The organism is uncultured Serinicoccus sp. (assembly GCF_947500995.1).
Taxonomy (GTDB): domain Bacteria; phylum Actinomycetota; class Actinomycetes; order Actinomycetales; family Dermatophilaceae; genus Ornithinicoccus.
In genome coordinates this window covers 225,571-340,913 of sequence record NZ_CANMUA010000002.1, presented here as the reverse complement: position 1 = coordinate 340,913, position 115,343 = coordinate 225,571, and the positions used below count along the sequence as shown (strand labels likewise).

At 71.0% G+C, this 115,343-nt stretch carries 83 protein-coding genes (2 of these 83 only partly in view); 39 read left to right on the top strand and 44 right to left on the bottom strand.

Annotated features, from left to right (window positions below; translation table 11 throughout):
- Positions 1–254, bottom strand: the 5' end (the start) of a protein-coding gene (locus Q0967_RS04580) for an MFS transporter (protein ID WP_298746221.1). It extends 838 nt beyond the left edge of the window; 254 of the gene's 1,092 nt are visible here — the first part of the coding sequence; it begins with the start codon at positions 252–254; its stop codon lies off the left edge, out of view.
- Positions 255–277: 23 nt separating this feature from the next.
- On the opposite strand from Q0967_RS04580, the gene Q0967_RS04575 reads away from it, so the two are divergent.
- The 4 genes from Q0967_RS04575 (at position 278) to Q0967_RS04560 (ending at position 4,003) form a co-directional block, all read left to right on the top strand.
- On the top strand, positions 278–859 hold the full coding sequence (locus Q0967_RS04575) for a TetR/AcrR family transcriptional regulator (RefSeq protein ID WP_298746223.1): 582 nt from the start codon (positions 278–280) through the stop codon (positions 857–859).
- 55 nt (positions 860–914) lie between these two features.
- The gene (locus tag Q0967_RS04570; protein WP_299449270.1) at positions 915–2,162 is read left to right on the top strand and encodes a trans-acting enoyl reductase family protein; all 1,248 of its coding nucleotides are present in this window, start codon (positions 915–917) and stop codon (positions 2,160–2,162) included.
- Positions 2,163–2,226: 64 nt separating this feature from the next.
- Positions 2,227–3,639 (top strand): VWA domain-containing protein, encoded by a 1,413-nt coding sequence (locus tag Q0967_RS04565; protein ID WP_298746227.1) that lies wholly within the window; start codon positions 2,227–2,229, stop codon positions 3,637–3,639.
- A gap of 10 nt (positions 3,640–3,649) precedes the next feature.
- Positions 3,650–4,003: a 2-polyprenylphenol hydroxylase gene (locus Q0967_RS04560; protein ID WP_298746229.1), complete on the top strand. Its 354-nt coding sequence runs from the start codon at positions 3,650–3,652 to the stop codon at positions 4,001–4,003.
- 16 nt (positions 4,004–4,019) lie between these two features.
- On the opposite strand, the gene Q0967_RS04555 is transcribed toward Q0967_RS04560, so the two are convergent.
- From Q0967_RS04555 to Q0967_RS04545, 3 genes are read right to left on the bottom strand one after another with little or no spacing between them, the layout of a single operon-like run.
- On the bottom strand, positions 4,020–5,423 hold the full coding sequence (locus Q0967_RS04555) for an AI-2E family transporter (RefSeq protein WP_298746231.1): 1,404 nt from the start codon (positions 5,421–5,423) through the stop codon (positions 4,020–4,022).
- Positions 5,424–5,467: 44 nt separating this feature from the next.
- On the bottom strand, positions 5,468–6,934 hold the full coding sequence (locus Q0967_RS04550; RefSeq protein ID WP_298746233.1) for an NAD-dependent succinate-semialdehyde dehydrogenase: 1,467 nt from the start codon (positions 6,932–6,934) through the stop codon (positions 5,468–5,470).
- A gap of 47 nt (positions 6,935–6,981) precedes the next feature.
- Positions 6,982–8,880, bottom strand: a complete 1,899-nt coding sequence (locus Q0967_RS04545; RefSeq protein ID WP_298746235.1) for an FAD-binding monooxygenase — start codon at positions 8,878–8,880, stop codon at positions 6,982–6,984.
- Positions 8,881–9,025: 145 nt separating this feature from the next.
- Between Q0967_RS04545 and Q0967_RS04540 the strand changes: the two genes are divergently transcribed.
- Positions 9,026–9,745 carry an IclR family transcriptional regulator gene (locus Q0967_RS04540; RefSeq protein WP_298746236.1) on the top strand — a complete coding sequence of 240 codons (720 nt, stop codon included), beginning with the start codon at positions 9,026–9,028 and terminating at the stop codon, positions 9,743–9,745.
- 28 nt (positions 9,746–9,773) lie between these two features.
- Here Q0967_RS04540 and Q0967_RS04535 read toward each other — a convergent pair whose 3' ends face one another.
- On the bottom strand, positions 9,774–12,743 hold the full coding sequence (locus Q0967_RS04535; RefSeq protein WP_298746238.1) for a cytochrome P450: 2,970 nt from the start codon (positions 12,741–12,743) through the stop codon (positions 9,774–9,776).
- Positions 12,744–12,842: 99 nt separating this feature from the next.
- Here Q0967_RS04535 and Q0967_RS04530 point away from each other — a divergent pair, with 99 nt between their 5' ends.
- The 16 genes from Q0967_RS04530 (at position 12,843) to Q0967_RS04455 (ending at position 30,040) form a co-directional block, all read left to right on the top strand.
- Complete coding sequence (locus tag Q0967_RS04530) at positions 12,843–13,760, top strand: LysR family transcriptional regulator (protein ID WP_298746240.1); 918 nt, start codon at positions 12,843–12,845, stop codon at positions 13,758–13,760.
- The gene (locus tag Q0967_RS04525; RefSeq protein ID WP_298746242.1) at positions 13,757–14,179 is read left to right on the top strand and encodes an HtaA domain-containing protein; all 423 of its coding nucleotides are present in this window, start codon (positions 13,757–13,759) and stop codon (positions 14,177–14,179) included. The genes Q0967_RS04530 and Q0967_RS04525 overlap by 4 nt, the downstream gene beginning before the upstream one ends.
- Before the next feature lie 128 nt (positions 14,180–14,307).
- Complete coding sequence (locus Q0967_RS04520; RefSeq protein ID WP_298746244.1) at positions 14,308–15,717, top strand: aldehyde dehydrogenase family protein; 1,410 nt, start codon at positions 14,308–14,310, stop codon at positions 15,715–15,717.
- Between the two features lie 116 nt (positions 15,718–15,833).
- Positions 15,834–16,841 carry a helix-turn-helix domain-containing protein gene (locus Q0967_RS04515; protein WP_298746246.1) on the top strand — a complete coding sequence of 336 codons (1,008 nt, stop codon included), beginning with the start codon at positions 15,834–15,836 and terminating at the stop codon, positions 16,839–16,841.
- A 164-nt stretch (positions 16,842–17,005) separates the two neighbouring features.
- A complete protein-coding gene (locus tag Q0967_RS04510) occupies positions 17,006–17,419 on the top strand; it encodes a carboxymuconolactone decarboxylase family protein (protein WP_299449260.1) in 414 nt (137 codons plus the stop codon).
- A 38-nt stretch (positions 17,420–17,457) separates the two neighbouring features.
- Positions 17,458–18,345, top strand: a complete 888-nt coding sequence (locus Q0967_RS04505; protein ID WP_298746250.1) for an NAD(P)-dependent oxidoreductase — start codon at positions 17,458–17,460, stop codon at positions 18,343–18,345.
- The gene (locus tag Q0967_RS04500; protein ID WP_298746252.1) at positions 18,342–18,917 is read left to right on the top strand and encodes a TRAP transporter small permease; all 576 of its coding nucleotides are present in this window, start codon (positions 18,342–18,344) and stop codon (positions 18,915–18,917) included. Before Q0967_RS04505 ends, Q0967_RS04500 begins: the two co-directional genes overlap by 4 nt.
- Positions 18,918–18,923: 6 nt before the next feature.
- Entirely contained in the window at positions 18,924–20,321 is a 1,398-nt protein-coding gene (locus Q0967_RS04495) for a TRAP transporter large permease (protein WP_298746255.1), read from the top strand.
- Between the two features lie 43 nt (positions 20,322–20,364).
- Positions 20,365–21,510 carry a TRAP transporter substrate-binding protein gene (locus Q0967_RS04490; RefSeq protein WP_298746257.1) on the top strand — a complete coding sequence of 382 codons (1,146 nt, stop codon included), beginning with the start codon at positions 20,365–20,367 and terminating at the stop codon, positions 21,508–21,510.
- Positions 21,511–21,600: 90 nt separating this feature from the next.
- Positions 21,601–23,199 (top strand): fumarylacetoacetate hydrolase family protein, encoded by a 1,599-nt coding sequence (locus Q0967_RS04485; protein ID WP_298746259.1) that lies wholly within the window; start codon positions 21,601–21,603, stop codon positions 23,197–23,199.
- Positions 23,181–23,885 (top strand): GntR family transcriptional regulator, encoded by a 705-nt coding sequence (locus Q0967_RS04480; RefSeq protein ID WP_298746260.1) that lies wholly within the window; start codon positions 23,181–23,183, stop codon positions 23,883–23,885. The genes Q0967_RS04485 and Q0967_RS04480 overlap by 19 nt, the downstream gene beginning before the upstream one ends.
- Positions 23,886–23,904: 19 nt before the next feature.
- A complete protein-coding gene (hpaE, locus tag Q0967_RS04475) occupies positions 23,905–25,437 on the top strand; it encodes a 5-carboxymethyl-2-hydroxymuconate semialdehyde dehydrogenase (protein WP_298746262.1) in 1,533 nt (510 codons plus the stop codon).
- 53 nt (positions 25,438–25,490) lie between these two features.
- Positions 25,491–26,657, top strand: coding sequence for a 3,4-dihydroxyphenylacetate 2,3-dioxygenase (gene hpaD / locus Q0967_RS04470; protein ID WP_298746264.1), 1,167 nt, complete (start codon positions 25,491–25,493; stop codon positions 26,655–26,657).
- Positions 26,658–26,673: 16 nt separating this feature from the next.
- The gene (locus Q0967_RS04465) at positions 26,674–27,459 is read left to right on the top strand and encodes a fumarylacetoacetate hydrolase family protein (protein WP_298746266.1); all 786 of its coding nucleotides are present in this window, start codon (positions 26,674–26,676) and stop codon (positions 27,457–27,459) included.
- Entirely contained in the window at positions 27,444–28,244 is an 801-nt protein-coding gene (locus Q0967_RS04460) for an aldolase/citrate lyase family protein (protein ID WP_298746268.1), read from the top strand. Before Q0967_RS04465 ends, Q0967_RS04460 begins: the two co-directional genes overlap by 16 nt.
- Positions 28,245–28,387: 143 nt before the next feature.
- Positions 28,388–30,040 carry a thiamine pyrophosphate-binding protein gene (locus Q0967_RS04455; protein ID WP_298746270.1) on the top strand — a complete coding sequence of 551 codons (1,653 nt, stop codon included), beginning with the start codon at positions 28,388–28,390 and terminating at the stop codon, positions 30,038–30,040.
- A gap of 51 nt (positions 30,041–30,091) precedes the next feature.
- On the opposite strand, the gene Q0967_RS04450 is transcribed toward Q0967_RS04455, so the two are convergent.
- The 5 genes from Q0967_RS04450 to Q0967_RS04430 form a co-directional block, all read right to left on the bottom strand.
- On the bottom strand, positions 30,092–32,098 hold the full coding sequence (locus Q0967_RS04450) for a DUF305 domain-containing protein (protein WP_298746272.1): 2,007 nt from the start codon (positions 32,096–32,098) through the stop codon (positions 30,092–30,094).
- 318 nt (positions 32,099–32,416) lie between these two features.
- Positions 32,417–35,314, bottom strand: a complete 2,898-nt coding sequence (locus Q0967_RS04445) for an FAD-binding and (Fe-S)-binding domain-containing protein (RefSeq protein WP_298746274.1) — start codon at positions 35,312–35,314, stop codon at positions 32,417–32,419.
- 42 nt (positions 35,315–35,356) lie between these two features.
- The gene (betT, locus tag Q0967_RS04440) at positions 35,357–37,405 is read right to left on the bottom strand and encodes a choline BCCT transporter BetT (RefSeq protein WP_367181609.1); all 2,049 of its coding nucleotides are present in this window, start codon (positions 37,403–37,405) and stop codon (positions 35,357–35,359) included.
- A complete protein-coding gene (gene betA, locus Q0967_RS04435) occupies positions 37,399–39,198 on the bottom strand; it encodes a choline dehydrogenase (RefSeq protein WP_298746278.1) in 1,800 nt (599 codons plus the stop codon). The genes betT and betA overlap by 7 nt, the downstream gene beginning before the upstream one ends.
- A complete protein-coding gene (locus Q0967_RS04430; RefSeq protein WP_298746280.1) occupies positions 39,191–40,723 on the bottom strand; it encodes an aldehyde dehydrogenase family protein in 1,533 nt (510 codons plus the stop codon). The genes betA and Q0967_RS04430 overlap by 8 nt, the downstream gene beginning before the upstream one ends.
- A gap of 131 nt (positions 40,724–40,854) precedes the next feature.
- Here Q0967_RS04430 and Q0967_RS04425 point away from each other — a divergent pair, with 131 nt between their 5' ends.
- Entirely contained in the window at positions 40,855–41,313 is a 459-nt protein-coding gene (locus tag Q0967_RS04425) for an SRPBCC family protein (protein ID WP_298746282.1), read from the top strand.
- 85 nt (positions 41,314–41,398) lie between these two features.
- Here Q0967_RS04425 and Q0967_RS04420 read toward each other — a convergent pair whose 3' ends face one another.
- The 7 genes from Q0967_RS04420 to Q0967_RS04390 all read right to left on the bottom strand — a co-directional run bounded on the left by Q0967_RS04420 (position 41,399) and on the right by Q0967_RS04390 (position 46,576).
- A complete protein-coding gene (locus tag Q0967_RS04420; RefSeq protein ID WP_298746284.1) occupies positions 41,399–42,409 on the bottom strand; it encodes a thermonuclease family protein in 1,011 nt (336 codons plus the stop codon).
- A gap of 249 nt (positions 42,410–42,658) precedes the next feature.
- On the bottom strand, positions 42,659–43,393 hold the full coding sequence (locus Q0967_RS04415; RefSeq protein WP_298746286.1) for a phosphatidylcholine/phosphatidylserine synthase: 735 nt from the start codon (positions 43,391–43,393) through the stop codon (positions 42,659–42,661).
- A 16-nt stretch (positions 43,394–43,409) separates the two neighbouring features.
- Positions 43,410–44,126 (bottom strand): hypothetical protein, encoded by a 717-nt coding sequence (locus Q0967_RS04410; RefSeq protein WP_298746288.1) that lies wholly within the window; start codon positions 44,124–44,126, stop codon positions 43,410–43,412.
- Positions 44,123–44,581, bottom strand: coding sequence for a hypothetical protein (locus tag Q0967_RS04405; RefSeq protein WP_298746292.1), 459 nt, complete (start codon positions 44,579–44,581; stop codon positions 44,123–44,125). Before Q0967_RS04405 ends, Q0967_RS04410 begins: the two co-directional genes overlap by 4 nt.
- Positions 44,578–44,955: a hypothetical protein gene (locus Q0967_RS04400; protein WP_298746294.1), complete on the bottom strand. Its 378-nt coding sequence runs from the start codon at positions 44,953–44,955 to the stop codon at positions 44,578–44,580. Before Q0967_RS04400 ends, Q0967_RS04405 begins: the two co-directional genes overlap by 4 nt.
- Positions 44,952–46,310 (bottom strand): hypothetical protein, encoded by a 1,359-nt coding sequence (locus Q0967_RS04395; protein WP_299449246.1) that lies wholly within the window; start codon positions 46,308–46,310, stop codon positions 44,952–44,954. The genes Q0967_RS04400 and Q0967_RS04395 overlap by 4 nt, the downstream gene beginning before the upstream one ends.
- Positions 46,310–46,576, bottom strand: coding sequence for a hypothetical protein (locus tag Q0967_RS04390; RefSeq protein ID WP_298746297.1), 267 nt, complete (start codon positions 46,574–46,576; stop codon positions 46,310–46,312). The genes Q0967_RS04395 and Q0967_RS04390 overlap by 1 nt, the downstream gene beginning before the upstream one ends.
- An 83-nt stretch (positions 46,577–46,659) precedes the next feature.
- Here Q0967_RS04390 and Q0967_RS04385 point away from each other — a divergent pair, with 83 nt between their 5' ends.
- Positions 46,660–47,103, top strand: coding sequence for a TY-Chap domain-containing protein (locus tag Q0967_RS04385; RefSeq protein ID WP_298746299.1), 444 nt, complete (start codon positions 46,660–46,662; stop codon positions 47,101–47,103).
- A 95-nt stretch (positions 47,104–47,198) separates the two neighbouring features.
- On the top strand, positions 47,199–49,343 hold the full coding sequence (locus Q0967_RS04380) for a DUF6351 family protein (protein ID WP_298746300.1): 2,145 nt from the start codon (positions 47,199–47,201) through the stop codon (positions 49,341–49,343).
- A gap of 79 nt (positions 49,344–49,422) precedes the next feature.
- Here Q0967_RS04380 and Q0967_RS04375 read toward each other — a convergent pair whose 3' ends face one another.
- Positions 49,423–49,905 carry an SRPBCC family protein gene (locus Q0967_RS04375; RefSeq protein WP_298746302.1) on the bottom strand — a complete coding sequence of 161 codons (483 nt, stop codon included), beginning with the start codon at positions 49,903–49,905 and terminating at the stop codon, positions 49,423–49,425.
- A 118-nt stretch (positions 49,906–50,023) separates the two neighbouring features.
- On the opposite strand from Q0967_RS04375, the gene Q0967_RS04370 reads away from it, so the two are divergent.
- Complete coding sequence (locus tag Q0967_RS04370) at positions 50,024–51,205, top strand: zinc-dependent alcohol dehydrogenase (RefSeq protein WP_298746304.1); 1,182 nt, start codon at positions 50,024–50,026, stop codon at positions 51,203–51,205.
- Here the strand turns inward: Q0967_RS04370 and Q0967_RS04365 are convergent.
- Entirely contained in the window at positions 51,195–52,196 is a 1,002-nt protein-coding gene (locus tag Q0967_RS04365; protein WP_298746306.1) for an SDR family oxidoreductase, read from the bottom strand. The genes Q0967_RS04370 and Q0967_RS04365 overlap by 11 nt on opposite strands.
- A gap of 104 nt (positions 52,197–52,300) precedes the next feature.
- Between Q0967_RS04365 and Q0967_RS04360 the strand changes: the two genes are divergently transcribed.
- On the top strand, positions 52,301–52,795 hold the full coding sequence (locus Q0967_RS04360; RefSeq protein WP_298746308.1) for a hypothetical protein: 495 nt from the start codon (positions 52,301–52,303) through the stop codon (positions 52,793–52,795).
- 51 nt (positions 52,796–52,846) lie between these two features.
- Here Q0967_RS04360 and Q0967_RS04355 read toward each other — a convergent pair whose 3' ends face one another.
- The 9 genes from Q0967_RS04355 to Q0967_RS04315 form a co-directional block, all read right to left on the bottom strand.
- The gene (locus Q0967_RS04355) at positions 52,847–53,806 is read right to left on the bottom strand and encodes a histone-like nucleoid-structuring protein Lsr2 (protein WP_298746310.1); all 960 of its coding nucleotides are present in this window, start codon (positions 53,804–53,806) and stop codon (positions 52,847–52,849) included.
- 226 nt (positions 53,807–54,032) lie between these two features.
- The gene (locus tag Q0967_RS04350; RefSeq protein ID WP_298746312.1) at positions 54,033–55,394 is read right to left on the bottom strand and encodes an HNH endonuclease signature motif containing protein; all 1,362 of its coding nucleotides are present in this window, start codon (positions 55,392–55,394) and stop codon (positions 54,033–54,035) included.
- A 224-nt stretch (positions 55,395–55,618) separates the two neighbouring features.
- Positions 55,619–59,005: a DEAD/DEAH box helicase gene (locus Q0967_RS04345; RefSeq protein WP_298746314.1), complete on the bottom strand. Its 3,387-nt coding sequence runs from the start codon at positions 59,003–59,005 to the stop codon at positions 55,619–55,621.
- A gap of 109 nt (positions 59,006–59,114) precedes the next feature.
- On the bottom strand, positions 59,115–59,507 hold the full coding sequence (locus Q0967_RS04340) for a type II toxin-antitoxin system VapC family toxin (RefSeq protein WP_298746316.1): 393 nt from the start codon (positions 59,505–59,507) through the stop codon (positions 59,115–59,117).
- Positions 59,504–59,725, bottom strand: a complete 222-nt coding sequence (locus tag Q0967_RS04335) for a type II toxin-antitoxin system Phd/YefM family antitoxin (RefSeq protein WP_028130947.1) — start codon at positions 59,723–59,725, stop codon at positions 59,504–59,506. The genes Q0967_RS04340 and Q0967_RS04335 overlap by 4 nt, the downstream gene beginning before the upstream one ends.
- Positions 59,726–59,789: 64 nt before the next feature.
- The gene (locus Q0967_RS04330; protein WP_022924612.1) at positions 59,790–59,993 is read right to left on the bottom strand and encodes a hypothetical protein; all 204 of its coding nucleotides are present in this window, start codon (positions 59,991–59,993) and stop codon (positions 59,790–59,792) included.
- A complete protein-coding gene (locus Q0967_RS04325) occupies positions 59,974–60,396 on the bottom strand; it encodes a hypothetical protein (protein ID WP_299449237.1) in 423 nt (140 codons plus the stop codon). The genes Q0967_RS04330 and Q0967_RS04325 overlap by 20 nt, the downstream gene beginning before the upstream one ends.
- Before the next feature lie 250 nt (positions 60,397–60,646).
- A complete protein-coding gene (locus Q0967_RS04320; RefSeq protein ID WP_298746333.1) occupies positions 60,647–61,906 on the bottom strand; it encodes a hypothetical protein in 1,260 nt (419 codons plus the stop codon).
- Positions 61,907–62,130: 224 nt separating this feature from the next.
- Positions 62,131–64,617 carry a UvrD-helicase domain-containing protein gene (locus Q0967_RS04315; protein ID WP_299449235.1) on the bottom strand — a complete coding sequence of 829 codons (2,487 nt, stop codon included), beginning with the start codon at positions 64,615–64,617 and terminating at the stop codon, positions 62,131–62,133.
- A 726-nt stretch (positions 64,618–65,343) separates the two neighbouring features.
- On the opposite strand from Q0967_RS04315, the gene Q0967_RS04310 reads away from it, so the two are divergent.
- Positions 65,344–67,158 (top strand): DEAD/DEAH box helicase, encoded by a 1,815-nt coding sequence (locus Q0967_RS04310; protein ID WP_299449232.1) that lies wholly within the window; start codon positions 65,344–65,346, stop codon positions 67,156–67,158.
- A 66-nt stretch (positions 67,159–67,224) separates the two neighbouring features.
- Here the strand turns inward: Q0967_RS04310 and Q0967_RS04305 are convergent, their stop codons facing one another.
- The 5 genes from Q0967_RS04305 to Q0967_RS04285 form a co-directional block, all read right to left on the bottom strand.
- The gene (locus Q0967_RS04305) at positions 67,225–67,923 is read right to left on the bottom strand and encodes a hypothetical protein (RefSeq protein WP_299449229.1); all 699 of its coding nucleotides are present in this window, start codon (positions 67,921–67,923) and stop codon (positions 67,225–67,227) included.
- Between the two features lie 87 nt (positions 67,924–68,010).
- Positions 68,011–68,733, bottom strand: a complete 723-nt coding sequence (locus tag Q0967_RS04300; RefSeq protein ID WP_299449226.1) for an EcsC family protein — start codon at positions 68,731–68,733, stop codon at positions 68,011–68,013.
- A gap of 75 nt (positions 68,734–68,808) precedes the next feature.
- Positions 68,809–71,955 (bottom strand): helicase-related protein, encoded by a 3,147-nt coding sequence (locus Q0967_RS04295; protein WP_299449224.1) that lies wholly within the window; start codon positions 71,953–71,955, stop codon positions 68,809–68,811.
- Positions 71,952–73,829, bottom strand: a complete 1,878-nt coding sequence (locus tag Q0967_RS04290; protein ID WP_299449221.1) for a phospholipase D family protein — start codon at positions 73,827–73,829, stop codon at positions 71,952–71,954. The genes Q0967_RS04295 and Q0967_RS04290 overlap by 4 nt, the downstream gene beginning before the upstream one ends.
- Positions 73,829–75,004 (bottom strand): DUF6361 family protein, encoded by a 1,176-nt coding sequence (locus tag Q0967_RS04285; protein ID WP_299449218.1) that lies wholly within the window; start codon positions 75,002–75,004, stop codon positions 73,829–73,831. Before Q0967_RS04285 ends, Q0967_RS04290 begins: the two co-directional genes overlap by 1 nt.
- A gap of 169 nt (positions 75,005–75,173) precedes the next feature.
- On the opposite strand from Q0967_RS04285, the gene Q0967_RS04280 reads away from it, so the two are divergent.
- From Q0967_RS04280 to Q0967_RS04250, 7 genes are all read left to right on the top strand, one after another.
- Positions 75,174–75,794: a DUF6994 family protein gene (locus tag Q0967_RS04280; RefSeq protein WP_299449216.1), complete on the top strand. Its 621-nt coding sequence runs from the start codon at positions 75,174–75,176 to the stop codon at positions 75,792–75,794.
- A 164-nt stretch (positions 75,795–75,958) separates the two neighbouring features.
- Positions 75,959–78,022 carry a hypothetical protein gene (locus Q0967_RS04275; protein ID WP_299449214.1) on the top strand — a complete coding sequence of 688 codons (2,064 nt, stop codon included), beginning with the start codon at positions 75,959–75,961 and terminating at the stop codon, positions 78,020–78,022.
- A gap of 69 nt (positions 78,023–78,091) precedes the next feature.
- Positions 78,092–80,953 (top strand): SNF2-related protein, encoded by a 2,862-nt coding sequence (locus tag Q0967_RS04270; RefSeq protein WP_299449212.1) that lies wholly within the window; start codon positions 78,092–78,094, stop codon positions 80,951–80,953.
- 1 nt (position 80,954) lies between these two features.
- Positions 80,955–85,595, top strand: coding sequence for an Eco57I restriction-modification methylase domain-containing protein (locus tag Q0967_RS04265; protein ID WP_299449209.1), 4,641 nt, complete (start codon positions 80,955–80,957; stop codon positions 85,593–85,595).
- Positions 85,592–91,954, top strand: coding sequence for a DEAD/DEAH box helicase (locus tag Q0967_RS04260; RefSeq protein WP_299449206.1), 6,363 nt, complete (start codon positions 85,592–85,594; stop codon positions 91,952–91,954). Before Q0967_RS04265 ends, Q0967_RS04260 begins: the two co-directional genes overlap by 4 nt.
- Positions 91,954–94,185 carry a 3'-5' exonuclease gene (locus Q0967_RS04255; RefSeq protein WP_299449203.1) on the top strand — a complete coding sequence of 744 codons (2,232 nt, stop codon included), beginning with the start codon at positions 91,954–91,956 and terminating at the stop codon, positions 94,183–94,185. Before Q0967_RS04260 ends, Q0967_RS04255 begins: the two co-directional genes overlap by 1 nt.
- A 6-nt stretch (positions 94,186–94,191) precedes the next feature.
- The gene (locus Q0967_RS04250; RefSeq protein ID WP_299449201.1) at positions 94,192–95,844 is read left to right on the top strand and encodes a hypothetical protein; all 1,653 of its coding nucleotides are present in this window, start codon (positions 94,192–94,194) and stop codon (positions 95,842–95,844) included.
- 410 nt (positions 95,845–96,254) lie between these two features.
- On the opposite strand, the gene Q0967_RS04245 is transcribed toward Q0967_RS04250, so the two are convergent.
- Positions 96,255–99,344, bottom strand: a complete 3,090-nt coding sequence (locus Q0967_RS04245) for an AAA family ATPase (protein WP_299449199.1) — start codon at positions 99,342–99,344, stop codon at positions 96,255–96,257.
- Positions 99,341–100,348, bottom strand: a complete 1,008-nt coding sequence (locus Q0967_RS04240) for a hypothetical protein (protein ID WP_299449196.1) — start codon at positions 100,346–100,348, stop codon at positions 99,341–99,343. The genes Q0967_RS04245 and Q0967_RS04240 overlap by 4 nt, the downstream gene beginning before the upstream one ends.
- Positions 100,349–100,406: 58 nt before the next feature.
- Here Q0967_RS04240 and Q0967_RS04235 point away from each other — a divergent pair, with 58 nt between their 5' ends.
- Positions 100,407–103,181: a DEAD/DEAH box helicase gene (locus tag Q0967_RS04235; protein ID WP_299449193.1), complete on the top strand. Its 2,775-nt coding sequence runs from the start codon at positions 100,407–100,409 to the stop codon at positions 103,179–103,181.
- Positions 103,182–103,516: 335 nt separating this feature from the next.
- Here Q0967_RS04235 and Q0967_RS04230 read toward each other — a convergent pair whose 3' ends face one another.
- From Q0967_RS04230 to Q0967_RS04220, 3 genes are read right to left on the bottom strand one after another with little or no spacing between them, the layout of a single operon-like run.
- The gene (locus tag Q0967_RS04230; protein WP_299449190.1) at positions 103,517–104,578 is read right to left on the bottom strand and encodes a maleylacetate reductase; all 1,062 of its coding nucleotides are present in this window, start codon (positions 104,576–104,578) and stop codon (positions 103,517–103,519) included.
- A 35-nt stretch (positions 104,579–104,613) separates the two neighbouring features.
- Positions 104,614–105,297 (bottom strand): alpha/beta hydrolase, encoded by a 684-nt coding sequence (locus tag Q0967_RS04225; RefSeq protein ID WP_299449187.1) that lies wholly within the window; start codon positions 105,295–105,297, stop codon positions 104,614–104,616.
- The gene (locus Q0967_RS04220) at positions 105,294–106,247 is read right to left on the bottom strand and encodes a VOC family protein (protein WP_299449184.1); all 954 of its coding nucleotides are present in this window, start codon (positions 106,245–106,247) and stop codon (positions 105,294–105,296) included. The genes Q0967_RS04225 and Q0967_RS04220 overlap by 4 nt, the downstream gene beginning before the upstream one ends.
- A gap of 160 nt (positions 106,248–106,407) precedes the next feature.
- On the opposite strand from Q0967_RS04220, the gene Q0967_RS04215 reads away from it, so the two are divergent.
- Entirely contained in the window at positions 106,408–107,100 is a 693-nt protein-coding gene (locus tag Q0967_RS04215) for a GntR family transcriptional regulator (protein ID WP_299449181.1), read from the top strand.
- 82 nt (positions 107,101–107,182) lie between these two features.
- On the opposite strand, the gene Q0967_RS04210 is transcribed toward Q0967_RS04215, so the two are convergent.
- Positions 107,183–107,596 (bottom strand): hypothetical protein, encoded by a 414-nt coding sequence (locus tag Q0967_RS04210; RefSeq protein WP_299449178.1) that lies wholly within the window; start codon positions 107,594–107,596, stop codon positions 107,183–107,185.
- A gap of 81 nt (positions 107,597–107,677) precedes the next feature.
- On the bottom strand, positions 107,678–108,901 hold the full coding sequence (locus Q0967_RS04205) for a DUF429 domain-containing protein (RefSeq protein WP_299449176.1): 1,224 nt from the start codon (positions 108,899–108,901) through the stop codon (positions 107,678–107,680).
- A 53-nt stretch (positions 108,902–108,954) separates the two neighbouring features.
- Between Q0967_RS04205 and Q0967_RS04200 the strand changes: the two genes are divergently transcribed.
- The gene (locus Q0967_RS04200; protein WP_298746396.1) at positions 108,955–110,196 is read left to right on the top strand and encodes a hypothetical protein; all 1,242 of its coding nucleotides are present in this window, start codon (positions 108,955–108,957) and stop codon (positions 110,194–110,196) included.
- 447 nt (positions 110,197–110,643) lie between these two features.
- On the opposite strand, the gene Q0967_RS04195 is transcribed toward Q0967_RS04200, so the two are convergent.
- From Q0967_RS04195 to Q0967_RS04185, 3 genes are all read right to left on the bottom strand, one after another.
- A complete protein-coding gene (locus tag Q0967_RS04195; protein ID WP_298746398.1) occupies positions 110,644–110,919 on the bottom strand; it encodes a type II toxin-antitoxin system Phd/YefM family antitoxin in 276 nt (91 codons plus the stop codon).
- A gap of 80 nt (positions 110,920–110,999) precedes the next feature.
- A complete protein-coding gene (locus tag Q0967_RS04190; protein WP_298746401.1) occupies positions 111,000–111,848 on the bottom strand; it encodes a M23 family metallopeptidase in 849 nt (282 codons plus the stop codon).
- A complete protein-coding gene (locus Q0967_RS04185; protein WP_298746403.1) occupies positions 111,845–112,351 on the bottom strand; it encodes a helix-turn-helix transcriptional regulator in 507 nt (168 codons plus the stop codon). Before Q0967_RS04185 ends, Q0967_RS04190 begins: the two co-directional genes overlap by 4 nt.
- A gap of 107 nt (positions 112,352–112,458) precedes the next feature.
- On the opposite strand from Q0967_RS04185, the gene Q0967_RS04180 reads away from it, so the two are divergent.
- Positions 112,459–113,556 carry an alpha/beta fold hydrolase gene (locus tag Q0967_RS04180; RefSeq protein ID WP_298746405.1) on the top strand — a complete coding sequence of 366 codons (1,098 nt, stop codon included), beginning with the start codon at positions 112,459–112,461 and terminating at the stop codon, positions 113,554–113,556.
- Between the two features lie 13 nt (positions 113,557–113,569).
- On the opposite strand, the gene Q0967_RS04175 is transcribed toward Q0967_RS04180, so the two are convergent.
- Positions 113,570–115,057, bottom strand: a complete 1,488-nt coding sequence (locus Q0967_RS04175; protein ID WP_298746407.1) for a trypsin-like peptidase domain-containing protein — start codon at positions 115,055–115,057, stop codon at positions 113,570–113,572.
- A 279-nt stretch (positions 115,058–115,336) separates the two neighbouring features.
- Between Q0967_RS04175 and Q0967_RS04170 the strand changes: the two genes are divergently transcribed.
- On the top strand, positions 115,337–115,343 hold the 5' end (the start) of the coding sequence (locus Q0967_RS04170; RefSeq protein WP_299449171.1) for an HNH endonuclease signature motif containing protein. 1,247 nt of this gene lie beyond the right edge of the window; only the first 7 of its 1,254 coding nucleotides appear in the window; the start codon lies at positions 115,337–115,339; its stop codon lies beyond the right edge, outside the window.

Here is a 115,343-nt window from a genome sequence, read left to right as displayed (position 1 = left end):
GCCCGCGCCCGCCTCCTGGCCAGCCGGCCACCCACGAGCACCGCGAGGCAGTAGGACGTGAACTGGGCCGTCCCCGCCGGCCGCAGCGCCCCGTCCAGGTCCGGGCGTGCGGCGGCCATCTGGGGGTGCAGGAGGCCGACACCGAAGCGGGCCATGCCGTAGGTGCCGGCGATGAGGATCACACCGGCGAGCACCAGGCTCAGCGGCGAGCGGGCGGTGGGCGGTGGCGAGGAGTGTAACGATCGTTTCAGCATGAAACGCACGTTACACTAGGTCGATGACGAAGGAGCAGACCCGCACCCGGATCCTCGACGCGGCCGAGTCGCTGTTCTTCAGCGAGGGCATCGCGGCCACCGGCGTCGACCGTGTGGCGTCCGCCGCCGGGGTCTCGGTCGTCACGCTGTATGCCCACACCGGGAGCAAGGACGGCCTGCTGGCCGAGGTCCTGCAGCGCCGGCTCGACGGCTGGCGCGCCGTCTGGGACGAGGAGGTGGCGGCCGCCCCGGGTCCGCGGGAGCGGGTGCTCGCCGTCTTCGACGCGCTCGCGGCCTTCCGGGCCCGCTCGTCACCGACTCAGTGGTGCTCCTTCCTCGCGACGGCCTCCGAGCGCCCTCCCGCCCGGGGGGAGGGCGAGGACCGCGCCGGGGACCTGGTCGACGCGGACACCGCCGGGCTCGTCGGTCGGCTGCGCGAGCTGGCCGCGGACGTCGACCCGGAGCGGGCCGAGGAAATCGCGGACACCGTCCTGCTCCTCTACAACGGTGCCCTCGCCAGCCTGCTGCGCGGCGTCCCGCAGGACCCGGCCGGGCGGGCCGCCGAGACGGCGCGGGCGGCGCTGGGCTGGGGGCGCGAGGGCTGACGAGGCTGACGGGGCTGACCGGGCGGGCGACCCGGTGGTGGGTGACGATGGGGACATGGCACGGGACATCGACATCGCCCTCCTCGGCGCCACCGGCTTCGTCGGCCGGCTGGTCGCCGAGCACCTCGTGCAGGCCGCACCCGACGGGGTGGTCGTCGGGCTGGCCGGACGCTCGCGGGAGCGGCTCGAGCAGGTCCGGGCGGGGCTGGGGGTCCGCGCGGCGGACTGGCCGCTGCTCGTGGCCGACTCCGGTGACGCCGCCACCCTCCGGGCGCTCGCCGACCGCTCCCGCGTCGTCGTCAGCACGGTCGGGCCCTACCAGCGGCACGGCATACCCATCGTCGAGGCGTGCGCGGCCGCCGGCACGGACTACGCCGACCTGACCGGCGAGGTGCTCTTCGTCCGCGAGGCGGTCGACCGCTTCCACGACAGGGCCCGGGAGAGCGGCGCGCGGGTCGTCGTCTCCTGCGGCTTCGACTCCGTGCCCTCCGACCTGGGCGTGCACCTGCTGCACCGTGCTGCGCAGGAGGACGGTGCCGGTGGTCTCACCGACACCACCCTGTGGGTGCGGGAGGGAAGGGGCGGGGTCAGCGGCGGCACCGTCGACTCGCTGCGGCTCCAGCTGGAGCGCACCCGCGAGGACCCCGCGCTGCGCCGCGTCGTCGGTGACCCCTTCGCGCTGAGCGGCGGTCACCGCGGCGCGCCCGCCCAGCGGGAGCACTGGCGTCCCTTCGTCGAGGAGGGCAGCGGCCGGTGGGCGGTGCCGTTCTTCATGGCGCCCTACAACACCCGCGTGGTGCGGCGCTCCGACGCTCTGCTCGGCGGTGGCTACGGCGCCCGCTTCCGCTACCGCGAGCTCGTCGCCAACGGCCGCGGGGCGCGGGGTGCCCTGCGGGCCCGGACGCTGGTCGCGGCGATGGGCGGACTGGTGGGCGCGATGTCCGTGCCGGGGCTGCGCTCCCTGGTGGACCGCGCCCTGCCCTCGCCCGGGGAGGGCCCGAACCGGGAGCGGCGCGAGGCCGGGTCGTTCCGCACCGAGACGACCACGACCACCGAGGACGGCTCGCGGTATGCCGCGACCGTCGCCGCCCAGGGCGACCCCGGGTATGCCGCCACGTCCGTGATGCTGGGCCAGTCGGCCCTCGTGCTGCTCGCGACCCGTGACGAGCCCGGGCGCGAGGGTGGGGTGCTGACCCCCGCGGCGGCGCTCGGGGACGACCTCGTGCAGGCGCTGCGCCGCCAGGGCTTCACGCTGGACGTGCGACGCCTGGACCGGTCCGACGGCGTCTCGGGAGCGCGGTGAGGACGGGCGCCTCGGGTAGTCTCCTCGCACGGTGCGCCGCCGGGCGCCGGACGTGGAGGGGACGATGAGGATGTCCAGGGTGGTCGCCGTGGCGCTCGCCGGGGCGGTGCTGCTGGCCGCGTGCGACGGGAACGCCGACCCGGCGGCGGACGCCCCGGCACCCACGGCGGAGGAGGCCGCGGCCGCGACGTCGGGCCCGGACGACGCGGCCACCACCACGGCGCCGCCGGTCTCCTCGGCCGTGCCCGAGCTGGTGTCGGTCGCGTGGCCGGACGCCCCGCGCGAGCTGACCGAGGTCGAGCAGGAGTTCATGTACGCCCCCGGCCCCTATGCCGGCGAGGCCTACGACGAGGAGGCGGCCTACCAGGCGGTGCTGGCGATGGAGCCGGGCAGCGCCGTGGAGTGGCAGCGGGCCATCCAGTCCCAGGTGCAGGGTGACTACGCCGAGGACGTCCAGGCCGCGATCCTCTTCGACCCGAGCCTGTCGGAGGTCTCGGACGGACCGACGCAGGGCGAGGCGCCGGAGGTCGAGGCCGTCGGCAGCAACCACTTCGCCGTCGTGCTGGACGCCAGCGGCTCGATGTCGGCGCAGGGCCGGGGAGGGACCCGGATGACGGAGGCCACCTCGGCGATCGCGGACTTCGCCGACACCCTGCCCGAGGGGTCGACGCTGAGCCTGCGGATCTTCGGCCACGAGGGCGACAACACCGACGCCGGCAAGGCCGAGTCCTGCGCCTCCAGCGAGGTCGTGTTCGAGGGCGAGGCCGCGGGGCAGGACCTCCAGGAGGCCTTGGCGCAGGTGCAGCCGGTGGGGTGGACCCCGCTCGCGCGCGCGGTCACCGCATCGGCCGCGGACATCCCCGAGGACGCCAGCGACGGGATCGTGTACGTCGTGACGGACGGTCTGGAGTCGTGCGGGGGCGACCCGGTGCAGGCGGCCGAGGACCTGGCCGGGTCCGGCATCGAGCCGGTCGTCAACGTCATCGGCTTCGAGGTCGGCGACGCCGACCAGCAGGCGCTGCGCGCGATGGCCGAGGCGGGGGGCGGTGAGTTCACCGACGTCGGCTCGGGGGCCGACCTGGAGGAGTACTGGGCGCAGGAGTACTCCCGGATGATGGACGCCTGGGGCGAGTGGCGGCGGGCCGAGCTCGAGCGGGTCCAGGACGAGGGCCGGGCGTCGATGGCGGAGGCCAGCGAGGTCGGACAGCGGCTCATGGACGGAGCGCAGGACGAGGGGGAGCGGGCGATGGACCTCGCCTCCCGCCTGCAGGACGAGGAGGTCGTCGACCGCGCCACCGGCAACGAGGTCTGGCGGTGGGCGCTGGACCGCAAGAACGAGATGTGGCGCTGGGCGCTGGACCGCAAGAACTCCAACTGGCGGGCGGCCTACCGCGAGCAGACCCGCACGTGGCGGGAGGTCTACGACGAGGGCAGCGCCCGGTGGTCGGAGTACTACCGCCAGCAGCGCGGCGACTGAGCGCGGGGCGGTGGCGGACGGGGTGACGGAGGGCGGGACGCCGGTCGACGACGAGCGCTGGCTGGTCGTGCGTGGTCGTCGCTGGCGCCGGCAGGACCCGTCACTGCCCGAGGACGTGGCGCAGCGTCTGCTCTCGCACCTGGGTCGTGGCCGGTCCGGAGTGCGCGCGCTCCGGGGCGCAGGCGAGGACCCGGCTCCCGCGCGGCGGCGGGTCGACCTGGCCAAGCACGGGCTGGGGGAGCGCGGCGAGCCGTGGTGGGACCAGGGCGGGCCGGAGCGCCGCGAGCGCTGGGAGACGGCGCTGCGCGAGCTGGACGCGCTGGACGACGCCGGGTCCGATGGCCGCGAGGACGACCCGGCCTGACGGACCCGAGCGGTCGTCAGTGGCGGCCGCAGAGCCAGGCGAGGAAGCCGGGCCGAGGAGGCGCGGCGGACGCGACCGAGCCGTGCTGGGAGGCCGCCATGGCGGCCTGCTCGGCCTCGCGAGCCGCGGCGGCGGCATGCTCCGCCTGGGCCCCCGCGACATAGCCCTCCGGCGTCGCGAAGGGGATCTCGGCGGCGCTGACGTCCCCGCTGCGCAGGTCGACCTGCTCGCTGAGGTATCGCAGGCCCACGACGAAGGTCGCTGCGAAGGGCACCGCCAGGAAGGCGCCGATGATGCCGAAGAGCGTGCTGCCCCCGGCGACGGCGAGCAGGACGATCCCGGGGTGCATCTGCATGCTGCGGCCCTGCAGCATCGGCTGCAGTACGTTGCCCTCGAGCTGCTGCACACCGATGACGATGGCCAGGACGATGAGGGCGCTCGTGAATCCCTGGGTGACCAGCGCGACGAGCACCGCGATGCCGCCCGCGACCACGGCACCGACGATGGGGATGAAGCCGCCGAGGAAGGTGAGGACGGCCAGGGTCAGCGCGAGCGGCACCTGGAGGAGGAGCAGCCCGGCTCCGATGACGACGGCGTCGACGGCGCTGACGATGGCCTGGGTGCGGATGAAGCCGCCGAGCGTGCTCCACATGCGGGTCAGCGCCTCGGTGAGGTGGCGCCCGACCGTGCGGCCGGTCGTGCGCCGCACCCAGGGGAGGAACTTCGGGCCGTCCTTGAGGAAGAAGAACAGCAGGACCAGCATGAGCGCGAGGGTGACCAGGGCGGACCCGACGGCGCCGAGCCCGGACGCGACGGCGCCGGCCGCCTCGCTGCTGCGCTCCTGGATCCAGGAGACGGCGGAGTTGAGGTACTCGTCGACCTGCGCGTCGTCGAGGTTGAGCGGCGGGCCGCTGATCCAGCTGCGCACCTGGCCGACACCCTCGCCGGCCTGGTCGAAGATCTGCTGGGACTGCCCGGCGATGGACGGCACGAGCCCGGCGACGACGCCGGCGAGGAGGGCCAGCGACAACAGCAGGGTGAGGATGGTCGACAGGCTGGACGGGAGACCGATGCGGCGGCCGAGCTGCACGACCGGGGCCAGGACCGTCGCGACGATGAGGGCGAGCAGGATCGGCAGGACGCCGAACCAGACCTTCTCGAGGACCCACCACAGCAGCCAGAGGGCCGCCGCCACGATGATGACCCGTAGCGACCACGCCGTGACAAAGCGGAACCCGTCGCCGAAGACCCGCATCCGGTCGACCCCGACGTTGGTGGTCGGCGCCGGGGGGCCGGCGGGCCGCGGGGACGACCCGGGCACGGTGGGAGGCCGGTGTCCCGGCTCGCCGGCCGGCTCCTCCGCCCTCACGTCGAGCGAGGCGGCGATACGGGCCTCGTGGGGCAGGTCGTGGGTCGGCATGGCACGCAGCATATGCGCCCAGACCGACGGTGGCCGACGAGGCGTCAGGGGTTCGGGGTCAAGGTGTACTTGGTCTGGAGGTACTCGTGGATCCCTTCGGCACCGCCCTCCCGGCCGAGACCGGACATCTTCCATCCGCCGAAGGGGGCCGCCGCGTTCGAGACGACGCCGACGTTGAGCCCCATCATGCCGGTGTGGAGGCGGTCGATCATCCGCTGACCGCGTGACAGGCTCTCGGTGTAGACGTAGGAGACCAGACCGTACTCGGTGTCGTTCGCGATGCGGACAGCGTCGTCCTCGTCCTCGAAGGGGACGATGGCCAGCACCGGGCCGAAGATCTCCTCGCGGAGGATGTCGCTGCCCTCGCGGACTCCGGTGACGACGGTCGGGGCGAAGAAGCTGCCGTCACCGTGGACCGCCTCACCGCCGGTGGTGACCTCCGCGCCACGCATCACGGCGTCCTGGACCAGTGAGGAGGCCTTGTCGACCGCACGGTCGTCGATGAGCGGCCCGATGGTGACGCCCTCCTCGGTGCCGCGACCGACCTTGAGTCGACGGACCCGCTCGGTCACCCGTCGCGAGAACTCCTCGGCGACGTCCCGGTGGACGATGAACCTGTTGGCCGCGGTGCATGCCTGGCCGATGTTGCGGAACTTGGCGAGCATCGCCCCGTCGACGGCCTGGTCCAGGTCGGCGTCGTCGAACACGACGAAGGGCGCGTTTCCTCCTAGCTCCATCGAGGTGCGGAGCACTCCCTGGGCCGCCTGCTCCAGCAGATGCTGGCCCACCGGTGTCGAACCGGTGAAGGACAGCTTGGCCAGGCGCGGGTCGCGGATGATGGGTTCTGACACCTGCCCGGAGGAGGAGGTCGTCACGACGTTGACCACGCCCGCGGGGAGACCGACCTCCTCGAGCAGCTGCACGAGGTGCAGCGTGGTCAGCGGGGTCAGCGCGGCCGGCTTGACGATGACGGTGCACCCGGCCGCCAGCGCCGGGGCGATCTTGCGGGTGGCCATCGCCAGGGGAAAGTTCCAGGGGGTGATGAGGTGGCAGATCCCGACCGGGTGCTGGGACACGATGATCCGTCCGGTGCCCTCGGGATTGGGACCGTAGCGGCCCTGCACGCGCACGGCCTCCTCGCCGAACCACCGGAGGAACTCCGCGCCGTAGGTCACCTCACCACGGGCCTCCGCGAGCGGCTTGCCCATCTCGATGGTCATGAGCAGCGCGAACTCCTCCTGCCGCTCGATCAGCAGGTCGTAGGCGCGGCGTAGCAGCTCGCCCCGTTCGCGCGCCGGGGTTCCTCCCCATCCTGCGGAGGCAGCCTCGGCGGCGTCGAGCGCGGCCATCCCATCTGCCGGGGTCGCGTCCGCGATCTCCTTGATGACCTCCCCGGTGGCGGGGTCGCGTACCTCGAGGGTGCCCCCGCTCTCGGCAGGACGCCACCGTCCCGCGATGAACAGGCGGTCGGGCACGCGTGCGAGCAGGTCGCGCTCCTGGTGCTGGCTCATGGGCTCCCTCGGGTCAGGGTGAGAGGCGGACGGCCCGCCGGCACAGATCATATACGATTTGGCGGGAGCATGTTCGCCTCGAAGTAGGCACCCAGCTCCTGCGTCGCGGTCAGCGGGAGGATCGCCGAGACGTACTGGTCCGGGCGCACCACCACGACCACCCCGTCCCGGGACAGCCCGCGCTCGACGAAGATGTCCGTGTCCGTCCAGGCGTTCGGTGCCGCGGCGAAGACCTTCTCCCAGTCGGTGAGGCCCAACGGACCGCTGCGGGGCAGGAACACCGCGGGCACCCGGCCCAGGTCGACGTCCTCGTAACCCTGCTGGAAGACGACCTTGACGTCGAAGACCGCGTCCGGGTCGGCCCCCTGGGGCGTGAAGCGGGAGACCGGCGACACGGGGGAGGCCGCCCAGGCGGCCCAGTCCGAGAGCGCCGAGGGCTCGCCGGCGGCCGGGCCGTCGGCGAAGGCGTAGATGCGCCAGCGCCCGTCGGCACGGGCGTGGTGCCCGAGGTGCACGGCGTTGCCGTCGCAGACCCGGACCACCGCGGCGGACTTGAGCCGCTTGCCCAGCGGGAACCCCTCGGCGAGCTCCTGGTGGCCGGTGTCCGCGACGAGGGTCGAGGGCGCGTACTGCGTCATGAACCCAGAGGGGAACTCGGCGGTGCCGAGGTAGAAGGTGGCCAGCTCGGAGGGGTCGGAGATGTCCTGCGGCTTGCGGGCCATGAGGGAGGACCACTCGCGGTCGAAGTCGATGAGCTCCTGGGCGACAGGCTGGCGCTCCGCGGAGTAGGTCGCCAGCAGCGAGGCGGGGCTGAGCCCGGCGAGCACGTGGCCGAGCTTCCAGCCGAGGTTGAAGCCGTCCTGCATCGAGACGTTCATGCCCTGGCCGGCCTTGGCGCTGTGGGTGTGGCAGGCGTCGCCGGTGAGGAAGACCCGCGGCGCACGGTCCGAGCCCTCGGGCACGTCGTCGAACTTGTCGGTCACCCGGTGGCCGACCTCGTAGACGCTGTGCCAGGCGACCTCCTTCACGTCGATGGAGTAGGGGTGCAGGATCTCGTTCGCCCGCCGGATGATGTCCTCGATCGGCGTACGGCGGATGGCGTGGTCGGGGTCCTCGGGGGACTCGCCCAGGTCGATGTACATCCGGCTGAGGTATCCGCCCTCGCGGGGGATGTGCAGGATGTTGCCCGCCTCGGCGTTGATGGCGCACTTCGTCCGCCAGTCGGGGAAGTCGGTGTTGACCAGCACGTCCATCACCCCCCAGGCGTGCGCGGCGGACTGCCCGGTGTGCCGCCGCCCGATCGCCTCGCGCACCCCGCTGCGGGCTCCGTCGCACCCCACGACATACCTCGCCCGGACCGTGCGCTCCTCACCCTGCCGGTCGCCGGCGACGTGACGCAGCCGCACCTCCACGGGGTGCTCACCCTCGTCGTGGACGGTGAGCCCGACGAACTCCACGCCGTAGTCCGGGACGATGCGCCCGGGTCCGTTGCGGGCGGCCTCGGCGAAGTAGTCGAGCACCCGCGCCTGGTTGACGATGAGGTGCGGGAACTCGCTGATCTTGAGCCCGTAGTCCTCGGTCCGGGCGGTCCGCACGATGTTCTGCGGGTTCTCCGGGTCCGGGCCCCAGAAGTTCATGTAGGCGATGTTGTAGGCCTCGGCGACGATGCGTTCGGCGAAGCCGAAGGCCTGGAAGGTCTCGACGCTGCGGGGCTGGATGCCGTCCGCCTGGCCCAGCGGCAGCCGGCCCTCGCGGCGCTCGATGATGCGGGTGGACACCTGGGGGAACTGCGACAGCTGCGCCGCCAGCAGCATGCCGGCGGGTCCGGACCCGACGAGCAGCACGTCGGTGGTGTCGGGGAGCTCCGTCGGACGGTCCACCCCGGTGCCGGCGGCCTCCTGGACACGCGGGTCGCCGGAGACGTAGCCGTGGTGGTGGAACTGCATGCTGGTGACTCCTTCGTCGCCCTGGCCCGTGGCTCTTGCGCTCGCGAGACGGCCGTTCTATATTCGAACGCGTTGTTCGACTATGGAACAACGGTAGGCGAGGCAGCGCCGCGGCACAAGAGCCGACGACGGTCAGGAGGAGGCAGTGGCAGCAGGGCCTCCCGTCGGGCGCGACGTTCCGGCGTCGCAGACCCTCAGCCGAGGCATCCGGGTCCTCGAGGTGCTCGCGGACGCGGGGGAGTCGCTGACCATCGATGACATCGCCGGGCGACTCGAGGTGCACCGGTCGGTGGCCTACCGGCTGGTGCGGACCCTCGAGCACCACGGCCTGGTCGTCCGGGACTCGAGCGGGCGCATCGAGCTGGGCGCCCGCCTGGCCGCCCTCGCCGCCGGCGTCACCCGGGATCTGCAGGCGCAGGCCCTGCCCGAGCTCACTGCGGTGGCGAACGACCTCGGGATGACGTGCTTCCTCTCCCTCCTGGACCGCGACGAGGCCATCACCATTGCCAGCATCGAGCCACGCCATGCAGTCGCGTCGGTGGCCCAGCGTCCCGGGGCCCGGCACCCGGTCACGGTCGGCGCCCCGGGCAAGGCGATCCTGGCCCAGGTCCCCCTCGACCAGTGGCCCGACGGCGTCGGCACGGGCCTGGTCGAGGAGGTGCGGGTGGTAGGCACGCAGGGCTACGCCACCAGTCACGACGAGGTGATCCGCTCGGTGCAGTCCGTGGCGGTGCCGCTGGCGCTACGTGATCGCCCACCAGCGGCGCTCGCCGTCGTGCACGTCGTGGACTCGACCGACCCGCGGAGGGTCGCCGAACGGCTCTCCCGCTCCGCCGACGCCATCCGCACGGCCCTTCAGGGATAGGTCCGGGTGACCCCCGGTCGCGGCCTGATCAGGCGTGGGCCACCTCGGCGAGCTCGGCCAGGACACCCTGCAGCCATTCGACCGCGGCCTCCGCCGCTGCGTCGGGGCCGCTCGCGTCGTGGCGGCCGTACTCGCCGAAGCGCGTCGCACCCGCGGCGGCCATGGCCTCGTCGATCAGCTCGCTCCCGCGGGAGTAGGTCCGGGTGTAGCTCCGGTCGCCCATGCCGAAGACGGCGTAGCGCAGGCCGGTGAGGTCGTGCTCCCCGGACCGCAGAGCGGCATGGAAGGGTCGCGCGGAGGTCGGCACCTCGCCGTCGCCGTACGTCGAGCACACGAGCAGGTGAGTTCGGCCCGGGTCGAGGTCGGCCGGGGCCGTCCCGTCCAGGTCCCGGATCTGGACGTCGGCGTCCTCACCCAGGGAACGGTGGAGGTCGGTGGCGACGAGCTCGGCCCCGCCCGACTCCGTCGCGAACAGGATCGTCATCGCCTGACCCTCCGGCAGTCGCAGGTCGACGCCAGCCGGTTCAGGGGGCAGGAGGGAGTCGTCCGTGGCCGCCTGCAGCTGCGCCGTCCGGGAGGGCAGCTTGGCCCGCTGGCGACCCGGCGCAGCCGCGAGTCGCTCCCGCAGATCGATCCGTCGCCAGCCTTCGAAAGACACCTCGTGCGCCCGGGAGGGCAGCCCGGTCCTGGACACCTCCACCGCCCCGCTCGACACGTCCTCCGCGACCGCCCGGGCCAGGCTCCGGGCGTCCAGGCGCTGGTCGGGAATCGTGCCCCGGGGCCCTCGGCGCAGCCAACCTGCCGTGTAGAGCCCCGGCTCGACACGGCCGTCGGGTGTGGAGCCCGGCTCCACCGGGGTGTCCGGGTCCGCGGCGAAGCCGATGGCGGTCACGAGGTCGTCGGCCGGGAGGACCACCTCGCCGTCCGGACCCTCGAAGACGACCGCCTCGAGGCTCTCGGTCCCCTGGATGTCGAGGGGGGACAGTCCGAACCACCACTCGATGCGGACACGCTCCTGCCGCGGGTGCACATCGGCGAGGGAGCGGACGGCCTCGACGCGAGCATCCTTGCCGTCCGCAGGGAGCGCTTCGACACCGTGCACGATGTGTCGCACACCCCGCAGGGTCGCCAGCTCCCGCACCATCACGGGGTCGAAGCTGGCCGAGGCGGGGTCACTGCGACCTACCAGGTGCAGCGTGCGGACGCTGCCGCACAGTCGCTCCCGGGCCTCGTCGGCCACGTCGCTGTCCTCGAGGTCGTCGGGGTGCCGAGCCAGCATGCGTGCGACGTCCATGGCCACGTTGCCGTGGCCCACGACCACCACGGTGGGGCCGAGACGGGGGGCCTCGTCCTCGTCAGGGTGGGAATTGAGCAGGCGGGTGATCCGCCCCGCGCCATGCACCCGTGGCAGGTGCGCCCCCTGGACGGGGAGAGGGGCGTCGGACTGCAGGCCCGTCGCCAGCACCACGACGTCGTAGGCGCGACGCAGCTCCTCGAGGGAGACGTCGTGGCCCAGACGGAGGTTGCCACGGAACCGCACGTCCTCGTGCAGGAAGAGGCGCTCGAACTGACGGGCCACCGACTTCGTGCCCTGGTGGTCCGCGGCCACGCCGTAGCGCACGAGCCCGTAGGGGGTGGGGAGCCCCTCGAGCACGTCGATGGGGGCCGTGGGGAAGGTGCGCCGCAAGGCCTGGGCGCTGAAGGAGCCGGCCGGCCCGGAACCCACCACCACGATGCGCGGGGCCAGGTCGCCGGTGTCCTCCATCGGCGCGCGGCTGTCCTCGGCCTGCGCAGCCTCCGCGGGCGCGCGGGTGCCCGTCCAGGTCACCGGGAGCCTGGTCATCCCCCGGAAGACCCAACCGCGGATCTCCGGCGTCCGGGTGGCTGAGAGCCCGAGCCCCTCGAGACGGCCGAACAGCAGGGGGAGTGCGACGTCAGCGACCTCGGCGCGGGCGACCCAGGCGCCCAGGCAGACGTGGACGCCCTTGCCGAAGGCGAGATGAGGCTTGACCTCGCGATGGATGTCGAAGCTCGCCGGCCGGTCCCACACCCGCTCGTCCCGGTTCGCGGACAAGATGCAGATGCCCAGCTTGGCACCCCGGGGCAGCCGGACCCCCTCGAGAACGGTGTCGCGCGTGACCTGTCGCGAGTAGAGCCCGATCGGGGCGACCCACCGGATGGACTCGTCGAAGACCGACTGCCACCGGGACGGGTCGGCCTCGACGGCCGCCCGCTGCTCCGGGTGGGTCAGCAGGGCCCACGCCGCGACACCGAGGGCGTCGCGGGGCTCGTTGAGACCGCCCCCGATCGTCATCTTGACGTTGGCCCGGATGCGCTCGAGCGGCATCTCGTAGTCCGGGATGCGCAGCAGCTGGGAGAGGAGGGAGGCGTTCGGGTTGTCCTGGTGCCACCGGAGCATCTCGTCCAGGGCGATGTCGACCTCCTCGTAGGAGGCGAGGCCGGCAGCCCAGACGTCCGGGTCGTCGGCGTAGTTGCCGGTGGCGTCGATCATCGTCTGCGACCAGCGCTGCAGGTCCTCCTGGGAGGCGTTGTGCAGACCGATGATCTCCCTGAGGTTCTCGGCGGCATAGGGCGCGGCGAAGTCCCAGATGAGGTCGGCCTCCGGGCCCCGGCTGAGGAACTCCTCGAGGTAGCGTTCGGCGTTGCGCTGGAACACCTCGGTCCACGTCCGTCGCACCGCGCCGGGCCGAAGTGCCGGCTGCCAGGCGGTCCGCTCGCGGTAGTGCTCCGGGTCGTCGCGCCGCAGCATGGAGTGCCCCATGGCGCGGATCTGCAACGAGCCCTCCTCGTCGGCCGAGTAGACCTCCTGGTCCAGCTCGGTCTCGTGGACGGCGGCGTAGCTGGTGATGAGGTAGCGGCCGACCTGCGGGACCCAGTGCACCCCCCCTTCGGACCGCAACCGCTCGTAGAGCGGGAACGGGTCCGTGTAGAGGTCGGGGATCCTCACCCAGTCGGCAACTGGTGCGTCGAAGGTCATGGCACGTCCTTGTGGTCCGGGGATGAGGTCGAGTATGCGGGAGCGCACACGTGAGCAAAAGCGGTGATATCCCCGGGAGAACTTCGATAAAGTCGAGGTATGCAAGGGCCGGACTACACGCTGCGGCAGCTGTCGTACTTCCTGACGGCGGCCGACGAGGGGACCATCGCCGCCGCGTCCGCACGTCTGCACGTCACCCCGAGCGCCATCTCCGACGCCATCACCGCGCTGGAGCACGCCCTGGGGGAGCGGCTGTGCATCCGCCGCCGCGCGCACGGTATCCGACTCACCAGCGCGGGCGTGCGGGTGGCCTCGCGGGCCCACCGGCTGCTGTCCGACGCCGGGGACCTTGCTCTGTCGTTGCGCAGCTCAGCCGGCGAGCTGGTGGGCCCGGTCACCCTGGGCTGTCACCCGATCCTGGCACCGACGATCCTGCCGCGTCTGCTCGACGAGTTCGGCACCACGCACCCACGGGTGGAGCTGGACGTCGTCGAGGCCACCCACGACCAGCTCGAGGGGCGGCTGGAGTCCGGGGAGGTGGATGTCGCCTTCGTCTACGACACCCTGGTGCCGGGCAACCCGCGACGCCAGCAGCTCTTCAGCGTCCCGGCGCACGTCCTGCTGGCGGCCGACGACCCGCTGGCCTCCGAGGAGGTGATCGAGCTCGAGCAGGTGGTGGGTCGCGACCTCATCCTGCTGGACGCACCACCCTCCAGCCAGCACACGCTGTCGCTGTTCGCCCGCCGCGGCCTGACCCCGCGCATCCGGCTGCGGACCGCCAGCTACGAGGCGGTGCGGACGCTCGTCGGCCGCGGCCTCGGGTACGGCATCCTGGTCCAGCGGCCGGCCAACCCGAGGACCTACGAGGGATATCCTGTCGTCATGAAGGAGATCCGCCCCGCGGTTCCTCCGGTGGGGATAGAGGTGATCTGGTCGGCGGCAGCGCCGCCCACCGAGCGCGCCCGCCGACTGATCGACTTCGCCACGTCGATCCGCTGGCCTGGAGCCACGGGATGACCAGGCTCGTCTGGGGCGTCAAGGCCTCGCTGCTGAGCTATGTGCGGGGTATGCCCGATGGCCGCGTGCTGCTCGACGGCGTCGAGCAGCACGACGCCGGTTTCGCCTTCGCGCCCGACGTCGAGGCCGATCTCCTCGACCGGTCCGTCCAGCACTTCCAGGGGTCCGTCACCCTCCTGGGGCACCACGGCATGATGCGCGTCGTGCTGGCCGACCCGTGGATCCATCCGGCGCCGCCCGGAGCCGTGCTCACTCTCGCTGACCCCGAGGCCGCCGACGGACGCCTCCGGTTCGCGCTGATCGCCCGGTTCGACGGGGCGGCGGCCTCGGGGACGACGCTCACCGCCGAGGGGGCCGAGCTGTTCTACGGGCCCTACGTGGAGGGCACGGACCTCGACGACCCCCGGACGGTCCCCTGAGGGCGGCCGCGTCCGGTCCGTCCACCGAGACCGTGCGTCCCTGGACGGTGACCGTGCGCGATTCGGCTACTCCGGCATGGTGCTCGCCGGTCAGGCTGGTCGTACCGACCACCCCCAGAGGAGCGACGATGCCCCACCATCCCGAGACCGACCTGCTCGACCGTGTGAGCGTCCAGGACGGTCGTGCGATCCACGACCCCGCCACCGGTGACCTGATCGGTCACACCGCCGAATGCACGGCGGAGGATCTCGACCGGGCCGTCGCCGCGGCCCGTGCGGCTCAGCCCGCGTGGGCGGCCAGGGGCTACGAGGGGCGTCGTGAGCGGCTCATGCGTGCAGCCGAGCTGGTGGAGGAGAACTCCGAGGCGTTGGCCCGGCTGCTCTCCCGCGAGCAGGGCAAGCCTCTGAACGGGCCGAACGCACGCTTCGAGGTCGGCGCCTGTGTCGCCTGGTTGCGCGCGACCGCGTCGCTGGAGCTCGCCCCGGAGGTGGTCGTCGACGAGCCGGACAACCACTCCGAGCTGCACTACCGTCCCGCCGGCGTCGTCGGGGCCATCGGCCCCTGGAACTGGCCGATGATGATCACCGTCTGGCAGGTGGCGCCCGCGCTGACCGTCGGTGACACGGTCGTGGTGAAGCCCAGCGAGTACACCCCCTTGTCCGTCCAGGCCCTGGTCGCCGTCCTCGCCGAGGCGCTGCCGGAGGACGTCCTGCACGTCATCCCCGGCGGACGGGACATCGGCGCCGGGATGGCAGAGCACCCGGGGATCGACAAGATCATGTTCACCGGATCGACCGCGACCGGCAAGGCGATCGCCCGGTCGTCGGCCGACAACCTCACGCGTCTCACGCTCGAGCTCGGTGGCAACGATGCCGGCATCGTGCTCCCGGGGACGGACATCGCCGCGCACGCCGAGGATCTGTTCTGGGGAGCGTTCCTCAACACCGGTCAGACGTGTGCTGCGCTCAAGCGGCTCTACGTCCATGACTCGCAGTACGACGAGGTCGTCGACGCGCTGGCGCGCCTCGCGACGGCCACGCCCATGGGCAACGGGCTGGACGAGGAGAACCTCCTGGGGCCGCTGCAGAACCAGCAGCAGTTCGACATCGTCGCCCGCCTGGTGGAAGACGCCCGCGCGTCGGGTGCTCGGATCGTCACCGGTGGGGAGCCCGCGACCGATCTGGGTGAGCTGTTCTACCCCGTGACCATCGTGGCTGACGTCACCGACGGCACCGCCATCGTCGACGAGGAGCAGTTCGGGCCCGCCCTGCCGGTGATCCGCTACTCCGACCTGGACGACGCCATCGCCGCAGCCAACGGCCTCGATGCCGCGTTGGGCGCCTCCGTGTGGTCCGACGACCCGGAGGCAGCGCAGCAGACGGCGCTGCGCCTGGAGGCCGGCAGCATCTGGATCAACAAGCACGGCGGCATCCACCCGATGGTGCCGTTCGGCGGCATCAAGGGCTCCGGCTACGGCCTGGAGTTCGGGGTCGAGGGGCTGAAGTCCGTCGCAGTCCCGGTCGTGCTGACCCGGTAGCCCGAGGCACCGCCCGTCAGGCCCTCACCGGCCGGCCCCCTCCTGCCCAGCGCCTCGATCAGGTAGGGTCAGATCGTATACGGTTCGGACTTGCCAGACCTTGGGACGTGACCTCAATGACGATGTCGACCTCTGTTCAGACCCCCAGCGCGCTCGAGGAGTGCTCGGTGGACAGCCTGCGGGCCTGGCGGCAGGTCGTCGGCAACCGGTTCGTGCCGTTGCAGCTGACCGGACCGGAGCCTTTCGCGGGGACCCTGCGCACCACGGTCATCGACGGGACGCACATCTCCGACATCTGTGCCAGTGCGCACCGGGTGGAACGCCGTGCCGCCGACATCGTCGCCGACGACCCCGAGCACCTCAAGCTGACGCTGCAGCTGAGCGGACGGGGGGTGGTGCGGCAGGACGGCCACGAGGCCGTGCTGCACGAGGGTGACGTGGCGGTGTACGACACCTGTCGCCCGTACGTCCTCGACTACCCCGACTCGATGCGGTCACTCGTGATGGTCTTCCCGCACCGGATGCTGGGCCTGTCGGCAGAGCTCGTGCCGTCGATGACCGCCACCCGGCTGGCTGGTGACAGTGGTATCGGGCGGGTCATCTCTCCCTTCATGACGCACCTCGCCGAGAACCTCACCCAGATCTCCGGCGCGCCCGGGGTGCGGATCGTGCGCAGTGCGCTCGACCTGGTGACTGCCATGTTGTCCGACGAGCTGCTGCGCCATCACAGCAGTGGGGAGTCCTGGCGACAGCTGCTGAGCGCCGTGCAGCGCTACATCGAGGCCAACCTCGACGACCCCGAGCTGTCGGCCAGCCGGATCGCCGCCGTCCACTACGTGTCGCTGCGCCACCTGCAGTACCTCTTCAGCCACGAGAACCAGACGGTCTCCGGCTACATCCGGCAGCAGCGTCTGGAGCGCTGTCGGATGGATCTTCTCGACTCCTCGCTCGTGGATCGCTCGATCCTGCACGTCGCGCACCGGTGGGGGTTCTCCGACGCCAGTCACTTCAGCCGGATCTTCCGCGCCACGTACGGGAGCAGCCCGAGCGAATACCGGCGGGGTGGCGAGGCCGGACAGCGCTCCGCCGCGGGCGCTGAGCGCGCCGACCGCCGCAGCGCGTGAACCGCTGGGTGCCGCGAGAGGGGGCGTGCACCTGGCGCCGTGAGGCGTGCACCTGTGCACCAGCCCGACGGGCGGTGGCGGCAGCAGACTGACGGAGCGATCGCCGGAGCGTGGCGGTCCGGGCCGGCAGAAGTGTTGGCCCCCGCCCCACGGAAGGACGCACCATGATCCGAGACGACCTGCTCTATGCGACCGGTCTGGACCAGCGCCGCGCGATGTTCGGATCCGCCGGTGCCGAGGACCAGGTCGAGCACACGGACGACCTCGACGACAAGCTCCAGGAGTTCGTCACCCGCATCTGCTTCGGGGACATCTGGCAGCGGGAGGGACTCGACCTGCGTGAGCGCAGCAAGATCACCCTGGCCATGCTCATCGCGACCGGCAAGTCGCACGAGATCCGCGTCCACCTGCGGGGTGCCCTGGCCAACGGGGTCACCCCCCTTCAGCTGCGCGAGCTCGTCGTCCACTCCATCCTCTACTGCGGCATCCCCGCCGCAGTGGAGGGGATGCGCGCCCTGACCGAGATCCTCGAGGAGCAGGGGATCTCCCACGATCTCGACGGCGAGTCCGCTCGCTGACACCTCGACCGACTACTCGCAAAGGAGCGGGATGCACCATGACTGATCACACTGCGCCGCAGGTGGGCTTCATCGGACTGGGCGTGATGGGTGCCCCGATGGCGGCGAACATCGCACGCTCGGGCCGCCGGGTCCTCGTCCACGACGTGGACGCCGACGTCACGACGCGCGTCGCCGCCGAGATCGGGGCCGAGCCCGCCGTCGACCTGGCGGACCTGGCCGAGTGCCCCGTCGTCGTCCTGATGCTGCCGACGAGCGCCATCGTCCGTGCCGCCCTGCTGGACGACGACGGTCAGCCCAGAGCGCCCTTCGCCACGGGCACCGTGTTCGTCGACATGAGCAGCTCGGACCCGACCGAGACCGTCGAGACCGGTGCCCAGCTGGGTGCCGTGGGGTTGCGGATGGTGGACGCCCCGGTCTCGGGGGCGCGTGAGCGGGCAGTCGCCGGCACCCTGTCGATCATGCTCGGCGCCGACGACGAGGACGCCGCCGACCTGGCGGTGCCGGTGATCGAGGCGATGAGCTCGGCGATCTTCCGGACCGGCACGCTCGGTACCGGTCACGCGATGAAGGCGTTGAACAACTTCGTGGCGGCCGCCGCCTTCACCGCCGCGGCCGAGGCGCTCGTCGCGGGCTCCAGGTTCGGTCTCGACCCACGCGTCATGGTCGACGTCCTCAACTCCTCCACCGGCCAGAGCTTCGTGACGCAGCACGTCATGGGTCCGCACATCGTGGACGGTGCCTATGCCAGCGGTTTCGCGCTGCCCCTGTTCACCAAGGACGTCCGCATCGCCGAGCGGCTGCAGCGGGCCATGGGGCATGCCTCGCCCGTCTGCGACGCCGTCGCTGCCACCATGGGCGACGCGCTCGACGCGCTCGGTGCAGTCGACCACACCCGAGCCCATGAGTTCTGGAGCTCCCGATGAGTGTGGCCGCCCCGGGGCGTGTCCTGCCCGGGGAGCGGGCGGTGCTCATCCTGGCGCGGGTCTGCGCCGTGATCTCCGCCCTCGCCGTCGTCGCCATCATGGTGGCGATCGCGCTGCAGGTCGTGGTGCGCGCGCTGTGGGGCTTCACCCTCCCGGGCATGCTCGAAGTCGCCCAGTCCTGCCTGGTCATCGCCGTGGCCTTCGGGCTGGGCTGGGCGGCCGTCACCGGTGACCACGTCTCGGTCACCCTGCTGACCGACCGTCTCAGTGTGCGGGTCAACAGGGTCCTCGACGTCGTCGTGTGGTCGGTGTCTGCCGTCCTCGTCGCCTGGCTGGCCTACACCAGCACGACCCGCGCCCTGGAGGCGACCGAGCGCGGCGAGCAGGGCTTCGGGATCATCGTCTGGTACGAGTGGCCCTGGCGATGGTTCGTCGCCGTCGGCTTCGTCGTCCTCCTCCTGGTCTGCGTGATGAACGTCGCCCGGTCCCTGACCGGGGCCCGGCCGTACGACCAGGTGGACCGGGACGACGAGTCCGTCGCGGACCCCCGAGCCCAGCGCCAGCAGAGGTAGCGGCGCATGACCATCTCGATGATCATCGCCGTCACCGTCGCCCTGCTCCTGCTGCTCCTGGCCAGCCGGTTCCCGATCGCCCTGGCCCTGGGTCTCTCGGGGGCCTGCGGGCTGATCCTGCTCAAGGGGACGGGCTACACGGCGAGCGTCCTGGGGTCGGTGTCGTTCAGCCAGACCTACAGCTTCGGGCTGACCATCATCCCGATGTTCATCCTCATGGGCCTGTTCGCCGTCCGGGCCAACGTGGCCGAGTACGTCTACACCATCGCCGCCCGGGCGGTCCGGCGCGCTCCCGGCGGTCTGGGCGTCGCCACCGTCATGGCCTGTGCAGGGTTCGCCGCGGTCTCCGGGTCGAGCATCGGCACCGCAGCGACGATGTCCAAGCTCTCGATCGCCCAGATGCGCCGCCACGGATACCCTGCGAGCCTGGCGTCCGCCCTGGTCGCCGTCGCAGGGACCCTCGGGGTGATGATCCCGCCCAGCACCTTCCTGGTCCTCTACGCGATCATGACGAGCACGTCGGTCGCCCAGATGCTGGCCGGTGGTGTGGTGCCCGGGCTCCTCTCGGCCGCCGCCTACATCACCTACATCATGACGCTCGGAGCGCGCCGGATCGGTCGCTCCACCGACCCCGAGGACCTCGCCGACGCGGTGGACGGCGCCCAGGGCGAGGTCGCCGGCAGGTCGTGGTCGTCAACGGTCGACGGCGAGAGCCCCGTGCCATGGCGAAGCCTGCCCTGGCAGGGGCTGGTGTACATCGCCATCCTGTTCAGCATCGTCCTGGGCGGCATGTACTCGGGGGTCTTCACGTCCACCGAGTCGGCGGCGATCGGTGCTCTGGCGGCGGTCGTCATCCTGGTCTTCGAGAACCGGCGACGCGGAGCGCGCGGCATCCTCACCGAGGTGCGTCGAGCGCTGCAGGACACCGCCGCGACCACCTCGATGGTGTTCTTCATCATCATCGGTTCGGCCATCCTGTCCGCCTTCTTCATCGCTGCCCGGGTGCCGCAGTCGATCACCGAGGCCGTCACCGCGGTCGACCTGCCGCCCACCCTCACCATGGCCCTGCTGCTGGCGTGCCTCATCCCGTTGGGGATGGCGCTGGAGTCCTTGTCCATCCTCGTGATCACGGTCCCGATCCTGTACCCCATCGCCATGGAGTACGGCTTCGACAGCGTGTGGCTCGGCATCCTCATCGTCAAGCTCATCGAGATCGGCATGGTGACCCCGCCCGTCGGGATCAACGCCTTCGTCGTGGCCGGCAGCGCTGGGCTGCGCACCGACACCGTCTTCAAGGGGCTGCTCCCGCTGTTCCTCGTGGAGCTGGTGGTGGTGGTGATCCTGTTCCTCTTCCCCCAGCTCTCGCTGTTCCTCCCCTCGCTCGTCAACCCGGCGGCCGGCTAGCCGTGCCCGCGTCCGCACATCCCCACCCCCACGAAGGAGAACAATGATGTTTCCCCGCCTCACCAATGGTCGCCGTCGCACGCTTGCGGCCGCAGCCGTGGCCGTGGCCGCCGTCGGCTCAGCCGCCGGATGCTCCGGCGTCGCGACCGACGGCGCCTCCGAGGGGGAGGGTGAGACCTTCACCTTCACCCTCTCCACCGGAGCCCAGGAAGGCACCCCGAACGCTGCGGTGCAGGACTGGTACCTCGATGCCGTCGAGGAGGCCACCGACGGCCGGGTGAGCTTCGAGCGCACCACCACCGAGTCGCTGTGCGCCGCCCCCGAGGTCGTCGAGTGCGTCCGCGACGGCCGAGCGCAGATCGGTGTCACGGTTCCCGACTACACGCCGCAGTACTTCCCCTCCACCAGCATGGTGAGCATCCCCTTCCTCACCACCAACTCGCAGGCCTCGATGGAGACGCTCTACCGGCTGCACCTGGAGGAAGGCCCGGCCAAGGCCGTGATGGACCAGAACGGGCTGCACCACGTGGGTACCTGGCCCGTCGGTCGGATCCTCATCGGGACCGATGAGCAGATCTCCACCCCCGAGGACCTCGACGGTCTGTCCATGCGGGCGTCCGGCCCGATCGTCCAGCAGCTCCTCACCGACTCCGGAGCGAGCATCCAGGCGGTGACCGCCTCGGAGAGCTACGAGGCGGTGCAGCGCGGCGTGCTCGAGGCGGTCGGCGGCACGATCGACTTCCCGGTGAACTACGGACTCATGGAGCTGCTGCCCTACTGGAGCGACCCCGGCATCGGGCAGTACTCCACGTTCGGGATGTGGTTCTCCCAGGATGCCTACGACAGCCTGCCCGAGGACCTGCGGGCCACGGTCGACGAGGTCACCGAGGAACTGAACACCGGTGCGGGGATCGAGGCCTTCAACGACCAGGCCGCGGACCAGTGCCAGCAGATGCTCGACGCCCCCACCGTCGAGGACCTGACGATGTGGGACGAGTCCGTGACCGAGGCCTGGGAGCAGGAGTCGTTGGAGTCCTCCAAGGAGGCCTGGGTGGAGCTGGCGTCGAGTCAGGGCCTGGACGATGCGCAGGCCGTGCTCGACGAGTACGTCGCCGGCTACACGGACCTCGAGGACACCGCCTACGACGACGCCATCCTGGCCTGCGTCGACGAGTTCGCCTCGCAGTGACGTCCGCCGACCCCGCCCGGACCGGGCGGGGTCGGCGCCGGGCCGGCACGGCGCTTGTGCCGGCCCGAAGAGATCATATACGATCCGTTCATGATGACGAGCGAGGGAGCTCCTGTGTCGAGCGACGAGCAGGCGTACGATCCGGCAGGCCACGGCCCGTCGGTCCGCCAGGATCCGCGGTTCGCCGGGCTCCCGTGCCGGCCGGGGAAGATCGTCGCCGTCCACCTCAGCTACGCCTCACGGGCCGACCAGCGCGGCCGCCGCCCGGAGGCACCGTCCTACTTCCTCAAGCCGTCCAGCTCCGTGGCGGCCACACAGGGCACGGTGGAGCGGCCGGCAGCGACGGAGCTGCTCGCCTTCGAGGGAGAGGTGGCGCTCGTCATCGGCAGGCCCGCCCGCCACGTCACCGAGGAGGACGCGTGGTCGTACGTGGGCTGGGTGACCGCCGCCAACGACCTGGGTCTCTACGACCTGCGCGCGAACGACAAGGGATCCAACGCGCGGTCCAAGGGCCGCGACGGCTACACCCCGGTCGGCCCCGAGCTCCTGGACGCGAGCATCATCGACCCGGCCGGGCTACGGGTCCGTACCTGGGTGAACGGGGAGCTCGCGCAGGAGGACACCACTGCAGGGCTCATCTTCTCCCTCCCGCAGATCGTCGCCGACCTCGCGCAGCACCTCACCCTGGAGACCGGTGACGTCATCCTCACCGGTACCCCGGCCGGCTCCTCGGTCCTCGCCCCCGGGGACGTGGTCGAGGTCGAGGTGGACGCCCCGACCGCCGAGGGTTCTCCCACCAGCGGTCGCCTCGTCACCACAGTGGTGCAGGGGGAGATCGGCTTCGACCCCGGACTGGGGTCCCTGCCCGCCGTCGACGACACGCAGCGGGCTGAGGCATGGGGCTCCCGGGAGGCAGCGGGGCTGCCGGGCGAGGACGCGGCGGCCGATGACGCCGCGGCCGACGACGCCGCGCAGGAGGGTGCCGCTCGCCCGGCCCTGGACCCCGAGGTGCGGGACAAGTTGCTCCGGGTGCCCGTCGCCGGGCTCTCGCAACAGCTGCGGCAGCGCGGCCTCGACAACGTCACCATCGACGGGGTCCGGCCGCTGCACCCCGGAGCCAAGCTCGTCGGGGTGGCCCGCACCCTACGTTTCGTGCCCAACCGCGAAGATCTCTTCCGCAGCCACGGAGGGGGCTACAACGCGCAGAAGCGTGCCTTCGACGCCGTCGGGGAGGGCGAGGTCATCGTCATCGAGGCCCGGGGCGAGTCCGGCTCCGGGACCCTCGGGGACATCCTCGCGATCCGGGCCCACGCCAACGGCGCCGCCGGCATCGTCACCGACGGCGGGGTGCGGGACCTGGACGCGGTAGCCGCGGTCGGCATCCCCGTCTACAGCTCGGGCGCCCATCCTGCGGTCCTGGGTCGTCGGCACGTGCCCTGGGACCACGACCTCACGATCGCCTGCGGCGGAACGACCGTCCAGCCCGGTGACGTCCTCGTGGGCGACGCCGACGGCGTCGTCGTCATTCCCCCGGGTCTGGTCCACGAGGTCGTCGACGCCGCGCTCGCCAAGGAGTCGGAGGACGCCTGGATCGCGGAGCGGGTCGCGGAGGGCCACCCGGTCGACGGGCTCTTCCCCATGAACGCCGAGTGGAGAGCGAGGTACGACGCATGGCGCCAGGAGCGCTGAGCAGCGCGGACGCCTCGTCCCTCAGCAAGTCTCAGCGGGCATACCACTGGATCAAGGAGCGCATCGCGAGCCAGGACTTCACACCTGGCTACCGCCTCGTGCTCGGCATGATCGCCGGTGAGCTCGACATGAGCGTCGTCCCCGTCCGCGAGGCGATCCGTCAGCTGGAGGCCGAAGGGCTGGTGACCTTCGAGCGCAACGTGGGTGCCCGGGTCTCGATGGTGGACGACTCGCAGTACCGCCACAGCATGCAGTCGCTGTCGATCCTGGAGGGGACGGCGACCGCACTCGCCGCTCGCCGCCTGAGCGCCGACGACCTTCGCACGGCCCGCAGCATCAACGACCTGATGATCGAGACGCTGGAGCACTTCGACCCGCGCGCTTTCACCCGCCTCAACCAGGAGTTCCACTCCACGCTCTACGGGCCGTGCCCGAACCCACGGCTGCTGGAGCTCGTCGAGGCCGAGTGGGCCCGGCTGGGCCACCTGCGCGACTCCACCTTCAGCTTCGTCCCCGGCCGCGCGCAGGAATCCGTGCACGAGCACGAGAACATCCTGCAGCTCATCGAGCGCGGCGCGCCGTTGGGCGAGATCGAGAAGGCTGCCCGGCGGCACCGGTCTGCCACCCTCGACGCCTACCTCATCCACGAGCACCCCGACGAGGCGCTGGGTCTCCCGGCGTTCTGACCCACCCAGGAGGAGCATGATGACCGACCCCACCCGCGGTCCCGTCACCGGGCACGTCCCCGCGGACCTGCCCGAGCGCATCCAGCACTACATCGACGGCGAGCTCGTCGACTCCCTCGACGGGGCGACCTTCGAGGTGCTGGACCCGGTGTCCAACCAGACCTACCTGCACGCGGCGTCCGGCTCGAGGGCGGACGTCGACCGCGCGGTCGCCGCCGCGCGCCGGGCCTTCACCGAGGGGCCCTGGCCGGGCATGCTGCCCCGGGAGCGCAGCCGGATCCTGCACCGGATCGCCGACATCGTGGAGTCGCGGGACGCCCGGCTGGCCGAGCTGGAGTCCTTCGACTCGGGGCTGCCGATCACCCAGGCCCTCGGCCAGGCCCGGCGCGCGGCGGAGAACTTCCGGTTCTTCGCCGACCTGGTGGTGGCGCAGGCGGACGACACCTACAAGGTGCCCGGGCGCCAGGTGAACTACGTCAACCGCAAGCCGATCGGCGTCGCCGGGCTCATCACCCCGTGGAACACGCCCTTCATGCTCGAGTCGTGGAAGCTCGGCCCGGCCCTGGCCACCGGCAACACCGTGGTGCTCAAGCCGGCCGAGTTCACCCCGCTGTCGGCCTCGCTGTGGGCCGAGATCTTCGAGGAGGCCGGCCTGCCGCAGGGGGTCTTCAACCTGGTGAACGGCCTGGGGGAGGAGGCCGGGGACGCCCTGGTCAAGCACCCGGACGTGCCGCTCATCTCCTTCACCGGGGAGAGCAGCACCGGGCAGCTCATCTTCGCCAACGCCGCGCCCTACCTCAAGGGCCTGTCGATGGAGCTGGGCGGCAAGTCGCCGGCCGTCGTCTTCGCCGACGCCGACCTGGACGCGGCCATCGACGCGACGATCTTCGGCGTCTTCTCCCTCAACGGGGAGCGGTGCACCGCGGGCAGCCGCATCCTCGTGCAGCGCGAGGTCTACGACGAGTTCGTCGAGCGGTATGCCGCGCAGGCGCAGCGCGTCGTGGTGGGGCACCCGCACGACGAGCGGACCGAGGTCGGGGCCCTCGTGCACCCCGAGCACCACGACAAGGTCATGGGCTACATCGAGCTGGGGAAGACCGAGGGCCGTCTGGTCGCCGGCGGCGGCCGGCCCGAGGGCTTCGAGACGGGCAACTTCGTCGCGCCGACGGTGTTCGCGGACGTGCCCCGGGACGCCCGGATCTTCCAGGAGGAGATCTTCGGGCCGGTCGTCGCGATCACCCCCTTCGACACCGAGGAGGAGGCGCTCGAGCTGGCCAACGGGGTGAAGTACGGGCTCGCCGCCTACATCTGGACCAACGACCTCCGGCGGGCGCACACCTTCGCGCAGAGCGTCGAGGCAGGCATGGTCTGGTTGAACTCCAACAACGTCCGCGACCTGCGCACCCCCTTCGGCGGCGTCAAGGCCTCCGGGCTGGGCCACGAGGGGGGCTATCGCTCCATCGACTTCTACACCGACCAGCAGGCCGTCCACATCACCCTGGGCGCGGCCCACCACCCCACCTTCGGCAAGCAGGACCCGGCGGGCCGCTGACCACCCGCCCCCGAGCAGCCGCCCCGACCACCCCGACCTCGCAAGGACGCGACATGAGCGACAGGCATACCGACAAGACCCTCACCTCCTCGGGCTACTACGTCTCCCAGGAGGCACCCATCCAGACCGACGACCCGGTGCCGACCCCGTCGGTGCCGGCCCCCGACATCCTGCGCTGCGCCTCCATGGAGATCGTCGTCACCGACCTGGCCGCGTCCCGCGACTTCTACGTGGACGTCCTCGGCCTGACCGTCACCGAGGAGGACGACTCCACCGTCTACCTGCGCTCGATCGAGGAGTTCATCCACCACAACCTCGTCCTGCGCCAGGGTCCGGTCGCCGCGGTGGCGGCGTTCTCCTACCGGGTGCGCTCCCCGGAGGACCTGGACAGGGCCGTCGCGTTCTACACCGAGCTCGGGTGCCGGGTCGAGCGGCGGGCCGAGGGCTTCACCCGGGGGGTCGGCGACTCCGTGCGCGTCACCGACCCGCTGGGCTTCCCCTACGAGTTCTTCCACGACGTCGAGCACGTCGAGCGGCTGGCGTGGCGCTACGACCTCTACACCCCCGGTGCCCTGGTGCGCCTGGACCACTTCAACCAGGTGACCCCCGACGTGCCGCGCGCCACGCGGTTCATGCAGGACCTCGGGTTCCGGGTCACCGAGGACATCCAGGACGACGCGGGCACGGTGTATGCCGCGTGGATGCGGCGCAAGCCGACCGTGCACGACACCGCGATGACCGGGGGCGACGGTCCGCGGATGCACCACGTCGCCTTCTCCACCCACGAGAAGCACAACATCCTGGCCATCTGCGACAAGCTCGGCGCGCTGCGCCGGTCGGACGCCATCGAGCGCGGTCCCGGCCGGCACGGCGTGTCCAACGCCTTCTACCTCTACCTGCGCGACCCGGACGGGCACCGGGTCGAGATCTACACCCAGGACTACTACACCGGCGACCCCGACAACCCCGTCATCACCTGGGACGTGCACGACAACCAGCGGCGCGACTGGTGGGGCAACCCGGTGGTGCCGTCCTGGTACACCGAGGCCTCCCTTGTGCTCGACCTGGACGGCAACCCGCAGCCGGTGGTGGCGAGGACGGACGACTCCGAGATGCAGGTGACCATCGGCGCGGACGGCTTCTCCTACACCCGCCGGGACGAGGACGAGGAGATGCCCGACTGGAAGAAGGGCGAGTACAAGCTGGGGCACCAGCTGTGACCGGGGAGGACCAGGGATGCTGACGCCCGAGCAGATCGCGACGATCGCCGAGGAGCTGGCCGAGGCCGACCGGACGCACTCGGTGGTCCCGCGGATCACCGCGCGCCACCCCGAGGCGACGGTCGAGGACTCCTACGCCATCCAGGGCGTCTGGCGGGACACGAACCTCGCCGCCGGCCGCCGGCTGGTGGGCCGCAAGATCGGCCTGACCTCCAAGGCGATGCAGCAGGCCACGGGGATCACCGAGCCGGACTACGGCGTCATGTTCGACGACACCGTCCACGCCTCCGGAGCTGAGATCCCGGTCGACCACTTCTCCAACGTCCGCATCGAGGTCGAGCTGGCGTTCGTCCTCGCCGAGCCGCTGACCGGGCCGGACTGCACCCTGGAGGACGCGCTGGCGGCGATCGACCACGCCGTCCCGGCGCTGGAGATCCTCAACTCCCACATCGAGCTCGAGGGCCGGACGATCGTGGACACGATCAGCGACAACGCGGCCTACGGGGCGATGGTGCTCGGCGACGTCCGCCGGCGCCCGGACGAGGTCGACCTGCGCTGGGTCCCCGGCGTGCTGTCCCGCAACGGCGAGGTCGAGGAGACCGGCGTCGCCGCGGGGGTCCTCGGCCATCCCGCCACGGGCGTGGCCTGGCTGGCCAACAAGGTCCACCAGCACGGGGACCGGCTCGAGGCCGGCGAGATCATCCTCGCGGGTTCCTTCACCCGCCCGGTGTGGGTCTCGAAGGGCGACACCATCCACTGCGACTACGCCGAGATGGGGACCATCACGTGCCACTTCGTCTGACCCCCACCCTCCGCGACGCGCTCGCGCGCGCCGACCGCCCGCTGGTGGGCGTGTGGGTCTGCTCGGGCTCGCCGCTCGTGGCCGAGATCGCCGCCGGCTCGGGCCTGGACTGGCTGCTCATCGACATGGAGCACGCTCCCAACGGGCTGGAGTCGGTCCTCGCGCAGCTGCAGGCGGTGGCGGCATACCCCGTCGTCGCTGTCGTCCGCGTCCCCTCCGCCGACCCCGTGGTCATCAAGCAGGTCCTGGACCTGGGGGCGCAGACCATCCTCGTCCCCATGGTCGAGAGCGCGCAGGAGGCCGCCGCGGCGGTGTCGGCCGTGCGCTACCCGCCGCAGGGACGCCGCGGTGTCGGGTCGGCCCTCGGGCGCTCGGCCCGGTGGAACCGGGTCGAGGGCTATCTGGGCGACGCCGACGACCACGTGTCGCTCTTCGTGCAGGTCGAGTCCGACGCCGCGGTCGCGGCGGCCGGCGAGATCGCGGCCGTCGACGGCGTCGACGGGGTCTTCGTGGGGCCGAGCGACCTCGCGGCGTCGATGGGCCTGCTGGGGCAGCAGACCCATCCGGACGTGCGGGCAGCCGTGCGGCGGACGTTCGAGGCCACGCGGGCGGCCGGCACCCCCGTCGGGGTGAACGCCTTCGACCCGGCCGTGGCGGACGACTACCTCGGGCAGGGTGCCGCCTTCGTCCTCGTGGGTGCCGACGTCGCGCTGCTCGCCCGCGGCTCGGAGGCGCTGGCCGCACGGTTCCTGCCCTCCGGCGGTGAGGACTCCCACCGATCCTGACGTGCCACCCCCGCGCCAGCACCTATAGTCGAGGGGTCCGGCGCCGTTGCGCGCCGGTGCTCGAAAAAGGAGCACGGAGCCGCGCTGGGCGCGCGAGACACATACGGCCTCGATCCCGTCATGTCTCTGCAGAGGAAGCTCGTATGCCCACCGTCTCCGCCCACGTCGCCCTCACCCTGGCCCGCCACGTCGACCACGTCTTCGGGGTCATGGGCAACGGCAACGCCCACGTCCTGGACGCCCTCGAGCGCTCGAGCGACGTGCAGTTCACCGCGGTCCGCCACGAGGCCGGGGGAGTGGTGGCGGCGGACGCCCACCACCGGGCCTGCGGGCGGATCGCTGCGGCCACGTCCACCTACGGCGCCGGGTTCACCAACACGCTCACCGCGCTCGCCGAGGCGGTGCAGGCCAAGGTGCCGCTGCTGCTCGTGGTGGGGGACGAGCCCACCTCCGGCCCGCGCCCCTGGGACGTCGACCAGATCGCCCTGGCGTCCGCGGTCGGCGCCCGCACCTACACGGTCGGGCGCACCGACGCCGCCGCCACGACCGTCATCGCCATCGAGCACGCCCTGACCTACCGGGTGCCGACCGTCCTGGCGGTGCCCTACGACGTGGCCCGGCTCGAGGTCGGACCGGTCCCGGAGGTGCCCGGGCCGCACGCCCCCTCGCCGATCGCCCCGACCGGGGAGTACGCCGAGGGCACCGTCGGGGAGATGGCCCGCGCACTGGGCGCGGCGCAGCGTCCGCTGCTGCTGGCCGGACGGGGCGCCTGGCTGGCGGACGCCGGCGGGGCGCTGGGCGAGCTGGCCGACGCGACCGGCGCGGTGACCGCCACCACCTCGCTGGGGCGCAGCATCTTCCCCCGGCCGGAGTACGACCTGGGGGTGGCCGGCGGCTGGGGTGCCGAGGGCGCGCTGGACCTCGTGCGCCAGGCCGACGTGGCGGTCGTCTTCGGCGCCTCGCTCAACCAGTTCACCATGCGCTTCGGCGAGCTGTTCGCGCCGGGCACCCGCCTCTTCCAGGTCGACGTCGCCCCGGCGGCGACGCATCCCCACGTGGGGGGCTACGTGCGGGGTGACGCGGCCCTCGTGGCGCGGGCGCTCACGGAACACCTCACCGGGGCAGGGCACGAACCGGGTCGCTGGCGCGAGTCCGTGCCCGTGCGTGACCTGTGCGCCTACCACCCGGGGGAGGACCTCGCGCCGGACGGTCGGCTGGACCCGCGGTCGGTGGCGGTCCGGATCGGCGAGCTGCTGCCGCAGGACCGGGTGGTCGTCTCCGACGGCGGGCACTTCATCGGGTGGGCCAACATGTACTGGCCGGTGGCCTCGCCGGACCGGATGATCATGGTGGGCACCGCCTTCCAGTCCATCGGTCTGGGCTGGCCCTCCGTGCTCGGCGCGGCCCTGGCCCGGCCCGGGTCGACGGTGGTGCTCACCACCGGTGACGGCGGCGGCCTCATGGCGCTGTCCGACCTGGAGTCGGCGGTGCGGGTCGCCGGGGGTTCGGGACTGGCCGTGGTCTGGAACGACGCCGCCTATGGCGCCGAGGTCAACCTCTACGGGCTGCAGGGCCTGGCGCTGCCGCCCATGCTCATCCCGCAGGTCGACTTCGCCGCCCTGGCCGGCGGCGTGGGCGCCGAGGGGGTGGTGGTGCGGACCCTGGCCGACCTCGACCGACTCGAGACCTGGGCCGCCGAGCCTGCGGAGGAGCGGCCCTTCCTCGTGCTGGACTGCCGGGTTTCCGGCGGGGTGGTCGCGCCCTACCAGGAGGAGATCATCCGGGTGAACAGCTGAGGCGGCACGAAGGGCCCGGCACCGTGCGGTGCCGGGCCCTCCGTCAGCGGATCAGACCGTGGTGCGCATCTGCTCCATCTGGGCGATCTGCGCCTCCTGGGTGACGATGAGATCCGTGCTGAACTGGCGCACGAACCCGTCCTCACCGTGGAGGTTGGCGTCGACGGCCATCCGGACCGCCCCCTCGTGGTGGGGGATCATGAGGTCGAGGAAGAGGGCGTCGAACTCGGCTCCCTCGGAGCCACGCAGGGCGCGCATCTCCTGGCGGGTCGCCATACCCATCTGCTCGACCATCTCCGGGTCCCGGATCATCTGCCGGTAGGCCGCCTTCTCGTCGGTGACCGGCAGGTCGTTGCGGGCCTGCCAGCCCTGCATCGCGTCGATCTCCAGGCCCTGCTCGACGAGGATGCGCGCGGCCAGGGCCTTGACCTCCGGGCTCTGCGCCCGGCTGGGGGCCATCCGGCTCATGAGGACCGCCTGGTGGTGGTGCGGCGCCATCATGTGCATGAACATCTCGTCCGCCTCGTTGACGCCGGCCACCTCGGCACGGCTCTGGGCGGTCATGCGATCGGCCTCCCCGGCGCTGAGAACCCGGGCTTCCTCGCCCGGGGACCCGGGCAGGATCACCGGGGCGCTCGCCGTGTCGCCCTGGACGCTCATGGACGGCGCCCGGCCGCGGTTGCGGCCCTCGGCGTACTGGTACTGCGTCTGCGCGTTGAGCACGTCGAAGGTGACCCGTCGGTCACCCTTGGTGCCGCGCACCCGCAGGACGTCCAGGCCCTGCTGGATGTCGCTGGAGTAGATGTGGCCGTTGTAGTAGTAGGCCGACCACGAGCCGCCGAGCGTCAGCACGTCGTCCGAGAGCGCGCCGCGGTCGAAGTAGCCGATCTCCTCGGGGGCCGAGGAGTCGGTGAAGTCGAAGACCGAGACCCCGCCCTGGTACCACGCCTGCACCATGACGTCGCCACCGACGACGGGCACCAAGGAGCCGTTGTGGGCCACGCAGTTCTCGGTGTCGCTCTGGGGCCGGGGGATCTTGTAGTAGCTGCGGAAGACCAGGTCGCGCGAGCTCCCCGCCCCGGCCACGTCGAAGATCGCGTTGGCGCCGCGGTTCGGGCCGACCTCCTCGTTGCAGGTCGCCGCCCCGCCGCCACCGAGCTCGTCGGTGAAGACGACCTTGGTGCCGTAGTTGTTGAAGGTCGCCGAGTGCCAGAACGCGAAGTTGCTGTCGCGCACCCGGTCGATGACCTGCGGGTCCACCGGGTCGGAGATGTCCATGAGGATGCCGTTGCCCATGCAGGCGCCGGCGGCCACGTCGCGGTCGGGGTATGCCGTGATGTCGTGGCACCCGCTCGTGCCGGGCGCGCCACCACCGGGGAAGAGCACCGGCTCGGCGACCACCGCGGCGGCCCCCGGGTCGTCCAGCGGCACCTCGACGATGGAGATGCTGTCGTGCGGGGGCTGGCAGTTGGGGAAGGCGGCGTTGGGGCCGTAGGAGGAGACGTAGAGGTAGACGCTCTCGCCGGCGTCGTCCGGCACGAGGGTGTGCGTGTGCGAGCCGCACTCGGTGGCGACGGTGCCGACGTAGTCGGGGTTGCGCAGGTTGCTGATGTCGAAGATGCGCATCCCCTCCCAGCCGTCCGGGTTCCCCGTGCTGGTCGACTCGCTGGTGCACGAGTCGTCGGTGCGGGCGTAGTCGACGGAGAAGAAGAGCAGCGAGCCGTCCTCGGTGACGGAGATGTCGCCCTGGCCACCGGGGCAGAGCACCTGGCTGACGATCTGCGGGTTCCTGGGCCGCGAGATGTCCCAGATGGTGAAGCCGTCGTAGTTGCCCTGGAAGGCGTAGTCGCCCCAGAACGCGATGTCGGAGTTGAAGCCCTGGTCCAGCGGGGACCGTTTCGGGGTGTTGTCGACGAGCGACATGTTGTCGCTCGTCTCGATGTCGTCGGGGTCGGCCTGGACCGCCCCGGGAAGGAACGCGACGCTCAGGGTCATCGCGAGGGCTGCCGCCGCTACGGTGCGTAGCAGGCGTCGTGCCCGGTTCGTGGTGTCGACCATGACAACCCACCTCCAGTGGAGCTCGGGGACTCCTCGACAGTAGGCGCGGGCGGACCGCGGACGGCGGGTCGATACCCAAAGATGGGCAAACCTTTACCGCTCCCAGAGGATGGCCGACGCGCGCCGGGTGGCGCGTCCCGGCGTCGCGGGTGGCTGCGCGAGTGCACCGGTTGTGTCGTGAGAACGGCCGACAAGGCGACATGACCGCTGCAGTCGCGCGCCGTTCAGACCAGCTCCCTGCAAGCCCGAGATCGCCGGCCGAGGCTGAGGGGTCACGCGGTCATGCACCTGGGTGCCGTCGGCTGTAGGGCCGGCCGGTCATGCCCGGCTCGCCTCAGCCAGCAGCTCGAGGACGTGCCGGTAGGGCTGCCCGGTGGCCCGGGTCATCCCGATCTCGCAGGTGCGGTTGGAGGAGACGAAGCCGGGCTCGCCAGCAGGGGTGAGGGCAGTGCTCGGGGAGGCGTTCTCGGCACGGGGAGGCGTCACCCGCGCGACGATCCCCGCGACCTCGGCGGCCTCGGCGGCGGTGGCCGAGGCGGTGAGCTCGGGGTGCAGCAGGCCGCGGTCCCCGGCGAAGGCGCAGCACCCCCAGGAGATGGGCACCACGACGTCGGTCGCGACCGCCTCGGCCAGTGCCACCAGGGCCTCGGTGCTGCCCGCCCGCTGGGAAGAGCAGGTCGGGTGCACCACGAGGGTGCGGTCGGTGCGGCGCACGTCGAGGCGGGGGAGCACCGTGTCCCGGACGAAGTCCACGGCGTCCACGACCCGCAGGTCCGGGGCGCGCTCGGCCAGCATCATCTCCAGCCCCTCCACGCACGAGGACGCCTCGACCACCACCGGGAGCCGGCCGCCCTCGGTCGCCTCGCGCAGGGCGGGGACCACCCGGTCGGCCATGACGGCATACCCGCTGCTCATGCCCTTGGACTTCCAGGGCGTGCCGCAGCAGAGCCCGCCGATCCCGGCAGGGGTGCGCAGCGGGACGTCGGCCCGCACGCACAGCTCGACGAGTGCCCCGGTCGCCCCGGACCCGAGGTCGCCGGTGTGCCCGCCGGGCTCGGTGCCGAACATCTCGCCGATGCACGTGCTGAAGAGCACCGCGACGGGGGAGCCGGTCGCCAGCTCGCGTCTCCTGCTTCCACCACCGGGCAGGCGGGCGTCGTAGAGCGGCAGGGCGTCGGCGCCGGCGACCGCGCGCACCAGCCGGGTGGCGGTCACCGGCACGCCGGAGGGCACCAGCCGGGCCGCGCTCAGCGCCAGCCCGCCCAGGGGTGCCACCGTGCCCCAGGCCCGGGCGGCGCCGGCCCAGGCGGTCTGCGCCGTGCGGGTGGCGGACTCCCGCCGCAGCCGACGGGTCAGGGCGCCGGTGTCGATGCGGACCGGGCAGGCGCTCTGGCACATCCCGTCGACGGCGCACGTCTGGGTGCCGTCGTAGTCGTAGTCGCGCTCGAGGGAGTCGGCGAGCGCGTGGTCGCCGGCGGCGCGCGCGGTCTGGATGTCGCGGCGCACCACGATCCGCTGGCGCGGGGTGAGGGTGAGGTCCTTGGACGGGCAGACCGGCTCGCAGTAGCCGCACTCCACGCAGCGGTCGACCTCCTCCTCCACCGGCGGGGAGGGCTTGAGGTCCTGCAGGTATGACGTGGGCTCGTCGGAGAGCACCGCCGCCGGGTTGAGCAGTCCTCGGGGGTCGAGGAGCCGCTTGATCTCCCACATCACCGCGTAGAGCTCGTCGCCGTACTGGCGCCGGACGAAGGGCGCCATGATGCGGCCGGTCCCGTGCTCGGCCTTGAGCGAGCCACCCTGCCCCAGGACCAGGTCGACCAGGTCCTCGGTGAAGTCGGCGTAGCGGCGCATCGAGCCCGCGTCGTCGAAGCGCTCGTTGAGCAGGAAGTGGACGTTGCCGTCGCGGGCGTGCCCGAAGATGACCGAGCTCTCGTAGCGGTGCTTGGCGAAGAGCTCGGTGAGCGCGACGCAGGTCTCCCCGAGCACGTCGACGCCGACGACGACATCCTCGAGCAGGGCGTTGGTGCCGGCGGGGCGGGCCTCGGCGACCGCCGAGAACAGGCCCTTGCGCACCGTCCACAGCGCGGCCCGCTCCCGGGCGTCGCGGGTGAGCCGGGCCGGCGTCGTGAGCGGCAGCCGGTCCAGGGTCGCGGCGGCCGACCCGACCGCGGCGTCCAGCTCTGCCGGGCTGTCACCCTGCCACTCCACGAGGAGCGCGGCGTGCTGCTCCACGTCGAGGTCGGCGATGCGGGGCGGGCAGCGGGGGTCCTGCTGGGCCACCCGCAGGGAGGCGGCGTCGAGCAACTCGGCCGTGGCGACACCGGTCCCGGCGAGCTCGGGCACCGCGCCGGTGGCCGCGCCGATGGTGTCGAGGACGAGGAGCCCGGTCGCCACCTCGGGGTGGACAGGGACGGTCGCCAGCACGGCCGAGGCGACGAAGCCGAGCGTGCCTTCGCTGCCGATGAGCAGGTGCACGAGCATGTCGAGCGGGCTCTCGAAGTCGAGGAGGGCGTTGATGCCGTAGCCCATGGTGTTCTTCATCGAGAACAGCCGCCGGATCGTCGCCACCGAGTCCGGGTCGCCCAGCACGCGCCGGCGCAGGGCGAGCAGCCCCGCCACGAGCTCGGGCTCGCGGGCGGCCAGCTCGGCCTCGGCGTCCGGGGCGGCCGAGTCGACGACCGTGCCCGAGGGCAGCACGACGGTCAGGGACTCCAGGGTGGCGTAGGTGTTGAGCTGGGTGCCGCAGTGCATCCCGCTGGAGTTGTTGGCGATGACGCCGCCCAGCGTGCACGCGCCCTCGCTGGCCGGGTCGGGCCCGAGCTTGCGGTGGTAGGGCGCGAGCCGGGCGTTCACCGCCCGGACCGTCACGCCGGGCTGGACCCGGACCCGGGCGCCGCCGTCCAGCACCTCGACGTCGGTGAAGTGCCGGCGGGTGTCGACCAGGACCGCGTCGGTGACCCCCTGCCCGGACAGGCTGGTGCCGCCGGAGCGGAAGGTGACCGGCGCGCCGACCTCGTCGCAGGCCGCCATGACCGCCGCCACCTGGTCGGCCGAGGTGGGGCGGACCAGCAGCTCCGGGGTGAGCAGGTAGTGCGACGCGTCGTGCGCCAGCGCGTGCAGGTCCAGCGGTCGCCGGCTGACCGCGCTCCTGCCGAGCTGCTCGCCCAGCGAGGTCTCGAGGTGGCTCCAGGGGATCTCGAGGGTCGTCGGCGGCACGCCGGCCAGCCTAGTGCGGACGGGCGTGCCGCAGTCGACGGCTCACACGCTGCGCAGGAAGTCCAGGTGCCGCTCGTAGGCGTCCAGGCAGTCGTGGATGACCTGCTGACGGGTGTAGCCCATGACGTCGTAGTCCTGCCCGCCGTCGGCGAGGTGCACCTCGAGCCGGGCGTAGCGGTCGCGGTTGCCGATCATCCGCCCGCCGTAGGTCGGGACGGGGTGCAGGGACACCTTGACCCGGTAGACGAAGGGGTGCTCGTCGTCGGAGGTCCGCAGCTCGACGAACCTGCCACCCTCGGCGTCCTGGTCGTCCGGCTGGGCGGTGCCACGGTCGGTGGACGCCTCGACGCCGCGGGTGCGCAGCTCCTCGGCGACGTCGGTGAGCGCCGGGTCCACGACGCTCTCCAGGTATGCCTCGGCGTCCTCGGTGTCGACGAAGTTCGTCGCTCGGGCCACGCGCGCCTTCCAGGTCTCCCGGTCGCTCTTGCCGTCACCCACGGCATACAGGACGGCGTGGGTGCCGTTGCCGGACTCGACCCGGCGCAGCTCGGTGCGCAGGGCGGTGAACAGCCCCCACATGACGAGCACGAGGACGACCGCGAAGGGCAGCCCCATGATGACGGTGGCGTACTGGAGCGCGTAGATGCCGCCGACCGAGAGCACCGCGATGGTGAGCAGGCCGGTGGTCGCCGCCCAGACGATCCGCAGCCACGGCGCGCAGTCCTCCTGGACCTCCCGCAGCTGGGAGCACAGGTTGCCCATGACCAGGGCGCCGGAGTCGGCGGAGGTGACGTAGAACAGCAGCCCGACGGCCGTCGCGAGGAGCACGAGCAGCCCGGCGGCCGGGTAGTCCTGGAGGAGCATGAAGAAGCCCCGGCCGTCGTACTCCTGCGCGGCGGCCGCGAAGTCGGCGTCGCCGCCGCGCACCCGCGTCAGTGCCGCGTTGCCGAAGATCGAGACCCACATGACGATGTAGGCGAACGGGATGACCATCGTCCCCGCGACGAACTGCCGGATGGTCCGGCCCCGCGAGATGCGGGCGAGGAAGAGCCCGACGAAGGACGCCCAGGCCACCCACCAGGCCCAGAAGAAGAGGGTCCACAGGTTCATCCACTCGTTGGCCCCGTCGTAGGCCATGGTGTCCATCGTCATGGTGGGGAAGCGCGAGACGAAGTCACCGACGTTCATCACCACGCCCTCGATGAGCAGCTGGGTGCGGCCGGTGACCAGGACCCAGGCCGCGAGGCCCAGGGCGAGGACGACGTTGAGCTGGGAGAGGAAGCGGATGCCCTTGTCGACGCCGGTGGTCGCCGAGACCGCGGCGATGGTGATGGCCAGGACGACGAGGCCGATCTGGGCGGCCAGGCCCTGCTGTATGCCGAACAGCTCGCCCAGGCCGAAGTTGAGGAAGACCACGCCGATCCCGAGGCTGGTGGCCACCCCGAAGATGGTGCCCAGCACGGCGGCGGTGTCGACGGCGTGCCCGATCGGGCCCTCGATGCGCCGGCCGAAGACCGGGGCCAGGGCCGAGCGGACGGCCAGTGGCAGGTTGAGCCGGTAGGCGAAGAAGGCCAGCGCCATCCCCATGAGCGCGTACATGCCCCAGCCGGTGATGCCGTAGTGGAACAGCGTCCACACCGTGGCCTCCCGGGCGGCCTGCACGGTCTCACCCTCGATGACCGGCGGGGAGATGTACTGGCTCACCGGCTCGACGACGGAGAAGAACATGACGTCGGTGCCGATGCCGGCGGCGAAGAGCATCGAGGCCCAGGCGAAGGTGGAGAACTCGGGCCGGGAGTGCGCCGGGCCGAGGCGCAGGGTGCCGTAGCGGGAGATCCCGAGGTAGAGGACGAAGACGAGGATGGCGGTGCCGAGGGCGATGTAGAACCACCCGAAGGCGCCGCCGACCCACTCGGTGGCGGAGAAGATGATGTCGTAGGCCCGGTCCGGCATGGCGATGGCCCAGATCGCGAAGATGAGGACGCCGACGAGCGAGGAGACGAAGACGGGCATGCGCACCGGTGGGGAGCCGGGCGGTCCGGAGCGCGGGGTCGGGGTGGGGGTGCTCTGCTCGGTGGTGGCGCTCAACACGGGTTCCTCTCGCTGGTGGACCCGGCCTCCCGTCGGAGCCGCTCGGCCGATGGCGGGTCCTGCATCGCGTCCCACGCGTCGTTGCGCGGGTCGCCCGGCGGGTACAGGGGCTGCCCGGTGCCGTGGCGGTACCACGGGGCCTCGGACGCGGGCAGCGGGGTGTTGCCGGCGATGAGGTCGGCGGCCTTCTCGGCGACCATCATCACGGGGGCGTAGATGTTGCCGTTGGTGACGAAGGGGAAGACGGAGGCGTCCACGACCGACAGGCCCTCGGTGCCGTGCACCCGCATCGAGGTGGGGTCGACGACCGCCTGCCCGTCCTCGGCGCCGCCCATCTTGGCCGTGCACGAGGGGTGCAGCGCGGTCTCGGCGTCGCCGCGCACCCACTCCAGGATCTCCTCGTCGGTCTCGACCTCGGGTCCGGGGGAGATCTCACCACCGCTGAACGGCGCGAACGCGGGCTGGCCGAGGATGTCTCGCGCGGCCCGGACCACCTCGACCCACTCGCGCCGGTCGGTGTCGGTCGAGAGGTAGTTGAACAGGATCGAGGGGCGCTGCGCCGGGTCGGCGGAGCGGATGTGCACGTGGCCGCGGGTGTCGGCATACATCGGGCCGATGTGCACCTGGTAGCCGTGGATGCCGTGCTCGGTCTCGGCAGGCTTGCTGCCGTCGTAGCGGATGGCGATCGGCAGGAAGTGGAACATGAGGTTGGGCCACTCGACCTGGTCGTTGGAGCGGATGAACCCGCCGGCCTCGAAGTGGTTGCTGGCGCCGACCCCGCGGCGCGCGAAGAGCCACTCGGCGCCGATCCGGGGCTTGTGGTGGTGAGCCAGCCAGGGCGCGATGGAGACGGGCTGGGTGGAGGAGTGCTGGAGGTAGACCTCGAGGTGGTCCTGGAGGTTGGACCCGACACCGGGCAGGTCGACCCGCGTCTGCACCCCGGCGGCCCCCAGCACCTCGGGGTCGCCGATCCCGGCCAGCTGCAGCAGCTGCGGGGTGGCGAAGGCGCCCCCGCAGAGGATGACCTCGCCGGCCTCGACGCTGCGGCGCAGCCGCCCGCCGCGCACGTAGTCCACGCCCGTGCACCGGGTCCCCTGCATCCGCAGGCCGGTCACCGTCGCGAGCGTCTCGATGCGCAGGTTCCGCCGGTGCTCCACGGGATGCAGGTAGGCCCTGGCGGCCGACAGCCGGCGGCCGCGGTGGACGTTGCGGTCGAACTTGGCGAAGCCCTCCTGGCGGTAGCCGTTGACGTCGTCGGTCAGCGGGTAGCCCGCCTCCTGGGTCGCCTCGAAGAACGCGCCGAAGAGCGGCGAGCTGGCCGGTCCGCGCTCCAGCACGAGCGGGCCCGAGCCGCCGCGCCAGGCGTCGGCACCGGTGCTCCCGTCCTCCAGCAGCACGGTCTCCATCCGCTTGAAGTAGGGCAGGCAGTGGGCGTAGTCCCAGTCCTGCATCCCGGGCTCGGCGGCCCAGCGCTCGAAGTCCATAGGGTTGCCGCGCTGGAAGATCATCCCGTTGATCGAGCTGGAGCCGCCGAGGACCTTGCCGCGGGCGTGGTAGATCCGGCGCCCGCCCATCGCGGGCTCGGGGTCGGACTCGTACTTCCAGTCGTAGAAGCGGCTGCCGATGGGGAAGGGCAGGGCGGCCGGCATGTGGATGAAGGGGTCGAAGCGGAAGTCGTTGCGTCCCGCCTCGAGGACGAGGACCCGCGTCGAGGGGTCGCTGCTGAGCCGGTTGCCCAGGGCGGACCCGGCGGAGCCGCCGCCGACGATGACGTAGTCGTAGCGTTCAGGCATCGGTGGCCTCCGTGGGGGTGCTGGGGTCGGTGCCGGCGTGGTCGGCGAACCAGCCGGCCGGTGCCGGGCGGGTGTTGTGCCAGATGTGCTTGGTCTCGCGGTACTCCTCCAGGCCCGCCCGCCCCAGCTCGCGCCCGATGCCGGACTGCTTGTAGCCGCCCCACTCCGCCCCCGGGACGTAGGGGTGGTAGTCGTTGATCCAGATGGTCCCGTGCCGCAGCCGGCCGGCCACCCGCTCCGCGCGCCCGGCGTTCTGCGTCCACACCGCCCCGGCGAGCCCGTAGATCGTGTCGTTGGCGATGGCCACCGCGGCGTCCTCGGCCGAGTCCGGGTCCGGCCCGGAGAACGTCTCGACGGTGAGGACCGGGCCGAAGGACTCGTCGTGCACGCAGCGCATGTCCTGCGCGCAGCCGTCCAGGACGGTGGGGGAGAAGAACCAGCCGTCGGCCAGGGCCGGCTCGTCCGGCGGGCCGCCGCCGCACCGCAGCACGGCACCGTCCTCGACCGCCTCGGCGACGTAGCGGGCGACCTTGTCGCGGTGCGCCTCGCTGATGAGCGGCCCGGCCTCCGCGTCCTCGTCGAAGGGTCCGCCGAGGCGGATCCGCCGCGCCCGCTCGACCAGGGTGTCGACGACCTCGTCGTGCACCGACTCCTCGACGATGAGCCGGGCCCCGGCGCTGCAGACCTGGCCGGAGTCGAGGAAGATCGCGGTGAGCGCGTTGTCGATGGCGGCCGGGAGGTCGGCGTCGGCGAAGACCACGTTGGGGTTCTTGCCGCCCAGCTCGAGGGCGACCCGCTTCACCGTCGCCGCGGCGGCGGCCATGATGGTCCGCCCGGTCTCGACGCCGCCGGTGAAGGAGACGAGGTCGACCGCGTCGTGCGTGGTCATGGTCGGACCGACGGTGGCGCCGGAGCCGAGGACGAGGTTGGCGACGCCGTCCGGCAGGCCGGCGTCGGTGAGCGCGTGCATGAGCCAGACCGAGGTGTGCGGGGTCAGCTCGCTGGGCTTGAGGACGAAGGTGTTGCCGGCCGCCAGCGCCGGGGCGACCTTCCAGCTGGTCTGCAGCAGCGGGAAGTTCCACGGGGTGATGAGGCTGCAGACCCCGACCGGCTCGTGGACCACCTTGCTGGCGACGTCCGGCATACCGGTGTCGACGACCCGGCCCGCCTCGCTCGCGGCGAGATCGGCGAAGTGCCGGAAGACGGCCTCGATGTCGTCGACGTCGATCTGGGACTCGACGAAGCGCTTGCCGGTGTCCCGCGACTCCAGGCGGGCGACCTCGTCGCGGTCGGCGGCGAGCCGGTCGGCGACCCGGCGCAGCAGCGCGGCCCGCTCCGGTGCCGGGGTGTGCGGCCACCCGCCCTCGTCGAAGGCGCGACGGGCGGCCAGGACGGCCGCCTCGGCGTCGTCCGCGGTCGCCTCGGCGACCACTCCGACCTCGGTCTGGTCGGCCGGGCAGAGGATCGTCCGCGTCCCCCCGTCCGAGGCGTCGCGCCAGGTGCCGTCGATCAGGAGTTGGCTCATCGCCCATAGATACCAGGAAACCGGCCCCCCGTCGACATACCGACCGGGCGGGGGGTGCGGCTTGGCCGTGCGTCCGCGCCCGATCTGGTGTTCCGTGGGTCCGATCCCCCTTTTCCGATCAGGAGGTATGCATGAGCAACGTCACGGAGTCCGTGGACGTCGAGGTCCCCGTCAAGGTCGCGTACGACCAGTGGACGCAGTTCGAGTCCTTCCCCCACTTCATGGAGGGCGTGGAGTCGGTCACCCAGGTCACCGACACCCGCAACCACTGGGTCGTCGAGGTCGGCGGCGCCACCCGCGAGTTCGACACCGAGATCAGCGAGCAGCACCCCGAGGAGCGGGTGGCCTGGACCACCGTCGAGGGTGACACCAAGCACGCCGGCGTCGTCACCTTCCACAAGCTGAGCGACACGACGACCCGGGTGACCATCCAGATGGACTGGGACCCCGAGGGTCTGCTGGAGAAGGCCGGGGCCCTCGTCGGCGTCGACGACCGCCGGGTCAAGGGCGACGCCAAGCGCTTCAAGGAGTTCATCGAGGCGCGCGAGGTGCCGACCGGCGGCTGGGAGGGTGACGTCCCCCGCGACTGAGCCCGCCACCACGGCAGCGACCGGCGCCCGTCCCAGATCCTGTGGGGGCGGGCGCCGGTCTGCGTGGTCAGGCGTGTGGGATCGGTCAGGTCTCGCAGACGACCCCGTCGCCGTCACCGTCGCGGTACCAGTGGTACTCCGGGTCGACCCCCACGACGTACCACCCGTAGCCGTGCGCGAGCGCCTCGGCGCAGGTGCCGAACTGCGGGTCGGTGCCGGAGCCGGCGGGTATGGCCGGTGCTGCTGGCGCGGCGGGAGCCGCGGGCTGCGGGGACGGCTGGGCCGGGCAGGAGAACGCCTGCGGGCTGGCCGCGTCGGCGGCGACGTACTCCGCCTCCCGGTCGTGCCAGCCGTAGCCGTCGCGGGAGTCGTACCGCGCCGTCGCCAGGCCCTCCTGGATGAGGGTCAGGCCCACGTCGCGCCCGTCCACGTCGAGGTAGCGGATGAGCCGGCCGTAGCGGTCGATGCTGTCGGCGCCCGCGAGGACGAGCACGGCCTGGCGGTCCCGCGCGAGCTTCATCATCCGCGCGCCCGCCTCGTCGTAGCCGCACTCGCCCCGCTCGGGGGTGTCGATGCCCGCGATCCGGATGCGGGCGCCGTTGGACACGTCGACGGTGTCGCCGTCCACGATGGCGACGACGGTCAGGGTGTCGGCGGCGGCCCGCTCGGCCGCCTCCGTGTCGGCAGCGGCCTTCTCCGCGGCTGCCTGCTCGGCGGCAGCGTCCGCCGCTGCTTTCTCGGCGGCAGCATCCGCCGCAATTTTCTCGGCCGCTGCTTTCTCCGCGGCTTCTTTCTCGGCCGCCTCCTGCTCTGCGGCTGCGGCTTTCTCCGCTGCTTTCTCCTCTGCGGCTTCCTGCTCAGCGGCAGCGTCCTCCGCCGCTTTCTCGGCGGCGGCTTTCTCCTCGGCCGCCGCGTCCTGCTCAGCCTGCGTCTCGGCGTCGACGGAGGACTCGCCCGTGGCGGCCGGTGCTGCCTGGGCGGCAGGCTCGGCGTCCTCGACCCCAAAGAAGGCGATCGCCGCGATGACCAGCATGACGAAGCCGCCGACGACGACCCCCACGACGGCCAGCAGACCGATGACGAGCTTGCGCAGCATGGACGTCCCTCACCTCAGGTCCCTCCTCCGCAGGCAGGACGACATCGGTCCCGACCCTGTCGTGAACCCTTCAACCACAGCCCCGTGCGCACGACGCAGAGGTCCCACGAAAATCGTGGGGAGTATCGTCATACCGGTCTCGTCGATCCCCGTGATCGCGAGAATGGTAAGCATTGCGCGTGGTGCTGCACGGACCATACCCCACGCTTTTCTCGATTCCTACCCATGAGGAGGAAGAATGCCGACGCGTCAGGCGGTGATGACCTCGGCGCTGCGACGGCGGGTCACCGTGAGGTGCAGGCTCAGGGCGGCGTAGTAGACGACGTAGGCCCCCGAGAGCGCGACGAGCCACCAGCTCGGCGACGGGTACTGGGCGAGCACCACGGCGTACAGGACGAACCACAGCGTCGTCAGCGTCATCGTCGGCCACCAGGCGGTCTCGGTGCGGGACGGGTAGACGTAGCGGACCGGGACGAAGACCAGCACCGTCAGAGCCAGCAGCGTGATCGTGGTGGCCGTGGTCCCGGCGCCGAGCACGACGAGGTAGAAGGCGGCGATGTTCCAGTAGCTGGGGAAGCCGAGGAAGAAGTGGTCGTCGGTCTTGGCGTCGCTGCGGCAGAACTGGAAGCACGAGGCCAGCAGGGGGATCGAGGCGACGACGCCGCCGAGCCAGCCGGCCGGGAGGAGTCCGGCGCTCCACAGCAGGATCATGGGCGCGAAGGCGTAGGTGATGTAGTCGACGATGTTGTCCAGCAGCGCGCCGTCGAACCCGGGCACCAGCTCCTTGACCCGCCAGCGTCGGGCCGCGAAGCCGTCGGTGCCGTCCACGACCATCGCGGCGAGGAACAGCCAGAGCACGAGCTCGACCTCGCCCGCGTAGGAGAAGTGGACCATGAGCAGCGCCAGCACGACGCCAAGGGCGGTATACGCGTGGACGGCTGCTGCCGCCAGGCGTGCGGGGGCGGTGGCGGCAGGCGACGTCATGCCGAGACCCTAGTGGTCAGGCCGGCGGGGCAAGCGCAGGCAGCACCGAGGTGAGCTCACGCCATACCTCGGTGGGGGTGACCGGGACCAGCCGCAGGTCGGGGTCGGCCTCGACGACCCACAGGCCGCTGTCGCGGCCGTCGACCGCGGCGAGCATGAGGGGTGTGTCGTCCGATCCCACGGCCGCGGCGACGAGGCGCCAGGCGCGGTCCGCGCCGACCGATTCGTTGGCGCCCGCCCGTCCGGCAGGCAGCGTCCCGTGGGACTCGGCACCCTGCCCGACGTCCACGGGACGTTCTTCGGCGCCTGCGCCGGTGGGGGCCTCCTCAGCCTGGGTGAACCACGCCTCCAGCTCGGCCTCGCCGACCGGCCGGGCCTCGCGGTCGGCGGGGGCGTGCGACCGGGGGGCCAGTCCGACCATCCGGGCCAACGAGGCGGCCAGGTGGTCCGGCGGCAGGACGAGCAGCCGGCGGTCCTCACCGAGCCCCAGGTCGAGGAGCACGGCCAGGGCGTCCTCGCCCACCCACGCCTCGTGGGTGAACACGCCGCCGGGAGTGGCCGTCTGCACCTGCACCACGACCCGTGGGGCGCGGCCGGCCTCGAGGGCCTGCTCCCCGCCGGGGATGGCGGACATCACCCCCGCCAGCTCGGGGTCGGCCTGCTCCGCGCCCGCCAGCCGTGCCCACGTGCCGGTGTCCACGAGCAGCGCGTCGCCCTCCACCCGCAGCGTCATCGGACCGTCCCCTGGGGCACGCGCAGGCTGGCGCAGCAGGAGGACAGCTCCTCGGCCACCAGCGGGTAGCGCAGGGTGTCGACGGTGGCGGTGAGGGTGACGCCGAGACCGTCGACCTCGGTGAAGCGCTGCTCCATGACCAGCGCGCGGCCCTCGGCGTCGACGTGGTGGGCCAACCGGCTGCCGGCCGGCCGACCGTCGACCTCGACGGCGTGCAGGTCGAGGACGAGGTAGTCCGACAGCTCGCGCGGGAGCAGGGCCTCGGTGCCGTTCTGCCAGTCGCGCAAGGAGCGCCCGCCGGTGTCCACGGCGGTGAGCACCAGGTTGGCGCGGACGCCTCCCTCGGCCGGCTCCGGCTCCAGCACGACGAGCACCTCGGGGCGCCCGGTGTCCTCGACCTGCCAGCCGTCGGGCGCCTCGAACGTCGCTCCCGACCCCTCGTGGGTCACCTTCACCTCGACCACCTCTTCTTGCCGAACCGCCTCGCGATGGGCCCGCGCGCCCAGGCGGGCACCGACCAGCGCGGGTAGGGGAGGGCGAGCGCCCCCCAGCCGAACACCAGCCACAGCCCCAGCGGCGCGAGGACGAGGGCCAGGAAGCCCAGCGCCGGCACGTCGGCGATCCACGGGGAGAGTCCGACGAGCAGGCTGAGCAGGCCCAGCCCGGGGAGCACGAACAGCGAGCCGCGGATGCTGGCCTCGCTCGGCCCGCGCAGCCAGGCGCGCGCCTGCTCGCCGCGGCCCAGCCGCTCCCAGACGGCGAGCCCGAGCAGCAGGACCCCCAGGGCCAGGCCGACGACGGACACCACGGTGGACACCACGGGGGTCACCAGGGAGTGATGTCGTCGATGAAGTCCCCGGCACTGTCCAGGGCGTCCCCCACCCCGTCGGCGATGTCGCCCCCGATGTCCTTGAGCTGGTCGCCCACCCACGCGCCGGCCTGCGAGCCCACGAAGCCGCCGATGAGCGCACCCAGGCCGGCCCCGATGACGGTCCCCACGCCGGGCATGATCGCGGTGCCGATGGCACCGCCCGCCCAGGCGCCCGCCTTGGCGCCCACGAGGGCGCCACCGGTGGTGGCGGCCGACACCGTGACGGTGCGGCCCACCCGCTCGTCGGTGGGGTAGTTCGCGCTCTCGTTCCACTCGTTCCACCCCGAGGTGGCGGCGGTGAGGACGGTGCCGCCCCGCCCGAGCCAGCGCCCCGCGGTGCTCCAGCCCGAGGCCGGGGCACCGTGCCACGGCCGGGCGCTGAAGTGCCCCCGCGGGTCGAAGCCGCGGACCCGCTGCCAGGGGCTGAGCCCGCGGGCGGTCGGGAAGCGGCCGGCCCCGTGCCGCAGCCGCTGCCAGAAGCCCATGCGGGGAGAGACGACCCGGCCCGCGGCGTCGATGGGGCGGAAGTGGGAGTAGCGCTGGTCGGCCATCCAGCTGGCCACCGTCGAGGCGCCGAACTGGACCTGCCCGAGGGTGAAGAGCGTCATGCTCACCGAGCCCTCGCCGACCGGGGGCCGGAAGCCGAGCCAGGAGTCGAGGGCGGTCTCGGCGACGTTCGTGGCGGGCTGCGACACCGACTCCAGGGCCTCCCAGGCGCTCTGCGTGCTCAGCGTGCCGGTGGCCAGCGGGGCCCCGGTGCCGGAGACCCCCGTGGTGCCGTGCACCCGGAGCGCGACCTGGTCCGGGGTCAGCCGGGCGGCCCCGGGCACGAGGATCTCGGTGCCGGCGTCCAGCGCCGCGGCGGTCGCGGTGGCGTCCCGCTCCACCTCGTCGCGGATCTCCTGGGCCTGCTCGCGCAGCCGGGCGACCTCGGCGTCGACCTGGCCCTGCAGGGTGTCGTGGCCCTCGTCGTCGGTGTCCACGCCGTCCAGGCGGTCGAGCTGCTGCTGCGCGCGCCGCTCGAGGTCCTCGATGTCCTCGATGGCGTCGCGCAGCCGGCGGGCATACCCGCCGACCTGCTCCTGCGCGGCGTCGACGACGCCCGAGGCGCCCCCGAGGGTGCCGGCGATGCCACGGCCGACGTCCTCGAAGTCGCGGGAGCGGGTCGCGCGCCACGTGCCGAGGGTCTGCTCGACCCCGCTCTCGACGTGGCCCTGCTCGGTGGTCAGGTCGCCGGACACCGTGGCCAGGGTCGTGGCGAGGGAGTCCAGCAGCGCGGGGTCGCCCTGGGGTGGACCGAAGCCGGCCACCATCAGCCGCCCCCGGCGGTGTCGATGTCCTCGGCCGCGGCGTCGGCGAGCGCGGCGGCGATGGTGGTCTGGGTGCCGGTGTCCTCGACGGCCGTGCCGACCGCCGACCCGAGCCGGCGGACGGCGGTGGAGAGGTCGGCATACCCGGCGCCGGAGCCCTGCACCTGCGCGAGCCCGCGCCCGATGTCCTGGATGCGTCCCCCGGTGCGGTGCAGCGCCCGCGCGCCCGCGCCCATCTCCTGCGGGTCTCCTCCGACGAAGCCGCCCATGCTCGTGTCTCCCCTCCCGTCCCTGACCGACGCCGAGGATAGTGGCCGCTGCGACGGATCCCAAGCCGTGGCACCCTGGCGCCATGAGCGCCTCCACCCGCTGGGACGACGTCCGCACCCGACTGGTCGACGAGCTCGCCACGCTCGACGACGGGGAGTCGCTGGTGCTGTCCGAGCCCGACCGGGCGGCCCCGCCGGCAGGTCGCCGCTGGTTCGGCCTGGGCCCGCGCTCAGGGCCCGCCGCGACGGCGGGACGCTACGTGCAGGCCTCGCGCCTGGGTGCGGACCTGCTCTGCGAGAGCGTCTCCGCCGCGTATGCCGACCTCACGCCGGAGCAGACCACCGCGCTGCAGACGCAGGGCTGGTCGGACCCGGAGCAGCAGCCGGGAGGAGTCGCCTCGGAGAACCACGTCTACCTCGGCCGGGTCGAGGACCCCGCGGGCAGCGCCGACATGCTCGTCGGTGCCCTGCGCGTCCTGGGGACCGGGGTGCCCGACGCGCGGTGGCGCTGGGACCGCGTCGCGTAGGGACGATGCTGACCAAACCTTGACCTGAGACCCCCTGCGCGGGTGGGGGTGCGCTGCTAGGTTGCTGGTGTAAGCGCTTTCGAAAGGACTCAGCGATGAAGCTGGCGACCGGCGCGGCCACCCTGGCTGCACTTCTCATCACGGGCACGCAGGCAGCCGCCGCACCGCCCTCACCGAAGCCGTCGGGCCTGGAGGTGAGCACCGTCTCGAGCGCCCCCGACCTCGTCACCGCGGGGGACGCCCTCGTCGAGGTGTCGGTGCCCCGGAACGTCCCGCAGCACCGGGTGCGCGTCGACCTCGACGGCACCGACGTGACCGACGCCTTCGAGTGGGACGCGCAGCGGCGCGTGCTCGTCGGGGTGGTCGAGGGGATGGAGCTGGGGGACAACGTCATCACCGCCCGGCCCCCGGGGAAGGGACGCGCCGGGGACTCGCTCACCGTGGTGAACCACCCGGACGAGGGGCCGCTGCTCTCCGGGCCGCACGAGGAGCCGTTCGTCTGCGAGACCGACCTCTTCACGCTGCCGGTCGTCGGCGGCACCCTGGGCGCACCGCTCGACGACGACTGCTCCGTCGAGGACCGGGTCGACTACTTCTACCGGACCACCGACGAGACCTACGAGACGTGGCCGGCGGGCGCGGCGGCATACCCGGAGGATCTGGCGACGACCACCACCACCGAGGGGGTCGAGGTGCCCTTCATCGTGCGGATGGAGACCGGCACCGCCAACCGGGGGATCTTCCAGCACACGATGCTGCACGACCCGCTGACCGAGGCCGAGCCGTCGCCGGTGGAACGCGGCGAGGGGTGGAATGGCAAGGTCGTCTACACCCTCGGCGGCGGGTGCGCCGGCGGGTGGTTCCGCCAGGGCAACAGCACCGGCGGGGTCACCGACGCGTGGATGCTCGGGCAGGGGTATGCGCTGGTCTCCTCGAGCCTCAACGTCTTCGGGCAGAACTGCTCGGACCTGCTGACCTCGGAGACCGCGCAGATGACCAAGGAGGTGTTCCTCCAGCGCTACGGCCGGGACGAGTTCACCATCGGCTTCGGCTGCTCGGGCGGCAGCTACCAGGCGCACCAGGCGGCCGACAACTACCCGGGGATCTTCGACGGCATCGTCGTGGGCTGCTCCTTCCCGGAGGTCGGCTTCGGCACGGTGAACTTCATCACCGACGCGCGGCTGCTGGACCACTACTTCGGGCAGACCGACCTCGCGTGGACCGACGAGGAGAAGCGGCAGGTCACCGGCTTCCAGACGCTGGCCACCATGAGCAACGTCGCCGGTGGCGCGCAGCGCATCGACCCGCGGGTGTTCTGCCCCTCGGTCCTGCCGGAGGAGCTGCGCTACGACCCGGAGACCAACCCTGACGGCGCCCGGTGCGACGTCTACGACCACACGGTCAACATCTACGGCACCGACCCGGAGACCGGCTTCGCGCTGCGGCCGCTGGACAACGGCGGCATCCAGTACGGGCTCGCGGCCCTGCAGGACGGCACCATCACCGTCGACCAGTTCCTCGACCTCAACGAGCAGGTCGGTGGCTACGACCAGGACGGCGGCTTCCAGGACGCGCGGACCCAGGCCGACCTCCCCGCGGTCGCGGCGGCATACCGCACCGGGCGGCTGACGAACGGCGGCGGCGGGCTGGCGAGCACACCGATCGTGGACTACCGCGCCTACTTCGACGACCAGCCGAACGGCGACATCCACGTGCGCTACCACACCAACTCCATGCGGGAACGGCTGCGCGCGGCCAACGGGTCGGTCGTCAACCACGTCAGCCTGCTCGAGGACGACCGCTACGGGCTGTTCAGCACCGGCAGCCCGCTGCTGCAGCACGGCGTCACCCAGATGGACGCCTGGCTGAGCGGGCTGGATCTCGAGGGCGAGCGGCCCACGCTGGCGGAGATCGGCGCGGCCCGGCCGGAGGCGCTCGTCGAGGGCTGCCAGACGCGCGAGGAGGACCCGACCTTCGTCGCCGAGACGCTGGACCGGGACCCCGAGGGCACGTGCGAGCAGCTCTACCCCTCCGCCAGCTTCCCGCGCGAGGTCGCGGGGGAGTCGGTGAAGGCCGACGTCATCGACTGCCGGACGACCGAGCCGGCGCGCGGTGACTACCCGGAGATGAGCGACGAGCAGTGGGCGCGCCTGGGCGAGGTCTTCGCCGAGGGAGTGTGCGACTACTCGGTGCCCGGTGTCGAGCAGCAGGGGCTGGCCGGGACCTGGCTGCGCTTCTGAGCGGTATGCGGTCTCGTGGCCGGTCGGGTCGGCGTCCGTCCAGGGCGCTCCCGGCCGGCCGGGTCGGCTCAGGGTGTGGTCAGGCCCCGTCCGGGCCGTCACCGGCCTCGGCGATGGCCTTGATGCGACCCAGGGTCACCGGGATGCCCGAGTGCGCGGCGCGGGTGCGGACCTCGATCTCGTGCTCGGCCCGGTCGCCGTGCTTCTCCCGGAACATCTCGAGCCCGGCGGGCAGGAACTCCCACGACTCGGTGAGCCGGGTGCCGTCCTCGACCGGGTCGAGGGTGAAGCCCCAACGGACGTAGGCGCCGCCGACGAGCCACGCGAACTCGCGGCCGCGGTCCGCGGCGACCACCTCGCTGCGGGTCTCCCAGGTGCGGTCCGGGGTCTCGTTGCGGCCGGTGAACCAGTCGCCGACCTGGCCGGTGGCGCCCTCGTCCCACCAGCAGCCGGTGCAGATCGGGCTCCACTCGCCGGTCCGGGTGACGTCGGAGACCAGGTCGTAGAGGTCCTCGGGGGTGGCGCTGACGGTGACCGACTCGGCGTGGGTGAGTGAGCTCATACCGCGATCGTCGCAGACGGGGGCACCGACCCGGGGTCGGCGGGCCCACCACGCCCAGCGCCTCCACCCCGTGTCGCCTCAGCGCGCGAGCCTCCGGCCACGCTCCTAGCGTGGAGGGATGCGAGCACTCACATGGCAAGGACTCCAGGACGTCTCGGTCCAGGAGGTCCCCGACCCCGTCCTCCAGGACCCGACCGACGCGATCGTCCGCGTCACCTCGACCGCGATCTGCGGTTCCGACCTGCACCTCTACAACGTGCTGGCGGCCTACCTGCACCCCGGGGACATCCTCGGGCACGAGTTCATGGGCGTCGTCGAGCAGGTCGGCAGCGCCGTCGACACCCTCGAGGTGGGCGACAAGGTCATCGTCCCGTTCAACGTCAGCTGCGGGAAGTGCTGGATGTGCGAGCGCGGCCTCTTCGCCCAGTGCGAGACCACGCAGAACGTCGACCAGGGCAAGGGCGCGAGCCTCTTCGGCTTTTCCGACCTCTACGGCGCTGTGCCGGGTGGCCAGGCCGAGCTGGTGCGCGTGCCGCACGCCGACTTCGGCCCGGTGCGCGTCGACCCCCAGCTCGCCGACGAGCGCGTGCTCTACCTCACCGACATCCTCCCCACCGCGTGGCAGGGCATCGAGTATGCCGACGTCGAGGAGGGCGGCACCCTCGCCGTCATGGGTCTCGGCCCGGTCGGGCAGCTGGCCGTGCGGGCGGCCCGGCACCGTGGCCTGCGGGTCATCGGCGTCGACCGGATCCCGGAGCGCAACGCGCTGGCGGCCCAGTGGGGCGCCGAGGTCGTGGACCTGGACTCAACGAAGGACGTCGGCGGCGCGATCCGCGACCTCACCGACGGCCGGGGCGCTGACGGCGTCCTCGAGGCGGTCGGCATGGAGGCGCACGGCAGCCCTGTGCTGGGTGCGGCGGTGTCGGCGGCCAAGCGGCTGCCCAAGCCCCTCGCCCGCGCCGCGATCGAGACGGCCGGGGTGGACCGCCTGGCGGCGCTGCACGCCTCCATCGACGCGGTGCGCCGTGGGGGCACGGTCTCGATCAGCGGCGTCTACGGTGGCATGGCCGACCCGATGCCGATGATGGAGCTCTTCGACAAGGGCGTGCAGATGCGCATGGGCCAGTGCCACGTGCGCCGGTGGACCGACGAGCTCTACGAGCTGGTCAGCGGTGCCGAGGACGTCCTCGGGCTGGAGGACCTGGCGACCCACCGGGTGCCGCTGGAGCAGGCGCCGGAGATGTACAAGACGTTCAACGACAAGCAGGACAACTGCCTCAAGGTCGTGCTCACGCCGTAGGGGCCGAGCCGGGGCCGCGCTGGTTGAAGCGCTGCGCGGCCCGGCTGCCCAGGGTGGTGAGCCGGCTCACCACGCCGGACCCCAGCTGCTGCGCCGCGGTCCGTCCGGTCACCGGGCGGGCCGCGTCGCGGTCTGCGGGGGCGCTGGGCAGCAGCCGGGAGGTCAGGCCCATGACGCGGACGGTGGTGGCGGGCATGAGGCCGTGCACCCGCATGCCGATCTTGGCCAGCGGGGTGAGGACGACCATGGGGCGGCCGGCCAGCACGCCGTCGACCATGCGGCGCGCCGCGCGCTCGGCGTCCATGGACAGCAGGGGGAGTGAGGCGGCGGGGGCGAACCAGGCGTACTCTGCGGCGCGGTCGCCGGTGAACTGGGCGTTCTCGTGGGAGCCGGTGCGCATGAGGCCGGGCACGATGGTCGTGGCGGTGACGCCGGTGCCGGCCAGCTCGCTGGCGAGGCCCTGGGTGAGACCGGTAGCGCCGAACTTGGCGGTGGAGTAGGGGAGGAGGTGCGGCGGGGCGACCACGCCGCCGATGCTGGAGACCACGCCCAGCCGGCCGTGGCCGCGCTCGCGCATGCCGGGCAGCACCGACCAGAGGGTGTTGAGCGGGCCCAGGAGCATGGTGCCCAGGGCCTGGTCGAAGTGGTGGAAGGTCATCGTCTCGGCCGGGCCGACCTGGATGATGCCGGCGACGTGGATGCACACCTCGGCCGGTCCGAGGTCGCTCTCGACCTGCGCCACCCAGTCCTGCACGGCGTCGCGGTCGGCGACATCGCACTCGTAGGCGTGGACGCGGCCGGCGTCCGCCCCGGCGTGCTCGCGTGCCCGGGTCTCGGCGATCTTGGCGCCGCGCCGGGTCTCCTCGAGGTGCCGGGCGCAGACCGCGACGTCGTAGCCGCGCTGGGCCAGCTCCTGGGCGACCAGGAGCCCCAGGCCGCGGGAGCCTCCCGCGACGAGCGAGACGGGGCGGGGTATGTCGGGGGTGCTCATGCCTCCACGCTAGGAGGCGGCGGGGTATGCCGCTTGCTGAGTCGGCGGGCTGCTCCTAGCGTGGACGAACGAGGTCCCTGTCAGGGGACGGGGAGGGAGATCACGTGCCCATCGAGCGCGCGGACGTCGGCTGCTGGGTCGTGCGGGGCAACGCCGGGACAGTGGCCCCGACGAGCGCCGCGTGGGAACCGACCTCCGGGACCACGGCCGCCGGCTCGACGTCGGCCCCAGCCGAGCCGACGCCACGGCAGTGGTGCCTGGCGCGCACCTACCGGAGCCGCCTGGTCGAGCCGGGTGATCTCATCGTGCGATACCTCGGCGGCCAGAAGGCGCCCGCCATCGTCGAGCTCGGCCGGGTCACGCATGCGGTCGAGCCTGCGGTCGGCGACGACAAGCCGGTGGTGCGCTACGCCGCGGTGTCCCTCCGTGAGCCGGTCGCCCGGCAGGTGCTCAAGGACGACCCGGTCCTGGCGGGCTGCGAGCTCATCCGGCTCGGTCGTGCCGCCAACCCGCTGCACCTGACACCGGAGGAGACGCTGGCGCTCGCGACACACGTGACGGCAGACGACCTGGACCGCGCCGGGTGGCCCAGCGGCTGACAGAAGACCCCTCGCGTCCCCCACTGGTACCCCCTCGATCCGTCGACGCACTCAGCGCGTGGCCTCCCGGCGCGCGTCGAACGCCGCGCGGACCTCGCGCGGGATGCGCCCGCGGTCGGACACGGCATACCCGTGCTCGCGTGCCCACTCGCGCACCTCGCCGGGGCTGGCGGCGCGCGCGGAGGTGAGCGGTGTGGCCGCGGTCTCGACGTGGGTCTCCTCGCCGGCGTGGGCGAGCGCGGCGGCGAGGAAGCGGTAGGTCCACTCCTGGGCGAGCGCGCGGGTCTCGCAGAAGACGATGGGGACGGTGGGGAAGCGGGCCTGGCACTCGCCGAGCGCGTCGGCGACGACCGCGGGGCGGACGTGGTCGAGCCTGAAGACGGCGGAGTAACGGTCCTCGACGACGACGGCCGCGGTGGGGAGTGATGAGAGGTCGGCGAGCAGGTAGCGCATCCGCCCGCTGGTCAGCGTAGAGACGAGGTCGACCAGGCTCTTGCGCTCGACCGAGGCGAGCACCCGGCCGGCCACCTCGACGGCGTAGTCGCCCGCAGGCAGACCCTCGCGGCGGGTGATCACCTGCTGGTGGTCGAAGGGCCAGGCATACCGCTCGTGGCTGTCCACGACGATCTCCAGGGTGGGGATGCCCGAGCCGCGCGCCGTAGGGAGGCTCACCGCCGGGCGCGCCTGCTTGGCGGTGCGCGCGGTCTGCCAGAAGACCGCCTCGCGGCCGCGGGCTCGGGTCAGGACGAACTGCGAGCGGTTCTCCCGGCCCCGGTCGAGGACGAGGTCGATGCTGGCGCCGCGCCGGATGCATGACCGGGTCGGCACGCGTTCCACGAGGTCGGGCTCGCTCGGCCATCCGGTCGCGCGGTGGCAGTAGACCTTTCCGGTGCGCGGCCACGTCTCCCTTGCCTTGAGCACGACGCCCTCCGGCCCGAGGGGGATGCGCAGCAGGTAGGGCAGTCGCGAGCCGTCCTCGGGGTTGTGGGCGATGAGGAAGTCGTCCGGCACGAGGTCAGGGTATGCGGTCGCGCACCACATGGCGCGGCATCTGGACCGGCCCTTCGCCCGGTTCACGTCGCGGCTCCGGACCTGAGCCGGGCTCTCACCGCGGCTCACGCCGTGTCCTTGGCCGGGCTCCCACAGCGGCTCACGCCGCCGCCTCGTCGGCGTCCCGCGTCATCGACCGGGCGCAGGCCGGTGGCCCGGCCCTTGGGGGGCCGGGTGTGGGGCGGGGTCATCGCAGTCTCCACCGGACACCGGTCGCGTCGACGTCGGCGGTGGTGTCGTGCTGGTGGACCCAGGTGTGGTGGCGGGGGCAGAGGAGGGCGTAGTTGCCCAGGTCCGAGGGGCCGCCGCGGGCCCAGTGCACGATGTGGTGCGCGTCGCACCAGGTCGCGGGCACGTGGCACCCGGGGAAGGTGCACCCGCCGTCGCGGTGCGCCAAGGCCCGCCGCTGACCCGGCGTGACCAACCGCTTCGCCCGACCCAGGTCCAGGATCTGTCCCTTCTCGCCGAGCACGGCCGGGATGACGTCGGCCTCGCACGCCAGCTGCCGCACCTCACCGGCCGAAAGGGTGCCGGCGTGCACGGTGTGCCCGACCCCGGCCAGGGAGCCGCGCAGCTCCGCCAGCCCGATGGTCACCATGACCTGCGCCTTGGGTGTCGTGGGCTGCCCCCGCGTACCGGCCACCCCGCGCCGCAGGACAGTCATGAGAGCGTCGTACCGCCGCTGACCCGCGGTCCGCAGGTCCAGCTCCGCCACCGTGGCACCACCACCCTCGGCCATCCCGGCGATGCCAAGCTGAGGCGCGACGGTGCCACCGCCCTGGGCCGCCCCAGGCCCACCACCCTGGCCTGGATCCTTGGCCGGTGCCGGTGCCGGTGCGGCCAGCGGTGACATCAGCACCGCCTTGATGGCTTCGTAGTCGGCGTCGCTGCCCACTGTCACCACGAACCGGCGCAGCGACCCGTCCGCCAACGACGACTCGTGCACCTCCCGCAGCTCGTGCTTCGCCTGGGCCCGGGCGATCTGTTCCTTCTCGGACAGGCAGGTCGCGACGAGCTTGGACGTGATCCTGGCCAGGTCCTTCTCGTCGAACTCAGCCCGGCCTGCCGCTGTGGTCAGCAGGTCGGTGGCATCGGCGTACTCGGCCTCTCCCAGGGCCGGGCGGATCCTCATCAACGCGCGCAGGACCTGCGCCGCGCGGTGCAACGGCACCTCCCCCTCCTGGACGGCGTCCGCCAGGGGCGCGTGCACGCGCTGCTGGGCAGCGCGGGCGACCAGCGCGATCTCGACCGCGGTCCGCGACGCCAGCCCGGGGCATACCAGTCTCACCCAGTCCACGTCGGAGAACCCGGCCTCCTGGTGCAGCCCCCGCCCCAGTCCCTCCCGGGCCACCGCCATCAGCAACGCGTGCGTCCGCGCCGCCACCCGATCGAGGGCTCCCAGCACCTCACCCAGCTCACGCTCCTGCAACAGCGCAGGCGACGCCAACGCCGACGCAGACCGCTCGACCGCGTCCCCCAGACCACCCATGACGGCTACCGCGCCGTCGGCCTGACCGCCGGTCGCCTCACTACCCCAGCTACCCCTCATGCGAACAAGTGTACGAGTCAGGTCTGACAGACCCTTCCCCCTGCGCCAGGGCACTTCGCTGAGAACCGGGAGCGGCCCGACCGCGTCATCCCCGCGCCGTCGAGTCGGTGGCGAGGACGCCGGACCGACCCCCCCGGAGGCCACGCTCGTCAGCTTCTACGCCGCGTCCCGACCCTGCCACGTGATGCCTTCCGACCCCGCAACGCGCCGGGCCGGCAGCCTGGTCAGGACGTGAGCCCGGCCGGGACGTCCAGCAGCCCGCGGATGTCCTCGGCGCTCAGGGCCGCGCCCAGGGCGCCACCGGCGTCGACGACCTTGTCGAAGAGCTCCCGCTTGTGCTCCTGCAGCGCGACGACCTTCTCCTCGATGGTGTCCTTGGCGACCAGCCGGTAGACCATCACCGTCTTGTCCTGACCGATGCGGTGGGTGCGGTCGACGGCCTGCGCCTCGACGGCAGGGTTCCACCACGGGTCGAGCACGAAGACGTAGTCGGCCTCGGTGAGCGTGAGCCCGGAGCCGCCGGCCTTGAGGCTAATGAGGAAGACCGGCGCGTCCCCGTCGGTGAACTGCGCGATGCGGCGCGGCCGGTCCCGGGTGCGTCCGTCGAGGTAGACGTGCTCGATGCCCTCGGCCTGCAGGCGGTCCCGGACCACCCGCAGGAAGCGGGTGAACTGGCTGAAGACTAGGCACCGGTGCCCCTCGGCGGCGAGCTCGACCACCTGCTCCAGCAGGGCGTCGACCTTGCTGGGTCGGGCGGAGGCCGGGGCGTCGGGCACCACGAGGTGAACGTCGAGGCTGAGCTGGCGCAGCTTCGTGAGCGCGGCGAGGATCGCGATCCGGTGCCGGTCGACGTCGTCCAGCAGGCCGAGTATGCGCTGCCGCTCGCGCTGCAGGTGGGTGTCGTAGATGCGCCGATGGGCGGGGTTCAGCGGCACCGAGACGACCTGCTCGATCTTCGGTGGCAGGTCGGCCGCCACCGACTCCTTGGTCCGGCGCAGCACGAGGGGGCGGATGCGGCGGCGCAGCGTGTCCAGCAGCTCGGGAGTGGTCCCCGACTCGATGGGTCGGCGGAAGACGGTGCTGAAGCGCTCCGGGGAGCTGAACAGCCCGGGCGCGACGATGGACAGCAGCGCCCACAGGTCCATGAGCGAGTTCTCGAGCGGCGTCCCGGTGACCGCGATCTTCACCGGCGCCCGCAGCCGCCGGGCGACCTGGTAGGTCCGCGACCGGTGGTTCTTGACCGCCTGAGCCTCGTCGAGGACCACCCCGCCCCAGGCACGCTCCACCAGGTGCTCCTCCTCGATCCGCAGCAGGGTGTATGACGTGACCACCACGTGGGCGCCCGCCACCAGGTCGTCCAGGGGTCGGCCCGTGCGGCGCGTGGTCTGGGTGAGCGCGGCCACGTCCAGGTGCGGGGTGAACCGCGCCGCCTCGCGCTGCCACGTGGCGAGGACGCTCGTCGGTGCGACGACGAGCAGCGGCTCATCCGGGCTCAGCCGGCCCTCGGCCCGCAGCCGCTCGGCGGCGGTGAGGACCTGCAGGGTCTTGCCGAGCCCCATGTCGTCGGCCAGGATCCCGCCGAGGTCATGGTCGAGCAGGAAGGACAACCACCGGTAGCCGTCCAGCTGGTAGTCGCGCAGCGTCGCCTCGACGGTGCCCGGTGGGTCCGGGTGCGGCAGCTCCTCGAGGGCCAGCAAGGCCCCCACGGTGCGCTGCCAGCGCTCGCTCTGCTCGGTGACTACGCCGAGGGCGACGAGCTCCTCCCAGAGCCCGGCCTGGTAGCGGTTGATCCGCAGGCCGTCGCCGTCGTCGGCGCCGTCGTGGAGGGCCAGGGCCTCCTGGACCAGCCGTTGCAGGGCGCGCAGCTCGTCGGTGTCCAGCCGGAACCACGATCCGTCCGGGAGCAGCAGCACCTCCTCGTCGCGGGTCAGGGCGGTGAGCAGGTCGCGCAGCGGCACCTCCTGGCCGCCTGCCCGGACGCTGACACCCAGGCCGAACCAGTCGCGGTCGGCGACGTCACCGACCTGTCCCGTCCCGGCGCCGTCCGCGCCGTCTTCCGGCCCGAGGTCCCGGGTGGACACCTGCACGACCGGGCCGTCCTCGACCTCGGCGTAGGGCAGGGGCTCTCCGACGAGGGTGACGTCGATGTCGTCCCGCTCCTGCAGCGCCGGGAGGACGTCGCGGGCGAACTGCACGGTGGCCCAGCCGGTGAGCTCGGGCTCCAGGACCACCCCGAGGCGCGCCTTGCCGGGCAGGGGGATGCGCAGCCCGGGCGCCCTGTCCAGCACGTCGAGGCTGGAGAGCAGCGCCTCCTCGCGGTCGGGGTCGCGGACCACGGGCTGCTGGGTGGTGGGACGGGCGTCCTGCGGATGGCGCGGCGGACGCAGGGGGACGTCGTGGGTGACCTGGCCGACGGCATACCTGAACGTCCAGCGGAGCCGGGTGACGTGCCCGGGCTCGAAGGTGACCGTCAGCCCGAGGTGCGGCGGGCGGACCTCGGGGATGAGGACGCTGCCGTCGCTGGAGGTGAGGGTGGTGTGGCGGCGCAGGGCGGGGGAGTATGCCGTGAGGAAGCGCTCGGAGTCCGCCGCCGGGACCCGCAGCCGCCCGGCCTGGCCGAGCAGGGTGGTGACCGCCTTGCTGAGCGGACGGGTCAGCGGTGCGAGCACCATCCCGTGCTCGTCCCCGGCAGCCAGCCCGTGGCCGGGGTCACCGACCAGCTGCGGCGGCGCGGTGGCGCCGGGCAGGTCCACGACCGGGGCCAGGGTGATGGCCGCGTCGGAGTCCCTCGTGAGGTCGAGCGAGAGCTCGACCGGGTCGGCCAGCCGGACGGACCCTCGACCACGCCCGGTCACCAGGGCGACGCCGGCGTGGGCCGCGTCGCGCAGCAGCGGCCAGACGGCCGGCCCCAGAGCGGTGGCCTCGACCCACTCCCCGGGGTGGTACCAGTGCGGCGAGCGGGCCGCCTGTGCCTGCACGACGGCGGCCAGCGCGGCCCGGTGCCGGTCGTCGGTGCGGGCAGAGGCGTAGCCCCGGTGCAGGTCGGCCCAGGAGATCCCGGTCTGGATCCAGGTGCCCGAGGCTCCCCGGACCAACGGCTTCAGGCGTAGCCGGGTGGGGTGCGCGGTGGTGGCCTGGGCCAGCTCGACCTGCAGGGCGAGCGGTGTGCCGCTGCGGTCCCCGGAGGCGGAGTGGAGCTCGGCCAGGACGGGCGCGAGCAGGTTCTCCCAGGCCGGGGTGGCTGGGGTATGCGGTGTGCCCGAGGCGGGGGTCGCGGCCCCTGCGGTGCGCTGCGCGTGCAGGATCACCGCCGCCGCGTGCTTGCACAGCGTGCCGACGGGGCAGGAGCAGGAGGTGGCCAGACCCGCGGGCCGGCGGGGGGTCCGGCGGGCTCCGGCCTGCGACCAGACCGTGGTGGAGTATCGGCGGTTGCCGTAGACCGTGGCCCTCAGCACCCCGTCTTGGTCCTCCCGCAGACCGTGGACCGCACCCCGCCGCTGGTAGGTGACGGCCCGTCGCAGCGTGGTCGTGCCGAAGACCCTGCTGAGGTCGTCGCGGCCCAGCTGCCGGATCCAGTCCGGTGCCACGAAGGCGGGCGGCGGGCCGGCCATGTCTGACTCCTCGATGGCGTGCGGGTGGGGCGCCGGGCACGAGGATACGGGGCGGGGCTTGGTAGCGGCCGCCGAGCCCGGGCCGGAGCCTTAGGCCGGTTCCGACCTTTCAGGGAAGTGGGCCACCCCACCAGGTGGGCGCCTCGTAGGCGTCCAGGGTCCGGTCGGCGGTGACGAGCGTGCAGGCCTCGACCAGGGACTGGGCGAGGAGGATCCGGTCGAAGGGGTCCCGGTGGTGCCAGGGGAGGTCTTGCACACCGTGGGCGTGTTCGGCGGAGACGGGAAGATGCGCGAGATCCAGGCCCATCAGTGCGCGGTACCAGCCACCGTCGATGCGCAGCTTGCCCAGCGAGCGCTTGATGGCGATCTCCCACACGGACGCGGCGCTCACGATCACCGAAGACGAGGGTGAAGCCAGGGTGTCCGCGACGTCCTGGGGCACGGACCGCCGTTCGCCGAGCAAGAGCCAGATGACGACGTTGGTGTCGAGGAGCAGCCTCATGGCGTGTATGGCGCGAGGTCGTCCAGGGGCTCGTCGAACATCGGCGTCAGCTCACCGGGCAGGTCGCCCCAGATCCTCCGCTGCTCCGTCGTCATCGGCGCGGGGCTGAGCACGGCGACGCGAGTGCGGCCACGACGGATCACGACGGTCTCACCGGCCTCCACCTTGCGGAGCAGCCGAGAGAGGTGGGTCTTCGCTTCCTGGACCGTGACCTCCATCCGCCCATGATAGGTCGACCAACCTGACCTGGTCAACATCCCATTCCAAGGTGCAAGGCGGGACTCAGTCAGCGGAACGAGCCCACTCGTCAGCCTGACGTTGCCGCCTGGCCCGGTCTCGCGCCAGCGCCCCGGATGCCTGGGCGAGCAGGAGACTCTCCTCGAGCCAGGCCAGCCGCTGCGCCGGGGTCGTCGTCGCACGCGCCTGGATGGCGGACCTCGCGTCCGAGGTGCCGCGCCAGAGATCCTCAGCCTGGGTCGCGCTCATCCCTCGCCACCCTAGGTGGACTCGTCAGCTGCGACAACGCTTCGATGTCAGCCAGGTCCTGCGCACGCCCGGAATGGCGTTTCATGGTCACAAGGTGCTCGACCGACGCTACGCGCACGGGGACGCCGTCGACGTCGACGATGTCGGAGGACGTGCGGAGGGCGGCGAAGGGCAGGGGAGTGTCCGCCAGCAGATCCACCTCGCGCAGCGCGTCGGAGGGGTCGTGCAGCGTGAAGGCCACCAGGTTGCGCTCCTCCACCCAGGTGCGTCGGGTGTCCGGGTCGGCGAACTGCTCGGGTGCGACCGGGAGCCTGGGCACGAGCCCCTGCGCCTTGAGGACGTCGAGGGCGGCGGTGAGGTTGTCGGTCGTGAGGTCGAGCGCGAGGTCCAGGTGGACCGTCATACGGGCATGACCGCGCAGGACCACCGCGACGCCGCCGTTGACGTAGTCGACGCCCGCGTCGTTGAGAGCGTCCAGAGATCAAGGATCCGGCGCACGTCAGCGCCCTATCGGTGACCGGGCGGGGCTCCAGGTCGTGGATCGGTCGGCGGAGATGCTTCAGGCCAAGAGGAAGGCGGAGGTCAGTCGCCAGAAGATGGCCACGATCTGCTGCTCGGTCCAGCCGGCCCAGATGCACTTCCGCGGCAGGGTCTCAGCCGGCCCAGGTGGGCAACGTCTCGGCCAGCGGCTGGTCGGTCTCCCAGTAGCGGACGACCGTCCAGCCCTCAGCGGCGGGCCGCAGCAGCACCGCGGTGTCCCGGACCGGGTCCACCGGGTCGATCGGGGCATCCGCGACCGGTGCCTGCAAGGCCGTGACGAGCACCTCGCCCCCGAGCTCCACCGGCCCGTCGACGCAGGACTCACCGGGCAGCATCGCTTCGCACGGCGGGTAGCCGGAGTCCTGCCAGAGCAGGAAAGCGGCGTCCTCCGGGTCGGCGGCAGGCAGCACGCTGCCGACCAGGGGGTGGTCGGTGCCGTCGCCCGGATCCGCAACAGCGGAGCCGTCGCTCGGGTCGGTGCCCGGTTCCTCGTCCCCGAGCCAGACGGAGCCGTCGTCGGGGAACGGGCCGGTGCCGTCGCCGTCGAGCCAGACGGAGCCGTCGTCCGGGAACGGACCGGTGCCCTCGCCCTGGAGGCTGTCGTCTTGCAACGTCTCCGGCGCGGCCACGACCCCGCCCTCCGGGCCCGGCTCCACGGCGCCGGCGTCGTCGGGCTGCACCTGCACGTCGGTTTCCTCGGTGAAGGCATCCTGCTCGGGCTCGGACGGCGCGGGCTCGGCGGACTCCGCAGCCTGCGCGTCCCGCCAACCGTCCGGCTCCTCCCCGGCTCGGGTGTGGATGAGCAGGTCTACCACCCAGGCGGCGCGCAGCCCGGTGGTCTCGTGCGAGAGCGAGGGTCGGTAGACGACGCCGTCCTCGTAGATCGTCCAGGTCACCCAGTAGCGCTCGTCGTCCAGCGCGACCTGAGCGCCACGCTCCACGTTGACGAAGTACGGCACACCGTCGACCTCTCGCACCTCGGTGTAGTCGTCGTCGTCCTGCGCGTACTCGGCCAGGGTCGCCTCGTGGTCCTCCCGGGTGGAGAATTCGTCCCATCCCGTGGCGATCGTCACCCGCGCGGAATCGCCCTCCTCTGGTGGGCTCCCGGCGGTGGTGACGGTGTAGACGCAGAGCGCGGGCAGCTCCTCTTCGGGAGTGATGGTCACCACCTGTTCCTCGACGTGCAACGTCGTGAGATAGGCACTCATGGTGTCCTCGCTGAGCGGACAGCCGCCGGCCTCGGCCGAGCCGCCGCAGCCCGTGAGGGTGAGGCCCGCCAGCAGCGTGACAGGGAGCACCGCCTGCGGCCGGCGCCAGTGCGGCGGGGCAGGAGAGGTGTCGGTGCGGGGGTAGTAGACAGCAGTAGCGGCCATCACGGGCTCCTCGCCAGGCGGCGCCCACGGTGACGCCGGTTCACAGGGTTCGCCCAGGCTACACCCGGGAGAGTGAGGCCCGCAGGTCCCTGACGGGGTTCTCTCTTGCTGACCCGGCCGTCGTCTCCGCAATGGCGAGCTGGCGACGCGCCTGGGCACGAAGTGGCATGTGGTGGGCAGCACTGGGGGAGTCTGCCCCTGCGACCGATGCTCCATCCGTCGTCCTAGATGAGCTCGGTCACGAAGGGGGAGGGGTTGTGCTCGGGGCTGATGAGCAGCACCCCGCGGCGTGCCCGGGTGAGCGCCACGTAGAAGAGCCGGCGCTCCTCCGCGTGCGGGTAGGTGTCACCACCGGCCATGGCGAGCGCCAGGACCGGGTCGTCCGCGATCCGGCTCGGGAAGGCGTAGGACCCCGCCGACAGGTTGGGGACGACGACGTAGTCGGCCTCGAGCCCCTTGGCGGAGTGGATGGTGCGGAACGCCAGCCGGATGCCCTGCGGGGCCGCCTGCGGCATGAGGCCGCGGTCCTGGTGGTAGCGCCCGAGGACGTCGACGCTGACCGTGTCCGTGCTGATGATCCCCCCGTGTATGGCGTCACGCAGCTGGGTGAGGAAGTCGCCGATCGCGCGGGGGACCTCGGCGGCGCTCGCCACCGTGCGCAGCTGCACCCCCTCGTGCGCGGCCCGGTCGATCGGCCGGTCGTGCACCGACACGACAGTCTTGCGGACCTGGGCGGGACTCTTCCGGACGAAGCTCGCCGCAGTGTCGGTGATCGACTGGTGGCACCGGAAGGTCGTGGTCAGGTGCACCGTGGGGCCGGGGCCGAACTGGTCGTGGAATCCCGTCACCACGCTCAGGTCGGCGCCGGCGAAGCGGTTGATGGACTGCCAGTCGTCCCCGACGGCGATCAGGTGGCGGCCGGGCTGGGACACGAGGGCCCGGGTCAGGCGCGCCCGCGCCTGGCTGGCGTCCTGCAGCTCGTCGACCATGACCAGCCGGTAGGGGCTGACGTACCTGCCGGACTCGAGGTGGTCGGCGGCCTGCATGAGCATGTCCTCGAAGTCCACGTAGCCGCCGTCGGCGAGCCGGGCCTGCCAGGCGTCGTGGATCGGCCAGTAGAGGTCCAGGAAGATGCCGGCGCGTCCCCGGTTGCGCACGAGGCCGGCGTCCAGGCGTCGTTCGACCTCCTGCCGGTCCAGCGAGTTCGCCTTGACGTGCAGCATGAAGGTGCGGACAAGGCGGAGCATGTCGGCGTCGGTGACGACCCTGACGCCTCGCGCGGGCGGCCGGTCGGGGTCCCAGTCGAGGCGTATGCCGTGCCCCACCAGCTCCTTCTCGAGGTGGGACAGGCCGTCACCCTGCATGACCTCGGCCCACGTGGTCTCCACCAGGGTCGTGCCGTGCTGTTGATGCAGCTGGCGCTTCCACTCCATCCCGTCGAGGTAGTCGGTCCACCCGGGGCGGGGGTTGCCGTTCGCGTCGAGGCCCCAGTGCTCGTGCCAGACGTCGATGTCGGGGTAGTAGAAGTCGGGGTGGTACTGCCGGTGCTCGGCGTCGGCGGTGTCGTGCGGGTAGGGGCGTTCGTACTCGTAGCTGACGCCGTGGAGGTAGAGGAAGTTCGCGACCCAGCGCTCTCCCTCGCTCTTGACCGTGGTGCCGTCCATCGCGCGGTAGCCCGTCGCGCGTCGGGCCGGGTCCCAGGCGTCGGGTGCCGCTGGCTCGGTGAAGTCCTCGTCCGGACGCGTGAAGAGCAGCAGCCGGAACCAGTCCCAGGCATACCGGAACCGGGGATCGCTGTCCTTCAGCTCCGCCACGATCTCCGACAGGACGCCGAGCTCGTCGTTGTCGGTCAGCCACGGCGCCACCGTCGGCTTGCGACCGGTGGCCTGGCCGATGACCCTGAGCCCGAAGGCGTGGAAGGTCGTGGCCTCGACTCCCTCGGCGGGCAGGCCGGCTGCTGCGAACCGGCGTTGTATGCGCGTCTGCAGCTCGGTGGTGGCGTCCCGGTTGAAGGCGAGGAGCACGATCTCCTCGGGCCTCGCCAGGCCGCGGGAGACGGCATACGCGGCCCGGGCCACCATGACCGACGTCTTGCCGGACCCGGCTGCGGCGATGACGTTGACCCGGTTGTCGTAGGTCACGACCGCGCGCGCCTGCTCGTCGGTCAGCGGGCTGCTCTCGACCGTGTCGAAGAACTGGCGCTGCTGCTGGGCGATCGCAGTCGCGATCTCGTCGTTGACGGTCCGCAGCCAGCTGCGGGTGCCCTCCTCGGTCAGCCAGAGCGGTCCGGCTCCCCGCGTGTGGCCGGCGACGGCTGGCTCTTGGTCGGCTGTGGCGGGGCGGGTGGAGAGCAGCGCTGCGACCTCCTCCTCGGTGATCCACTGGAGGTCTCGCCCAGCTGCCTCGATCGTGGTCGAGAGCCTCGCGGTCCAGGCAGTGAGAGAGCTAGACAGTGCCTCCTGCACGGCCTGCTCGAGGCGCCGGCCCTCCTCGCCGGACAGACCGTTGAGGACACGGGCTCGCTCCGGCACCCCGGCCACGGTCACGGTCGTCCGCCACCATCGGCGGGTCACCGAGATGCGGTCGGCCCCGGAGGCGGGGATGTGGATCTCGTCGGTGCCGTGACGGAGAGCGAACCCGTCGTCGCGACGCACGACCACCCAGTCCTCGCCGTGCGGCGTGGTGCCGCGCCAGATGACGGGAACCGCCATGGTCGCACCCCTTCATCGTTCAGGGTGGGTGCCCACGGCCCTAACCCCTTCTTGCCTGGGCCGAGTCTGCATTTGCGCATTGTCGCGGCTCGTGGCGGCACGGCCCAGAAAGCGGGACATTAGCAGGGTTTGTCGCTGACAGTGGCCGCCGTGACGGTTGGTCAGCTGCCTAGGTGTACCTGTTTCCACTCGCTCGTCCCGCCGCGGCGCGGACAGCGCATCGTCATTTGCTCGCTGCGGCGGTCGGTATTCGCAAGGGGGCGGTCTGCAGACACGCGCGGGCGTTCTGCTGGACCGACACCAGCGTTGTGTACTTGCCGACAGGGACGACAAACTCGCCGATGACCGTGTGCACGGAAGCGCCAGCTGGCGCAAGCCAGCAGATCGTGGTTCGGCCCAGTAGCCCCCGGCGGCAGGTGCGCGGCGACCGTCTCGCGGGGCGTCGCTTACCGCCGTTCGAGTTGACGGCAGTCGCCGGCTCAGCCACCCCGCGGTGAACTGTTCAAGCGATACCTGGCAGGTGCGTGCTCCGTTCATCGGGGCGTAGTCCATGATGTGGCTGATGAAGTCGTTTGGGGAATCATGAGGAATGCTGTGCCACCTGTCACCTGCCGAGCTCGGATGGCGCAGGTCTTGACCTTCGTTGATGACGAAGGGCCTGTCGTGGGTGGTGCCATGCATCGCCTTGTCGAGGAGAGCTCTTGCCCGCAGGAACATAATCTCGCAGTGGCGTCGCTCCTGCCTCTGGTCCGGGCCAACGGCGATGGCCAGTATCACCTCAACGATGACGGCGAGGAGTGGCTGCTCGAGGCTGGCAGACCGCCGAGTGATTGGTTGGACCTGAGCCCTGGATCCTTGCCCCAAATGCGCGCGTGGCAAGTCGAGGCCCTAGACGCCTGGGCCGAGCACGGTCGACACGGTGTAGTGGAAGCGGTGACCGGGACCGGTAAGTCCCGCGTGGGCATCGAAGCCATTCGCGAAGGCATCCGGCATGACTACTCGTGCATCGTCGTGGTGCCCACGATCGAACTGGTCGGGCAATGGCGAGATGCCCTGCGCAGGCACGGGGTACAGCGCGTAGCCACCTCCGCCGAAACACCTCGGACACCCCTTGACCGGTGCGACGTCCTTATCGCCACGGTCCAGTCGCTGTATCTGTCGCCGCCGTCGCGTGATGATGGCAAAGTGCTTCTCGTCGCAGATGAGTGTCACCGATACGGTGCCGAGCAGTGGAGCAAAGTGCTTCATCCCTCGTATCGCCGGCGGCTTGGGCTGACCGCCACCTTTGAGCGCGCCGACGACGGGATAGAAATTCTTCGGGACTACTTCGGAGGTGAATGTGTCTACCGGATCGGCTTCGGGCGAGCTATGGCGGACGACGTCATCGCGAGGTACTCCCTAGATCTTGTGCCCGTACAGCTGTCGGTCACAGAGAGAGCCCGGTACGACGAGGCACATGAAGCTGTGGTGGAGAGTCGGGCGGACCTGCTGGGTCGGGGTCTCCCCGAGAATCCGTTCGGTGAGTTCCTGGCTGCAGTGCAGATCGCAGCTGCAGACGACGAGCCCGACTACGAGTTACGTGACTTGGCGCGCCGTTATCTCTCTGCCTTTTCCCAACGACTGAGCGTGATGTCGAACGCCCGGTCCAAGATGGAGGCGGCTCGACGCGTCGCTCCGCTCATCAAATCCTCGCGGGGCGCACTGCTGTTCACTCGCCGGGTGAGCGCTGCCGAGGAAATCGCCCAGATCCTTGTCCGTGAAGGTGTGCCCGCGGCCGCGGTGCACAGCGACCTCTCCGGAGCCGAACGTAGGGATCGACTCGCAGACCTGCGCGCAGGCATGTTGCGAGCCGTTGTCGCGCCGACCATTCTCGATGAGGGAATCGACGTCCCGGACGTTGACCTGGGAGTGGTGCTGGGCGGTTCGCAGTCACGTCGACAGATGATTCAGCGCATGGGACGCGTCCTCCGTCGCAAGAGAGACGGACGGCCCGCTCGGTTCGTGCTCGTCTACGCCGCCGGAACGGTGGAGGATGTATCCGCCCACTCGGGCGAGGAGGGATGTCTCGACCTCCTGGTTAAGCATGCCGACTCCGTGCGGGAGGACGGCGCGCTCGCGCCGATCTCGCATCTGCCGGTCCCGGGACACGTGGCCGTCCCCGTCGTTGCCCCTGTAGAAGCAACCCTCTCGGCGGCCTCGGCCTCCTTGGCTCGGGCACGGACAATGGACGAAGGGACGGTGCGTTCAGTTCTCGCACACGACGAAGCTGAACAGGAAGGCACTCGCGGCAGTGCGGACTCGCGAAGGCCCGGACACGCAGAGGCATCAAGCGGCGATGGACGCCCGAGTCCTCTCGAGTCGGTAGTGTCGGGTGGTGCGCCCGGGCCGTCAAGCACGCCCACTATGAAACCGGCTTCCGCGGGGCACGAACAGCCGGACCCCCTAGTCGTACAACTCGAGAGACTCGCAGCCCTGCGGTCGTCCGGGATGCTCACCGACGAAGAGTTCTCAGCGGCGAAAAGACACGTTCTTCAAATCTAGGTCCAACTCGGCACAGCGGCAGGGCATCTGTCAGGGCGGCGCGGATGGATCAAGCTGGCGCGGGTCCTAAGGTCTGATGCCCCCATTGCGTGAGGACGTCCTGTCGAGTGTCCGAAGCGGTTGCGTGGACCGTGCGGTGCGCCAGATCTGGTGGTCGAGTCGCGTGAGCAGTGCATGGGGGGAGTTGGTTTCGCCATCCGACAACTGGGTCGCTACCTCTCCTAGGAGACTGCGGACCTCCTTCGAGGAGACGTCCCGGTTCAGTTGCTGAGAAACCCACCTGACGACCCACGTGTCCGCCTTCGCACCGGGCTGGCCGAGCAACATCGTGAAGTACTCCCAGGTGATCCATCCCAGCCCATGAACTCGCGTGTAGGCGCGCTTGTGCGTCTCGAGGTCGAGATCAACCGCCGAACGCAGACCAGCGTCGACGAGGCTGCGCGCAGCCTCGACGATCGCCTGCGCCTTGGGTCGGCCGCTGGTGCGTTGCTCGTTGCGCAGAACCTCTGCAAGCCGGCCTGCGTCGAAGTTGGCCAGGCGAGGCAGATCATCGATGGGCCCACCACCGACCTCGCGCCGATACCGCTCGATCGCGCCGCGGACGCCCGTATCCTCACGTCCGTATCGCGCACGGATCGACAGGACGGCGTCCAGGAGCGCTGCCTCGACCTCATCCGGCCACCCTCCTGGCCATTCAGTCCATGGTCGCGGCAGTTCGGTCTCGACCGCACGCTGCAGCCTCGTGACATCATCGGTCGTAGTCATGTGCTCCCTTTCCGTGGGTGGCGGTGAAGACTATCGGGCCATTTTGGCGCAGACCGCGGTTCGTCCCTTCGGTCCGTCCTAGACTCGCTACTCGCTCGGAAACACCCGGCATGCCACACGTCCGACGGCGCCAGTCAGGGTGGCGTCGACGGCGCCCCCTGCTAGCCCTCCGACGATCGGAACACTCTTGGCGAGGGTGACGGTCGCTCTCGTGGTCCCGTACTTGGCGACAAGCATGAAGCCGACGCGCTTATTGATCTGGCGGATGACGGAGATCGGCACCTGCCGGATAAGTGCCTTGGTCACATTGGCCCCCACTTTGATGCCGACAAGCGAAGCGGCCCCTTGCGCGCTCGTCCCTGCGACCACCAACATGGCCATCGCTTGAGTGTGAGGATCCGTCAGCTTGTACCCGCGGAGATAGGCAATGGCCCCCACCAGTCGGGCGTTGACGATCAGCACGCCGGCGATGTTGGCCGGGATGACCACGGGCAGCGTCACGAAACCACCGAGGCCGGTGAGGAAACCATTCGTGCCTGCGGCAGCCGCAGCCTCCCGTCGGATGCGCTGAATGGCTCGCTCCGCCGCCGACGAGCCGGCGCCTTCGTAGACCGCATTGAGCGGGTCCTCGGGCACGGGTATCGATCCACCGTTCTCGTCCCGAAGCCTCGCGTGCGCGTAGTCTACAGAGCCTGCCACCGGGCCGACGCCCTTGCTTATCACCGAAAGCACCATCCGCTGGAGCGCGTTCGACTCCTGGGGGTCTTCATCGCTGTGCTCGTCCCGCTCGGGACTGTCGAAATCCGTCACGTCGTTTCCTTTCGTCGATGGAGGGTGCTTGTGCTAATTGCCTTGGAGGTGCCCTACGGTGACCCGGCCTGGCGGTCATGGGGCCAAGTCCAGTGCCAGATCGGCGTGGTCGCCGACGTAGGCCAACAGGTCCGATTGCCGGGGGTGCCCGAGCGTGAGCCGGTATGCCCCCATGGTCCTGAGAAGGCGCCGATAGTGCTGACGCTCCCGACTCATGGGGAGCGCCGGGACGTAGCGCTCGATGGTCGCTCCGTCCGCCAATGGGAAGACCCAGTCCGGCACGATGCCGCCTGCCCAGTCCGTCGACGAACTCGCCACAGTGAACAGCGCCTCCCAGGGATTGCGCCCCGCAAGCACCTCTTCCCGCCCGCCAAGGGCGGCCGCCACGTTCTTGCGGACGGCGTGCCCGCGAAACCGGTGGACGCGTCCCTCGCGCTGCTCCATGTCAACGGGGTTGCCCGGCAGGTTCCAATGCACGACGGCATGTGAGTAGTGGTGGAAGTCGAGGCCTTCCTGGCCAACGGACGTCGAGGCCAGGACGAACGGCCAGAACGGTGAGTTGAAGGCGTCCCTGACCTGCGTCTCCCGCTGGACGGTCTTGTCGTCCTCGGCGGCGTGCCGGCCGTAGCGCACCGCGAAATGGCTGCGCAGGCGATCGCGACGCACGTAGCCCTCGTACTCGGCGCCGAAGTGGTCGACCGCCTGGGATGCCGCGCGCAGCCCGGCGCCTTCGGCGAACGCAGAGACAAGGTCGGACAGCTGCACGTCGACGGGCTCGTGCCGCAACGACCGCGAGGAGAAGAGCACCTCGGCATACTCGTCGAGCACCGCCTGGAGGTTGCCGTTCATCGAGTGCTCCAGCACCTGACGCCAGTAGGTGCCTTCCCCGCCCTGAAGCATGGCCATGATCTCCGGTGTGTTGAAGAGTGCCCGCAACGACCAGGCCCAGCTGGATGCTGCCCGGACCGTCGCAGCGTCGTTCACCGCCTCTTCGCTCACGACTCGGTTCAGCGCCCGCAGCGCCGCGACGCCGAGTCCACCCAGGGCCACGGACGTCAGGACATCGGCCAGGTCGTCGGGCCGCGCCGGAAGCTCGGTCGAATCAAGCGTGTCCGCCTGGTCGAGGTGAGCCTGGAAGGCGGTCCCGTGGTCCTCGCCGTCACCGTCGGTCACGGCGCCAAAGGGAAGGTCGTTAAACGCCACCTGCCGCCCGGCAACCCTGTCCAGCATCATCGGCGCGGCCCAGTACCAGGCACCTGGGGGCAGAGACCCGTCAGGCGACCCTGGCGGCAGCCGCTCGAGCGCTGTCTCGACCCTGCGACGAACCACGTCGTGAAGAGTGTCGCGGTCGATGGGCAGACTCGCCCGCAGATCTCGGGCCACCCTCAGCGGGTCCCCGAGCTCCGCCAGCGCCCGGCTCGGGTAGAGCAGGCCGAGGACCGGCATGCCCGACAGTCGGCCATCTGAACGGTTGAACGTCAGCAGTCCGGTCCGGCGGGCGCCGAAGTAGTCCCGTGCGGCGCTGCCCGTGCTGCGGCTCTGCAGCAGCCGCTCGACCTCATAGCTCAGCAACGCGGCGATGCCCTTCGGCGCCACGGTCCAGGCGGAGAAGACCAGCCGCTTCGTGAACCCCTGCAGGCGCGGGTTTGCATACGCTCCCGCGGGTGTGTAGTAGGGCAGCGCGGGAGGCAGCCACGCCACCTGCCAGGCGCCGGACCTGACGACGTCATCCGCGAGCCAACGCAGCTTGGGGTTGGCCAGGTCGATCTGTCCGTACTGCCGGATCTCGTCATGGCGGAGTCGGCTGCTCAGCACCTGTCGCAGCGCGACGTCGCCCGCGTCGAGCTGCGTCTTCAGCTTCTTCTTCACCTGGTACTGGTCCATCAGCTCGAGGGCGTACGGGGAGCTGCGCCAGTACTCGAGCATGTCGCCGGCACCGAGCAGGCGCGCGACCTCGGACTGCGAGACGTAGTCACGTACGTCGTCGGGCGTGAGCTCGATCTGCAGGTCGTCGTGCGAGCTGAGCATGCCGTCGCGGCTCGAGGACACGGCGAGGCGCTCGGTCCTAGACATGACCTGGCGCAGCTCGTCCTGTGCCAGGTCCTTGGCCGCGACCGCACGCTCCGTGTCGCCCACGAGCAGGGCGGTGCGCATGTCCTTCAACGACCGCCGCACAGCGTCCGCCCGTTCCGCGCCGCCGAGGAACGACACCGTGCGGATGAAGTCCCGGTAGTGGTCGTTACCCTCAGGCTCGTCGGGGAGCGTGTACATCTTGAACGGTGTCGCCGAGAGCAGCAGCACACGCGTCTGGGTATGCCGATTGTCGGGATCGATGGCCTCGTCGCCCAGTAGGTGCCGGGCGAGCAGCGCAGCCTCGTTGTCTCCGTGCAGCAGAGAGCCGAAGCGCTGGAACTCGTCCAGGATCACCAGGTCGGGGTCAAGATGACCCACGCACGCTTCCGCGAGGGCGCGGCGCAGCTGGCTGAGCACGGCATACCGCTCGGAGGATGCTCGGGATGTGAGCCGGCGCCGGCCGTCAAAGAGCTCGACCGTGTCGTGCAGGGCATCGACGAGGGGAGTGCCGCCCTCTCCGAACGTCGCGGCGGCCAGGCACGCGTCGAAGGACTCCAGCACATCGTCGGTCAACGTCGAACGGTCCACTGCCCACCGCTCCCACTCCATCCGGCTCTGGCTGGCCCCGCCGCGGAAGAAGCGCTCCCACTTGCCGGACGACACCGCTCGGCGACCCCACAGCTCCTCCAGCAGCACGTGGAGAAGCGCTCGCTCCCCGGCGACGCCCCCGCTGCTGCGCAGGTCGAAGGAGGTGCCCGGTGTCAGGGACACGATGTTGATGGCCGGCCCGTCGCCCTTGGGGCGGTTCATCTCCTGCAGCACCTGAGGCAGGAGAGTGAGGCGGTCGGCGTGCGGGATGTTCACGTTGACGCCGTCGTGCAGGCGCCGCAGGTTCTGCTGAGCGATCTGTCGGTTGGAGCAGATGTAAACGATGTCGATCCGCTTCTCGCCCTTGCGGCGCAGGTGCTCGACGGTCCGGGCGACCACGCCTCTGGCGACGAGCGTCTTGCCTAGGCCGACCTCGTCGGCGACGAGAAAGCGCGACACGGGGTTCGTGCCCCACAGACGCTCGCAGGCGTTGTCCACCGATCGCCGCTGGAAGTCCTTCAGCCCGCGGAGGGCTTCACTCGTGGCCACCTGCTCGGTCATCGTGTTCCGCCCCTCTGCGGCTCGACCGCGGCCCAGACCGCCTCCCACACCTTGAGGAACTGCTCGGACACCACGGGCGAGTCACCGTTGTGGTCCCTGAGGTCCTCCATGAGGCTGTGCACCCTGGTCAATGACTCGTCTCCCCGGCCGGCGGCGCGGACCAACGTCTCGAGCAGGACGAGGTCTTCGTAGGTCGGTCGAGGCAGAGACGATCCCTCGGCGCGTTCCCCGTCCGCCTGACCGTCGAGGTACCACCCGGAGCCACCCGCCTCGTCGAGCAGGAACGAGAGGTAGCGCATGACGCTGTCCTCCGAGTCGAGCAGCGTGCGCAGGATGAAGGCGGGCCGGTCGTGCTCGACACCGACCAGCTCGGCCTTGAGCACGCACTCCAGGCGCACGGGCGTGTCCGCGCCGTCGACGGTCACCTCCGTCATGACCGCGATGAACGGAGACAGGTCGGCGAGCCCCACATCTGGCCAACGTGCCGCCGCACCCAGGGCTCGAGCGTCGGTCCGTGACCGGCTCAGCGGGCGCATCGTCGTCACTCCCGGGTCTTCGGGCACGTCTGAGGTGAAGGCGAGGCGCACGTCATACCGCCCCTCCGACTCCTCGTCCGCGACCAGCTGAGGGCCGGCCGTCGCCAGAGCCGCGTGGAAGGCCGCCACGTCCATCTCCACCCGCCGACCCGGGTCGGGACGGGGATCTGCGTCCTCGATGGCGTATGGCGTCAGGATCCTGGAGAGCGTCAGCTCACCTCTGCGGTCCTCCTCGGCGAAGAGCGTCTGCGGACCGCAGCTGCGCTGCGGTCCGCGCAGTAGCACGTTGAACTCCACGTTGCCGTCGAACGCCGCACCGGTTGCGTTGGCCGAACCGACGAACCACCAGCCGCTGCCGTCGTCGTTCCACACAAGAACCTTGGCATGCAGGCCGGACCGCACCTCCCAAGGGGCGGTGTCCTGAGCGGTGTCGCTGTGGCCGGGCTCGCCACCGACGCCCTGACTCCACGAATCCTCGTTTTCGGTGAAGTGCGTCGTCTCCGCCAACGGGTCGAGGACGAGGGTGCGGCGGCCACGGAAAGCCGCCGACCCGAGCTCGTCGAGGGTGTCGGGCCGTGAGACGTAGGTCGAGTCCCGGGCCGGGACGCGCTTGAGCGTCTTCTGGTCGAGGAAGGGGGAGATCACCACCGGTCGCCCGACGTTGTCAGGCATCGGCCAGCCGTGGTCCGTCCCGACGCCGAGCGGCCAGAGCTCCCCGCGAGTGAAGGGGGCAGGCGTCGCGAAGCGCACCCGCTGCAACGTGTCGGCGAGGTCCTCCACCTGGGCAGAGCGAGCCGCGGTGACGCCCTTGACAGCTAGCTCCGGGAGCTGCCGGAGGAAGACAGCAGCGGGAGCACCGTCGACCGCACCAGCGGGGTCCTCCTCCAGCTGCACCACCGTGTCCCACGACCTGTCGCCCGTGAGGTTTCGACTCAGGACAAGCAGGCGATGGTGCATTGACTCCCCGTCGGTGAAGCGCAAAGCCCACAGCTTGGGGTGGAAGGTGCGTCCCGGACGACTCGGGAGGACCTCGACCACGCAGTCCTCGGCGAAAGTCAGCAGTCGCCGGTAGGTCCCCGGGACGTGGATCGCTCCGGCGTGGCAGAAGACGGTCGTCCGGTCTGCGAGCCGGCGCACCGCCTCGAGCAGGGCGATGTCGTCGTCCCGCACGTCCCCGTCGTCGACGTTCACCCGGTCGTGCGCCGCCATCGCGAGCGGTGGAAGGAGGAGGCTGACGAGGCCGAGCGTGTAGGTGGTCCCGACAGCCACGTCCATCCGGAAGCCAGGCGGCGGGCGCAGCCCGTCGACGAAGAGGTGTCGTCCGGTGGGGTCCAGCATCAGCGCTCCAGCCCGTCGCGGATGTCGTTGACCAGCGTGCTCGCGCTGGCCCACCGGTAGTGCAGGCCAGCCACACCTGCCTCGCCCTCCCACGCGGCTAGGGCGTCGCGGTTGTCGAACCGGGATCGTGACCGCTTCAGGCGGCGCTCGCGCCGGCGCACGAGGTCGGCCGCCGCCTCGCCACGCCATCCCTGTGCTGGGTCGCTGCAGACTAGGCCCACCCAGGCGTCCACGAAGCTCCGGGTGCCGATGTTGACCCGGCGTTGGCCTAGCACCACCTGCCAGAACGCTTTGCTGTCCCACTCCTGGACAGAGGTTCGCAGCTCGTCCGAGGCCGACCACGCGTCCAGCCGCTCCTCGTAGTCCTCAACCCCTTCAGCCCACCCTTTCGACCTCGCCAGGAGGAGGTTGTAGAGCAGCGGCGCCCCCTGGTAGAGATGCCGCAGACGACGGGCGTAGGCGACCACGACCGCCGGCTCCTCGTGAAGGTCCTCGGTCAGCTCGCGGTCCCAAGGATATGCCGCGTCATCCGGTGTGCGGTGCCGGATCAACCAGGCCAGGTAGGACCCCGGGCAGGTCGCCTGAATCCGCTCGTCTAGGAACTCGGCCTCCTCCCGGGTCAGCTCGAAGTCGATAGCCGTGTCGAGTCCGGCCGGGACTGGTGGGAGCTGGGCGAAGTGCGGATCGTGCAGATGCCGTGGGGCGTCGTCCTCCTCCTCGTGGGGCGGGACCGGCAGGGCGGTCACGGCACGGAAGTGCTGCTGGGGCCCCTCGCCGCAGCGGCGGATCCGATAACGGCCCAGCGCACCCCAGTAGACCTCGCTCGGCATGCGCTTGAGGCGGGCTCGCGAGACGCGGCCAATCACACCGCCCTCGGGGTCACCTGCGACGAGCGCCTCGATGAGTTGCGTCTCGCGGCGTCGCAGCTCGCCCGTGGCACGCTCGAGCGACAGGCGCTGTGCGGCGACCGACGTGGCGAGCCAGGAGACGAACAGCAGGTAACGCGCACGCGTGTGCAGCGTGGACGTCCCCGGGAACATTATGTCGGCAAAGGCGTCACGCACCGTCCCGATGCCGAGCTCATCGACCGTCGACTCGTCGCGGAACGCGTCGAGCAGACGGTCCATACCCTCCCGGTGCTCCTGGCCGAAGTCGACCCAGGCCATCACCGACATGTCGATCCCCTCCTGCGCAGTCGTCGATGACTGCTTCGCGTGCCGCTACCTATGCGCGGGTCTTCCGCCCGAGAGCCTAGACGTACCTCCCGACGAACCCGACATCTGTCCAGAAGGGATTCTCGTAGCTAGCCTCGGAGCAAGCCCTACGAAGGCGGGATTGAGCCGGATGACGATGCCCATCGACACGCAGTTCGACTTCCTCAAAGAGACTCCCTCCGGTAAGGACGCCGACGCCGTCAGCCCGACCCTGAAGCGCTACCACCGGCTTCTCTGGACCAAGCCGCTGCCATCTGGCCCGGTATTCGACCTGAAGGACCGGGCGGGGGCGTACCTCGTGCATGAGGCCAAGGAGCGGACGATCTATCCCGCCAGTGATGCGATCACCACGAACCTTCACGGCAAGGCTGCTGGCGTTCTCGCCCAGATCCCACCCGAGCGCCGACCACCGGACCGTGGCTACACGATTGGCAGCTCCCTCCTCTTCCCGGGCGAGAAGGTTGGTCGGCAGATGACGATCAACGGCGCGCGCGGGTTCCACCCGCGTATCGCCGACCGCTTCGATCTCATGCTCGAGTGCATCCGTCGTCATTACGACGCAAAGGAGAGTCCTCTGTCCGAGGTGCTGGAGCGGTACGGCTACTTCTTCGAACTTTTCGTGGACTTCGACGGGTATGTGCAGTTCTGGCTCCTGCAGGACCTCCTCGACGCCGCCGGCGAGATCCGCTTCTTCCACCCCTTGACGGCTTCCGCAGTCCGGCGGTCGCACGGACGGTTGGGGACTACCTAGATTCCGCCCACGCCAGCAACGCCTTCATCGTCGCGCGGAATCGCCGAATCGAGGAGTGGGCAAGCAGGTAGGAGGCGCACTCCGCGGTGTGTTGCTACCCCGCCCAGCCCGCAGTCGCGTCCTAGGGTGGCCCTGGTCAGATCAGTCCGGTTCAGGGGGCGGCGTTGGACGCAGAGCTCGAGGAGTACGACGACTTCGGCGACGAGATGGAGGAGCTCTCCAGCGAGCGGGAGGAGTGGATCCGGGGGCTGGTTTCGGAGACCATCGAGTGGGCCGGAGATGTTCGCGAGCAGCTCGTCGAGGCGATCCCCGCGCACCTCGAGCCACGTGAGTTCGCCGCAGCCGCGGCCTGTGCAGGCGCTGTGTTCTCCGTCCTGCAGGATCGCGGCGATGAAGAGGCCACCCAGGCGCTCTCTCGCTTCGTACAGGACAAGCGCCTCGCCGAGGCTGTGCTCGCCAACGTCAAGGAGCGGATGACCTACCGTTCCCTTCGTGCGCCCGTCCCGTGGCAGCCGCACGCGGCCGTCGAGCTGCTGACCGAACTCTGGGCCAGCCGACGGTTCCGCAGCGGCCCAAACGACGACGCCCGGACGCGGGACCTGCTTGAGGAGGTCTTCGGGGTAGACCAGCCACAGATCCGTGACGCGCTGATAGCACTGCCGATCCGCCCGCTCCATGGATACAGGAGTGTCATCGAGTCGATCCTGGGCAGCGCGCCGCGCTCGGTCCAGACCGAGCTGGAGCGCCTGACGGAAGGGCCGTACTTCGACGCGCGGCGCAACTGGGAGCTGACACTCATGACTCCGGGTGCTCCGGGTCACCTGGTCCCCATCGTCAACGACCTGGCTCTGCTGAAGACCTCACAACGCCGCGCCCAGCGGGAGGGTGTTGACCCCTCGGACCGGCTGCACTGGCATCTCCGGGCGCCCCTCTACGCGGTCGAGTCGCTGACGGCGGGGGAGTTCGCGTGGATGGAGGTGCACGAGCGCGGCGACTATGTGGAGCGCGCACTGGTGCGGGGGTTGCTCTCAGGCCGGCCAGCGTCCCCTGATCCTGCGGAGCCATGGCACGGGCTGTATGGCGGTCTGCCGTGGTGGTCCTTTCCTGCTGAGGACGTCACAGCGGCCGCCGTCTATCCACGCACGCGCGAGCTGGGCCTCATCCGCGAGGACAGTCTCCTGGGCATCTTCCTGGTCGACAAGGACCGGGACGCCCTGACCGAGGAGATCGTCTTTGACCTCGATGACGTGAGCGACGTCGCTGAGCTCGTCCTCCTCTGTCGCTCGCGGAAGGTGGGTGTGGAGGGCGTCGTCCACCAGGGCGACAGCTGGAGGACGGCGGCCGCGCGCACGATCGACCTGGAGGAGGCCTTCTGCGACGCGGTCCTCGACCAGGTCAGGCCGTCCGTCGACCGACTGGTCGCGCTCGGTGAGATTGACGGCCGCTGGGTCATCGACGTCTTCGCCGGTTACCTCTTCGATCTCTCGGAACGGATGGCAGACGCGTCGGTGCTGTGGCGCGACCTGCTCCCGCCTGCTGAGCCCGAGCCGCGGCCCGTCCCGGCGAAAGAACCCGTCCTCCAGTCGGACCAGGCTCGGCCCGCCGCCGCTCCTCTGCACGACACTGTGGTGGCCCAGCGCCTTCGTCGCCTGTGGACCGACGAGCTCGGGCCATGGTTGGACGCCGAGGGGCACGATCTGGGCTCCGCCTGGCCCGGTTGCTCTCTGGAGCGGAGGGGCAAGGTGCTCCTCATTCACGTGCCATACGACTTCGGCCAAGGTGACCCCCTGGCGGAGATCAAGGACGAGTTCGTCGAACGGGTGGCCGGCGCGACAGGCGGCCGTGTCGACCAGGTCAAGATCATCGACCGCAGCGCCAGCCGCTTCGTCCCCCCGAAGCGCCGTGCCGGCTCCAGCGGCCTGGACGTCTTCCACGCCGGGGACCCCGTGGGAGGCCTGCACGCCGTCGCGTCCGAGATCCGCAGGCGGCTCTCGGTCGTCGACTCAACACGACCGGCCCTGTCCGGACTGGGCCTCGTTGCGACCTCCCGCTGGCGTATGTGGTTCGTCGCCGAGTCCGCGGAAGCAAGGAGACTGGTGGGCTCGACCCCCGGGGCCGCCTTCGCCATCCACGATGCGGTCCGGCGGTGGCAGGGCACTCCCGATCCCCAGTGGGACGTCATCGACGACCACTACCTCTGGGGCGAGTCGCCGGGCGTGCTGGACTGACCCCCAGCCCGCGGTGCTGGAGTGGCTGGATAGGATCTGCGGAGTTGTAGAGAAAGTAGGGGTGGAGCGTTGACTTCCACGTCCACGCTGGCAGTGGCGCCAGGCTCAGTCGTCGTCGTCCGTGACGAGGAGTGGCTGGTCACCAACGTCGAGCAAGCCACCGACGGGGCCCTCGTCTCCGTGCGCGGGCTCACCGAGCTCGTCAAGGACGCGCCGGCCATGTTCTACGAGGCCCTCGACGAGATCGAGGTGCTCGACCCTGCCGAGGCCAAGGTCGTCGGCGACGACTCACCGGGCTACCGCCGCTCGCTCCTCTGGCTCGAGTCGACGCTGCGCAAGACGCCCCTGCCCGTGGACGACCCCTCGGTGACCGTCTCGACACAGGCGCTCGCGGACCCGCTGGACTACCAGCAGGAGGCCGTGCGCCGCGCCCTCGACCCCGCCAACCTTCGCCCGCGGATCCTGCTCGCCGATGCCGTGGGCCTCGGAAAGACCCTCGAGATCGGCATGATCCTGTCCGAGCTCGTCCGACGCGGCCGCGGCGAGCGCATCCTCATCGTCACGCCCCGGCACGTCCTCGAGCAGATGCAGCACGAGATGTGGACCAGGTTCGCCCTGCCGTTCGTGCGCCTCGACTCGGTCGGCATCCAACGGGTGCGTCAGCAGCTGCCCGCCACCCGCAACCCGTTCTCGCTCTACAAGCGCGCCATCATCTCCATCGACACGCTGAAGAGCGAGCGCTACCTCGCGCACCTCAAGAAGCACCGGTGGGACGCGGTCGTCATCGACGAGTCGCACAACATCACCAACTCGGCCACGCAGAACAACAAGCTCGCCACCACGCTGGCGCCGCAGACCGACGCGCTGATCCTCGCCTCCGCGACCCCGCACAACGGCAAGGCAGAGTCCTTCGCCGAGCTCATCCGCCTCCTCGAGCCGACCGCGGTCCGTCCCGACGGGTCGCTGGTCGAGGACGAGGTGCGGCGCCTGGTGCTGCGCCGGCACCGCCACAGCCCCGAGGTCGCCCGCGTGGTCGGTGCCGCCTGGGCCGAGCGCCTCGAGCCGCAGAACATCCTCGTGCCCGCCTCACCCGGCGAGGACGACGTCGCCCACGAGCTGGCCGACACGTGGCTGCACCCCCACGGCGGGAGAAGCCCGCACTCCAAGGGCTCCGGGCTCTTCCCGTGGACGCTCGCCAAGGCCTTCCTCTCCTCCCCGGCTGCCCTGGAGGAGACCCTCCGCCAGCGCATCGCCCGGCTCGACGCGGATCACCCGGCGGAGGCGGCCGAGATCGAGGCGCTCCAGCGCCTCCGTGACGTTAACCAGCGCAGCCTCACCGAGACGGGCGGCAAGTATGCCGCGCTGTTGGACCACCTCCGGTCCGTCGGTGTGGTCCCCGGCAGCCCCGATCGGGTTGTCGTCTTCGCCGAGCGGATCGCCACCCTGCACTGGCTCGCAGAGCGCGTCCGCCGCGACCTCGAACTCCCCGCCGACGCCGTGGCCATCCTGCACGGCGGCCTGTCCGACCAGGACCAGCAGGGCATCGTCGAGAGCTTCAAGCAGACGACCTCGCCGATCCGCGTCCTCATCACTGGAGACGTCGCCTCCGAGGGCGTCAACCTGCACCTGCAGTGTCACGAGCTCGTGCACTACGACATCCCCTGGTCGCTCATCCGGCTCGAGCAGCGCAACGGCCGCATCGACCGCTACGGTCAGCGCCACCGCCCGCAGATCACCACCCTCCTGCTCGAGCCCACTCACCCCCGTTTCTCCGGCGACTTGCGGGTGCTCACCCGGCTGATGGAGAAGGAGCACGAGGCCCACACCGCGCTCGGGGATGTCGCCGGCTTGATGGGCGAGTATGACGTGGAGGCGGAGGAGAGCCGCATCCGCGAGGTCCTCGCGGGCCAGCGTGACCTCGACGACGTGGTGGCCAACCCGGACGAGGTCGCGCAGCGGGACGACGTCGCCGGCCTCCTCGCCCGGCTCCAGGCACTGGGGGGCAAGGCAACCACGGCGACCGGGTCCGCGGCGGGCGAGAAGGGCCTGTACGCCGCCCCCTCCGACTTCCTCAAGGAGGCGCTCCTCGAGGTCTACACCCAGCCCCAGCAGCCGCCGGCGGAGCAGGGCGGAGGCGTCAGCTGGCGCGAACACACCCATGAGCAGGTCGTCGAGCTCGCACCGCCGTCGGACCTGCGTCGACGACTCGAGGTGCTGCCTCAGTCCTATCTGCGCGACCGCCGCGTCACCGACACCTTCAAGCTCGCGACCACGAAGGCCAAGGGGCAGGCGTTGCTCGCCGGCGCGCTCAGCGACGCTTCAGACTCGTCCTGGCCCGAGGCGCACTACCTCGCACCGCTGCACCCCGTCCTCGACTGGGTGAGCGACCGTGCCCTGGCGAGCCTGGCCCGCAACCAGGTCTTCGCCGTCCGGGGGACAGTCGAGGCGCCCGCGGTCCTGCTCCTCGGCTCGTTGACGAACCGCTCGGGCCACACGGTCACGTCGACCTGGCTGCAGGTCGACTTCCCCCGCGGCGGTCCCGGCTTCGCCCCCGTCACCGTGCACGAGAGCGCCGAGGCCATGCTGACCGCGGTCGGTGTGAGCCGTGGGGGCAGCAACCCCGGCGCGGTCGCCGCGGCATACCAGCTCGACCGGTTGATGCCGACGGCGGTCCAGAGCGCGCGGGACCAGCTCAAGACCGTCGTGGCTGCCGCCGAGGCCGAGACCCTCCGCCGCGTCGACGAGTGGGTGCACCGTGCGCAGTCGTGGACCGAGGAGGCCGACGTCCTCATCCAGCGCTCGCAGGTGCGCACCCGCCGCACGGGCGTCGCCGAGGAGCAGAGGCTCGCCGCCGAGCGTGCCCCCGACCGGCAGCTGGTGCGCCCGCTGCTCGTCGTCGTGCCCTCCGACCATCCCGTACAGGAAGGCTGACATGGCCATCAGCGATGCCTTCGTCATCGGCGAGGACTGGATCAGCGAGCACTACTTCACCACCGACGCGCGCAACGAGTCGTTCCACGCTCAGGTCGTGGCTCGACGCAAGGCGTGGGACGATCAGGACACCCCCACCGCCCGCTCCCGCTTCACGGAGCGACGCGCCGACCTGCAGCGCCGCCTCGGCGCGGTCAGCGAGGAGGCCGCCACCGGTCACGACGAGGCACGCGCGCTGTATGCCGATCTCATGGACGTGCTCGGTTACCGCACCGGGGAGTTCACCCTCGACACCCACGGCCCGATCACCGCGGTGTCCTCGCCCGGGCTGACCGGGGCACCACCGCTGGTCATCGTGCTCGCGAAACCGGCTGGCGCCGTCGAGGATGTGCTGGCCAAGGACGCCGACTCCCTGCTCAAGCCGGTGGAGGGCGAGGACGGCACCATGGTCACGTCCGTGGCACGTCAGCTGTCTACCCTGTTCGTCAGCGAGGACGCGCCGACGTTCGCGCTGGTGCTCGCCGGTCGCTGGTGCGTCATCGCGGAGCAGGAGCGATGGCCCGAGGGCCGTTACCTGGCGATCGACCTGCAGCTGGTGGCCGAACGCAACGACGTCAAGCGAGGTGGTGAGATCGACCGCGCCCTGACGTGCCTTGAGGCACACTCCCTCGGTCCGGCCGCCGACGGCTCCGTGTGGTGGTCCTCGGTGCTGGAGGAGTCGGTCCAGCACACCGTGGGTGTCTCCGAGGACCTGCGCGAGGGCGTGCGTCGCTCGGTCGAGATCATCGCCAACGAGGTCGTATCCCGCCGAGGGGCACAGGGCCTGCCGCCACTGGCCGCCGACCAGGCGCAGCCGCTGGCCGTCCAGTCCCTGCGCTACCTCTACCGCATCCTTTTCCTCCTGTATGCCGAGGCCTCGCCCGAGCTGGGCGTCCTCCCCACGGGAGCGAGCGAGTATGACGCCGGCTACGGGCTCGACCGCCTGCGCGAGATGACCCTGGTCGACCTGCACCAGCAGCGGTCCCGTGAGGGCACCCACCTCTACGAGTCGCTGCACCGCCTTTCGCGGCTCGTGGACACGGGCCACCGGCCGCCCGAGGAGCAGGCGCACGCCGGCGCGGTGGGGCTTCGGTTCGACCCGTTGCGGGCGGACCTCTTCCGACCGCAGGCCACGGCGCTCATCGACGAGGTGCGGCTCGGCAACGAGGCTGTGCAGCGCGTCCTGCGTCATCTGCTTCTGAGCAAGGAGCGCAAGGGGCGTGAGCGGGGCTTCATCTCCTACGTCGAGCTCGGCATCAACCAGCTCGGCGCGGTCTACGAGGGCCTGATGTCCTACACCGGGTTCTTCGCCACCGACGACCTCTACGAGGTGGCCAAGGACGGCGATGCCTCCAAGGGGTCCTGGGTCGTGCCGGTGGACCGAGCTGACCACTTGGCCGAGAAGGACTTCGTGCGTGTGGTCGACCCAGACACGGGGGAGTCCCGCGCGGTGGTGCACCCGAAGGGCTCCTTCGTCTTCCGCCTGGCGGGTCGGGAGCGCCAGCAGTCGGCGTCCTACTACACGCCGGAGGTGCTGACCCGTTTCACGGTGCAGCAGGCGCTGGAGGAGCTGCTCGACCAGGACGGCACCCGCACCAGCGCCGGCGAGATCCTCGACCTCACCGTCTGCGAGCCCGCTCTGGGCTCCGGTGCGTTCGCCCTGGAGGCGGTCGACCAGCTGGCACGGGAATACCTCACCCGGCGTCAGGAAGAGCTCGACCGGCGTATCGACCCGGACGACTACCCGCGCCAGCTGCAGCGGGTGAAGGCCCACATCGCCCTCCACCAGGTCTACGGCGTAGACCTCAATGCCACCGCCGTGGAGCTGGCCGAGGTGTCTCTCTGGCTGGACACCATGGTCGAGGGGCTGCAGGCCCCGTGGTTCGGACTGCGCCTCCGCCGCGGCAACTCGCTCGTCGGCGCCCGCCACGCGGTCTACCCGGCAGCAGACGTCCGGAACAAGGCATGGCTGACCTCGACCCCCCGGGATGTCCCCCTGCGCGACCTCGCGAAGGAGATGGAGGACGGCGGGATAGGGAATGCCGTCACCGCCGCGGTCCACCACTTCCTCCTGCCCGCCCGGGGGTGGGGGTCGGCCGTCGAGGCGCCGAGGTCTGTCCGCGACCTTGCCGAGGACGAGGTCCGAGCACTCAAGACCTGGCGCTCCTCGGTACGACGGAAGCCTAGTACGACGCAGGTCAAGCAGATACTGGACCTGACGCAGCGAGCCGAGCAGCTCTGGCAGATCAGCCTCCGGCGCCTGCGGATCGCCGAGCAGGAGTCCAGCCGCCGTCTGAAGCTCTGGGGGCGTGAGGAGACGCCGGAGACGCACGCCGTCACCCGCGAGCAGATCGAGGTGTCACTGGCCGACCAGGACGGCGCCTACCGACGACTGCGACGCGTCATGGATGCCTGGGGCGCACTGTGGTTCTGGCCCCTCACCGAGACCGAGATCGATCCGCCGTCCTTCGACGAGTGGATCGACGCTCTGACGCTCCTGCTCGGCCGGGACACTCGTGACAGCAAGCGTGGGTGGATGGACACCTTCCAGGACCTGACCGACTGGGACCAGCTCGGTGAGGCCGAGGAGCAGGACCGCATCTACAGCGGAGCTGTACGCGTGGCCGAGGTGCTCGAGCGTCATCCGTGGCTCGCTGTCTGCGAACGAGTCGCTCAGCAGCAGGGTTTCTTCCACTGGGAGCTCGACTTCGCGACGGTCTTCGCCCAGGGCGGGTTCGACCTGCAGGTCGGGAACCCGCCGTGGGTGCGGCCCAGATCAAACGTCGAGGGTCTCCTAGCCGAGGGCGACCCCTGGTGGGAGCTGGCGCAAAAGCCTTCGGAAGCCGAGAAGGCCGATATGAAGGGCGTTGCTCTCCACGTCAGCGGGGTCCGAGACCTCGTAGTACTCGCCACAGGGGACACCTTCGCCTTGGCCGAAATGTTAGCGGCAAGCGACACTTACCCACTCTTGTCAGGGCAACCAGATCTGTACCGGGCCTTTATGGTTCAGGTGTGGAGGCACGCATCAGTTCAGGGTGTTTCTGCCCTGATTCATCCTGAGACGCACTTCAATGATGATAAGGCGCAGGTCCTGCGGGCGGCGGCATATCGCCATCTCCGGAGGCACTGGCATTTCGTGAACGCCCTATTGCTATTCGACATAAAAGACAACAAGCAGTTCGGCATCCATGTGTACGCACAGCGGGGAGAGGTGGATTTCGAGCATGCTGTCACCTTGTACCACCCAGATACCCTTTTGCGCTCGCTGCAACATGACGGGAGTGGCCTAGAGCCAGGCGTTCGTGACGAGGAAGGCAGGTGGGACCTGCGCCCGCACGCGGCACGCATTCAGCGCGTGACTAACATCGTGCTGGAGACTTGGGGGCGTACTTCCGGGTATGAGGGGTCATGGCAGTCCGCCCCGATGGTCTATGCCGTAAACACAGCACAGGCCCGAGTTTTCCAGGCAGCCTCTCGCAATCGTCTAGTGAGGGACGTGGGGTTCCATTATTCGAGGGGCTGGGATCAGTCCATCGACCGTAAACGGGGTGTCTTTGTCTCCGAGTGGGGGGCCGTCGATTCCTGGGCTCAAGCTATTCTTCAAGGTTCGCATATTCAGGTGTCGACACCTTTGGCCGCCTCTCCCAACCCAACCTTGAAGCATCAGCAAGATTGGACGGAGGCCGACCTTGAGGCGCTAGGGCCGCGAGACGTTCCAGTCACTGAATTCAAACCTGCTTGGGACACTCCCTTGTACGATGCGAAATACGGTTCCTGGCCTACGGCGGAGGCATCGATACCGGTGCGTTCTGTTCCCCGCCTTGCGTGGCGGTCGATGACGGCTGCCAATGTCGGTGAAAGAACTCTTATGGCGGCGCTGATCCCGGCCGAGGCGGGGCATACGCACACGATTATAAGCGCCGCGGTTCCAGGATCGACAGATCCCCGGTCGCTTATCTCCGCCGCGGGGCTTGCGGCTTCGCTGGTGGCGGATTTTCTCATCCGTAGTATCCCTAGGTCGACCATCTCGGGGTCCACGTTCGGGCGCCTGCCGATGGTCGATGAGGACCACCCACTAATCGACCAGCTTCTCCTGCGAGTGCTGCAATTGAATTGCCTTACCGATGCATATGCTGAGCTCTGGTGCACTGGGTGGAGCGACGCGTACTTGTTGGATCGCGCCATTGTGAGGCATAGGCAGTCAGAGGTCACTCCGCAATGGTCCCCGCAGGTAAGTCTCAGAATAGCGCGGGACCGGCGCGACGCCCTAGTTGAGATCGATGCCCTCATTGCGTTAATGGTCGGAATCGGGATCGAGGATCTGTGCACGGTTTACAGGTCGCATTTCGGGGTGCTCGTCGGGGCTGACCGTAGGAAGCACGTTTTCGACTCGAAGGGAAGGCTGGTCCCAGGGTCGGTCTTGACTTCATGGCGCCGATGGGGGGACGACTTGCCCGTGACGGACCGCACCGCGGTGCACCCGGGCAGCGGCGTCGAGTACACCTACGAGCTGCCCTTCGGGAGTCTAGACCGCGAGGCTGACATGCGCGCGGCATACGCCGAGTTCGAGCGTCGCTTGTCCGCGGCTGGCGGGTCGGCATGAGCGAGCTGCTCCCCACCCTGCAGGCCCGCGAGCTGGCTGACGGCCTGGTCAACTACCTGACGACGACCTTCGCCCTCGCCGACGCCGAGCCGCGTCGCGCGCTGCAGGAGTTCCTCGAGGACCCGCAGGACGGTCTCTTCAAGGGGCCGTACCTCCGGCTCCGCCTGCCGTTCCGGCAGGCCGAGGAGGGGTGGGAGCAGCACCTCGAGTGGCGTCCGCCGTTCGCTCCCTACCGGCACCAGGCCCAGGCCTACGCGAGGTTGTCCTCCCTGGGGCGGACGGGGCCCGGGCAGCGGCCGTTACCGACGCTGGTCACGACCGGCACGGGCTCGGGCAAGACCGAGGCGTTCCTGCACCCGATCCTCGACCACGTGCTGCGCTCCAAGCGGGACGGGGTGAGCGGCACCAAGGCGATCATCCTCTACCCGATGAACGCGCTCGCCGACGACCAGGCGAAGCGGCTGACCGAGCTGCTCACCACCGACCCGGCGCTGTCGTCGGTCACCGCCGCGGTCTACACCGGCAACCAAGCAGGGCCGCGCACCACCGTCTCGCAAGCAGGGCTCATCACCGACCGTGCCGTCATCCGGGACAGCGCCCCCGACATCCTGCTCACCAACTACAAGATGCTCGACCAGCTGCTGCTGCGTGCCGAGGACCGGTCGCTGTGGGAGCAGAGCGCGCTGTCGCTGACCTACCTCGTGCTCGACGAGTTCCACACCTACGACGGTGCCCAGGGCACGGACGTCGCCATACTGCTCCGGCGGCTCGGCATCGCGCTGAAGAGCCAGTGGCCCGATGACCACCCTGACCTGACCGACGCCGACCGGGCGCGACCACTGGGCCGGCTGACGCCCGTGGCGACCTCGGCCACGCTGGGTGACGAGGGTGACCCGGCCGTGATGCTCTCGTTCGCCCGCACCGTGTTCGGGGAGCAGTTGGATGAGGACGCGGTCGTCACGGAGAGCCGTCTGACGGTCGACGAGTGGGGGTCAGCGCCTGAGAAGGGGTCTGCGGACGTGACCCCTCCGGCTCGGAGGCTGGACCAGCTCTCCGAGCCGGAGCTTGAGCAGCTGGTCCGCGTCGTCGACGAGCTCGAGGAGGACCCTGCCGCCCTGACCGCACAGGTGCTGGCGGCGCTCCACGACGGTGATGTGCACGAGGCGGAGCCCCTGACGCTGGTGCGCCGCCACGCTGACGTCCGCGCCCTGGTCGAGGCCGCCTCGGAGGCGGCGGGCTACGACACCCTGGTCGACGCGATCTTTCGTCCCGACCCTGACTCACGCCTTCACGCCACGCGGGTGCGCGCGGTCGAAGGCGTCGTGGCCGCCCTCAGCCACGTGCGGGCGGTGTCCGGTCGCGACGCCCTCGGGGTCGAGCTCAACTTTTGGGTGCGCGAGCTCACCCGCATCGACCGCGTGGCCTCGGCCGTGCCCGCCTACCACTGGAGCGACGACGGCGCGTGGGTGGGCTCAGACGACGACCGCGTCGGCCGGACCTTCCCCGCCGTCTACTGCCGGCACTGCGGTCGCTCCGGGTGGGGCGTCACGCTGGCAGCCGTGGGCGAGGACCTGACTGCCGAGGACACGAACATCCGACGGGACCGGATGGCCGGCGAGGGGCGCTTCCGCGCGCTCCTGCATGCGCCCGCCGAGGACGAACGAGTGGCCGAGGCGACGGGCGCCGAAGGGACCGTCGAAGGGTTGCGCTGGCTCTCAGTCACCGGACGCCGGCTGCTCGACCGTCGTCCGGACGAGGACGACCCCGAGATGCGAGCCGGGCGGGTGCTGCCCGTGCTCACCCGCACCGGCAAGGACGCCGACGAGCGCGCACGCGCCGACGACTGCCCCTCGTGCCAGCAGGCCGACGGCATCCGCTTCCTCGGCAGCGCGATCGCGACGATGCTCTCGGTGACCTTGTCGGTCCTCTTCGGCAACCCCGCCCTGGACGCCGGGGAGAAGAAGTCGCTCGTCTTCACCGACTCGGTCCAGGACGCCGCCCACCGTGCCGGTTTCGTGCAGGCCCGCTCCCACTCGATGACCCTGCGGGCCTCGCTGCGGGCCGCGGTCGGCTCGGCGCCGACGACGCTGGAGAGCCTGGTCGACATAGTGCTGGCCGAGGCCGGCGACGACCCGTTCCGCCGATACCGGCTGGTGCCGCCGGACTGTCTGTTGCTGGAGCCGTTCGCGCGATTCTGGTCCGCGGGCACTCTCAAGGATGTGCCAGGCAGGGACCGCGACCGGGTCAAGAAGAGGCTGTTGCTCGACGCCTCCCTCGAGGTCGGCCTGCAGTCGACCTTCGGCCGAACGCTGGAGGCGACTGGTTCGATCGTCGTCTCGGTCGCCGCCGGCCCAGCGACCCGCCTGCTTGCGATCGCCCGCGACGTCCTCGGCCAGGACGAGCAGGAGCTGCTTCCGGTCGCCGAGACGGGGGAGGGGGACCTGACCGCGTGGGTGCGGGGCACGCTCGAGCACATCCGCCACAGAGGGGGCATCGACCACGACTGGCTGCGTAAGTACGTCCAGGAGGACGGGCGCCGCTACCGCATCTGGGGCGGGCGCCCGAAGGGCGGTATGCCCGCGTTTCCCCGGGGACGCTCCGCGCCCGCATTCCCGCGGGTCGGTCCGTCGTTGCCGGACAAGCAGGAGCTGCTCCTGGACCCGGTGCGCTCGCCGCAGAGCTGGTATGCCCGGTGGGCGGCCAAGTGTCTCGGGGTCAACCCGCAGCACGGTGCGAAGCTCGCGGAGCGGCTGCTGGCCGCCCTGGCGGCGCAGGACGTGCTCACGACGACGGAGACGCAGAGCAGGGGCACGGCATACGGCATCGCCCCGGGGAACGTCGTGATCGAGGCCGCGGGAGAGGGGGACTTCGCGGCGGGGCGGACCCTCCTGGTCTGCGATCTCTGCCGCGACCACGTGCCGGCCTCGCCGGAGGTGGTCGGTCAGCTGGACGGCGCCCCGTGCACGGTCGTGCGCTGCACCGGCAGGCTGCGGGCCACGGCCCGGGACGACAACTTCTACCGGCGGCTCTACGCCTCGGTCGACATGCGCCGGGTCGTCGCCCGTGAGCACACGGGCCTGCTAGAGGACGACGAGCGGCGGGAGATCGAGGAGGGCTTCAAGGCGTCGCGGCCGACGCCGGACGCGCCCAACGTGCTCGTCGCCACCCCTACCCTGGAGATGGGGATCGACATCGGTGACCTGTCGACGGTGATGCTCGCCTCGCTGCCGGACTCCGTCGCGAAGTATCTCCAGCGGGTCGGACGCGCGGGTCGCCTGACCGGGAACGCCCTCAACCTGGCGTTCGTCACGGGACGCGGTGACCAGCTGCCTCGCCTCGGCAACCCGCTGTCGGTCATCAACGGGCAGGTGCGCCCACCGGCCACCTACCTCGATGCCGAGGAGATCCTGCGCCGGCAGTACCTCGCCTCGATCGTGGACGCCATCGCTCGTGCAGGCGACCGGCGCATGCCGCGTCGTGCCGCCGATGCGCTGCGCTCGTCGGCCCCAGGGACGTTCCTCGGCGACGTCATCGCCGAGGCGGAGGAACGGTCCGACCACTACCTCGACACCTTTCTCGGCTCCTTCGACACGCTGGACCCCGACGTGGTCGAGGCACTCCGCGCGTGGGCCAGCCCTGACCCCGAGGCGACCGGTGCTGAGGGAGAGTCGCTGGCCGCCCTGGTGCACCGTGCCAGCCAGGAGTGGGCCAGCGCCGAGGAGGGGCTGGAGCGACGCCGCGCCGAGATCGAGGACGCGCTGCCGGGGCTGCGGGCGGCGGCCGAGGGCCCGGCCGCCTCCGACGACGACACGCGCGACTACCGCACTGCGGTCGCTGCGGAACGCTTGACCCGCAGGGATCTACGCCAGCTGCGCAACCAGCACTGGGTGAGCGCCCTCGAGGAGCGCGGCATCCTGCCCAACTACACCCTCCTGGACGACATCGTCACCCTCGAGGCGCGGGTGACGTGGGTCGACCCGGAGACGGGGCAGTACGAGTCGGAGGGCGAGACGGTGCAGCGCGCCTCTGCGCAGGCCTTGCGTGAGCTCGCCCCCGGGGCGACGTTCTACACGCGCGGCCTGGCGATGCGCATCGACGGCCTCGACCTGGGTCAGGCCGGTGCCCACGTCCGGTCGTGGGTCTGGTGCGCACACTGCGGATACGCGGTCGACGCCCAGGCCGTCGCCGGCCCGAGCGTGTGCCCGCGCTGCGGCAGCGCGCAGCTGGCCGACACCAGCCAGCGTTTCGACGCCGTCCGGCTCACCCACGTCTACTCCGAGGTGCGGCGCGACCGTGACCTCATCGACGACCAGCGCGACGAACGGACCCGGACGAGCTTCTCGGTGGTCGCGGCCGCGGACCTCGACCCGTCCTGGATCGCGCGGCAGTGGAAGGTCGCCGGAGGCGACTTCGGGGTGGCGCACCACCGCCGTGTGGACCTGCGGTGGGTCAACGTCGGCACGCGGTCGAGAGGAGCGGTCGTCAACAGCCAGGTGGCCGGGGTGCCCGTCGCCACCTCGCTGTTCCGGGTGTGCGCCGGGTGCGGCAAGCTCGACACCACCGCCGACCATAACAGCCGGGACGAGCACCGGCCGTGGTGCCGCTACCGCAGGTCGAACACCGAGGACACCCGCACGGTCGCCCTCACCCGCGAGCTCCGCACCCAGGGTGTGGTCGTCACCCTCCCGGTCTCGGCGACCCTCGGGGACGCCTTCGCCGTCCCGAGCCTCGCCGCCTCCCTGTTGCTGGGACTGCGCGAAGAGATCGGCGGCGCGCCGGACCACCTGCAGGTCGAGACGGTCCCCGCACCCGTACCCGGTGGCGCGCCGGCCGAGGTGCGCGAGGCGCTGCTGCTGCACGACCTCGTCCCGGGTGGCACCGGATACCTCGCCGACCTCGCCTCGCCGGAGCGGGTCTGGCGGCTGCTGGTCAAAGCGTATGCCGTGCTCGCCGAGTGTCCCTGCCGCGACGAGGGACGGCTGTCCTGCTACCGCTGCCTCCTGCCCCATTCTCGGGGCAGAGGAGCCGACTCCTTGTCCCGCGTGTCGGCAGAACGGCATCTGCGGGGAGTGCTCGGCCTGGCGGAGGACGAGACCTGGCGCGACCTCGACACAGACGCCATGCGCTGGACGGTGGAGGACGGGCCGGTGGGCACGACCAACACCGAGTCCGTGCTCGAGCTGCTCTTCCGGAAGGTCCTCGCCGAGCGGCTCGCCGCGGCGGGGGCCACCGTCAAGGAGAAGCCGGGGCCCACCGGCAACGAGCTCACGATCACGGGCCTCGGGCAGGACCGCGTGTGGCGTCTGTCGCCGCAGGTCCTGATGCACGGGTGCAAGCCCGACTTCGTCCTGCGCACCGACGACCCCAATGTCGCGCCCGTCGCCATCTTCGCCGACGGCTGGACCTACCACGCGAGCCCGGCCCACAACCGGATCGAGGACGATGCCGCCAAGCGTGCGACGCTGCGGGACAACGGGATCGAGGTGCTGTCCGTGACACATGCCGACCTCCAGCCCGTCGAGGGGTCGACCCCGGGGCCGGACTGGCTGCGTCAGGACGTGATGGCCGAGCTGCTCGCCCGACCGGCTGGCGGCGTCGGGGCGGGGATCGGCCAGGGCGCCGTCGACGAGGTCCGGGGCGGTCCGTTGTCCATGCTGCTCGGTCGGCTGCAGCGGCCCTATGACAACGATCCGCGCACGGCTCTCGGCCGGGCACTCGGCCTGGTCCTCGCACCCGACTCCGAGCCCCTGAGACTGCCCGCCGACCGGCCCCTGGCGGAGGCCGCGGCGGCACTGCTCGACGGTGTCGAGGTGGAGGGGGCCGCCGGCGGGCTTCTCTGGCGACGGGACCATCTCGTCGTCCTGAGCCGCCTCGGCACGGGCGTGGAGACGGTCGTGATGCTCGACGACCGTGACACAGCGGTGGACAGCCCCACCCACAAGGAGTCGTGGCAGGAGTGGCTGCGCATCGGCAACGCGGTGACCTCGGCGCTGCCCGATGTGGCGGTGACCGCCCGCACCGCCGTGGAGAAGCTCGAGGGCGAGCCCGCCCCGACCCGGTCCGGAGCCGCCGAGGGGGAGCTCACCGGGCCGTGGGCGGCGCTGGAGGGTCAACAGCTCACCTCCCAGGAGAAGGCCCTGGCGACGCGACTGGCGGCACTGCGGGTGCCGGTGCCAGAGATCGGCGTCGAGCTCGCTGGCGGGCTGCCCGCCGACCTGGTGTGGACCGACCAGCGCGTCGTCGTGCTGCTGGAGCCCGACCCGCAGATGGAGGCCGACCTGCGCGCCGACGCATGGACGGTCCTCGCCCCCGACCCCGAGCTCATCGCTGCGGCCCTGACCGCTACGGAAGGACGCTGATGCCCACCATCGTCATGGCCAAGCAGGAGCGGCCGCTGGAGCCGGTCATGAAGAAGAAGGCCTACGCCTTCCTCGAGAAACTCTCGGAGGACGACACCCGACCCGGTCTGCACATCGAGCCCATCGTCAACGCCGCCGACGAGCGGGTGCGCACCGGGCGGGTCGACCAGGGCTACCGGGCGGTGCTCTTCAAGATCACGACGGCCGACACCAGCACCTACGTCTTCCACGGCATCTGGCCGCACGACGAGGCCATCAAGATCGCCGAGCGCACCTCCCTGCGCCTGAACCCGATCTCCGGGATCGCCGAGATCCGCACTATTGAGCCGGCAGCGGCCGCACCGGTGGCTGAGGCAGAGGTCGTCCCCACGTCAGAGGCTGCGCGTGCGGCTCCGCCCGCTGCCGCACCGGAGCCGACCTCACCAGCTCTGCTCCCGGCATACGGGCTCACCGTCGAGCAGCTCACCGAGCTCGGACTGGACGAGGACTTCGTGGGCAGGGCGATGACGGTCACCGACGAAGAGGGCGTGCTCACGCTGGCCGAGGCGGCGCCGGCCGAATGGCAGGGGATGGCCCTCATCGACCTCAGCGCCGGGACACCGGTCGAGGAGGTGCGCAGCAAGCTGGGCCTGGACGCCGAGGTGGACACCAGCGGCAGCGACGAGGAGCGACTGCTGCGCGGTCTGCAGCATCCGGCCGGGCGGCTGTCGTTCGCATGGATCGAGGACGACGAGGAGCTCCGCCGGGTCGTGGAGGACAGCGACTTCGCCGCGTGGCGAATCTTCCTGCACCCGCTGCAGCAGCAGTTCGTCGACCGGCCCTACCGGGGACCGGCGAAGGTGACCGGGGGAGCCGGCACCGGCAAGACGGTGGTCGTGCTGCACCGGGCGCGGGCGCTGGCCACACGGCGACCCACGCCGCGGGTGCTCCTGACGACGTTCACCACGAACCTGGCTGCTGCGCTGGAGCGCGACATGGGTCGGCTCGACCCGGAGGTGCCGCTCGTGCGCGGTCTGGGCGAGCTGGGGTTGCGGCTCGCGGGCGTCGATGCCGTCGCACGTTCGGTGCTCGTCGAGGCGGGGCGAGACATCGGTGAGGCAGCCGCGCTCGTGCTGGGAGCCGACACGTCGGACGTGCTGCAACGCACCGGGTCCGAGGCGTGGCGGGAGGCGATCGCGGCGGTGGGGCCCGACCTCCCCGAGCACCTCCGGAGCCCGGCGTTCATGGAGGCGGAGTACGAGACCGTCGTGCTGCCTCGTCGGGTGACCTCGGCCGCGGCCTATTTCCGTGCGCCACGGCGAGGTCGAGGTGTCTCCCTCAGCCGTGGCCAGCGGGCCGCCGTGTGGGAGGTGGTGGAGCGGTATCGAGCTGCCTCCCGCGCGCACGGCACGCTGGACTGGGCAGAGGCCGCGAGTGTAGCGGCGGCACACCTGGACCAGCAGGCGGAGCACGGCGCGCGGCGGCCCTACGACCACGTGCTGGTGGACGAGGGGCAGGACCTGGGGTCCACACGCTGGCAGCTGCTGCGCGCCCTGGTCGCGCCGGGTGAGGACGACCTGTTCGTCGCCGAGGACTCCCACCAGAGGATCTACGGGCAGAAGATCACCCTCTCGCACTACGGCATCGAGACCCGGGGACGGTCCCGCCGGCTCACGCTGAACTACCGGACCACTCAGCAGAACCTGCGCTGGGCCATGGGCGTCCTCGACGGCGCCGACTACAGCGACCTCGAGGGAGAGACGGAGAAGCACGACGACTACCGCTCCGCACGCTCCGGACCCGTGCCACGGGTGCTGCCGTGCTCATCGCTGTCGGAGGAGCTCGACGAGGCCGCGGAGCTCGTGCGCGCGTGGACCTCGGAGGCCGACGTGGTGCCCGAGACCGTGGCGGTGCTCGTGCGGGACCGCTTCCAGCGCGACCGGGTCGTCAACGGGCTGGCCGAGCGTGGTGTCGAGGTCCGTGCCGTCGACCGCGAGTCGATCAGGGCCGGGCGGCCGGTCGTGATGACGATGCACCGGGCCAAGGGCACGGAGTTCGCCCGCGTGCTGCTCTTCGAGGTGCGGGAGGGTGCCGTGCCTGCGGGGCTCAAGGAGTACGACGCGAGCGAGGCGGACCTGCAGGACGCGATGCTGCGCGAACGGTCGCTGCTGTATGTCGCGGCCACCCGTGCGCGCGACGTCCTGGCGGTCTCGTGGTCGGGTGAGCGGTCCTCGCTGCTCAAGGACGGCTGAGACGCAGTGGGCAGCACAGAGTTCATCAGCGACACCGACGAGGGCGCGACCGGCGGGGCCTCCCGGGCCTTGCGCGATGCTCTCGGCAGTGCGGGAAAGGGCATCGCCGTCCTGGACGCGGAGGACGTGCACGAGCACGACCTCGTCCACCTGCTCAGGGGTACTCGGCTCCAGGTCGTGCTCGTCCTGAGGAGTGCGTTCGGTCGAGGGCTCGAGACTGCGCTCGCCATGGCCGAGGCGTTGGCTCACGCGGACGGATCCGGCGTACGCGTTCTGGCGGCGACCTGGGGCGACCACCGGTTCCCGAGCGTGGCTCTGGTGTCAGAGAGGACGTCTCACGAGGCCTACTCCCTGGTGATCGCGCGATCTGGAACATCGCAGTCCCTCCTGGACTTCACGGCGCTCATGGGTGTTGACCAGGACGTAGCGGCGTCGGTTGACGAGTGGTTCATGCGGGTGTGGGAGCTCTCGACCGAGCTGGAGCGCATTCAAGAGTTGGAGCAGCCGGTGTTCGAGAGGGCTGACCCCGAGGTCGTCGCCAAGATCGCGACCCGATGGCGCCTCTTCGTCGACGGTGTGCAGGCAGGGCACGACCTTCAGCCGGAGGGCGACGGGACGATTCTCGACGTCGACGACGAACGAGACCGTCCGATGATCGCCGGGGCCGATCCGGCGCCTTGGGCGCTGTTCCCCATCAAGGTCCCGGGGATGTCCGTCGATCTTCAGAAGGAGCCATCCGGTGCCGCCCAGGCCGCACCTGCCGGTGCGCGGGCCAGCATTCTCGCGGTCCGACCGGTGGACCCGCTCGAGCGCGACCTGCGGGACATCTACGCGCGGGGATCACTGGTGTCCCTGCATACCTCGCACAAGGTTCCGACCTTCCGGTTCGACGTCAACGCGGTCCTCGGGATTTCCGAACGGGCGCAATCCGGGACAGCATCCCTCAGGTCGCCGATCCGTCTCGATCTCTTGCCGGCTGCGGTCAGCGTAGAGATCGGGCGATCGAAGAGGTTTGCCTCGAACGTCCTGCAATCCCACTCGATCGTCCTGGCGGAGAACCAGCACTGGATGCCTTTGGGTGCGATGCAGCACTTCGAGGCAGTCTTGGAAGTCAAGGCTGAGCCACGAAAGGTCTCTCAACTTCTGGGCAGGAGCATCGCAGATCACGTGCGAGAAAATCTCCCTGGCTACGTGGATTCGCTGAGACAAGTCTTCACGAAGCAACAGATTCGCTACGAGTTCGACGTAGAGGCTATCGAGCGGCTCGGCGCTGCGATAGAGACATACTTGGACACGCACGAATCACTATCGGTCACCTCGTCCTACACCACCGAGGTGCTGGGGTACTCGGGGGTCAGGAATGACGACTACACCCGTCCGTTCACCCTCCTGCTCAAAGTGGCCAAGACCGGCCGTAGGAGGGTCATGGCCGGCGACTCGGGACGAAGAGTGATTCCCGCGCCTCCCGTGGGTGTGTGGGACATCGTGGGGGGTGACGGGTTGCTCACCTCGTCGGGGAAGTCCGCGTGGGTCTCTGCACGCAAGCAACTCGACCAGATCGAGAGGATCGAGGACTCAGGCGCCTCGGCTGAGATGTGTCAAGCTCTGATCGACCTGATGCGTAGCGACCCGGGACGGACCTTGCCGTCGTCGGGGTGAAAGCGCATTTGCTCTCGGCAACGTGCTCACCGTCGGTGGATCCATGCCAGCACGAGAGGGCGACCTTCATGGATGCGAGACCCGCGATGGTGGACCAGAGAAACAGCTGGAGGCTCGGCTCGACAAGAGTGGGGCCGCGAGCAGGCGAGGCCAAGGACACCGACGACCACAGCGGCTCGCTGTACGGTCCGGTTCAGCTCGTCCTGCGTACGCGCACTGAGGTGCGGCGAGCTGCTCCGCAAGTCGGCGGAGTGTGGTAGTCCACAGCCCCGCGACGACGACCGTGAAAGTTTGGAGCGACCAGGTGCCCGTAGGCCGTCCAGGTCACGGCGTGCCGTCACTGGCCCCTCCTTCAGTGTCTCAAGGCACCGTACACAGACCGCGGCAAGACGGGACGGTGGACTGGCGTGTCACGATGCCGAAGCATTGAGAGCGACGAGTCGGTCCCCGGCCCCCTCGTCAAGCCGCACCTGAGCCCACTCCAGCACCCCGGACTCCTGCGAGAACAGGATGACCTGACGCTCGCGTGCGACGTCGGCCAGCAGGTCCAACAGCGCCACCGTCCGGTTGCGGTCGCACTGCACGGTGACGTCGTCGAGGACCAGCGGCATCGTCTCGCGGGTGTCCAGGTGCTCCACGAGCGCAAGCCGCAGGAGGAGGTAGGTCTGCTCGGTCGTGCCCTGGGAGAGGTAGGTGGCGTTGCGCCAGGACCCCGTCCGTTCCTGCAGCTCGACGGTCAGCTCCTCAGGGTCGACGCGGGCGTCGCGGTAGCGCCCACCGGTAACCAAGGGGATTCGGGGGCGCATCGCGGACTCCAGCACCGGGGCCAGGCTGCGGTGAGTCTCGCCCTGCGCGGCGTCGAGGTGCTCGACAGCCAGCTCGAGGGTGGCCTTCAGCTCCTCCACCGAGGCGAGTTCACGCCGCCGGCGGGCCTCCTGTTCGAGCGCGGACGCCAGATCCTGCTCCTCGCTGCGGAGCGTCCGGAGTCGGCCCTCGGTGGTGGCCCGTCGGGTGGCGGCGTCCTCGACGCGCCGGCCGGCCTCCGCCAGCGCCTGGTCCAGGTCGGGCGGGACGGGGCGCTCTGGCCGTCGTCCCAGCCGGGTGCGCAGCTCGTCGGCCCCGGTCGTCAGTTCGTCCAGGGTCCCCCCGTCCAGGAGCTGGTCCCGGAGGGACTGCATCCGGTCCCTGCGCGCGAGTCCCTGGTCGGCGTCCTGCTGCCGCGCGAGCCAGCCGCCCAGCTGGGCGGCGGCCCCATCGGGGTCCTCACCGTGGTCCTGGCCCAGCTCTGCAAACAGGGCCAGGAGCGCGGAGCGGGTGGTCTCGCGGCGGGCGACCGCCGCTTGGTGCGCCGCCTCCTCCGACCGCCTCGCGGCGAGGGCACTCTCGAGGTCCACCCGGCGTCCTGCCTCGCGGGCGAGCGCGGCACGCTCCTGGCAGCCCTGCTCGTAGCGTCGGTAAGCATGGTCCGCGGCCTCGGGACCTGCCACCCGGGAAACCTCCTCACCGCGCTCGCCGAGGGCGGCGAGCAGCCGGCCGGCCGTCTGCTCGACGCGCTGCCGGAGCGCATCGGCCGAAAGCCGGCGCTCCTCGGCGGCCCGTCGTGCCCCTTCGCGCTCGTCGACCCCCCGGCCGAGGCCTTGTAGCTCCTCGGGGTCGACAGGCAGCCCGCGCGTCCGCAGCTCGCCGAGGAGCTCCTCACGCGCGGCGTCGAAGGCCGCGGCCTGATCGGTCCAGCGTGCGCGCCGGGCCACGATGTCGTCCACCCGCGGCGGCAGCAGCGGTTCGCCCGGGCGGGGGCCGGGGTGCGTCATCTCCGGCGGGTTCGGCGGGTCGGGCGGGGAGGGCGGCGTCGGCCGCTCCGTCTCGGGCTCCGGGCGCTCGGAAGTGGGGGCCCGACGCCCCTTCGCACGCACCACGAAGCCCCAGCCGACAAGGGCCAGGCCCAGCACGAGCAGCACAACACCCGTGACGGGCTCGACCACGAGTACGACCAGTCCGAGGAGCGTCAGCAGCGCTCCCACGACCAGCTGCCAGGTGCCCCCGCCGCGGGCGGACCGCTCCTGGGCCCGCAGTTCGGCCCGGGTTCGCTGGGCACTCTCCCAGGCGGCCGCCTCCTCCCGGTGCGACTCCAGCCGGGCCTGGTAGTCCTTCAGCCGCTCCTCGTAGTCCGCCCGGGCTTGCCGGTAGTCCGCCATCGCCCGTTCGTAGCCCTCCGAAATTTCGGTCCAGGTCCGCAGTTCCACTGCATACCTGCTCCGGGCCCCCTCGTGCTCGTCCCGCAGCCGCGCCTCCTGCTCGTCATCGGCGGGATCCCACGCGGGGCGGGGGATTCGCAGGCGGTCGGCATAGCGACGCAGCTCGTCGCTGCCGGCGTCGGGCACCTTCACCTCGTCCCCCTCCGTCCCCGCGTCCGTCTGGGAGTCAAGGGCGGACACTCCCTGCCGCAGGCTCTCCCACAGCTGCCGCACCTGGGGGTCCGGAGTGGTGTCGCCCGTGGGGGCGTGGGGCAGCTTTGCCAGCTGCTGCTCGAACTCGGACGTGCCCGGCCCCTCGGGCGCCGGTGGCACCTCGCCCAAGGTCAGGTATGCCGTTCGCGCAGCGTGCACCCGCTCGCGCAGCTCCGGAGGCGCGGCGTCGGGCACCGTGCCCAACTCCGCCAACTCGTTCTCGAACGCTCCGACGCGGGCCGCCCGGTTCTCCAGCGCGTCCAGCTCGGCCCAGCCCTCCAGGGTCTCCAGCGCAGTCAGCTCTGCCCGTGCGCGACCCTCGTCCTCGAGCTGCCGGGCCAGCTCGGCAGCCACCTGCCTCAGCTCGTCACGGGCGGTCCGCAACCGGTAGGCCTCCTCCGAGGCGACCTGCAGCTGGGACGTGGTCGCACGCAGGGGCCGCTGACCGATGCTAAGACTGCCGACCCTCGTGGACAGCTCGTCCCGAAGGCGTTCGATGACCTGGTGAGCGGTGACGTCGACCGTCTGGCTGGACGCGGCGCGCTGGAGGAACTGCTGCAGCTCGTCCGCCTGCTCGAGCACCCGCAGGACCTCCGCCTGCGGCACGAACGTCGTGGCGCGCAGCGTGCCCCGGGACAGGCCGAACAGCTGGCCGACATCGATGTCGTCGCCCGTGGACGGGGGGATGTCGAACCGCTCCTGCAGCTCACGGGGCGTGAGCGTCCGAGAGGTCTCCAGGTCGATGACCCGGGTGCTGCCCTGCTGCAGGTTCTGGGCCACGGCCAGGCGTGCCCCGTCGTCGGTGGTGATCTTCGCCGTCACCTGCCAGCGCGTGCCGTTCCACGGCTTGTGGCGGGCACGGAACTGCGCGTCCTCCTTGGTGCCGCGGCCCCGGGACCGTCGGCGCCCGGCAAGGCTGGCGTAGAGCGCGGCGGCCCACGAGGACTTGCCGCTCTCGTTCAACCCGTGCACGACGGTGAGTCCCGGGCCCACCTCGAGCTCTGCCCCCTTGAACGGGCCGAAGGCGTCGGCGGTGATGCTGTCGAATTTCATGCCGTCGCCTCGTCGGAGTTTAGGGAGGCCAGACCCAGCGCCAGTGCCTGGTGGCGGCGGGACAGGTCGGGCCCGGGCCCGGCGAGCCGGCGGATGAGCTCGGCCTGGACGGTGCGCTCGGTCGGTGCTTCGGGGAAGACGTGCTCCAGGTCGCGCCAGACTACGGTGACGTCCGTACGAGACGGCTCCCAGCACAAGGCAGGAGGGACAAGCACCCGAGGACCCACACGGCCCGCGACCACTACTCGGTCGAGCGGAGCGCTGGCGGCGAGCCGCTCGTCGAGGGCGGCCCTCAGGGACGCGACGTCGGCGTGCTCCCCGACGTCCAGGGTGCGGACGGTGCCGAGATCCGGCGAGAGCTCAACCCGCTCCACGCGGGCGTCGGCATCGGCGTCGAGGGTGACGACGCAGGCGACGGGCCGGCCGGCGCCTGACCCCGCCACGAGGGGCGGCACCTCCACCACATTTGCAGGGTGGTTGGGCTGCTCCTCGGGGTGGGGCTGGCCGGACCGGTCGGCCGAGGGGCGGACCATGGGGCAGGAGGCCGATTCGCCGGCGGCCCGGGTGGTGAGCAGGGCCAGGGCGTCGTCAAGGAGAGGCACGGCATACCCCAGTGGTCCTTGGCCCACCACCCGACCGGTCCCGGCCTCGACCTCCACGGGGGCGTCCCCGCCGACCCAGTGAACGGACCCGGGCCAGGTGGTGAGTGTGTGCAGTCGAAAGCCCGTCTCGGCCTCGCTGGCGTCCGGGAGCACGACCACGGGGACCGGCACCGCCTCGAGCACCGCGCCCACGTCGTCGACCGTGGAGCTGCGCACGGTGCTCGGATCCCAGAGGCCGCCCAGGACGGCGAGCGCGTCGACCTGCAGGTCGAGGGTGCGTTGGACGAGCTCGAGCAGCAGACCGGCGCTCGTGTCGCGGAGGGCCTTCCCCACGTCAGGAGCCTCGTCGGGCCACGCGCGGTCGAGGTTCAGCCCGGAGACGGCGAGCAGGCGCACGGTCATTGTGTCTCCCTGTCCGGATAGGGTCACTTTGTCGTACCCGGACCGTACAGGATGAGACGTGGCTGACCAGCAAGGACTCGTGCCAGGGGCGCTTGTCGAGGGGGTCGTCGACGGCGAGACCGTCCGCGTGTTGACGGTGCGCCACGCCGGGGAGTCGGCCCTCGTCTCTTACCAGCGCGGGTCGGGGGAGCTGGGCAGCGCCTTCCTCAACCGTGAGCAGGCTGCCGCCGTCGCACCGGCCCGGCTGTCGGCAACCTTTGGCGCATCGTGGCCGGACGTCCAGCTGGGGCTGCTGGCACTAACGCTGACCGCCGCGCCTCACGAGGGCCGCCTGCTCGCAGTCAGCTCCTCCAACATCGCGCCGCTGCCGCACCAGGTGCAGGCCGTCTACCAGGAGATGCTCCCGCACGAGCAGCTCCGCTTCCTCCTGGCCGACGACCCCGGGGCGGGCAAGACGATCATGACCGGGCTCTATCTGAAGGAGACGCTCGCCCTGCAGCGGGCCGGACGGGTACTGATCGTCGCGCCGGGGAGCCTGACCGAGCAGTGGGTTGAGGAGATGTGGACCAAGTTCGGCCTCGCCTTCGTCGAGCTGGGGATGGAGCACCTCGACCGCGGCGACCCCGCCCGGCCGACGGTGGCCCCGGCGGGGCCACTGGTCGTGGCCCGGGTGGACCAGCTGGCGCGCAACGTCGACCTGCGGGAAGCGGTGCTCACGACCGGGTTCGACGTCGTGGTCGTTGACGAGGCACACAAGATGAGCGCCCGGGACTGGGGGTCAAAGACGTTCTTCAGCAAGCGCTACCAGTTGGGACAAGATCTGGCGGCGGCGGCTGAGCACCTGCTGCTGCTCACCGCGACGCCGCACAACGGTAAGGCCTCGGACTTCCAGCACTTCATGCGCCTGCTGGAGGTCGAGCTGGACCCTGACCGCCCGGTGCTCGAGCAGGCCCCGGTGCGCCGCCTGGTGAAGGAGCAGCTCGTCCACGCCGACGGGAGCCCGCTGTTCCCACCCCGTGTGGCCTCCACGCTCACCTACACCATGGCTGGCCCGGAGCGGATGCTTTACGACGCGGTGACCGAGTACGTCGCCGACGAGATGAACAAGGTGATGGACGACACGGTTCGCAGGCACGTGGGCTTCGCGATGATGGTGCTGCAGCGGCGCCTGGCCTCCTCGCCCGAGGCGATCCTGCGCTCGTTGGAGCGGCGGCTCGACCTGCTCCGCACACAGCTGGAGCTAGCCCAGGAGGCCGAGGAGGACCTGCGTCGCCTCCTGGCGGCATCGCTGGAGGGCGGTCCTGTGGCTGTGGGGGATCGAGACGAGGAGGACGATGTCGACGACGACGCGCGCTCGGATGCGACGTCGGCCCGGACCCCGGCCGAGCTGCAAGGGGAGATCCTGGTGCTCGAGCGGCTCGTGGCCAGGGCGCGGCAGGTGCGACAGGAGGGCGTCGACCGCAAGTGGGACGCCCTCGCGGGCCTGCTCACCAGTCCGGACATGACCGACGAGCGCGGCTTCCGGCGCAAGATCATCGTCTTCACTGAGCATCGCGACACGCTGGACTACTTGGAGGAGCGCTTAGGGGAGATCCTTCGGCCGCGGGAGCGAGTGGCGGTCATCAGCGGGTTGACGTCCCGGCACGATCGCCGACAGGCGCAGCACGACTTCACTCATGACCCGGGCTGCTCGGTGCTTCTGGCGACCGATGCCGCCGGGGAGGGTGTCAACCTGCAAGTTGCTAATTTGATGGTGAACTACGACATCCCCTGGAACCCCAACCGGCTCGAGCAGCGGTTCGGCCGAATCCATCGGATCGGGCAGGAGCGCACCTGCCACCTATGGAACCTCGTCGCGGCCGACACCCGTGAGGGTGCTGTCTTCGAGACCCTGCTGGACAAGCTGCAGGTGCAGCGGGACGCTCTGGGGGACCGGGTCTTCGACGTGCTGGGCGACGTGCTGTCCGGAGCAGATCTGAGCCGGATCCTCACGCAGGCGGTGCGGGGCATCTCGGGCGGTGACGGGCTGGGCGTGCTGTCGGACCGGCTGGACCGTGGTCTGGCGGAGGAGGTGCAGCGACGCACAGCCAGCACGACCGAGTTCACCCAGGAGGACCTGGAGCTGATCCAGCGGCAGCTGGCCTGGGCCCGAAAGTTTGACCCGCAGGTCTCGACAGTGCCGGAGTTCGCCCGGCGGGCGCTGCGGCGCTACGGGGCGGAGGTGCACGAGGTGGGTGAGGGCGTCTGGTCGGTGCCCTACGTGCCGGCGGTGCTGGCTGAGGCTCCGGGGGTGGAGCGGCACTACCGCCGTTTGCATCTGCAGCGTGACGGGCTGGACGACGAGGTGGGGGCCAGCCAGTTCCTCGCGCCGGGCCATCCACTGCTGACGGCGCTGACGCGCTGGGTGTTGCAAGACCTCGCTGAGGTGATGGTGGACGGGGTGACCCTGGTTGACCCGACGGCCGCGGCCGACTACCTCCTGCTGACCACGACGGAGGTCGGCTACCCCAGGACGTGGCGGGTCGAACGAGATGGTGGCCGGGAAGAGGTGGCGGTGGGGGCTGCCCTGGAACTGACGCCGGACGGGTCGGCGGACCGTGCCTGGGCCATGGAGCTGGCCGAGGTGGCCGGGGCGGTTGGTCCGCAGACCGTCGCCGTCGTGGCCGTCCGTGGGACGGGTAGCGAGGCGGAGGTGTCGGACCATAGTGGTCGCCTGTCAGAGTTGGCTGAGGAACTGAGCCTTGAGGGAATCGTGGTCCGCGGAAAGCAGGGAGAGGGATTCGATCTCGCGGTGGAGAGAGGGCCTCACGTGGACTTCGTTACCGAAGCTTAGGGGCCCCGCGCTCAGCGGCGGCATCGGCGGCATGACCACCTTGGCGGCCTTTGGTGTTGAACCGGCCCGGAATGGGGCAGACCCCGCATGTCTTGATGACCGACCCCCTAGGAGGTCCGGCGGCTGATTCGGGCCCACCCGTGAGCCACGATCGTCTCGCCGGCCGTAGAATTACGGAGGATTGTGGCGTAGGGCCGTCCGCCTGAGGACGGCTGGAGGGCACCCTGCGAGGGGTCTACGGGTGGTGTCTCGTAGGTTGTCCTATGGACGAAGTTGGGCGGCGGAGCAGGTCACCCGGCCGACCGCGTTGCAGTCAAGACTTGACGGTCACGTCGTCACCGGACGTCGTCACCCCACAGCGCAGCCCGGAGGAGCGACGCCACCCTCTCCCGACTCACCGACCGAGGGTTCGAGTCCGGGATCGCCGCTGTCGCCAGCTCGGCCGCCAGGTCGACGTCGTCCTCGGTGAAGCCGATCTCACCGAGCGAGGCGGGCGCACCCACCACTCGGGCGAGATCCCACAACCCCGCTGCGGCGTGGGCGGTCCCGAGGGCCTCGGCGATGCGGGCGTCGGAGTCCCGGTCCGCATCGGCGTTGTAGGCCGCGACGTACGGCAGCATTACCGCATGGGTCGGGGCATGGGGCAGGTTGAACGTCCCGCCCAGGACGTGGCAGATCTTGTGGTGCATCCCGGCGCCCGCCGAGGCGAGGGCCACCCCCGAGAGGTAGGTGCCGTAGAGCACCTGCTCATGAGCGCGCACATCCGACGTGTTAGCCCGGAGGCCGCGCAGCCCCGGGACCAGCGCGCGCATCCCCTCGCCGGCCATGGCCCGGTTGATGGGGTCGGCGCGCGGGGCCCACAGGCTGTCCACGGCGTGGGCCAGGGCGTTGAGGCCGGAGTGGACCGCGAGGTCGGTCGGCAGACCCTGGGTCAGCGTCGCGTCGTAGACCACGACCCTCGGCAGCACGCGGAGGTCGGCCCCGGTGGTCTTGCGCTCGTCCTCGGTCATCCCCCAGATGTCGGTCGCCTCCGACCCCGAGAAGGTGGTGGGCACCGCGACGACCGGCACCCCGGTGTCCCGGGCGACGATCTTGGCGAGCCCGGTGGCCGAGCCGCCGCCGATGGCGACGACCGAGTCCGCACCCACGTCCTGCGCCAGCGCGTTCGCCTCCCGTGCCCGCTCCGCCGGCACGTGCTGCACGACCTCGCCGATGTGGCCCGCAACGGCGAACTCCGCGGAGACCTGGTCCACGACCTCGCTTGCGTGACCCCCTCCCACGAGCAGCGGGCGGGAGACCCCCAGGTCACGCAGGGCCGCGGCGATGTTCGCCCCGGCCGCCCCGGTGCCGAAGAGCACGCGTTGCCCCAGCGTGGTGTGGTCGAACCTGATCTCCATACGATCCTCTCCCTCGTCCCGCACCGGCGGCGCGGTCATCGGTGTCCGGTCGTGCTCACGGTATGCCGCAGCAACCGGGCGGTGAGCTCGCTCGCCGTCGCGCTGACCTCGTGCTCGGCGCCCGGCTCGACGAGCGAGGTGAGGTGGGCGCCCATACCTCGCAGTTGGTCCTCCGTCTGCGCCATCCGGGTGCGGGGCACCCAGGGGTCGTCCTCGCACCCGGCCAGCAGGGCCGGCGTGCCGTCGAAGTCACCCGCGAACGACACCTCCTCGCGCTCGGACCTGACGTAACCACCGGTGAGGACGACGAGGCCGGCATACCGCCTGGGGTGCAGGAGCGCCCAGTGCGCGAGCAGGCAGGCGCCCTGGGAAAACCCGAGCAGCACCACCCTTTCCGGCGGCCACCCCGCGGCCGCGAGGCGACCCACATGCTCGTCGACCGCCTCGAGCGACCAGGCGAGCCACGGGTCGTCGTCCGGCCGGTCCTCCATGAAGCCGTAGGGATACCAGCTCCGCCCGGCTGCCGCCGGCGCGAGCCAGCGCAGACCCTCGACGTCCAGCCGCTCGGCGAGAGCGCGCATGTCGGCGGGGGACTGGGTGCGTCCGTGCACCGCGAGCACCGCGACCGGCGCGTCCTCCTCGCCCCAGCACTCCGCGCCCGCGGCGAGGTGCGGGTTCTCGCCGCCTTGCGGTCGTGCCGGAGCCCCGGAGCTGGTCACACCTCGATCGGTTCGAGCTGGCCCATGATGTGGCTGCGCTCGGACTCGAACTGGGGCGGCAGCATGAAGGCCTGGCCGAGCTCCTCGGGGGACTCGTCGCAGTCCCACCCACCCTCGCTGTGGGTGACGGCCAGCTCGAAGAGGGCGCCACCGGGCATGCGGACGTAGTGGGACTTGAAGTAGGTGCGGTCCTTCAGCTCGGAGATGTCGGTGTAGCCGGCGCCCTCGATGTCGAACTTGACCTGCTCCTGGTTCTCCAGGTCGCCGAGGTTCCAGGCGAAGTGGTGGTAGGTGCCCGCGCCGAACCGCCAGGTGCCCTGGTCGTCGGTGCGGTTGCCGCGCAGCTCGACCCAGTTGCCGTGCTTGGCGTCGCCGACCCGGAACCGGGCCAGGTCGCCCTCCTCCTCGACGTCGCCGGCGAGGAAGAACGCCTCCTGGCCGAAGTCGACCGAGCGGTCCTGGTCGTAGACGTGGATCCCGATGCCGTGGATGCCGTGGACCGCGTGCTCGCGGGTCACCCCGTGGGCCTGGTGGCCGACGCGGGGGTCGTCGTCGCTCTCGACGAGCTGGTACTCGATGCCGGACGGGTGCGCGAAGGCGAGCCGGCGAGCGCCGAAGACCTCGACGGAGGTGCTGTCCACGTCGTGGTCGGCGAGCCGCTTGGACCACCAGTCGAGCGAGCCGTGGGGCACCGCGAGCAGCACCTCACGGGCCTGGTTGGTGCCGCGGCTGCCGTAGAGGTTGGCCTGCGCCCACGGGAACGTCGTGATCACCGAGGACGGGTCGCCGTTCGCGTTGGAGTAGTAGAGGTGGTAGACGGGCTTGGACCCGTCGTACAGCACGGTCTTCTTGATGAAGCGCAGGCCGAGGATCCTGGTGTGGAAGTCGACGTCCTCCTGGGCGCCGGCGACCGAGAGCGTGACGTGGTGGGAGCCGTTGATGTACGTCATGGGCGAATCTCCTTTGATGCGCACCCAGAGCGGTGACCGACCCGATCGTCGGTCTTCGGACGCTAGCACTCGTCGTCTTGTCGGACAATAGGTGCGAAGTATGCAGGTCTTGTCCGCTTTGTGACCACATCGCCGGGTGTTGGGCGCTAGGCTCGGTCGCATGACTGCAGCGACGACATACCGGGAGACTGGTGCGACCGACGCTGCGCCGGCGTCCCGGTCGGAGCGGGTCCACCAGGAGCTGAGCCGGCAGATCCTCGACCATCAGCTGGCGCCCGGGCAGCGCCTCATCGAGCGCGAGCTCATCGACCGGTTCGAGGTGTCCCGGGCGACCGTGCGCGAGACGCTCCGCCAGCTGGCTGCCGAGGGGCTCGTCCAGATCCAGCCACGGCGCGGGGCCGTGGTGCGGGCCATCGACAGCGGCGAGGCGAGGGACCTCTACCGGCTGCGCGCGGCGATCGAGGGGCTGCTCGTCGAGACCTTCGTCGAGCGCGCCGGGGTGGCGGACGTCCAGCGGCTGCAGGAGGCCCTCGACGCGCTCGATGCGGCGGTCGAGGACGGGCTGGCGGCCTCCGAGGTGATGCGGGTCCGCGACGACTTCTACGAGGCTCTCTTCGCCGGTGCGGGGAGCTCCGTGCTGCGCGAGGAGCTGGGCGTGGTCCAGGCGCGGGTGCGGGTCCTCTGCGTCTCCAGCCTGTCCGAGTCCGGTCGCGGCGCGACGGCGGTGCGCGAGCTGCGGGCGGTGACCCAGGCGATCATCGAGTGCGACGGTCCGCGGGCAGCGACGCTGATGCGCGAGCACCTGGCCTTCGCCGCTGCCGCCACGCTGCGCACCCTGCCGCGGGCCGACTGAAGCCTGGCGGGGCGCCTGGCTGACTGCTGAGCGCCTGACCATGCCGTGAGTGGGGTCCTCGCCCGCCTCAACGCATCTCGTCTCAATCCATCTCGCGGCTGTTCTCCGTGATGCCCATGTAGCGGCGCTGGGTGATGAGAAAGGCGACGTCGGCCTTTCGCGCCAGGCGGTAGGTGCCGATGCATAGGACGATGATGCCGACGATGTTCATGACCGCGGACACGACGAACCACACGGACGCGCTGCCGTCCGAGTACATCGACGCGTTCATCATCCCGCGAAACCCCAGGACGAAGGGCAGAGCCGCCGCGAGGAGGAGTCCCAGGCCCCAGCCGATGAGCCCTGCGGCGGGTGCCGCGGAGCCCCACTTCATACCCGCCGGGCACGGCTCGCCCGATTCGGTGTGGTGAATGGCGATGCCGCCATGGTCATCCGTCGTCTGCTCGGTCCTGCACGCATCGCAGGTTCGCGTGGTGCTGGCGGTCGGCTCGGTCACTGAGTCCCCCCAAGTCATCGGTGGTGTGCGAGAGCAGTAGACCAGAAGAACGGCAACGAGCACTGGCAAGACGCCCCACGCTCATCGAGGTGTCGTCGCCCCGGAGCCTGCCCATGACATCGCCGGTGAATGTCCTGTCGTGCCGGACATGTGCGCGGCCATCTCCGAGACGACGATTCGCGCTCCTGGTTGCTCGTCAGCCTCCGCCGGTCGCTTCCTGGCGATGATCTCGTCGACTCGTTCGTCGTCAGGCTGCGCGTGCGTCCACTGGCCCTCGCGCGGTCCGATGACGGGGGTGAGGGCGTCGATGGTCGGCTTGATGAGGTTGTCGAGGTCCCAGCCCGGGTGCTTGCCGTGTCGCTGGGCGGTGACGAAGTCGACGTGCACGCTCAGCCGGCCCCGCAGAGTCGGGCGCCCACCCATGGCCTCGACTGCCGCCAGCTCCACCAGGTCCCGCCACGCCCGCTCGCCTGCCGTGGCGAAGGTCGCGGGTTGCCCTGAGACAGAGAAGCTCACGCTCACGTGGCTGAGGTGGTCGGCATCACCTGACGCACGTGGCGCTGGGCGAGGGACACGAGGAGTCGTCGGGTGCGTCGGAGGGGGAGGGGCGACGATGTAGCCCGAGGTGGTGTCGCCATACACCTCGAGATCCTCGCGACGGTGGCGCCACGACCAGGCGAGGTAGGCGCAGAAGATGGCATCGATCTCGTCCTCGATGCCATCCAGATGCATGGGGCGCGAGGCTTCGTCTGCTGTCCTTCTGAGCTGCAGCCACCGTTCGTTCTCGACCACCTCCAACTGGTCGAGACCTTCCATCCGGTCCAACAGCTCCAGGGTCGCCGCCCGTCTCACCTCGACGGTGCGACCACCCTTTCCTTTGTAGGGCAGGATTCGTCCGAGGTGGAAGAGTCCGACCATCGCCGGGTGGGGGTAGACCTCCAAGCAGACGCCGGGCCCGTTCGATCCGGGATCGGGATTCCACCCCCTGCGGTCCGCCAACAGCTGTGCCCGCGGGGGATCGAAGTAGGGCTTGCTCAGGTTGCTGGCGTGGCAGCCCGCGTCGTAGCGCCCGAAAGCCGCGGTGATCATGCGTTCGCAGGGTCGCTGCCCGTCCGGGTTGGTGACGATGAGCGGCGCGTCCACAGCAACGACGTCGGGGAGATCGGAGGTATGCCTGTCGAGCCAGGTGTCGATCTCCGTGTTGCTCCTCACGGAGGCCGACGCCACGAGGCGGCCGTCGTCATCCAGTGCGGCGAGCCCGGTACGCGCCCGGTCGTTCCATGCCAGGTCGATTCCTACGAACATCTGGAGATTGTGTCAAGAATGGTGGCGCCCAGACCATCGGTACTATCGGCCGCATGGCGGGCGATGGGGCGACGGTCCAGGTATTCGAGACGCAGGATGGCCTTCTGCTCTTCGGTGACGAGGACGCACTCGTCCAGATCGAGGACCATTCCCTCACACCAGTGAAGAAGATCTCGCCGCAACAGGTGGCGCGAGTCGCCGGCTATGTCGGAGTGGCGGCAGGCGACGCCATGGCCAACAGTGGCAGGTGGGTCAAACTCACGGCAGAGTCAGCCGAAGCCGTCAAGAAGGCTGGGGGAGTAGGCAAAGTCGCCTCTGGAGTCCTGCGGGGTGACACGGGAAAGATCCTCCAGCACCTCAAGCTCGACCCGCTGTCTGCAGGGGCCCTCGCGACACCCACCGCGTCAGCCGTTCTGGGCGGCCTGGCGGCCCAGTACGCGATAGAGGCGGCCCTCGACGACATCACGGCATACCTCGAGATCATCGACGCCAAGCTGGACAAGCTGCTCAAGCAGCGCAAGACGCAGACGCTGGGCCAGCTCGGCGGCGTGACCGCCGTGATCGACGAGGCGGCGAGCATCTTCGAGCAGACCGGCAGGGTGTCGTCGACCACGTGGTCGAAGGTCCAGAGCAACTCGCTTGCGCTGGCGACCATGCAGCACGAGGCGATCGCCGAGCTGGCGGCTCTGGCCGAGGAGGTGGCCCGGAGCGCGGGCGATGCCGACCAGGCTGCCAAGGTGCTGGGGGAGGCGGCGGACGACGCTCAGTTCTGGCTGGGCGTGCTGGCGCGGTGTATCGCGCTGCAGGACCGGCAGTACGTCCTCGAGCTCGCCCGGGTCTTCGACGAGGGTCCTGAGCAGGTCGACAGCCACCGGCAGGGCATCGAGATCGCCCGAGCCGATCGAGTCAGGCGCATCGAGCAGGCGTTGCGGGACATTGCGGCCTCGGTGTCCGAGTCCGCTGCGCTGTCGAACCTCTCGACCGTCGTCAACCCGCTGAGCGCGCCGCGGGTCGCGCGACGCGCCGGTGCGATCACCACCCACGTCGCGACCTTCGCCCAGCACGCGGACCTGCAGGTCGCTGGGATCGAAGTGGCGTCGACGCCCTGGCGACGGGCCGCGCGCGGGCTCTTCGACGAGACCTCGACCGCCGTCGGTGGCGCGGGTGCCAGCGCCGTGGGTAGGGCGAAGGGTGCCGGTCAGCGCGTCGGGAAGTTCCGAGACGATCGCGTGCTCCGACGGGCGCGCAAGATCGAGGAGAAGCGCGGGCTCGGGGCAGACGACGACCAGCCCTGATCGCGGCGTACGAGGGCGAACCGGGGATCGCCGGTCAAAGCCCTTGTGGACGACGTGGAGTGATCTTCAGCCGCCGGGCGCGAAGGTGGGGAACCCGAGATGGCGACTCGCCTCCGCGAGCCGGTCGTCGTAGGTCACTACGCCGAGCAGATCGTCCTCGAGCATCAGCGCCGCCGCAAGGTGCAGCGCGTCCAGCGAGCGAAGCGCTGGTGGCTCGGGGCGGGCGGCTTCCTCGAAGACGGCCGACCCAACCGGACGGCCGTCAGGGTGTCGAGGACCTGGCGCGCCAGCGGCGCCACCTCGGCCGCGCGCGCCGGAACTCGGTGCGTGCGAGGTCGGAGGTCGCGAGCGACTCAGGACGGGACCCGAGCCACCCACGAAGCGCCTCGGGCTCGGGCTTCGGGGCGACAAGCTTCACGAGTCCCGAGGTGTAGAGGTACCAGGCCATCAGTACCGCCGGTCCTCACGGTCATGGGCGAGAGCCTTCGACACCGCGGTGGTGGACGTGCCCTCCGGCCGAGGGAGGTCCGCCAGATCCGCCCGAGGCGGGCGGGCGAGTCCCGCGTTCACGAGCTCAGAGGTGCGGTTCGCGCCGAAAGGCACCAGCCGGGCGACCGGCCGACCGTGGTCGGTGACCACCAACGCCTCCCCGGCGGCTGCCCGGGAGACCGCCGCCGAGGCATTCTGCTTGAACTCGCGGATGCCGATGGACTGCTCTGGCACAACGCTCTCCGTCCCCAATGATGGGGTACAACGGTAGCACTTTCGGTAGCCCGTGCGCCGAGTTGATCACCGGGGGCAGATCACCGTCCGGGAGGCGGGGCAGCGGTGAAGGTCTGTCCTGCTGCCGGCAGCCCGTCGACCACCTCGACGGCATCGTCGTCCTGCGCCGCCGACCCAGCGCCGGCCTCGATGTCGATTCCTCGCCAGCGGAAGGGCAGCCCTGCCGCCGCCGTGACGCGGGCACGGTCCATGAGCTGCACGTGCAGGTGCGGTTCGGAGGTGTTCCCGGTGTTGCCGACGGCGGCCAGCTCCTGACCGGTCTCGACCCGGTCACCCGGAGACACCAGGATCGAGCCGCGGCGCAGGTGGGCGTAGGCCGTGAACGTCCCGTCGCCGTGGTCGAGCACGAGGTGGTTGCCCAGGATGAAACGGGGGCCGGCCAGCTCCCGCAGCAGGCCCTCGACGACGAGCATCCAGACGACCGCCGGCCAACTGCTTCGCGAGGGCTGGTCCCGGAGACGGTCGGTGGCGCGCACGACGGTGCCGGGCGCGACGGCATACACCGGCTCACCGAAGCAGGAGAAGGTCTCCGGGTCCCGCAGCCCGTGTCTCCAGCCCAGCGAGCGCGGTGCGTCGCCCGGCTCGGGGTGGAGGATGTCGATCGCGTAGGCCTGCCCGTACGCCCGGACCCCGTGGCTGGGCACCTTGTCGGCGGGGCTGTTGAGCCCGACCCACCGGCCCCGGACCGGCGCGGACAGCCACCGCGGTTCCGGGTCCTGCGGAGGCGGCGGGCGGACCAGGCTCACGGCGTAGAACGCGGGCGGCAGCAGGAACGCCCATGCCGGCAGGTCCAGGACGATCACGGCCAGCAGGGAGACGACGAACAGCCGGACCCACCACGTCATCGACGACGCGACGGCCCGTCTCACCGGCGACCTCCGAGGACGGTCGTGAGCAGCGGGACGACGGACTCGACCGGCACCTCGTAGTGGCTGCCCCGGTTCCGCAGCCAGCCGGCGGCGGTCAGCTGGCGCAGGTGGTGGTAGACCTGCCCCCTGGTGCCGATGCCCTCCACCTCGGTCAGCTCGCGGGCGGTGCTGCGGCCGTGCAGGACGTGCCGCAGGAGGCGCAGGCGGACCGGGTGCCCGAGCGCGGCGAGCCGCTCGGCGACTCCGTCCCACTCATCGGCCAGCAGGTCGTCGGTGCCCGCGCCGAGCTGCCACCGCGCGGTCTGACCGGACGGGGTGGTGACGGAGCCGACGACCATCACCGCGCCCGGGTCGGCGGCGCGCGCCTCCAGGCCGAGCAGGGCCCAGAAGACCGCGGGGTCGAGGTCAGCTCGCCGGCGGTGGGCGGCGGTGAGGCCTCCGCTCCGGCGCCCCGCGTCACGACCCGCTCCAGCGCGGCCACCCGCTCCTCCAAGGCCGACCATCGTTCGTTGTCCATGATGACGATATTGCGTAAAATCGTGAACTCTTGCTCCTCACGCCCGAGATGTCTCCCACGGAGCCGCGCCGGAGGACTAGGCTCACGACCACCGTGACCGCACTCGACGAGGAGTCCGCCATGCCGATCGACAACCCCTTCTACACACCCGAGGTGCAGGGCGCCTACGAGCTCCACAGCCTGGGGAGGTTCGAGCTCGAGGAGGGCGGCGTCATACCGGACCTCCAGCTCGCCGTCGCCACCTACGGCGAGCTCAGCGAGGCCAAGGACAACGCGATCCTCATCCCGACCTGGTTCTCCGGCACGCACCAGACCTGGGACCTGACCTACATCGGGGAGGGGCGGGCGCTGGACCCCTCCCGCTACTTCATCGTCGTCGTCAACCAGATCGGCAACGGCCTGTCGACCTCTCCGCACACCGTGGAGGGCGAGATCGCGATGGCGGGCTTCCCGCACGTGCGCATCGGTGACGACGTCCGCGCCCAGGGGCAGCTGCTGCGCGAGACGTTCGGCATCGAGCGGCTGGCGCTCGTCGTGGGCGGGTCGATGGGGGCCCAGCAGACCTGGGAGTGGGCGGTCCGCTTCCCGGACAAGGTGCAGCGCGCGGCGATGATCGCGGGCACCGCGCAGAACACCCCGCACGACTTCCTCTTCAGCCAGACCCTCATCGACGCCATCACCTCCGACCCGGGGTGGAACGGCGGCGACTACGCCTCGCCCGCCGACGTGGGCGAGGGACTCCGCAGGCACGCAGACATCTGGGCGGTGGTGGGCCTGTCCACCGAGTTCTGGCGCTCGGAGTTCTGGCGCGGGATCGAGCTGCCGGACGTCACGTGGGACACGTTCGAGGAGTTCCGCGACCGGTTCCTGCGGCCGACGTTCGCCGCGATGGACCCGAACGCCCTGCTGAGTATGGCGTGGAAGTGGCAGCGCGGAGACGTCGCGCGGCATACCGGAGGGGACCTGGCGGCCGCGCTCGGGCGGATCACTGCCAAGACCTTCGTGCTGCCCATCGACGAGGACATGTTCTTCCCGCCGCGCGACTGCGCCCGGGAGCAGGAGCTGGTCCCCGGCAGCGAGCTGCGCACCCTGCACTCGGTCGCCGGGCACTTCGGGCTCTTCGGGTTCGAGGAGTCCTACCTCGCCGAGCTCGACGGCCACCTCTCCGAGCTGCTCAGCGCCGAGGTCTGACGCGGCTGGCGGCTCACTCGTCCTCCTCCTCGGCCCAGACGCACGAGCCACCCTCGCCGGGGTAGCGGCCGCCGCAGTCCTCCGCGATCGCCTCGGCCTCGCTCCCGGACGGTGACTGCCAGTAGAGGTCGTCGCACGCCTGCATGTCACCTGCCTCGCACGACCCGACCAGCGTCGTGATCTCGCCGGCCTCGGCCTCCCGGTCGACGCAGGAGCCCCAGTAGTCCGCGAAGTGACCGCCGCAGTCCCCGCCTGTGGCCTCGGCCTCGCTGCCCGCCGGCGACTCCCAGTAGAGGTCGTCGCAGGCCTGCATGTCGCCCGCCTCGCAGGCGGAGAGCAGGCTGGCGAGCGCGGCCTCCTGCTCTGCCTGGGCCTGCTCCTCGGCGGCCTGCTCTGCCGCGTCCTCGGCGGCCCGGTCGGCCTCGTCCTGGGCCCGCTCGGCCTCCCACGCGGCCTCCTGGGCAGCCCACTCGGCATCCGAGACGCAGGTCCCGTGCGAGGCCTCACTGGTGCCGCCGCACGTGGCGGCGAACGCCTCATACCCCGAGCCGATCGGCGAGTCCCACCACAGCGAGTCGCACGCCTCCAGGTCCCCCGCCGCGCACGAGTCCCACAGGGCGTCCAGGGTGGCGTCGTCGCCGTAGGCGTCCGGGCCACTGGCCGACCAGTCCTCGAAGTCGTCCCCCCACTCGTCCGGGAGCTCGGCGAACTGCTCGTCGCAGGACTCCTCCACGGTCGTCGGGTCGTCGATGACGTCCTGCACCGTGGACCGCAGCGCGTCCGCGGTGAAGAGCAGCGGCACCATCTGCAGCTGGTTGGCCTCGCGCACCATGACCGTCGCGACCCCGGCGACCTCACCGTCCGCGGTCAGGGCGGGGCCGCCGGAGTTGCCGTGGTCGAGGGCGCCGTCGCCCCGGATCGCCTCGCGGGTGGCCCCGTCCATCTGGAAGCTGAGGATGGTCGACGGGGTGACCGAGAAGTCGCCGGCGGGAGCGGGGTAGCCCAGGGAGACGATCTCCTCGCCCTCTCGGAGGTCGCCGGTGTCGGCCCAGTCGAGGGCAGCCGCGCGGATCGGCTCGTCGACCTCGATGACGGCGATGTCGGGCTCGGTCCGGCCGCCGATGACGGTGCCCGTCATTCTGGTCTGGCCGTCGCGGCTCACCAGCTCGGGTGTCGGGTCGATGCTGACGACGTGCCAGTTGGTGACCAGGTGGTGCTCGTCGAGGACCCAGGCCGAGCCGGATCCGCTCATGCTGCACCCCTCGACCTCGACCTTGAAGACGGCTGGTGCGTACCGGTCGGCGAGCTCGTCGGTGCTGAGGGAGTCCGAGGCCGGCTCCGCCGTGGCGACCACCGGGTCGGGCGTCGCGACGGCCACGGGCTCGGTCTCGGGTGGTGCTGCGGTGGCGTCCCCCCGCAGCGTCATGCCGAGATAGACCCCGCCCAGCCCGAGGACGACGGCGAGGACCGCCCCCAGCGCGACGAGGAGGAGAGGATTCACGCGAGCCTGCGGTGCAGGGGTCGCGGACAAGGGTGGTTGAACGTTCACGGGTCCCTGCTCACGGTGAAATACGACGCCTCCTCACATTCCCCAGGAGGCCAGCAGAATCATAGGGCGGAATGTGTGATCACGGAAGAGTCGCCGACACAGGAACCGACGTGTCGAGGAATGGCGAGGGGCGATGAGAGGCCGGGGCCGGGGGTGCGCGGGCGGGGTGAGACGTCCGTCGAGATGACGCACGGGGAGGGTCTGTCAGACGTCGATCGTACACTTGTTCGTATGAGGG

Coding starts and splice junctions, on each gene's coding strand:
- Q0967_RS04575 (WP_298746223.1), top strand. CDS start 278: ATGACGAAGGAGCAGACCCGCACCCGGATCCTCGACGCGGCCGAGTCG.
- Q0967_RS04570 (WP_299449270.1), top strand. CDS start 915: ATGGCACGGGACATCGACATCGCCCTCCTCGGCGCCACCGGCTTCGTC.
- Q0967_RS04565 (WP_298746227.1), top strand. CDS start 2,227: ATGAGGATGTCCAGGGTGGTCGCCGTGGCGCTCGCCGGGGCGGTGCTG.
- Q0967_RS04555 (WP_298746231.1), bottom strand. CDS start 5,423: ATGCCGACCCACGACCTGCCCCACGAGGCCCGTATCGCCGCCTCGCTC.
- Q0967_RS04550 (WP_298746233.1), bottom strand. CDS start 6,934: ATGAGCCAGCACCAGGAGCGCGACCTGCTCGCACGCGTGCCCGACCGC.
- Q0967_RS04545 (WP_298746235.1), bottom strand. CDS start 8,880: ATGCAGTTCCACCACCACGGCTACGTCTCCGGCGACCCGCGTGTCCAG.
- Q0967_RS04535 (WP_298746238.1), bottom strand. CDS start 12,743: ATGACCTTCGACGCACCAGTTGCCGACTGGGTGAGGATCCCCGACCTC.
- Q0967_RS04530 (WP_298746240.1), top strand. CDS start 12,843: ATGCAAGGGCCGGACTACACGCTGCGGCAGCTGTCGTACTTCCTGACG.
- Q0967_RS04525 (WP_298746242.1), top strand. CDS start 13,757: ATGACCAGGCTCGTCTGGGGCGTCAAGGCCTCGCTGCTGAGCTATGTG.
- Q0967_RS04520 (WP_298746244.1), top strand. CDS start 14,308: ATGCCCCACCATCCCGAGACCGACCTGCTCGACCGTGTGAGCGTCCAG.
- Q0967_RS04515 (WP_298746246.1), top strand. CDS start 15,834: ATGACGATGTCGACCTCTGTTCAGACCCCCAGCGCGCTCGAGGAGTGC.
- Q0967_RS04510 (WP_299449260.1), top strand. CDS start 17,006: ATGATCCGAGACGACCTGCTCTATGCGACCGGTCTGGACCAGCGCCGC.
- Q0967_RS04505 (WP_298746250.1), top strand. CDS start 17,458: ATGACTGATCACACTGCGCCGCAGGTGGGCTTCATCGGACTGGGCGTG.
- Q0967_RS04500 (WP_298746252.1), top strand. CDS start 18,342: ATGAGTGTGGCCGCCCCGGGGCGTGTCCTGCCCGGGGAGCGGGCGGTG.
- Q0967_RS04495 (WP_298746255.1), top strand. CDS start 18,924: ATGACCATCTCGATGATCATCGCCGTCACCGTCGCCCTGCTCCTGCTG.
- Q0967_RS04490 (WP_298746257.1), top strand. CDS start 20,365: ATGATGTTTCCCCGCCTCACCAATGGTCGCCGTCGCACGCTTGCGGCC.
- Q0967_RS04485 (WP_298746259.1), top strand. CDS start 21,601: ATGATGACGAGCGAGGGAGCTCCTGTGTCGAGCGACGAGCAGGCGTAC.
- Q0967_RS04480 (WP_298746260.1), top strand. CDS start 23,181: ATGGCGCCAGGAGCGCTGAGCAGCGCGGACGCCTCGTCCCTCAGCAAG.
- hpaE (WP_298746262.1), top strand. CDS start 23,905: ATGACCGACCCCACCCGCGGTCCCGTCACCGGGCACGTCCCCGCGGAC.
- hpaD (WP_298746264.1), top strand. CDS start 25,491: ATGAGCGACAGGCATACCGACAAGACCCTCACCTCCTCGGGCTACTAC.
- Q0967_RS04465 (WP_298746266.1), top strand. CDS start 26,674: ATGCTGACGCCCGAGCAGATCGCGACGATCGCCGAGGAGCTGGCCGAG.
- Q0967_RS04455 (WP_298746270.1), top strand. CDS start 28,388: ATGCCCACCGTCTCCGCCCACGTCGCCCTCACCCTGGCCCGCCACGTC.
- Q0967_RS04450 (WP_298746272.1), bottom strand. CDS start 32,098: ATGGTCGACACCACGAACCGGGCACGACGCCTGCTACGCACCGTAGCG.
- betA (WP_298746278.1), bottom strand. CDS start 39,198: ATGCCTGAACGCTACGACTACGTCATCGTCGGCGGCGGCTCCGCCGGG.
- Q0967_RS04430 (WP_298746280.1), bottom strand. CDS start 40,723: ATGAGCCAACTCCTGATCGACGGCACCTGGCGCGACGCCTCGGACGGG.
- Q0967_RS04425 (WP_298746282.1), top strand. CDS start 40,855: ATGAGCAACGTCACGGAGTCCGTGGACGTCGAGGTCCCCGTCAAGGTC.
- Q0967_RS04420 (WP_298746284.1), bottom strand. CDS start 42,409: ATGCTGCGCAAGCTCGTCATCGGTCTGCTGGCCGTCGTGGGGGTCGTC.
- Q0967_RS04415 (WP_298746286.1), bottom strand. CDS start 43,393: ATGACGTCGCCTGCCGCCACCGCCCCCGCACGCCTGGCGGCAGCAGCC.
- Q0967_RS04410 (WP_298746288.1), bottom strand. CDS start 44,126: ATGACGCTGCGGGTGGAGGGCGACGCGCTGCTCGTGGACACCGGCACG.
- Q0967_RS04395 (WP_299449246.1), bottom strand. CDS start 46,310: ATGGTGGCCGGCTTCGGTCCACCCCAGGGCGACCCCGCGCTGCTGGAC.
- Q0967_RS04390 (WP_298746297.1), bottom strand. CDS start 46,576: ATGGGCGGCTTCGTCGGAGGAGACCCGCAGGAGATGGGCGCGGGCGCG.
- Q0967_RS04385 (WP_298746299.1), top strand. CDS start 46,660: ATGAGCGCCTCCACCCGCTGGGACGACGTCCGCACCCGACTGGTCGAC.
- Q0967_RS04380 (WP_298746300.1), top strand. CDS start 47,199: ATGAAGCTGGCGACCGGCGCGGCCACCCTGGCTGCACTTCTCATCACG.
- Q0967_RS04375 (WP_298746302.1), bottom strand. CDS start 49,905: ATGAGCTCACTCACCCACGCCGAGTCGGTCACCGTCAGCGCCACCCCC.
- Q0967_RS04370 (WP_298746304.1), top strand. CDS start 50,024: ATGCGAGCACTCACATGGCAAGGACTCCAGGACGTCTCGGTCCAGGAG.
- Q0967_RS04365 (WP_298746306.1), bottom strand. CDS start 52,196: ATGAGCACCCCCGACATACCCCGCCCCGTCTCGCTCGTCGCGGGAGGC.
- Q0967_RS04350 (WP_298746312.1), bottom strand. CDS start 55,394: ATGAGGGGTAGCTGGGGTAGTGAGGCGACCGGCGGTCAGGCCGACGGC.
- Q0967_RS04345 (WP_298746314.1), bottom strand. CDS start 59,005: ATGGCCGGCCCGCCGCCCGCCTTCGTGGCACCGGACTGGATCCGGCAG.
- Q0967_RS04340 (WP_298746316.1), bottom strand. CDS start 59,507: ATGAGGCTGCTCCTCGACACCAACGTCGTCATCTGGCTCTTGCTCGGC.
- Q0967_RS04335 (WP_028130947.1), bottom strand. CDS start 59,725: ATGGAGGTCACGGTCCAGGAAGCGAAGACCCACCTCTCTCGGCTGCTC.
- Q0967_RS04330 (WP_022924612.1), bottom strand. CDS start 59,993: ATGAGCGCGACCCAGGCTGAGGATCTCTGGCGCGGCACCTCGGACGCG.
- Q0967_RS04325 (WP_299449237.1), bottom strand. CDS start 60,396: ATGACGGTCCACCTGGACCTCGCGCTCGACCTCACGACCGACAACCTC.
- Q0967_RS04320 (WP_298746333.1), bottom strand. CDS start 61,906: ATGGCCGCTACTGCTGTCTACTACCCCCGCACCGACACCTCTCCTGCC.
- Q0967_RS04315 (WP_299449235.1), bottom strand. CDS start 64,617: ATGGCGGTTCCCGTCATCTGGCGCGGCACCACGCCGCACGGCGAGGAC.
- Q0967_RS04305 (WP_299449229.1), bottom strand. CDS start 67,923: ATGACTACGACCGATGATGTCACGAGGCTGCAGCGTGCGGTCGAGACC.
- Q0967_RS04295 (WP_299449224.1), bottom strand. CDS start 71,955: ATGACCGAGCAGGTGGCCACGAGTGAAGCCCTCCGCGGGCTGAAGGAC.
- Q0967_RS04290 (WP_299449221.1), bottom strand. CDS start 73,829: ATGCTGGACCCCACCGGACGACACCTCTTCGTCGACGGGCTGCGCCCG.
- Q0967_RS04285 (WP_299449218.1), bottom strand. CDS start 75,004: ATGTCGGTGATGGCCTGGGTCGACTTCGGCCAGGAGCACCGGGAGGGT.
- Q0967_RS04280 (WP_299449216.1), top strand. CDS start 75,174: ATGACGATGCCCATCGACACGCAGTTCGACTTCCTCAAAGAGACTCCC.
- Q0967_RS04265 (WP_299449209.1), top strand. CDS start 80,955: ATGGCCATCAGCGATGCCTTCGTCATCGGCGAGGACTGGATCAGCGAG.
- Q0967_RS04260 (WP_299449206.1), top strand. CDS start 85,592: ATGAGCGAGCTGCTCCCCACCCTGCAGGCCCGCGAGCTGGCTGACGGC.
- Q0967_RS04255 (WP_299449203.1), top strand. CDS start 91,954: ATGCCCACCATCGTCATGGCCAAGCAGGAGCGGCCGCTGGAGCCGGTC.
- Q0967_RS04245 (WP_299449199.1), bottom strand. CDS start 99,344: ATGAAATTCGACAGCATCACCGCCGACGCCTTCGGCCCGTTCAAGGGG.
- Q0967_RS04240 (WP_299449196.1), bottom strand. CDS start 100,348: ATGACCGTGCGCCTGCTCGCCGTCTCCGGGCTGAACCTCGACCGCGCG.
- Q0967_RS04230 (WP_299449190.1), bottom strand. CDS start 104,578: ATGGAGATCAGGTTCGACCACACCACGCTGGGGCAACGCGTGCTCTTC.
- Q0967_RS04220 (WP_299449184.1), bottom strand. CDS start 106,247: ATGACGTACATCAACGGCTCCCACCACGTCACGCTCTCGGTCGCCGGC.
- Q0967_RS04215 (WP_299449181.1), top strand. CDS start 106,408: ATGACTGCAGCGACGACATACCGGGAGACTGGTGCGACCGACGCTGCG.
- Q0967_RS04205 (WP_299449176.1), bottom strand. CDS start 108,901: ATGTTCGTAGGAATCGACCTGGCATGGAACGACCGGGCGCGTACCGGG.
- Q0967_RS04200 (WP_298746396.1), top strand. CDS start 108,955: ATGGCGGGCGATGGGGCGACGGTCCAGGTATTCGAGACGCAGGATGGC.
- Q0967_RS04185 (WP_298746403.1), bottom strand. CDS start 112,351: ATGGTCGGCCTTGGAGGAGCGGGTGGCCGCGCTGGAGCGGGTCGTGAC.